This is a genomic window from Sphaerisporangium sp. B11E5 (assembly GCF_039871875.1).
Lineage (GTDB): Bacteria > Actinomycetota > Actinomycetes > Streptosporangiales > Streptosporangiaceae > Sphaerisporangium.
Genome location: NZ_JBDPMD010000028.1, coordinates 1 through 105,249, shown reverse-complemented (window position 1 = coordinate 105,249; position 105,249 = coordinate 1). Strand labels below are relative to the sequence as shown.

Genomic DNA, 105,249 nt, shown 5'->3' with positions numbered 1-105,249 from the left:
GCGGTGCACCGGAGCGTGTGGCCGCCGAGTACGCCGCGCCGGAACGTCTGGGCACAGAAGGCGCCGCGCCGGAACGTCTGGGCACGGAGCGCGGTGCACCGGAGCGTGTGGCCGCCGAGTACGCCGCGCCGGAACGTCTGGGCACAGAAGGCGCCGCGCCGGAACGTCTGGGCACGGAGCGCGGTGCACCGGAGCGTGTGGCCGCCGAGTACGCCGCTCCGGGAAGGGGTCTCGCCGCCGAGGCCCCCCAGCCTGGGCAGGAACGCCTCGTCTCGGCCCGGGAGGGCGAGGTGCTCGCCGCCGAGGCGGCCGAGCAGCACCGCAAGGGGCAGCCGCCACGCCCGGCGGCCGCGGCCAGGCTGCCCGAGGTACGCACCGCCCGCTCCGGCCGCCCGCTGCCCGGCGAGTCCGCCGCGTCCCGCGGGTCGGCGGCACCCATGAGGCCCGGCGAGCCGGCCGGCCGCGGATCGGCGCCACCCATGAGGCCCGGCGAATCCGCCGTGTCTCGTGAGTCCGCCCGGTCCCGCGAGTCCATCGAGTCCCACGAGTCTGCCGCGTCCCGCGGGTCCATTGAGTCCCGCGGGTCCATTGAGTCCCGCGGGTCCATTGAGTCCCGCGGGTCCATTGAGTCCCGCGGGTCCATTGAGTCCCGCGGGTCCATTGAGTCCCGCGGGTCCATTGAGTTCCGCGGGTCCATTGAGTTCCGCGGGTCCATTGAGTCCCGTGAGTCCGCCGGGTCCCGTGAGTCCGCCGGGTCCCGTGAGTCCGCCGGGTCCCGTGAGTCCGCCGCGTCCCGCGAGTCGATCGAGTCCCGTGAGTCCGCCGGGTCCCCTGAGTCCGCCGGGTCCCGTGGGGCCGCAGGGTCCCGTGAGTCCGCAGGGACCCGCGGGTCCGCCGCACCTCCGAGGTCAGGGGAGCCCGCCGCCGCGCGTGGGTCGGCCGCACCCCCGAGGCCGGGTGGTCGTGCCCCGGGGCGGCCGGGGTCTCGTGAGCAGGCGCCTCCGCTGTCCATCCGGGCCGTGCCCACCGGGTCCGGTGTCACCGCGGACCCGGCCGCACCCTCGGTGCCTGTGCCGGTGCCCCGGCCGGGGGACGAGCCGCGCATGCGACGTGTCGAGTCCGTCGTCGGGCGGGACCAGTCGGGCGGCTGGCGTCGTCTGGCGCAGGTCGTGGTCGGCAGCGGCGGGCCGGGGCGGGGCGACGGCGCCGACAGTGACGAGGCGAGGGCGCGCACGCCGCTGACCGGCAGCCGGCGCGTCGTGGTGCTCGGCTGCACGGGCGGCGCGGGTCAGACCACCACGGCCCTGATGCTCGGCCACACCCTGGCACGCCACCGCGAGGACCGTGTGCTCGCCGTGGACGCCAACGTGGGCGACCACACCCTCACCTCCCGCGTCCCGGTGGACTCCCCGGAGACCTTGACGTCCCTCCTGGCCGGCCTGGACGGCGTGAACGGCTACCTCGGCATGCGGGCCTACACCACCCGCTGCGAGTCGGGCCTTGAGGTCGTGGCCTCCGACTCCGACGCGGCGGCGTCCCGGCGCCTCGCCGACCGGGGCCTGTTCTCCGACCAGCGCCTCGCCCAGACGGTGCGCCTGCTCGACCGCCACTACCGCCTCGTCCTCATGGACCCCGCCGCCGCCGTGGCGGCCCGCATGCTGCCGTACGCCGACCAGCTCATCCTGGTGGCCCCGGCCAGCGAGGACGCCCCCGACGCGGTCGCGATGACCCTGGACTGGCTGGACGGCCACGGGTCCACCGAGCTGCGCCGCCGGGGCATCCTGGTGATCAACGGCGTGAGCCGCCGCAGCATGGGCGGCGTGGAGCAGGCGGAGGCGGTGGCCCGGGGCCGCTGCCGCGCCATCGTCCGGGTGCCCTGGGACGACGAGCTGACCCCGGGGCGTCCAGGCGCCGCCGACCCGGCGCACCTGCGGGCCGGCACCCGGCGGGCGTACCTCGCTCTGGCGGGGGTTGTGGCAAGCGGCCTGGCGGTGGCGAGCCGCCCGAGCGAGGAGGAAGTGGCCCAGTGACGACCAGACGACGTGGACCTGTGACGGCGCGGCGGTCCCGCTGATGGCGCGATCGTCACGGTCGAGGAGCAGGCTGGCCGTCCGGTACTTCGACGACCGCATCCTCCTCACCGACTCGGCGGCGTGGGCCTACTTCCGGCTTCCCACGGTGAGCTACGAGTTCGTCACCGCCGAGGAGCGGGAGGCGCTCGCCACCAACATCACCATCGCCCTCGCCGCGATCCGCATGCCCGACGCCGAGGTGCACCTGCGGGTGGCGCACCGCGCCTACCCGGCGGCCGACTGGGCGATGACGCTCAACGCCACCTCCGACGAGGGCGAGGGCTGGCGCGACTACCTGGAGGAGATGTACCGCCACGTCTGGGCCAAGGACTTCTGGACCAAGGAGGTCTACCTCGGCGTGCGGCTCGGCAACCGCGGCGCGCAGCTCGGCACCGGCGTGCTGGCCCAGCTCATCGGCTTCTACCAGCGCAGCGAGAAGACCCTCGGCCTGGAGGACGACCACGTCCCCGACAACGAGATCGACAAGTGGACCGAGCAGGCCGAGCGCCTCGGCCGTGCCCTCGCCGCCAGCGCTTTGTACGCCCGCCACGCGAGCTCCGGTGAGATCGCCTGGCTCTTCCGGCACGCCGCCGCGGGCTCGGTCGGCGACCCGCCCGGCTCGGCGTCCCCCACGAGGCGGTGGGGCAAGGGCGAGATCGAGTCGCTGGTCGAGGGCCAGATCCACAACGGCCGGTCGTACCTGCGCATCCAGCAGCCCGGCGGCGACTCCTACGTGGCGCACCTGTCGTTCGCCCGGTTCCCCGACCTGATGCCGTTCCCCGACGGCGAGCCCTGGCTGCACTTCGTCGACCAGTTACCTTTCCCGGTGGAGGTCAGCTCCCGCATGCGCCTGATCCCGCCGATCAAGGCGAGCAAGGACGTGGCGCGCAAGCTCGCGCACGCCAGGGACATGGACATCCACATCCGCGAGGCCGGGGCCGAGGCCCCCATCGCGCTGGCCGAGCAGATCGACGCGGCCCGCATGCTGGAGCACGGCATCACCAAGGAGCGGCTGCCGTTCGTGTACGGCTGGCACCGGCTCGTCGTGGCGGCGCCCACCGAGGAGATGTGCCTGCAGCGGGTCGAGGCGGTGGTGGAGCACTACCGCGACATGGGCATCGACATCGTGAACTCCACCGGCGACCAGTTCTCGCTGTTCTGCGAGGCCCTGCCGGGGGAGCGGGTGCGGGTCAACGCCTACGCGCAGCGCCAGCCGCTGCGCACCATCGCCGGCGGCATGGCCACCGCCACCGTCGATCTCGGCGACCGCATCGACGAGTCCGGCGCCGGGTGGGCCGGTCCGTACATCGGGGAGACCCTCGGCCGGGCCCGGTCGATCGTGCACTTCGACCCGCTGGTGGCCGCCACCCGCAACCGTCCGACGGCCATCGCCATCACCGGCGAGCCCGGCGGCGGCAAGACCACGCTGGCGCTGCTGCTGATCTACCAGATGGCGCTGCGCGGCGTCACCGTCGCGGTGATCGACCCCAAGGGCGACGCCGAGTCGCTGGTGCGGCTGCTGCAGGGCCGGGGCCGCAAGGCGCGCGTCATCCCGCTCGGGTCCGCGGAGCCGGGCCTGCTCGACCCGTTCTCCTTCGGCGACGACATCGCCACCAAGAAGACCATGGCCACCGAGACGCTGCGGCTGCTGCTGCCGCGCATGTCGGAGGAGCGCGAGTCCGCGATGATCCAGGCCGTGTCCACGGTCTCCAACCAGCCCGACCCCTCCCTGGGCAAGGTCGTGGACCACCTGGAGCAGGCCGAGGACGCCGCGTCCCGCAACCTCGGCGCGGTGCTGCGCTCGATGTCCGAGATGCACCTGGCCCGGCTGTGCTTCGACCCCTCCGGCGGCGGCCAGATCGACACCGAGGGCTGGACCACGGTGTTCACCCTCGGCGGCCTGACCCTGCCGGACGTCGCCGCCGCCCGGGACGACTACTCCTACGAGCAGCGGCTGTCGGTGGCCATCCTGTACCTGGTGTCGCAGTTCGCGCGGCGGCTGATGAACGGCCTGGACCGGCGCTCGCCCAAGGCGATCTTCCTGGACGAGGCGTGGGCCATCACGTCCACACCGGAGGGCGCCAAGCTGGTGCCCGAGGTGTCCCGCATGGGCCGTTCCCGTAACACCGCGCTGGTGCTCGTCTCGCAGAACGCCGGTGACCTGCTCAACGAACAGGTCACCAACTGCCTGTCGTCGGTGTTCGCGTTCCGCTCCACCGAGCGGGTCGAGGTGGAGCACGTGCTCGCGCTGCTCGGCGTCGAGGCGTCCGAGGAGCACAAGGCGGCGTTGCGTGCCCTCGGCAACGGCGAGTGCGTTTTCCGTGATCTGGACGGCCGCGCGGGGCGTATCGGGGTGGACCTCATCTCCGAGGACCTGCTGCGTTGGCTGGACACGAATCCGACGCATGACAAACCCGGCGACAGCAGTGATGATCGCATTGGGACCAGGTCCGGGATGGCACAGGAGGTGCGGTCATGAGGCGTGGCGGGCGGCGACTGCGACGGAAGATCCTGCTGGTCCTCGCGATCCTGGCGGCCGTGGTGGTGGTGCCGATCGCCTTCTCCCCGGGTATATCGAGCGCGGCCGGGCCGTGCGACCTGTCACCCGACCTCGCGCCCGAGATGGTCGGCGGCGGTGTGGACGGCCTCGTCAAGCCGCCGCTGCCCGACGGCGCCGTCCAGCCCACCACGGGGCCGGACGGCTCGGCGAGCACGACCACCGGGCAGATCGCCAACCCGGCGACCAACTACGACCGGTACGGCATGGCCGGGCAGTTCTGGCACACCTACGAGCTCGGCTGCACCGACGTCGCCGCGGTGCTCGGCAACGCCTGGGCCAACACGGTGTTCTCCTGGGCCAAGGCCATCGACCGCATGACGATCACGACGTACGAGGCCGCGGCGACCGAGGGCCCGCTGCAGTCCATCAAGGACGTCGTCGACGACATCGTCACCAACCTCGCCGACGCCATGTACTGGCCGTACCTGCGCATCATCGTGCTGCTCGGCGCGGTCTGGCTGGCCTGGTACGGCCTGATCCGCAAGCGTGCCAGCACCACGGCCGAGGGCGTCATCTGGATGATCCTCGCCGTCACCGTCGCCGTGTGGTTCTTCAGCCGCCCCGGCGACTTCACCGGCCTCGGCAAGGCCGTCACCGACAAGACCGGCGAGATCGTCAACTCGGCGTTCAGCGGGCTGCCCGGCGCGGGCGGCGCGTCGTGCCTGCCCTTGAAGGGCGAGACCGCCGCCAAGGCCGGCCCCGGCGGGTACGGCCAGAGCGGCACGCCCGGCGTCACCCAGAACGCCGACGCGTTGTGGTCCACGCTGGTGTGCAAGCCGTGGCTGATGGGTGAGTTCGGCACCGCCGACCCCAAGGCGCCGGTGGTGGCGGTGATGGGGCCGAAGGTCCTCGACATCCAGGCCACCGACCTGCAGGAGCAGGCGTCGGGGCAGAAACCCGGGTCTGGCGCGCACCAGAACCGGTTCGAGGAGGAGGTCGCCAAGCCGCTGCAGAACACCCCGATGTTCTTCCTGTTCCAGGGCAAGGACTGGACCAGCCGGCTCGGCATCGCCATCGGCGCGCTCATCGCGGCCATGGTCGCCGGGGTGCTCATCTTCCTGGTCGCGGTGTCGCTGATCGCGCTCAAGATCGGGTTCCTGCTGCTGCTGATCCTCGGGCCGGTGTTCCTGCTGATCGGCGTGCATCCGGGCACGGGACGCATCATCGCCATGCGCTGGGTCGAGATGCTGATCGGCACCCTGCTGAGACAGGCGGTGCTCGCACTCGTCCTCGGCGTGCTGGTGTACGGCTATGCCTTGATCATCTCCACGACGCTGCCGTGGGGCATGCAGATCATGTTCATCGCGCTGCTCACCATCGCCGTGTTCTTCTACCGGCGGCCGTTCCAGCACCTGTTCGCCTCGATGGACGGGCACACGCTCGCCACTCGCATGCTCGGCGAGGCGGCCTCCGCGCCCACCCTGTCGCGCGCGGCGAACGTGTTGCCGCCGGTCGCCGCGGCCCGCATGGGACGCTGGGGGTTGCGCAAGGCCGAGCCGCTCATCAACGCCGCCGCGGCGGCGAGCGCGGGCAGCGCGGCCGCCACGGCGGCGACCGTCGCCCAGGGGCGGGTCCGCGGCGAGGAGGTCGGCGGGGCCACCCAGCAGGGCGGCAGCCGTGTGCCCGTAGGAGCGCAACCGGTGCCGCTCGACGCGGACGGCCAGGCGGGCGTCCGCCGCAAGGCCACCGGGCGCGGCACGGCCGTGTCCCGGCCGGGGGCCGCGCCACCTCTCAACCTGTCCGGCCGTCCCGGCGGTCCTGGCGCGGCGGGCGCGGCCGGTGCCGCGCTGCGCGGCGCGGCCCGGGGCGGGGGCGGCACCACGACAGGACCTTCGCAGCGGCCCGCGGCGGTGCGCACCGGGTCCGCCGGGGCGCCGGCGTCCGCGTCGGGCGGCTCCTCCGGCGGCGCAGGCGGATCCGGCGGCTCGTCCGGTGGTTCCGGTGGTTCGTCGGGTGGCTGGTTCGGCGGGGGCGGAGGCGGCGGATGGGCCTCCCGCGGCTCGTCCGGGCGTCGCGGCGACGCGCCGAAGCGGTCCACCGCGGGCGGCCCGCGCGGCTCGTCCGGCGGGTCCGGCGGGTCGGGGTGGTTGTCGGGCGGCGGGTCCTCCGGGCGTTCCGGCTCCTCAGGCGGCTCCTCGGGCGGTTCACGCGCCTCGCGCGGCTCCTCCGGCGGGCGTTCCTCCGGCCCGGGGCTGTTCGGCGGCTCAGGGGGTTCCGGCGGCTCGGGCGGTTCCGGCGGCCCCGGCATCTTCGGCGGCTCCGGCTCACGGCAGGCCCCGAGGCAACCGGGAGGCGGGCGGTCCGGGGCGAGCGAACCGCCGCCGTTGTGGCTGCCGCCGCGTGCCGACTCCGGGCGCGGCGAGGACGAGGGCGCACCGTTCTGGCTCCGGCCGGCCGGCCCCGGCAAGGACTGACGCATGGCCCAGCTTCGCGACCGGCGCGGCCTCGCCTTCGCCGGGGTGGTCGTGGCGCTGGCGGCCGTCGGCATCTACCTGTCGCTGCGGCCCGCGTCCCCGGGCCCGGGCGACGCCGCCGCGCCCCCCGAGCGCTCCGCCGCCGTCGTGACCCCCGGCCCGGCGGCGCCCCCGGCGGGCTCCCCGGCGCCTCGCATCTCGCCGGGGACGTTCGACATCTACCGGTACCTTCCCCTCACCCGGGAGCAGATCGCCGCCGCGGCCGACGCGGCCCAGCGGTTCGCGGCCTCCTACGCCACCTACCGCTACGACGAGGACCCTGTGTCGTACGCCGAGCGGCTGAAGGCGTTCACCACGGTGGAGCTCGGCACCGTCCTGTCCCGCGACGTCACCACGCCCGCGCTGGTGGAGCAGAACCGCGCCGGTCAGATCGTGTCGGCGGGGTCGGCGCGGCTGAAGGGCATCCGTGACATCGCCGACGGATCGGTCGTGTTCGTGGTCACCGTCGTGCAGCGCATCACCGCCAAGGACGGTCCGCAGGAGCGCAGCGCCGACTACGCCGTCACGCTGACCCAGGTCGGCGCCGAGTGGAGGGTGTTCGACATGCAACCCGCCGAACTCGGCCAGGAGGGCGATCCCGGGGAGGGGACGATCCAGTGACGTCCCGGCTCCGCATCGCGCTGATCATCGGACTGGCCGGCGTCGTGCTGGTCACGCTCATCATGGCACCGATGCTGATGAGCACGTTCCCGTCGTTCCTCGGCGGAGGCACCGTCACCGACTGCGAGGACGACTCGCCCAAGTTCGCCAACGTGTCCGACACCGCGCAGTCCGACATCCCGCCCGAGTACCTCGCCCTGTACAAGAAGTGGGGCCAGAAGACCGGCGTGCAGTGGACGGTGCTCGCCGCCGTCGGCAAACGCGAGACCGACCACGGCCGCTCCAACCTGCCCGGCGTCAAGAGCGGCACCAACTACGCGGGCGCCGCCGGCCCCATGCAGTTCCTCATCAGCACGTGGGGCGGCAAGTCCAAGATCAAGACCTCGAGCAAGTTCAACGGCTACGCCTCCGACGGCGACGACGACGGCTACGGCGACGTCTACAACCCCGCGGACGCCATCCTCGGCGCCGCCAAGATGCTCAAGCGCAACGGCGCCCCCGGCGACCTGCGCCGCGCCCTGTTCGTCTACAACCGCGCCATCTGGTACGTGGAGCAGGTCCTGGAGATCGCCAGGAAGTACGCCTCCGACGGCACCCTGGACCTCCCTCCCGAGGCCGACCCCGCCTGCGACCCCCCTCTGGTCGAGGCGGCCCCCACCGACGTGGTCCGCAAGATCCTCCAGTACGCCCTGGCCCAGCGCGGCAAGCCGTACCGCTGGGGCGGCACCGGGCCCGAGGGCTACGACTGCTCCGGCATCATCTACATGGCCTACCGCAGCGCCGGCCTCTCCATCCCGCGCACCACGTTCGGCCAGTGGCCCTTCGGCAAGAAGATCTCCGAAGGCGACGAACAGGCCGGCGACCTGGTCTTCTTCAACGCCGGCCCCGGCACGTCGGCCAACAACCCCGGCCACGTCGGCATGGTCGTCTCCCCCGGCAAGATGATCGAGGCCCGCTGCACCCTGTGCGGCCCCATCAAGGTGACGACGTACCGCGACCGGCCCAACATCGTCGGCTACACCCGCCCCCTGCAGAACTCAAAGGTCAAGGAGCAGCTCCGCAGCCAGGGCCTGACCTGACCCCGCCGCTCACTCCTGGCCTGCCGGCCAGAACTGGAGTTTCAGCAGGGTGAAGCCGACGACCTCCGCCGTGAACTCCTCGTGGCTGAGGGCCTTGCGGTGCACTCTGACCTGCCAGACGCCGTCCCGGCGGCCGAGGTCGAACTCCGCGCCGTAGGACTCGTCCCCGGAGTGCTGGCTGACCGCGCGGATCTTCCCCGAGGACAGGCGCACCGCTCCCGACCAGCTCCTGTCCCAGGAATCGAGGGGAGGCGGCGCCCCGTCCCAGAGCTCGAACTTGACGAGGAACCGCTCGCCGTTCCTCTCGCTGATCGCGATGCCGTTGTCACCGGCCCCGACCCATCCGTCCGCGTCGGTCTCGATGTCGTCGAGCTCACCGTCGTCCTCCACGTCCGCGACACCGGACAGATAGCGCGACATCACGTTCGGGTCGAGAAGCTCGGTGACGACGTTCACCATCGGCGTTTCCCTGTGTTTCTTGTGGCGCGGACATTATCCGGGGAAAGTGCGGGGGCCCGGCCGGCCGCCGGCCAGGCCCCCGCGGGGACACTATCGGATGTCAATCCAGAATTCGTCGAAATTCAGGATCCGGTTGTTCCAGTACCACGCCCGGAGCACGATTCCGTGTGCCTCGTTCTCGTCCGCGTCTATCATCGCGACCGAGAAGTTGTGCGGAGGATTCGCGCGTGCCGATCCTTGCAGGGTCGACGCGAAGGGGTACTCGTCGCAGTCCTTTCCTGTTTCCTTCTTGAGTTCGTTCGCGCAGACCTTGCCGGCGGCGGTGCGGTTCCCCACACTGGTCGGCTCGTATCCGTGACGCGTCAGCGTGCTGTTCCAGCGGCCGCCCGGGATGGCCTTCGCCGTGGTGAGGTCCGGGTAGGACTTGCCGCCGGGCTCGGGGTAGGTCTTCGACCCGGGGGTCAGCGCCCGCTTGATGTGGTCGTACATGTTCGGGAAGCCCACGTTCTTGGCGTTGACGTCGTTCCTGGTCATCGTGAACGACGGGACGCCTGCGGTGTGGACACAGCCGCCTCCCTGCTTGTTGTGCCACTTGACCTGGGGGGACTTGTCACACCGGAACGTGCCTTCCCCGTAGACGGGGATGGAGCTCAGGCGGCCGTCGTGCGGATGACTCGAGGTCACCGAGAAATTGATCGTGCAGTCGCTCTTCAGGTGGTATCCGCTGCCCGGACCCGAGGTGAAGGTCTGGGTGATGTGCCACTCGCCGGTGGCCGTCCTCCACTGGTTCGGGGGAATACATTCCCGTCATGCCGGTGGCCGGGCCGGCGGCGCAGCCGCCACTGGTGCTGCCGATCGTGTTGGAGAAGCGGAGGCCGCTCGGGACCTGGTCCTCGATCTTGTCGATGTAGATGTGCTTGCTGACCTTGAACTCGCGTTTGTTGACCGTCCCCTGGATGTAGGTGAGCTGGTGTCCCGTGACGCTGCCGATCAATATGGGGATGAAGACGCGGACCCCCCAGACATTGATCTTGAAGCCGGAGTAGCGGCAGTGGGCGTACCGGCTCGGCGTGAAGGCGTACGGCGCGTTGCCTGTGGTCGTCGTGTTGTGACATTGCGTGAACGTCGCGCTGGGGGTGACGGTCGTCTGAGCGCCGATGACCCGCTTGATGTTGGCCGGAGGGATGGGATCGGCCGCCGCCTCGGCGGCGCTGAGGCGTCCTGTCCCCGACGTGCCGGCGGTGAGGTCCTGCCAGCCGGTCCAGGTGCCCTCGCCGCTCGCGCCGGTGACACGGGCACGCCATCGCACCTGTTCGCCGGCCCGCAACACGCCGCTCGGCACCCGCAGCGTCACCTGGGAGTCGCCGGCGTCGGCGGTGACCCGGCCCGACCAGATCGGCCCCTTGACCGAGGTCTTGCCGGACCTGGTGGACGGGGCGGGCTTGCGCGCGACCTCGACGGACACCTTCGCCTCGCCGCCCTGCCCGGCCGACACCCAGGCGGTCAGGCCGGGGGTGAGGGAGGAGGCGACGGCGACGCCCTTCACCGTGCGGCCGTCGTCCACCGTCAGCCGCTCGATGGCGCGGGCAGAGCCGGAGACGCCCTGTGCGAGTGACGACCGGGCGGCCCCGCCGCCCGCCGGCGCGGCGCCGACGGGGGTGTTCATGTCGGCCTGGATCTCGCCGGCGGTCTGCGCGCGGTTGTACACGCGCACCTCGTCGATCAGGCCCTCGAAGAACTCGCCCCAGGTGCTGTTGCCGCCGATGCGCAGCGCGCCGCCGTCGTCGGCCAGTGTGCCGGAGAACGGGGCCTGCGCGACCTGCGCGCCGTTGACGTACAGCCTGGCGGTGCCGCCGTCGTAGGTGACCGCCAGATGGCTCCACTGGTTCAGGGGCAGCGGCCCGCTGCCCTCGACCCCGCCAGGGCCGGCGGCGGTCTGCAGCCAGCCCGCCGGAGCCACACCGTCGGAGGCGTACAGGCCGTAGGAACCACCGGAGGTGAGGTCCTTCATGAGCACGGTGCGCCAGATGTCCTCCACGTCGGAGGGCCGCACCCACGCGGACAGCGTCAGCGCGGTGGTCAGGCGCAGCGACGTGGAGTGGGGGACGGTGACCCAGCTCGAGTACCCGTTGAACGACAGCGCCGAGCCGTACCTCCCGCTCGTCCAGGACGTGTCCCTGACCACCCCGGCGTTGCCGCGCCCGGAGGAGTCGCCGGCGCCCGTGCCGATGCCCTCGTTCATTCCGTAGGCCGCCACCAGCCCCGCGACCGGGGTCGGGGTGACCGTCGGCGTGGGCGTCGGGGTGGGCGTCGGTGTGGGGGTGGGGCCCGGTGTGGTGGAGCCCACCGGGGTGTTCATGTCGGCCTGGACCTGGGCCGCTGTCAGGGCGCGGTCGTAGACGCGCACCTCGTCGATCAAGCCGCTGAAGTACTCGCCCCAGGCCGCGTTCCCGCCGATCCGCAGCGGGCCGCCGTCGTCGTGGAGGCTCCCGGTCATGGCGGTCTGGCCCACCTGCTGACCGTTGACGAGCAGTCGCAGCGCGGCGCCGTCGTAGGTGAGCGCCAAGTGGCTCCAGGTGTTCACCGGCAGGGGAGAGGTGCCGTGGACCTGCGAGAAAGCCTCAGGGCCTGGTTGCGCCCAGCCGGAGGGAAGCCCGTCGTCGTCGGCGCCGTACAGGGTGTAGGAGACGCCCTCTCCGTTCAGTTCCTTGCCGAGCACGGGCCGCCAGCCGGCCACTGTGGCCGGCCTGACCCAGGCCGACAGCGTCATCCCCGTCGTGAGACGCAGCGACGCGTCGTCGGCGACGGTGACCCAGCTCGACGAGCCGTCGAACGACAGCGCCTTGCCGTACCTGCCGTCCACCCAGCCGGTGCCGCTGCCCGTACCGGAGTTGTTCCGGCCGGAGGAGTCGGCCACGCTCGTGCCCGTGCCCTCGTTCATGCCGTAGGCCGCGACCAGCCCCGGCACCGGGGGCGGTGTGGCGGCGCCCGTCGTGAACGACCACGTGTAGGGGGTCATGACGTTGCCCGCCGTGTCCGTGGCGCCGTCCACCTCGGCCCGGTACACCGTCTGGGCGGCCAGCGGGGACGTCGGCGTGAAGGTCCACTGGACACCCTCGGCGGCGCTCGTCAGCGTTCCCGGCACGGACGTGTCCGACGGGTCCTTGACCGTGAGCCGCACCTGCGACACCGCTTCGCTGAAGGTCGCCCGCACCGCGCCGCCGACCGGCACACCGGTGGCGTCCCTGAGCGGCTCGGTCCCGGTCACGGCCGGCGCCTCGGTGTCGGGCCCCGCGACGGTGAACGACCACGAGTGCGGGGCCGCCATCCGGTTTCCGGCGTAGTCCATGGCCCCGCTGACCTCGGCGGTGTACGTGGCTCCCGTGGCCAGGGGCGCGCTCGGAGTGAAGGTGAGGGTGGTGTCCGCCGCGTCCATCGCCGCGTTCCCCGCCACCTCGGCGTCCTGCGCGTCCTTCACCACGATGCGGGCTTCGGTCACGCCCTCGTCGAACACCGCCTTGACGGTGCCGCCGGCCGGGACGCCGGTCTGCCCGTCGGACGGAGTGGTGGCCGAGACCCCGGGGGGTGTGGTGTCGTCGTCGGGCACGGGATTGGGGTCGGGCGGCTCCTCACCTGGTGGCGTGACCTGGTCCTCGCCGTCCGCCAGTTCCTCGTCGGTGAGGTCGTCGGGGTAGTACGCGTCCAGGAGCCGGGTCGTGGCCGAGTTGCCGGCCGCCTTCGCCTCCGCCATCGCCTGCTCCGGCGTCGGGGCCTTCGCCGGAGGTAGCTGGTCGATGTGGACGTTTCCGGCCTCCACCCACGCCTTGTCCTGCTCGTACGTGGTCACGGGCTCGGCGCCGTCGAAGGGGCGCATGGAGACCAGGTACTCCATCGGGGCGGGGGTGTACTCGACGATGAGCACAGGGCCGCGGGGCGTGAAGGGCCAGGTGTCGTAGCCGCCGTACTCGTCGGAGCGGTACCAGCGCCAGTTGGTCGGCACGCTCTCGCTGGCCGAGGACAGTTGCACGCCGAAGTCGTCGGCGCCGTCCATCCATGCCTGGGTCATCTGCTCGACGGAGTACCAGAGCTCGCCCTCGCCCTCGGGGCAGTTCAGGCCGTAGGCCCCCTTGTTGCCGACCTGGCCGCTGGTGGTGGTCGACGGCTGGCCGCTGCCCCACGTCATGGTGTTGATGTTCCAGTCGGTGGTGACGCGGCGGGCGACGATGCCCGCGGTCGCGGTGTCGCTGCAGTCGTTGGTGTCGTAGTTGTACAGGCGCAGGTCGGCGTTGCCGACCGTGCCGCCCTCCAGCGGGGTGCCCTTGATGTGGAAGCGGATGTAGGAGCGCCAGGTGACCGTGCCGCTGTTGGACCGGCCCGCGATGAGCCTGTTGAGGCCCTTGTTGCTGCTGCTGTTGGGGTAGCTGTGGCTCACGAACGTGTCGCCCGCGATGCCGGTCCCGGTCCAGTCGTCCATCAGGGGAGCCGCGAGCGTGACCGGATAGGTGACCGCCGGGTCGGCCAGGAAGCCGGTGTCGGGGGTGATCACCAGCGCGCCTGCGCCGTCCACACTCGTGGTCGCCGTGCCCAGGCGGCCGGTGGCGGGTGCGCGCGTCTCGACCGCGTCCAGCATCTGGAGCCCGGCCAGGTCGACGAGCTCCTTGCCCTTGCCGTTCAGCACGCCGGGGGTCTTGTCGCCTCCCTTGCCGAGCTTGAGGTCCCCGGGCAGGTCGACAGGGACGCGCAGCTTCAGGCCCTGGGCAGGACGTTGCCTGAGTACGATCTCGTGCCGGAACCCGCCCGGAACGACGGTGACCACCAGGTCGACGCCGGCCCCGTAGGCGTCGGTGTACGTGGCGGTGTTGCCCTTGACCACCGGCTTCGGCAGCTTCGCGGGGGCGGAGACGGCGCCACGGCCCGTGTCGCCCGCGTACCTGATGGCGGTGGTGTCACCCCCGAGCGACAGGGTCAGGTCGCCCTTGGTGGCCTTGGGGCGCAGGACGCCGTCCTGAACGACCAAGGTGGGATCGACGGCCTGCCAGGCCCCGTTCTTCTTGACCCGTACCGGGGTGCTCGACACCTCGGCACGCATGGTCTTCCCGTCGGGATTGGCGTAGTAGGTGCCGGTCTCCGAGCGCAGTGCCTCGATCTCGACACGTCTGCTGGTCTTCTTGGCTTCCGCCAAGGCGGCGTCGAGGGTGCCGGCCTGTGGCGGCCGGGCGCTGGGTGTGGGGGACGGTTCGGCGCCCGCGGGACTCGCGGGTACGCCCAGAAGTGCGATGGGCAGGGTGAGGAGTGCGATCAGGGCAGCCGGGCGCCGCGTCCTGGCTGGTAACCCGGACGCGGAACGTGGTGCTTTCATACAGGCCTTTCCCATTTGGTGCGGAAATGGCTTTGATACTCGCATGCCCGAAGATGGAAATATAGAGCCAATGAAGTGACGAGAGAAGTGTGCTCCGTAATTGATTCGTGTGGGGCGAATCGCTCTCCGGAGTGAATTCTTTGGGTGGGATTGTTCCTGGGATGAATTAAGGTCGAGGTGGATTTCTGCCGAGGTGCAATGCTTTTCTGGGGGATTGTTGTGGCGTGGGGTATTCATCCGGCGTCGGGTGCCGTGCGGGGGTGGGCGGAGGTGGGCGGGGTCCCCTGGTCGTGAGGTGAGCTGGGGTGGGGTACGGAGGGGATGGCCACGGTCCGTGCACGGTGTCAGGTGTTGACGAGGGCGGATCGGCAGGGGGTCCTTAGGCTTTACGCACATGGAGAAGATTGTTGTCGCGGCGGCGATCATTGACGGTGGAAGGCTTCTGGCGGCGCAGCGGGCCGGGCCGCCGGAGATGGCAGGAGGGTGGGAGTTCCCCGGAGGCAAGGTCGACGCCGGTGAGAGTGACCAGGAGGCGCTGGTTCGGGAGTGCCAGGAGGAGCTCGGGGTCGGGATCATGGTGGGGGACCGGGTGGGAGGTGACTGGCCGCTGAGCCCGGGGTACGTGATGCGGGTCTGGCTGGCGAGTCTGATATCTGGGGTTCCGCACCCTCATGAGCACTTGGCGTTGCGCTGGCTGGGGCGTGATGAGCTTTTCGACATCGCGTGGCTGCCGGCCGACCTGCCCGTTGCCAAAGCCGTGCGTGATCTGATCAGCGAAGGTTGAAAGCCGGTTCCCTGTGAGATAACTGCTACGCACAGTGACTATACTGGAGCGTAGCGTATCGGGGAGCGGGGTAGGTGTAATGGCCGGTTGGTGGAGACATGCCCGAATAGCGCCCATCATCGGTGCCGGAGCACTGATCCTGAGCGGCAGCGGCGCCGCGCTGGCGGCCGACGACCCGGTGCGCCACGAATCCACGGCGGGGCACCGCCTGAGCGTGCGCCTCGTCGACACGGGCGGGCCGCTGCGCCCGGGCGACTCCATCAGGCCGGGCATGGTGGCGCGCTTCCACGTCCGCATCGAAGGCCCGGTGGACGAAGCCCTGCTCACCGTCACCTCCAACCCGCAGGACGCTCCTGTCGCGGTGCGCTGCGCCCGCGAACAACGCCTCCTGCCGGCCTCCACCTCCGGCCGGTCGCCGGGCGGCAACGTCTGCAGGTTCGACACGATCACCGGCGCACGCACCGTGGACGTCAGGGTGACCGTCCCCGAGGACGCCGAGGAGATCGGCGTCACCGCCGTCGCCCAGATGCGCGACCCCGGCGGCGTGCAGTGGGTCAAACGCATGGCCGGAGCCGAGTACCCCGTCGGCCGCCCCCTCCCGCTCTCCGCCCTGGACGGCACCGCCGCCCGAGGCGACTCCACACCACCCGAGCCCCCGCCCGCCGCGGCGGCCCCCGGCCCTCGCGGAGCGGCGGCGGACACCCCGCACGACCTCACCGGGCCCGCCGCCGTCCCCGGCGAGCCCGCTGCGCCGGACACCTTGACCCGCGTCCCCGGCACCGAGACGGCCGAACCCGCCGAGGTCCCCGGGATCGCCGAGGCCCCCAACGTCGACAAGGCCCCTGAGACCGACAAGGCCGCACTCCACGAGGCCATCGGGATCGACGGAGCAGACGGGATCGACAAGGCACGCGGGACCCTCGGTAGCGCGGTCATGGATGCCGAGGCTGACGCCGACAAGACGGCCCACGACTCACCGCCCACCGCCAGGCCCCAGGCCGCACGGGACACGGTCGCGACCCCGGCCGGCACGCCGGCCCGGGCGGGTGCCGTCCCGGGTGGCACGCCGGGCTGGGCGGGTGCCGTCCCAGGCGGCACGCCGGGCTGGGCGGGTGCCGTCCCGGGTGGCACGCCGAGCCAGGCGGATGCGGCCCCGGGTGGCACGCCGGCCCGGACGGGTGCGGCGCCGGGCCGCGTCGTGGCGGCGCCGTCTCCGCGGCCGAGCGTCACGTTGCCGCGCCCGTCGCCGGGTACCTCGGCCCGTCCGTACCCGGTGCCGACCCGTTCGCGGCAGGCACCCGCCCGTCCGAAGGCGGTCCCGCCGAAGTTCCCCGCGCCGCGCCCCCTGCCGCCGCCCACCCCGTTCGCCATGCCGCTGCCCATGCCGGCCCCGCCGGCCGGCCCCCCGAAGGCCCGCACCCTGGGGATGCCGCCCGACCGGCCGTCCCCGGGCCCGCTCCTCGCTCCCATGGCCCCCCACGTGCCGCCCGCGTTCCCGATGGCCCCCGTCGGCCCCGCGAGACCCGCCCAGCCCGTAGCCCCCGCCCAGCCAGGGCAACCAGGGCAGCCAGGGCACCAGGCGCAGCCGGCCCAGCCGCAGAACCCCGTCCCGCTGCCGCTCGCCCCGGCCCAGGCCGCGGCGCCGCCCCAGGGGCCCGCTCCCGCGGATCACGACCTCGTGGCCGGCACGGAGGACGAGCTGACCGGCGTGCACGGCTTCCCGGCCGTCGCCGCCGCGGTCGTCCTCCTGCTGGCCGCCCTCTGGCTCCAGTCCGCCCTCCGCCGCCGCCGCGCCGCCAGGAAGCCACCCGTCCTGTAGGGCGTGCGCGACCGGACCCTGCGCGACGCAGGCACACGTGCAACCGGTCGCACCCGGACACCGGTATCGGGCCCGCCCGGGCGGCGGGTTCGGAAAGGTGACCGTCGCGATGGGTTTGTGTGACTTGTGACGCGGATTAGGCTTTACTGTTCCGTTGGCCCAACTAAGATTTCCCTTGACTTGATCGGCTCGGGGAAGACTCGGAGGGCGAAGGTGAGCGGACGCGTTCGCGTGACGGCCGTGTCCGCGGTGGTTGCGTCACTGGGACTGACCGGAGTGGTCCTGCTGGCCACGGCCCCGATGACCGCCCCCAGGGCCAACGCGGCGAACGCCGCGGTGGCCGACCCCACGAGCGTGGAGCCTGACTGGGGGGACGTCACCGACAGCGGCACCCCGGATCCCGAGGAGCCGGACCCCACGGTCACGGTCACCATCACCCAGGAGCCGGACCCCACGGTCACCAAGACGCGCACGGTCGCCCCGGATCCCACCAAGACGGTCAGGACCACCAAGACCGCGAAGCCGCGCACCAGCAGCACCTCGCCGGTCGCGCCGCCGCCCGGGCCGACCCAGCAGCCCCCCACGTCCATGCCGGTCCTGCCGACGGCCCCGCCGATCGACACGCCGCCGCCCAGCGAGTCCCCGGTGCAGGACCCGCAGTTGTCCCTGGCCCCGGTGACGCCCCCGTCCGACACGCTCACCCCGAGCGCGTCGTTCGAGGAGCCGACCCCGGACTCGGTGCCCATCGAGATCCGCAACGCCTCCCCTGAGTACGACCAGCTCACCCTGAGCCGCAAGCTCGCCATCCCCGGTGTGCTGCTGGCCGTGCTGGTCATGCTGGGTGTGCTGGTCTTCGAGGGCCGCGTCCGCCGCATGGCGCACGCCGCGGCGGTCCGCAAGGCCGGCCCGCGCTCCCCGGGCCGTCACCGCGGCGACCCCGACATGCCGCACATGCCCGGCTACCCGATCTACCACGGCGGCGCGGCCTACGCCCCGATCATCAGCTTCGTCCCGGTGCAGAACTACCCGGGCGCCGGCGACCCGCAGCAGCCGTACGCCGACCCGGCCGCCTACGGCCCGTACGGCTACGACCCGGCCGCCGCCCACTACGAGCAGCCCGGCCACGGCGCCCCCTACACCGGCGCGGTGTTCCCCGCCGGCATGTCCGGCCCTTCCGACCCGTGGCCCCGCACCACCCCCGACGCCACGACGACCATGCCGGCCGACCCCACCTCGCAGGGCTCCACGCCCCCCCAGGGCCCGACCGGCACCGTCCAGGCCCCGCTCCCCGGCCGCCACCGGGGCGGCGGCCTCGGCAAGTTGTTCCGCCGCGGCTCCTGACCCGCGGCCCGCACAGACGAAAGGGCCCGCCCCACCAGGGGACGGGCCCTTCGCCGCTTTAGATCAGGACTTCTGCCCCGAAGAGCTGGGCCGCTTGAAGATCTTGCTGCCCAGCCACACCAGCGGGTCGTACTTGCGGTCCACGACCCGCTCCTTCATCGGGATCAGCGCGTTGTCGGTGATCTTGATGTGCTCGGGGCACACCTCCGTGCAGCACTTGGTGATGTTGCAGTACCCGAGCCCGTGCTCCTCCTGCGCGGCGTTCTTGCGGTCCGCCACGTCGTAGGGGTGCATGTCCAGCTCCGCGATGCGCATGAGGTACCGCGGCCCCGCGAACGCCGTCTTGTTCTCCTCGTGGTCACGGATCACGTGGCAGACGTTGTTGCACATGAAGCACTCGATGCACTTGCGGAACTCCTGGGACCGCTCGACGTCGATCTGCTGCATGCGGTACTCGCCGGGCTTGACGTTGTCCGGCGGCGTGAAGGACGGGATCTCCCGCGCCTTCTGGTAGTTGAACGACACGTCCGTGACGAGGTCCTTGATCACGGGGAAGGTGCGCATCGGCGTCACCGTGATGGTCTCTTCCTCGGTGAACGTCGACATGCGCGTCATGCACCCGAGGCGCGGCTTGCCGTTGATCTCCATCGAGCACGAGCCGCACTTGCCCGCCTTGCAGTTCCACCGCACCGCGAGGTCCGGCGCCTGCGTGGCCTGCAGCCGGTGGATGACGTCGAGCACGACCTCGCCCTCGTTCACCTCGACGACGAAGTCCTCGAGCGCGCCGTCGCCGCCCTCGCCGCGCCACACGCGGAACTTGGCCTTGTAACTCATCAGGACTCCTTCACGAGCGCGTCGTATTCCGCCATCTCGTCGGCGGTGAGGTACTTGCTGAGCTCCGCCCGGTCGAACAGCGTCAGCAGGTCGTCGCGCATGGAGGGCTGATCCTGCTCCTCCACCGTGACCTCACCGCCCGCGGTGAGCCCGCAGACCAGCAGCTTGCGCCGCCACTCGGGCGCCATGCCGGGGAAGTCGTCACGGGTGTGCCCGCCGCGGCTCTCCTCACGCAGCAGCGCCGCCCGGGCCACGCACTCGGACACGAGCAGCATGTTGCGCAGGTCGAGCGCGAGGTGCCAGCCGGGGTTGTAGATGCGGCCACCGGGCGCCCCCGTGTTGGCCGCGCGCTCCTTGAGCTTGGTCACGACCTCCAGCGCCTCGCTGATCTCGCCGGCCTTGCGGATGATGCCGACCAGGTCGTTCATGGTGCGCTGCAGCTCGTGGTGGACCTCGTAGGGGTTCTCCCCGCCGCTCCGCGACAGCGGCGCCAGGGCCTCCACCTCGGCGTCGGCGAGCGTCTCCGGCCCGGACACCGGCCGCGCCGCGAGCCCGTCGACGTACGCCGCGGCGCCCGCCCCGGCCCGCCGGCCGAACACCAGCAGGTCCGACAGCGAGTTGCCGCCGAGCCGGTTGGAGCCGTGCATGCCGCCGGACACCTCACCGGCCGCGAACAGCCCTGGCACCGACGACGCCGCCGTGTCGGCGTCCACCTCGACGCCGCCCATGACGTAGTGGCAGGTCGGCCCGACCTCCATGGGCTCGGCGGTGATGTCGACGTCCGCCAGCTCCTTGAACTGGTGGTGCATGGACGGCAGCCGCTTGATGATCTCGGCCGCGGGCAGCCGGCTCGACACGTCGAGGAACACCCCGCCGTGCGGCGACCCGCGGCCGGCCTTCACCTCGGAGTTGATCGCGCGGGCGACCTCGTCACGCGGCAGCAGCTCGGGGGGACGGCGGTTGTTGGCCTGGTCGGTGTACCAGCGGTCGCCCTCCTCCTCGCTCGTCGCGTACTTGTCCTTGAACACGTCGGGGATGTAGTTGAACATGAACCGCACGCCGTCGGAGTTGCGCAGCACCCCGCCGTCGCCGCGCACCGACTCGGTGACCAGGATGCCGCGCACCGACGGCGGCCACACCATGCCGGTCGGGTGGAACTGCACGAACTCCATGTTGATCAGCTTCGCCCCGGCCAGCAGCGCCAGCGCGTGCCCGTCCCCGGTGTACTCCCAGGAGTTGGACGTGACGGTGTAGGACTTGCCGATGCCGCCGGTCGCCAGCACCACCGCGGGCGCGTCGAAGCAGATCAGCCGCCCGGTCTCCCGCCAGTACCCGAACGCGCCGCTGATCGCGGCGTCCGGGCCGTCGCCGTCCTTGAGCAGCCGCGTGACCGTGCACTCGGCGAACACCTTGAGGTACGCCTCGGGGTCGCCGTGCAGCCGCTCGTCCTCCTGCTGGAGGGCGACGACCCGCTGCTGCAGCGTGCGGATCAGCTCAAGGCCGGTGCGGTCGCCCACGTGCGCGAGCCGCGGGTACTCGTGCCCGCCGAAGTTGCGCTGGCTGATCTTGCCGTCCTTGGTGCGGTCGAACAGCGCGCCCCAGGCCTCCAGCTCCCAGACGCGGTCCGGGGCCTCCTTGGCGTGCAGCTCGGCCATGCGCCAGTTGTTGAGGAACTTGCCGCCCCGCATGGTGTCACGGAAGTGCACCATCCAGTTGTCGTCGGAGTTCACGTTCCCCATGGCGGCGGCGGCGCCGCCCTCGGCCATGACGGTGTGGGCCTTGCCGAACAGGGACTTGCAGACGATGGCCGTGCGCTTGCCCTGCTGCCGGGCCTCGATCGCCGCCCGCAGCCCGGCGCCTCCCGCGCCGATGACGACGACGTCGTATTCGTGACGCTCGATATCCACAGTGATCCTTAGGCGAACGGGAAGTTGATGATGCCCTTGGCGACCAGGCGGACGTACAGGTCGGCCAGCATGACGGAGTACATCGACAGCCATGCCAGCAGCATGTGGCGGCTGTTGAGCCGCGACACGAACGTCCACATCTTGTAGCGCACCGGGTGCTTGGAGAAGTGGTTGAGCCGGCCGGCCGTGATGTGGCGGCACGAGTGGCAGCTCAGGGTGTACGCCCAGATGAGCACCACGTTGACCCACAGGATGATCGTGCCGAGCCCGACGTGGCCCCAGTTGCCCTCGTGGTCGCGCAGCGCCAGCACCGCGTCCCAGGTGAGCACCAGCGCGATCAGCACGGCGCCGTAGAAGAAGTAGCGGTGGATGTTCTGGATGATCAGCGGCAGCCGGGTCTCACCGGTGTACTTCTTGTGCGGCTCGGCCACCGAGCACGCCGGCGGCGAGAGCCAGAACGCGCGGTAGTAACCCTTGCGGTAGTAGTAACAGGTGAGACGGAAACCGGCGGGCAGGCCGAGGATCAGGATGCCGGGCGGCAGCGTCCACCAGTCGCCGAAGGGAGCGAGGCCAAGGAAGCGCGCCCCCTCGGGACAGGAGGTCGCGAGGCACGGCGAGGAGAAGGGAGCGATGTAGGGCTCGACGAAGTAGCTGGTGTCGAAGATCGCCCAAAAGCCGTATACGAGGAACGACGTGAGCGCCGCGAATGTGATGGCAGGGGCCAGCCACCATCGATCAGTACGCAGGGTGCGGGCCTTGATCTGGGCTCGCTGCTTGCGCTGCGCCGGCTCGTTGGCCGGCCGACCGGCCGTTGTCTGGGTCATCGGAGAACTCTCCACCTCCGGCGGATCTCACCGTCCGGTGTACGGGAGATCCGGCTTTTCACGTGGTCGCTGGGTGCGTATCGCGCGCGTCTGTATCGCGCCGATCACACAGCCGCGCGCGTGCCGGTGGGCGTCTACGTTACGAGGCCTGAGACCGTGACGTGAGCATGGTCGATCACTTTTTCCGTTGACCAGGTGTGATTCCTGTCACTACGGAATCAGGCCCAGGGACGCTGGCCCGTCCTAGGTAGTTTAACGACGCTCACGAAGAAGTCGTCGATCTGGCGTACCACCTTGATGAACTGGTCGAAGTCCACGGGCTTGGTGACGTACGCGTTGGCGTGGAGATGGTAGCTGCGCAGTATGTCCTCCTCCGCCTCCGACGTGGTCAGCACCACCACCGGGATGCTGCGCAGGTCGGCGTCGGCCTTGATGTCCTCCAGCACCTCACGGCCGTCCTTGCGGGGCAGGTTGAGGTCCAGGAGGATCAGGTCGGGCCGCGGAGTATCGGCGTACTCGCCCTCCTGCCGCAGGAACCTCATGGCCTGCTCACCGTCGCTGACCACGTGGAGCTTGTTCTGCACCTTGTTGTGCTCGAACGCCTCCCGGGTCAGGAGCACATCACCGGGATCGTCCTCCACCAGCAGGACGTCGATGAAGCGGTACTCATTCATGCGGCTCTTCTCCGGGTAGCGCGGGCAGGGTGAAGCGGAAGGTCGTGCCTGGGTTGACGGGGTCCGGGTCGTCCAGCCAGATCTTGCCGCCGTGGTACTCGACGATCTTCCTGCACAGCGCCAGTCCGATGCCCGTTCCGGGATACACGTCCCGGGGGTGCAGGCGCTGGAATATCAGGAATATTCGGTCAGCGTACTTGGTGTCGATCCCGATGCCGTTGTCGGCGCACGCGAACTCCCACATGTCGCCCCGCCGCTCCACCGTGATGTTCACCTTCGGCGGCTGGTCGCTGTGGAACTTCAACGCGTTGCCGATGAGGTTCTGGAAGAGCTGGGTGAGCAGCACCCGGTTGCCGAACACCTCCGGCAGCGGATCATGCGTCACCGTGGCCCCGGTGTCCTCGATCTGCGCCGACAGGTTGCCCACGGCCGTCTCGTACACCGCGCCGGAGTTGACCGCGGCCTTCTCGCCGCCCACCCGGCCGACCCGCGACAGGTCGAGCAGATCGTTGATCAGAAGCTGCATGCGCTTGGCGCCGTCCACCGCGAAGACGATGTACTGCTGCGCCCGCTCGTCGAGCTGGTCGCCGTACCGCTGCTCCAGCATGCGGGTGAAGCTCGCGACCTTGCGCAGCGGCTCCTGCAGGTCGTGGCTCGCGACGTACGCGAACTGCTCGAGCTCGGCGTTGGACCGCCGCAGCTCCACCGCCTGGTCCGACAACTGCTGCTTGGCGTCGGCGGCCCGCCGCCACTCCCGCACGATGCGCCCCCGCATCGCGTCCACCCGGCCCGACAACTCGGCCAGCTCGGCCGGCCGGTCCACGGTCATCGGCCGGTCGAAGTCGCCGCCCGCGATGGCCCGCACCTCGCTGGTGAGCTTGGAGATGGGGCGCAGCACCACGTACCGGACGATCAGCGTGAAGGCGATGGCCGTCGCGATGAGCACCACGCACAAGCCGATCAGCACGTAGTACAGCGTCTGCCAGCCCTGCTCGAGGAACGCGCTGCCCCGGGCGTGCAGATCGGACAGGTTGGCCTGCTGTGCCGCCAGCGAGGCCTGCACGGCGCGGAACCGCGCGCCGTTGACGTTGGCGAACTCCGCGGCCGTCTCCGTCTTCAGCCGCGGCACCGCGGCGATCACCGCGTCGGCGTAGTCACGGTGCCAGGCGGCGCTGGTCTCCTTCAGCCGCGCGAGGTTCGTGCGGGCGAGGGCCACGCGGGGCGAACTCCCGGGCAGCTTGGCGATCAGCCGGTCCAGCTCCGCCACGGCCGTGGCCTCCCGGGCCATCGCCCCCCGGTAGTCCTGCAGGTACTGCGGGTCGTTGGTGCGCCCGTACGTCCGCACGGCCGTCTCCTGCGCGGTGATCGCCGTGGAGACCTCCAGCGTGCGCAGCACCGCCGGGTCGATCACGTCGATCACCGCGTCCCGCGCCAGCCGCGTGACGTTCACCGCCAGCACGGTGAGCCCCGCCGCGGCGACGAAGAAGACCACGGCCACCGCGCCGACGATCAGGAACCACCGGCGCAGACGCCAGCGGCCGAGACCCCTGGGCGGTGCGGGGGGAGGCAGGGGGGCGAGCTCGGTCATGGGTCACTGCCGTCTCCGGCCGACCAACACGGCGGCCAAGTCGTCGTTCAAGGCGTTCTCGTGCATCTCCTGGACGGCGGTGATGATGCGGTCGAGATCGATCTCGCCCTGTTCGCGGATGAGGCGGATCAGCCCCTCGGTGCCGAGGAGGTCGGGGCCGCCGCCGACGGTGGCCTCGATCAGGCCGTCGGTGTACAGCAACATCGCCCAGTCGTCACCGAGGGGCAGGTCGATCGTGGTCCAGTCGACGTCACCGAAGATGCCGAGCGGCGGCCCGGACGGCGTGCCAGGCACGAGGTCCAGCACGCCACCGCGCACCCCGCCCCGCACGAACAGCGGCGGCGGGTGGCCCACGACGTGCAACTGCGCGTGCCGCAGCTCCGGATCGATGGTCACCGAGCACATCGTCGTGAAGATCTCCGGCGACTTGCGCTCGTGCCGCAGCACGGTCTCCAGCGTGGTGAGCAGCTCGTTGCCCGTGTGCCCCGCCAGCACCAGCGTGCGCCACGCGATGCGCAGCGCGGCCCCGAGCGCCGCCTCGTCCGGCCCGTGCCCGCACACGTCACCGATCACCACGTGCACCGCGCCGTCCTGGGTCTGCACGGTGTCCCAGAAGTCGCCCGCCAGCAGCGCCTGCCTGCGTCCGGGCAGGTAACGGGCCTGGTGGAAGAGCGTCTCGCGGGTGTGCTCGTCCCGCAGCATGGGCACCGGGAGCAGGCCGCGCTCCAGCCGGGCGTTCTCGCTGCTGCGGTGCTGCGCCTCGGCCAGCTTGCGCTGCGTCAGGTCCGCGCGCTTGCGCTCGATGGCGTAACTGATGGCCCGGCCGAGCAGCCGGTCGTCCACGTCCTGCTTGATCAGGTAGTCCTGCGCACCCGCGGCGACCGCCTCGACGCCCATGTGCGCGTCGTTCAGGCCGGTCAGCACGAGCACCGCGGTGTCCGGCGCCATGGTCAGCACCTGGCGCAACGCTTCGAGGCCGGAGGCGTCCGGGAGGGAGAGGTCGACCACGACGCAGTGCACGTCGTCGGTCAGCCGTTCACGGCTCTCGGCAAGGGTGCGGGCCCAGATGATCTTCGTCGGCTCCGGGGAGCCGGAGAGAAGCTCCTCCACCAGGAAGGCGTCACCCGCGTCGTCCTCGATCAGGAGGATGGTGAGCATCTCGGCCGGGGCCGCCGGCGGGCCAGGCGAGAGCGCGGTCACTGGTCCCTCTTGTGAAGTGTTGGCCTGTTGCCCTGCACCATATAAGGAAAGCAGTCCGGCCGCATGGTCACCCGTAACCATGCCGTAAAGGGGGTAAGCATCGCGAATACGGTCATGCCCGTGCTAATCAGAATCATTCCATTGCCAGTCCGGCCAGGCCGACACCCTGCGGCAACGACCCTTGCTCTGCGGCCTCCGACAGATAAGAAAGCAGGGTAGCGCGAAAGGCCTGGGCCGCCCGGGTGGGTTCCACGTCCTTGCGATGAGCGAGCGCTATCGTGCGCCGAAGACCCGGCGGCGCCAACGGCACCCCCGCCAGCCCCGGCCTGCCGTCCAGCACCATCGACGGCACCACCGCCACCCCGAGGCCCGCCTCCACGAACCGCAGCACGGCGTCCATCTCCCCGCCCTCGACGGCGAACCGCGGCTCGAACCCCGCCTGACGGCAGGCGGCGAGGGTGGCCTCGCGCAGGTCGTACCCCCGGCGGAACATCACCATGGGCTTGCCCCGCAGGTCCTCGATCCGCAGGTACCTGGCGCGCGGGTTCGGCTTGACGGCCGCCGGCCCGGCCGGGGAGGCGACCACCAGGCTCTCCTCCAGGATCTCCTCGGTGATCAGCGACGGATCACTGCTGTGCAGCGGCAGGATGATCAACGCCAGGTCCAGCCGCCCCCGCGCCAGATCGCCCACGAGATCCCGCGACCCGCCCTCCTCCACGATCAAATCGATCCCCGGATAATCCCGGTGATACCGCGCCAGCGCGTCCGCCAGCAACCCCGCGCACAACGACGGCGTCGCCCCCAGCCGCACCCGCCCCCGCCGCAACCCCGCCAGCTCCGCGACCTCCCGCCGCGCCGTGTCCGCATCCGCCAGCATCCGCCGCGCCAACGGCAACAACGCCTCCCCGGCCGGCGTGAGCGTCACATTCCCCCGCGCCCTGCTGAACAGCCGCGCCCCGAGCTCCGTCTCCAACGCCTTGATCTGCTTGCTCAACGACGGCTGCGCCACCCGCATCCGCTCCGCCGCATGCGTGAAATGAGCCGTCTCCGCCACGGCCACAAACGACGCAAGCTGCTGCAACTGCACGCCTCACAGCGTACGGCGGCGCCCCCCAAGATCCCCTCCGTCCTCACCCTCCGTCCTCACCCCCGGCTCTCGCCGGGTCCGGTCCCCCTGGGGCGACATGTCCCGGCGCGTGCCGTCCGCGATGTGAGATTCCTCGCACCGCGCGTTCCCTTGTGCACCCGCTCCGCCCCCGAGCCACGCTGCATAGCCGACGGCTATCGAAACCAGGCCCGTCATGACTTGGACGGCGCCGTTTCCCCTGCCTACCGTCCCGATACGTGACTTCCATCATCGAGAGGGGCAGGGCCACCGCGGCCGTGCCGGCCCCACCCCCAGCGCCCGCTCCCGGCCGGCCCAGTGGGCGCCGGGCCGCGCACCGCTCGTCCAACGGCCAGAAAGCCGTCATGGCGATCTCCGGCGCCGTCCTGGTCCTGTTCCTCGTCGGTCACATGCTGGGCAACCTCAAGATCTTCTTCGGCGCCGAGTCGTTCAACGCGTACGCCGAATGGCTCCGCACCGTGGGCGAGCCCGCCCTCCCCGGCCGCACCATCCTCACCCTCACCGAGATCGCCCTGGTGGCGGCCGTACTCCTCCACATGGCCTCAGCCGTGGCACTGGCCAGGCGAGCCGCCAAGGCCCGCCCCGTCAAGTACGCCGCCCGCCGCCGCCCCCAGGCCCGCGGCTACGTCGCCCGCACCATGCGCTACGGCGGCGTCATCATCGTGCTCTTCGTCATCTGGCACCTGCTGGACCTCACCTTCGGCGTCGTCAACCCCGAAGGCTTCACCGCCACCCCGTACGACCGCGTGGTGGAAGGCTTCGCCCCGTCCCGCTGGCCCGTGACCCTCTTCTACGTGGTCGCCCTGGTCATGGTCGGCCTGCACCTGCGCCACGGCCTGTGGAGCGCCTTCCAGACCCTCGGCCTGGCCCGCGGCCGCACCCGCCACCTGCTGAGCGTCTCCGCCGCCGCCCTCTCCGCCGTGCTGGTGCTCGGCTTCCTGTCCGTCCCCTTCGCCGTGCTGATCGGGGTGCTGAAGTGAACTACACGACCGGTGACCCCATCAGGGACACCAAAGCCCCCGAAGGCCCCATCGAGGACCGCTGGGACAGCCGCCGCTTCAACGCCCGCCTCGTCAACCCGGCCAACAAGCGCAAACTCCACGTCATCGTGGTCGGCACCGGCCTGGCCGGCGGCTCCGCCGCCGCCACCCTCGGCGAACTCGGCTACCAGGTCAGCTCCTTCTGCTACCAGGACTCCCCGCGCCGCGCCCACTCCATCGCCGCCCAGGGCGGCATCAACGCCGCCAAGAACTACCGCGGCGACGGCGACTCCATCCACCGCCTGTTCTACGACACCGTCAAGGGCGGCGACTTCCGCTCCCGCGAGTCCAACGTCTACCGCCTCGCCCAGGTCAGCGTGAACATCATCGACCAGGCCGTCGCCCAGGGCGTCCCCTTCGCCCGCGAGTACGGCGGCCTCCTCGACACCCGCTCCTTCGGCGGCGCCCAGGTCTCCCGCACCTTCTACGCCCGCGGCCAGACAGGCCAGCAACTCCTCCTCGGCGCCTACCAGGCCCTGGAACGCCAGGTCGCCGCGGGCACCGTGAAGACGTACACCCGCCACGAGATGCTCGACCTGGTCGTCAGCGACGGCCGCGCCCGCGGCGTCATCGTCCGCGACCTCGTCACCGGCGAGATCGAGACCCACCTGGCCGACGCCGTCGTCCTCGCCACCGGCGGCTACGGCAACGTCTTCTTCCTCTCCACCAACGCCAAGGGCTGCAACACCACCGCCATCTGGCGTGCCCACCTGCGCGGCGCCTACTTCGGCAACCCCTGCTACACGCAGATCCACCCCACTTGCATCCCGGTCAGCGGCGACTACCAGTCCAAGCTCACCCTGATGTCGGAATCCCTCCGCAACGACGGCCGCGTCTGGGTCCCCGTCCGCGCCGGCGACGACCGCCTCCCCGGCGACATCCCCGAGGCCGAGCGCGACTACTACCTGGAGCGCATCTACCCGTCCTTCGGCAACCTCGTCCCCCGCGACATCGCCTCCCGCGCCGCCAAGAACGTCTGCGACGAGGGCCGCGGCGTGGGCCCCGGCGGCCTCGGCGTGTACCTCGACTTCGCTGACGCCATCACCCGCCTCGGCCGCCCCGCCGTCGAGAAGAAGTACGGCAACCTCTTCGAGATGTACGAGCGCATCACCGGCGAGGACCCCTACACCCGCCCCATGCGCATCTACCCCGCCGTCCACTACACGATGGGCGGCCTGTGGGTCGACTACGACCTCCAGTCCACCATCCCCGGCCTGTTCGTCATCGGCGAGGCCAACTTCTCCGACCACGGCGCCAACCGCCTCGGCGCCTCCGCCCTGATGCAGGGCCTGGCCGACGGCTACTTCGTGTTGCCCACCACCATCGGCGACTACCTCGCCGACGGTCCCTTCGGCGACGTCCCGCAGGACGCCGTGGACGAGGCCCGCACCCAGGTGACCGACAAGATCACCCGCCTCATGTCGGTGAACGGCACCCGCACCGCCGACTCCTTCCACCGCGAACTCGGCCGCCTCATGTGGGACCTCTGCGGCATGGAACGCACCGACGAAGGCCTCCGCAAGGCATTGGAACGCATCCCCGAGCTCCGCGAAGAGTTCTGGCGCGACGTCAAGATCACCGGCACCGACGAAGGCCTCAACCAGTCCCTCGAGCGTGCCGGCCGCGTGGCCGACTTCTTCGACCTCGCGGAACTAATGTGCCTGGACGCCCTCCACCGCACCGAATCCTGCGGCGGCCACTTCCGCGCCGAGTCCCAAACCCCCGAGGGCGAGGCCCTCCGCGACGACGACAACTTCGCCTACGTAGCCGCCTGGGAACACGGCGCCGACGGCACCCCCGTCCTCCACAAAGAAGCCCTCACGTACGACTACGTCAAGCTCACCCAGCGCAGCTACAAGTGACCCATCCCAGGAGCCTTTCGTGAACCTCACCCTGAAGGTCTGGCGCCAGTCCGGCCCCGCCGACTCCGGCCGGATGGTGACGTACCACGTGGAGGACGTCTCCCCGGACATGTCCTTCCTGGAAATGCTCGACGTCCTCAACGAACGCCTGACTCTGACCGGCGACGACCCCATCGCCTTCGACCACGACTGCCGCGAGGGCATCTGCGGCATGTGCGGCATGGTCATCAACGGCGTCCCCCACGGCGAACAAAAAGCCACCACCACCTGCCAACTCCACATGCGCCACTTCAACGACGGCGACACCGTAACCATCGAACCCTGGCGCGCCGCCCCCTTCCCAGTAATCAAAGACCTGGTGGTGGACCGCAGCTCCTTCGACCGCATCATCCAAGCCGGCGGCTACATCAGCATCCCCACAGGAAGCGCCCCCGACGCCCACAGCATCCCGGTGAAGAAAGACGCCGCCGACGACGCCTTCGACGCCGCCACCTGCATAGGCTGCGGCGCCTGCGTAGCCGCCTGCCCCAACGGCTCCGCCGCCCTCTTCACCGCCGCCAAGGTCACCCACCTGGGCAACCTCCCCCAGGGAGCCCCCGAACGCGACACCCGCGTCGTCGCCATGGTCGACCAAATGGACCTGGAAGGCTTCGGCGGCTGCACCAACACCGGCGAATGCACCGCCGTCTGCCCCAAGGGCATCTCCCTGGACGTCATCAGCCAGATGAACCGCGACTACCTGAAATCAGCCCGCTGACACTCGGGGGCGGGGAGTATCTGTCCCGCCCCGGAAATGGGCCTCGCTCCGCTCGGACTGTGTTTTATTCAGGGCCCTACCGGGCCAACCCCGTGCCGTCCGAAGCGCTGCTGTACACAGCAGGGAGTCAAGCCATCGGGTGTCGAGCAAGGTAGGGAGTCGACCGTCATGATCGTGAAGACAGCCCGAACCAACCACTCTTGATGCCATGAACGAAAGCGGCCCACTCGGTAGAGGAGCACGCGAGAAAAGCCGAATCAAGCGTCTTGGAGTCACGGACAGCGACTGATACACCAAGATGTGCGATCTCAACGCAGGCACCGTTCTGCTGACTGCGTGTGCTCTTCCGCCATACGAAGCCGGATGCACCATAGCTAGGCATCAAGATCCGCCTTTCACCGAGCATTTGAGCTCCTGCAGCGCTGCGTTGAGCATATCTCTTGTATCCCTGACGTTGAGTGCTTCGGCTCTCAGATGATCAAACGCAGTGGCATAGTGCCCGACTTCGCCTGCCTCGTCGACGTACATGTTTCCGGCGATGGTCTCCATGTAGACGACGTCAAGATCACTCGGCTGAGGAAAGCCCAGCACGGTGAAGGGGCCGATCATGCCGGGATGCGCGCCGAGCCGGAAGGGCAGTACCTGAATGGTGATCTTTGCTTGCTCAGATGCTTCGAGGAGACGCCGAATCTGGGCGCAGAGAACCTCCCGCCCGCCGACAGGCCGATGAAGCACCGCCTCGTCAAGGATCACCCAGAGTTGAGGGCGATCGGGCGCGTCCAAGATCTTCTGTCGCGTCATCCTCACCTCGACGCGACGCTCGATCTCATCATGATCGAGCTCTAGGGGACCACTTGTCATCAAGGCGCGAGCGTAGTCTCTCGTCTGCAGCAACCCGGGGACGACGGCCAGCTCGAAGGAACGGATCGAAGCAGCCTCAGATTCCAGGCCGATGTACACCTGGTAGTGGCTGGGAAGAATGTCGCGGTACGCGTACCACCAGCCGTGCTTACGAGCGTTCCGCGCGAGCTGAATAAGGGCATTCTGGTCACTTTCCTCGATTACCCCGTACAGCCCTAGAAGTGTGCGTACGTCGTTTGGGTGTGGGCTGGTACGCCCTGTCTCGATGCGGAAGACCTTGGTGTGATGCCAGTCGAGTCGTTCCGCCACATCCGCTTGCGTCATCCCAGCCGCCTCACGTAGGCGTCTCAACTCGCTGATCAGTTGTCTTCCGCGAACGCTTGTACTGTGGCCGGCCGGCATCGAAACCACTCCTCGTGACCCAAGTGCAGGATTCCAACATGCAGCCCTGCATTCTCGTGATATCTAGAAGACGTTACTGCTTGAATCGTAGCGACCACAGAGCGTGCCGGTGCTCGATCGCTGCTGGGCGTCCTCGAACGGACGGAGGTCTCTCATGCAAGCCAGACGACGAGCTCTGCGTAGAGGACGTCACCGAAGAGGCGCACCCGTCAGTGAAAGGACCGACAGAACCTGGGACCTCGCAGAGCAGAGCACGGCCAAGCACCTAAGCCAGCTGCATCCCGGCTGGGTGATCTGGTACGGCGTCGGAACGCGCCGCTTCTACGCCGTCGCCGCCTCGCGACCCACCAATCCCTTCATCATGCAAGCCTGCACCGCCGACGAACTGCTCCACCGCATGCGCGCTGCGGTAGCACCCAACCTGCCTGCTGCTCGTCCGTCCGCTCCCCGAGACCAGCACTACGAGCGCGCTTCCAATCGGACCCCCACCCACCTGCGAGGAGCCCCCATGCCTGAAACGCCGGACGGTCTGCGTACCGTCTGCTGGGATCTGCCCAACAGTCTCGCCATGATCGCCGGCGCCAGACGACTGGTGAGAGATGCCCTCACCGCATGGCATCTACAGGCACTGCTAGATGACGTCGTCCTCGTGGCTGGCGAGCTTCTGGCCAACGCCGTCAGCCATGGCGAACCCCCAATCCGCCTCTCCCTATGGATAACCCCTGACCTCTTCTGCCTACGCGTGACCGACCACGGCCCGAACCTCCCCCGCCCCCTCCACCTCGACCCCGAGTCCCTCCACGGCCGAGGCCTCACCATCGTCGCCGCCCTCGCCCCCTCTCACGGCGTCACCCTTATCCCCACCGGCCCAGGCAAAACCATCTGGGCAAGCTGGCCAATCCCACCCACCTCCTTGCCCCCAACTGAAGCTCGCATCCCACATCAACACACCATCAGCCGAGACACGCAATCACTGCCACCCCATCCCACAGACCGACAAACGCAGATCGGATGAAACCACCACGACAGGTCTGTCTCCGTACTGGCGACACGCCGGTGCCAAAACTGAGCAGCCCTTCGTTAACTCAGTCGAATATGGCCAGCCAAGTAGCGGGGAATCGCCACACTAGACCTTGGCACCGCATACACGCCGCAGGGAGCTCTCCCAACGGCACTGCATCGAATGGGCGAAATGTCCGATCCTCTTAAACTCATGAAAATCCGCCCCTGTCCCGGATAGACACCCAGGTCAACGAGTGTGCTCCCCGCGCACGCGGGGATGGTCCCCTCACGGTGGGCACGGGAACGTTTCGAATCTAGTGCTCCCCGCGCACGCGGGGATGGTCCCCATTCGGCGCCAACCCGGCAGCTAGCCGTTACGTGCTCCCCGCGCACGCGGGGATGGTCCCTCGGGCAAGTCGGGGTCGTTAGGGCGTTCGGAGTGCTCCCCGCGCACGCGGGGATGGTCCCGGACGGTTGTACCGCGGGTCGTTCCGCATCGAGTGCTTCCCGCGCACGCGGGGATGGTCCCGCGGCCGTCCTGAACGACGCCGGGTGAGAGTTGTGCTCCCCAGTAGGCGGGGATGGTCCACGCCACCCAGGATGAAGCCGGCGCCCTTACTTGGTGCTCCCGGCGCACGTAGAGATAGTCCCGATGACCTGGCGGCCAGCAGCTTTGGAATGAGAATTACTCCGTGTGCGGAGGATGGTTGTTGGGAGACGTCTGTCAGGACTTGCTTGTTGTGCTTTCCAGGTCTATGAGAACGTTAGGTGGAACTGGTCCTTTTCTGTGTTGTGGAGCGGGTGGCTACTTTTGTTAGGTGGTTCTGGAAGAGGTGGCCTAGGGTTTGCATCATCGACAGGAGGTCGTGGGCCATGGCGCGTTTGGAGTGGGGGGTGTGGTCTGCGGTGGGGGCGGGGGCGCGGGAGCGGCCGTAGCCTCTGAGGTCGGGGCAGATCACGGTGAAGCCGGCGGCCTTCAGGCGGGGGGCTACGCGGTGCCAGGTCGCGGAGGTTCTTGGGTGGCCGTGCAGGAGGAGGAGTGGGGGGCCGGTGCCGCCGTGGCGGACGAAGACGGACGATTCCTTGAGGTGGATCGTTTCGGTGGTGAAGTCCTCGAACATCGGCGGTGCTTTCTGTAGGTGGTGTCTGGTGTTGGATGCCCTCGGGCGGCCACTGAAACGTCAAAGGAGGCGTGGGGGGACAGGTGTGGGCATACGCTGCGACATGGTTCACAACCTAGAGTTATCGGTTGATAACTTTTTGTGAATGCCGGGGGAGGTCAATGGGTAGAGATCGTTTCGACTGCAGCACTTTCACCGGGGGGAACATTCATGCGTCGACTCTTCGTCGCGGCTGCGACGGCCGCACTGTTCGGGCTCGGGATCTTCCCGGCGCATGCCGGGGCCGGGGCGGGGGCGTCGCAGGGGTATGCGGCGGACTTGCCGGGGGAGACGGTTCGTCTGGCCGAGACCGTCGATCTGCTGACCAAGCCGATGGTCGCGTGGGTGGACATTCCTTTGGAGGTCACTCTTCCGCAGCCCGGGAGTTACGCGCTCGACGCGAACATTCATGGGCGGATCTGGGGGAAGCCTCCGATCAACACGATCATTCTGGCGCGGCTCTTCAACGTCACGACGAACTCGCCTGTGCCGGGCAGTACCAGGATGATCGATCATCTCGCCGACCAGAACGCGGCGGCCGCGGAGATCGGGCGGCGGGCGACGGCCTCGATCAGTGAGGACATTCTTGTCAGTGCGCCGACGACCATCCGGGTGCAGGTTCTCTGGAACAACCTCGAGGGTTCGGCCAGTATCGCCCAGATCGTCAACGACGAAGGTGGTACGGCCTCGCTTCGTTACCTACGGATCTAGCGGGTCGTGGAGCGGCCCGTCCTCCTGTGGTCGATCGCGGGGGGGCGGGCCGCTTCGCCATGTCGAGCATCCGGCATCGCTTGTTGTTCCGATGTTGATCGGTGGCGGATTTGATGGGCTCGTCAGGGGAGTGCCGACAGTTCGGAGGACGTCGATGGCCACTTCGCAGCCCTTGCCGGAGGATGTCGTCTTCGCGGTGGCCCGGCAGGCGCGGCCGGTCAATCGGACAGTGGATCTCGGGGGGATTCAGGTCGCCGTCAAGCATGGGGACGTGGCGGGGTGGACCGACGCGCAGGTGACCGATTCGCTGGCGCGGGTGTTCAAGGCGGGTGGGCAGGATCCGGCGCTCGCGGGGGAGCTGCGGGATCGGCAGTTGCGATTATGGCTGTTGTACGCGACGAACATGCTGCTCGGGAATCGGGAGGGCGCGGGGGCGGGGTTCGACGTCAAGAGGGCGCTGGTGTGGTTGGTGGAGAACGTTCGGCGTGTGGTGCCGGTCATGCCGTCGGCGACCGGGCGGGAGTTCGAGCTTCTGGTGCTCGGGCGGACGGGGTGGTTGCGGGCGGCGTTGAAGGGGAAGGCGGCGCGGCTCACCGAGGGGGAGCGGGAGCAGGTCGGTGGCTGCTACGGGGTGGCGGGGGGAGGTGGGGCGCGGGGGCAGGCGCGGGCGCTGGACGCGGAGCTGCTCCGGGCGGAGTTGCTGCCGAAGTTGTACCGGCATCTGGGGGAGCACATTCTGCAGTGGCGGCGGCCACAGGATGTGCCGGCGAAGTATCAGCGGCTGGAGGACTTCAGGGCGATCGCGGAGCTGGCGCAGGCCACGGCGTGGGAGAGGCTTCAGCCGTTCGCGGCGGCCAATGAGAACAGTCCGTTCTTCACCGGGTTCACGTATTTCGAGAACGTCTACGACAAGACGCGGGCGATGCCGGCCGAGGGCGACGTCGTCAAGCACCTGATGAATCGTGCGCATCTGATCGGGGGGGACGCGTCCACGGGCCCGTCGATCTTCACACGGGCCGGGTACGACGGCGGCGGCGTGCCGGAGCACAGGAAGCTGCTGTGGGACATGCTCGGGGAGTGGGCCGGTCAGAACGAGAAGAACAGGACGCTCGCGCTCTTCTTCTGTCAGCACATCGGGTCGAACTCCCACGGGGACGCGGAGGGCGGCGGGATCGGGCTGGTCACCGAGTTCAAGGCCGACAGGCCGCAGTCGGCGCATCGGTGGGAGCTGGTGGAGACGATCGTGCATGAGATGGTGCACAGCCTGCTTCACCCGGACGTCAAGGCGAAGGCGGGCAGGGTGGGGAGGCCCCTGGTGGTTCTGGAGGGGTTCATCGAGGTGGTCACCAGGGAGGTGTTCAACGCGATGGTCGACAACGCGGGTCCGGACACCGTGCAGCGGCTCATGATCGGGGTGGAGGGCGAGCTGGTGGCGGCGACGAGGAAGACCACCCTGGGGTACGAGGAGAACGGCAGGCACGCCGACGAGGTCTTCAGGATCGTCGGGCGTGAGCGGTTCCTCACGGCCTTCATGACCGGGGACACCGCGTTGCTGGCGCTGCCCGTCTGAGCCTGGATCCACGGCGTGAATTCTCGTGATCATTCTCCGGTCCAATTCCTCCGCGAGGGCCGGTTCGGTAGGTGGGGGCCGTGTTTCGGGTATGGGAGGCCCGCCGCGCGTGGGTCGCGGCTTGTCCGGGTGGCACGGGCCGGGGGCGGGGGGTGTGCCGGTGCGCGTGGTGACCGTCACGGTCGTCGGGTTGGAGGCGGTGACCAAGAGGGGTGGGGTGGGTCAGGCCACGTGGGCGGGTGGCGGGTGATGGACGGCGTCGAAGGCGTTCAGCCATGCCTGCTGCCAGCGCCAATGCTGTGGCAGATGCAGGATTAGGTGGCCGCGGCCGTGTCGGGCCAGTCGGGCGGGCACGATGATGGGGTGGCGGCGCAGTGTGGCCCCACGCGCACGGGCGTGGAAGGCGCCGGCCAGGCAGCCGAAGGCGCGCGGCAGGTTGTGCGTGATCGCCGCGCAGGTGAGCCAGGCGGCATTGGCGGTGAACTTCCCCGAGGGGAGATGAGCGAGTGGCCCGTCGATCAAGTCCACGTTGACCTGCTCCATCATCGCGTGATCACGATGCTGCTCCTCCGCCTGCACCAGCGCATACGGACTGTCGGTGAAGATCGCGTGGTAGCGGTGGGCGGAAAACAATTCGTCCTGTCCGCGCCGAGCCTGCTCATTGAGCCGCCGGACCCTGCGCACGATCAGCCGGGCGGTAACGGCCTGGCCCTTCTTGCTGGTGAACGCGGTGTAGTCGACCTCGGCGGTCTCCGCATCGGAGATCCACCCGCCCGCTTGGTCGTCGAAGACCGCGTTCGGATACTTGATCGGCGTCCACCCGCTCTCGTCGATGCCCGCGATCGCTGCCTTGATCTTGGGGTCCATCTTCGCGGTGATGGAAAACCGCGCGTCACGCTCGCGGCAGGCGCCGATGACGTCGGCGCTGTAGAAGGCCGAGTCGCCGCGCAGCACGAGGGTGCCGCTCGCGCCCGTCTGCCGGGCCGGTGACCAGCACCAGGACCCGGTCGCGTGCGGCGTCGCCGAGCAGCGCGAGCCCGTCGTGGAGCAGATCTGGGTCCGCGACCTCACCTGAACCCCCGGGCGCGCCCGGGTGGACGCGAACAACCGGGCGCGCACGGATTACTCGCTCAGCCCGATCCGCGCGTGCAGTCGCAGCAGGGGGCCGGGCGCCCACCAGTTGGCCTGGCCCGCGAGCCGCATGAAGGCTGGCACCATGATCGCCCGGATGATCGTGGCATCCACCAGGATCGCCACCGCCATCCCGACGCCGAGCATCTGCACGAAGGAGACGCCCGCGGTGACATAGGCCGCGAAGGAGATCGCCAGGATCGCACCGGCGGCGGTGATCAGCGGAGCGCTGCGCTGGAGCCCTGCCGTGACGGCGGCGGCGGTGTCGCCCGTGCGGTCGTACTCCTCCTTAATCCGCGACAGCAGGAACACCTCGTAGTCCATCGAGAGCCCGTACCCGATGCAGAACATCAGGATGGGAATGCTCGGATCGAGGGTGCCCGTCGCGGTGAAGCCGAACAGGCCCGACAGGTTCCCATCCTGGTAGATCCACACGAGCGCGCCCAGCATCACCGACAGGCTCAGCAGGTTGAGCACCGTGGCCTTCAACGGGATCAGCAGGCTTCCCGTCATCAGGAACAGGATGACGAACGTCACCACGAGGATCAGCCCGAGCAGCAGCGGGAGCCGGTCCACCACCGCCTGCCGGTAGTCGCCGAGCTCTGCTGGGTAGCCGCCGACTAGCACCTCGAACGGTGCCGCCTGCGCCCGCACGTCCCGCACCAGGCCCACCGGATCACTCTCCATCAGCTCCGCGGTCGGCACCACGGACAGCCAGGTCCCCTCGTCGCCCTGGAACCGCCCGGGATCGCCGTCGCCGACCCGCTGCCCCCCGGCGTAGGATCCCGCCGCCGAGTCCACCTGGGCGACCCCGGGCAGCCGCGACAGCGCGGCCGCGTAGCCGGGCACCCCAGCCGCGTCGGCGGCCCCGGCGGAGACGACCTGCAGCGCGTCGCTCTCCTCCGCGGGGAACTCCGCCCGGATCACCTCGGAGGTCTGCCGCGCCGGCGCCGAGGTGGGCAGGATACGATCGTCTGCGACGCCGAAGTTCAGCCCGAGGAAGGGCGAGCCGAGCAGCAGGAGCACCACCGTCGCCACTCCGCCGAAGATCAGCGGCTTGCGCATGACGCGCGTGGCCAGGCCGCGCCAGAACGTGCCGTTCTCCTCCTTCGTACGGCGGGGCAGCACCCGGTCACCGATCGCGGCGAGCACCGCGGGCAGGACGATCATGGCACCGACCACTCCCCCGATGACCACCGCGATCCCCGCGTAGCCGAAGGACCGGAAGAAGTCGAAAGGCATCAGCAGCAGCACCGCGAGCGAGGCCGCCACGGTCACCCCACTGAAGATCACCGTACGGCCTGCCTTCTCGACGCTTCTGGCGACCGCCTCGTGCCGGTCATGGCCCAGCCGTACCTCCTCGCGGAACCGCGAGACTATGAACAGCGCGTAGTCGATGCCGAGGCCGAGGCCGAGCGCCAGCGTCAGGTTGAGCGCGAAGGTGGAGACATCGGAGTAGAGCAGCGGCAGGCGGATCAGGGCCAGCGAGACCACCATCACGAAGACGCCCAGCACGATGGGCACCACGGCCGCCACCAGGCGGCGCAGGAAGATCCAGAGCAGTATGAACACCAGCGGAAAGATCACCATCTCGGCCCGCACGAAGTCCTGCCTGGCCAGCGGGACGGTCTGGCGGTAGACCTCCTCCCCGCCGCCCGCCTGAACGGTGATCGTGTCGTCGCCTCGGGTCACCTCGGGGATGATTCGCGGCAGGATCTGTCCCCTGACCAGGTTGGCGTCCCCCGGGATGCGCGCGAGCACGAGCGCGTGCGCGCGGTTCTCGCTGCGCAGCGTCGCGGGGGTGCCCCGCGACCAGTAGGAGGCGGCCTCGGCCACGCCGTCGAAGGCGGCCAGCCGGCTCGTCAGCTCCCGGCCGGCGGCGGCCACGGCGGGGTCATCCACGTTCCCGCCCCTGGCGGTGACGAGCAGGACGAGGTCGGCACTACCCGTGCCGAACCGCTCGGCCAGCTCGTTCTGCGCCTGGTCGGACTCCGAGCCCGGCGCGTCGTACCGGGCGAGGGACAGCCCGCTCACGGTGCCGGCCGCCAGCGCGCCCATGACGACCGTGCCGAGCAGGGCCAGGATCATCACCAGGCGGCGGCGCCGTACCAGCAGGTAGCCGAGGCGGCGCAGCGGGGGCACCGGCGGCGCGGCCACCGGAGGGGCATGGGTGCGGACGGTCATCTTGATCAACCCCGAAGTCGGTAAACTACTCGCATTTAGCGTCGGAACCAGAAATACAAGTAAAAGCTCGCATTTGTCAACGTGGACGGTGATCCGTGGTCGAGACACGAAAGCCTGTACGCCGCCAGGCGCGCGGCCTCAAACGCATGGAGGAGATCCTCGACGCGGCGGAGGAGGTGATCGCCGACATCGGCTACGCCGAGGCGACCACCAACGCGATCGCCGCGCGAGCCGGGATGTCGCCGGGCTCGCTGTATCAGTTCTTCCATAACAAGGAAGAGATCCTGGAGGCCCTGCTCGCCCGGTTCACCGACGGCAGGTGGCAGCACTGGAACGAGCGGCTGACGGGCGACGTGACGCGGATACCGCTGCCCGAGCTGATCGACCAACTCATCGATGAGATCGCCGACTTCAAGGGCAGCCGCCCCGCCTACTGGGCACTGCTGCACGGCTCGGCGACCGGCGACCGCCTGGCCTGGGCCTCCGAGCAGCTCCACGCGGACATCGCCACGCGCGTCGCGCAGGTCCTCTCGATACGCGCCCCGCACCTGGACCAGGAGCGCTGTCTCACGCTGGCCACCATGTCGCTGGCGACGGTGAAGGCGGTCATGCCGCTGGTCGCCTCGGCGCCGCCGCAGCGCTCCGCCGAGCTCATCGCCGAGCTGAAGACGATGCTGGTGGGCTACCTGACCCCCGCACTCGGCGAGTAAAGGGCGGGTTGGCGCTCGCCACGTTCTCGCCCACCCGCCGTCCAGACCGCAGCGCTCGGCCAGCCGCATCACCGACACCAGCCCCGCATAGGCGACCAGGTGCTCCTCGTCGAAGATCGCATGGGTCTTGGCCGGAGCATGAAAGACTTTCGTGTCAGATTCGGCTCGGTGGATCCAGGCTGAGGGACGGGGGTGTCACCTGCGGGATGCCAGGGGGAGGTTCGGTTCCCTCTACCATGATCCGCGAATTATGGTCCGACGTTAAAGGGAGCGGTCGTGTCGGGGCGTGAGCGGGTGCGTGCCGTTCTGGAGATGCCGGTCGTGCAGCGGGCGGTCATCGCGGTGATCGTGCTCAACGCGGTGACGATCGGGATGGAGACCAGTCACTATCTGATGGACCGGGTGGGAGGGGTGCTGCACCTGGTCGACCGGGTGGCACTGGCGGTGTTCGTCGTCGAGCTGGTGGCGCGGCTGTACGGGTACGGGCGGGAGTTCTTCCGGGATCCGTGGAACTGGTTCGACACCGTCATCGTGCTGGTGGCGCTGGTGCCGGCGTCGGGGCCGACGTCGGTGTTGCGGGCACTCCGGATTTTGCGGGCGCTGCGGCTGGTTTCGGCGGTGCCGAGCATGCGGCGGGTCGTGGGCGCGTTGCTGGCGGCGGTGCCGGGGATGGCGTCGATCATCGGGCTGCTGGTGCTGATGATCTACATCGCGGCCGTCATCGCGACCAAGTTGTTCGGGGACATCGTGCCGGAGCGGTTCGACGAACTGCCGCAGTCGTTGTTCACGTTGTTCCAGATCATGACGGGGGATGACTGGGGGAACGTCGCGCAGGACGTGATGGGGCACCGGCCGTGGGCGTGGGTGTTCTTCATCGTGTACATCCTGATGTCGACCTTCGTGGCGCTCAATCTGTTCATCGCGGTCGTGGTGAACGCGATGAACGACGCGGAGCCGTCGCCGGCGGAGAACCGTGCGCAGTCCGATCTGGACGTGATGCGGCAGGAGCTGGCGGCGGTGAACGCCAAGCTGGACCAGATCCTCATGCGGCAGCACGCCCCGGACCAGCGGTGACGTGCGCGGACAGCGTCCCTGTCCTGTGTTGATGGTGAACGTCACCGCTGTCCGTGTGTATGCCATCTTCATGGCTTTTGGGCCCCGGGGCCCAAAAGCGATTGTGAATTATCGTCTCACGATTTGGATTTGCGGGGATATTACTTTGCCAGTAACGCTGGCTTAACTCCATGATTGACGAGTAATGGGGTGATAGTTACCTACGGGAGGAGCCCCTTTGTCATTACGTATCAGGCGTCTGACGTCCGTCATGGTCGCCGCGGGCCTGGCCGTCGGCATGCTGGCGAGCCCGGCGCACGCCGTCTTCGACCCCATCGGCACCGAGGCACAGGCGCCGTACGCGCAGCCGGTGGACGCGAACGTGCCCAAGCGGGGGTGCACCACGACGCTGTCGGACCCGACGAACGCCTCGTCCAGCATCCCGGCCGTCCAGGTGATCTACGCCTGGCATGACGGCAACGGGAACAACTACGCGTCCTACGCCGAGCGGATCGCCAAGATGGTCGACCGCATGGACTGGATGCTCGACGAGTCGACGAACTACGACCAGCACATCAACCTGAGCTGCCGCACCGGCTACGACACCAGCACCTACTCCGGGTACGCCCAGGCGCTCGTCATACCGGTGAAGATCCCGAACGGCGTGATCAGCGGCGAGACCCCGCCGGACGTCATCGCGAACGACCTGGCGGCCGCCGGTTACGACAACGCCAACCGCAAGTACGTGGTGTTCGAGGACTTCAACGGGACCGCGACGGCGCACTGCGGCCCGGTCTGCGTGGCGACCACCGACGACTGGGACGCCGCCACGATGATGCACGAGCTGATCCACCTGTACGACGTGGACCACGCCAAGGTGAGCGAGGTGCCGAACACCTTCTCGCTCAACGACATCATGATCAGCCAGTACAACGACTGGCAGCTCGACCAGGAGTTCAACACCTATTACGACCCGAGCGAGACCACGGCCTCGTTCTACACGTCCAGCTATCCGGACACCCGTTACCTCAACCTGGCGAACTATTCGATGTTCACCACGCCCACCTGCTGTGACGTGGGGTACAGCAACGATCTGCTGACCGCGCAGGAACGCACGATCGAGGGGCAGACGCCGTACAGCAGCCCGTCCGGCTTCAGCGTCACCGGTGGCGGCTGGATGCAGGTCACGCCTCCGGGGCCGGACTCCGGCACCTCGGCCCGGTACTACGACGGCCGCCGTTCGCTCACCATGAACGTCCAGTCGTGGGCCGACGGCCTCGTCTCGGTCACCCGAAAGCCCGCGGTGACCGCAGGCCAGCGCTACAAGTTCTTCGCCCGCCTGACGACCGGAACCTCCGGCAACGTCAAGCTGCGCATGTCCTGGTACAACTCCTCCAACACCCTGATCTCCAACAGCGACAGCTCCCTGTACGCCCTCACCACGGGCTGGCAGGAGTACTCCGTCTCCGCCCTGGCCCCCACCGGCGCGACGTCCGTCCAGCTCTCGGTGGTCAGCCCGTCGGGCCAGACCTTCGCCTACATCCTGGACAGCCTCCAGCTCAACCACTGCAACAACGGCAAGACGACCGACGGCTGCCGCCTGAACGGCTGACCGCGCGCTTCCCGGCACCCGTCCACCGGCCAGGTGGGCGGGTGCCGTCACGTGCCGGCGGGCAGGAGGCGCTGCACCATCGTGTCGATGAGCGCGCCGAGGTCGTGGGGACGGAGCAGGCCGGGGACGGTGAGGTCGTCCAGGATGAGGCCGAGCATTCCGAGGTAGAGCAGGATCATGCCCTGGGCGTCGCCGGGGAGGCCGGCGCCGAGGTGGAAGTCGAGGTTGCCGTTCAGGTCGGCGGTGAGGAAGGCGGTCAGTTCGGACCGGAGTTCGGGGCGGCGGGTGGCCTCCAGGCGGAGTTCGAGCAGGGCGAGGTGGCTGCTGCGGTCGGCGCGCATGCGGTCCATGAGCTGGTGCATGAGGGTTCTGACCAGGTCGTGGGTGGGTTCCGCGTTCATGGTGGCGGCGAGGGCCTCGGGGTCGGGGGTGAGGCGTTCGCGGGTGCGGGTCATGGTCTGGGAGAGCAGGTCGGCGCGGTTGGTGAAGTAGTTGGAGGTCGTGCCGGTGGGGACGCCGGCCTCCTTGTCCACGGCGCGGAGGGTGAGGCCACGGGAGCCCTCCCGGGCGAGGACCTCGATGGCGGCGTCGAGCAGGGCGGTGCGGCGGGCGGGGTTCTGGCGCATGGACGGTCTCCGGAAAGCACGTTGACACCACTGCAGGTGCAGTACTAAGTTCAAACCACTTCAACCACAGTACCTCAATCGCAGTGCTCAAGGAGAAGGTGTATGCGAAAGCTCGTCTACTACGTGTCCGTCACCCTCGACGGCTACATCGCCGGCCCCGGCGGCAGCTTCGACTTCTTCCCGTTCGCCGACGACCTCGCCGCCGTCATCGTCGCCGAGAACCCCGAGACCATCCCCGTCCACGGCCGCGGGCCCCTGGGGATCGCCAACGCCTCCAACAAGCGCTTCGACACCGTCCTCATGGGCCGCCACACGTACGAGGTCGGCCTCCCCGCGGGCATCACCAGCCCCTACCCGCACCTCACCCAGTACGTCGTCTCCCGCACCCTCACCGCGACCGACCCGGCCGTGGAGGTCGTCACCGACGCGTCCGCCACCTTCGTCCGCGACCTGAAATCCCAGGAAGGCCTGGACATCTGGCTCTGCGGTGGCGGCAAACTGGCGGCCACCCTCCGCGACCAGATCGACGAGATCATCATCAAACGCCACCCCATCGTCACCGGCTCCGGCATCCCTCTGTTCGACGGCCCTTTCGCCCCCGCCTGCTACGCGCCGGCCTCGGCCCGCGACCTCCCCTCCGGCGTCACCATCACCACCTACACCAGGAAGCCGACTCGATGAGACCCGAGGCGGGCGCGATCCGCCGCGGCGAGCCCTGAGCGGTGCAGGATGGCAGGCATGGCCTATCTGGACCCCGGCGATCCTCTCGCCGTAGCAGTGACGGGTGCGATCCGCGGTGGCGACGTCGAAGGGCTGCGGCGTCTGCTGCACGAGCATCCCGGGCTGGTAGCCGTGCGTCTTGGTGCTGAGGGCGGGGTGTCCCGCACGTTGCTGCACGTGGCCACCGACTGGCCCGGACATTATCCGAACGGCCCCGAGGTCGTGAGGACGCTGGTGGGGGCGGGTGCCGACGTGGAGTCCCGCTTCGAGGGGTCGCACAGGGAGACCCCGCTGATGTGGGCCGCGAGTGCCGACGACGTCTCCGTCCTGGACGCCCTGCTCGACGCGGGCGCCGACATCGAGGCCCGCGGCGCCGTCATCGCCGGCGGCACCGCCATGTCCGACGCCTGCGCTTTCGCCCAGTGGAACGCCGCCCACCGCCTCCTCCAGAGAGGCGCCACCACCACCCTGTGGGAATCCGCCGCCCTCGGCCTCATGGACCGCGTGACCGCCCACTACACCGAGGGCACCCCGCCCTCTGAGGACACCACCCGTGCCCTGTGGGCCGCCTGCCACGGCGGCCGGCGCGCCCCCGCCGAATACCTCCTCACCAAGGGCGCCGACCTCAACTGGGTCGGCTACGACGACCTCACCCCCCTGGACGCCGCCCATCGAGCCGGCGCCACCGCCCTGACCACCTGGCTCACCACCCAGGGGGCCCGCTCGGCCGGCGACCTCGCCTGACCGCCACTGCGTCAGTTCAGCTCGGCCTTGATCTCCTGGCGGAGGGTCGGGAAGTCCAGGTGGGCGTCGGTGAGGACCTTGGCGGCGAGGCCTTCGCCCTCCCGGAGGATGCCGAGGAGGATGTGGCTGTTGCAGATGTAGTTGTGCTTGAGGGCTATGGCCTCGCGGAGGGAGAGTTCCAGGACCTTCTTGGCGCGGGGGGTGAAGGGGATGTGGCCGAGGAAGCGGCGGCGGCGGGTGGGGTCGGGTTTGCGGTCGAGGGCGCCGGGGCCGAAGGTGGCTTCCACCTTTTCGCGGATGGCGTCGAGGTCTATGCCGATGGAGTTGAGGGCTTCGGCGTCGAGGTCGTCGGGGGCGGCGAGGAGGCGGGCCACGGCGTCGCCGGCGCGGTCGTGGTCGATGCCGTGGCGGAGGAGGACGCGGGCGGGGGGTGTGTCGGACTGGCGGAGGAGGGCCAGGAGGAGGTGTTCGGTGCCGATGTAGTCGTGGCCGAAGGGTTTGGTCTCCTCTTGGGCGAGTTGGACGGTCTGGCGGGCGTCCTGGCGGAATCGCTCGAACATTGAAGGGCCTCCGGTTTTGGGGAGATGGGGGTTACTTGTCGCCGCGGCGGAGCAGGCTGCGGCCGCCGGCGTACTTCTTGTGGACGGCCTGCCTGCTGACGCCGAGGAGGACGGCGATCTCCTGCCAGGACCAGCCCTGGTCGCGCGCGTTGTCGACCTGGAGGGCTTCCAGGCGTTCGACCAGGACGCGCAGGGCCCGTACGGCGCGGAGACCGATGGCGGGGTCGCGGCTACCGGCGTCGGAGGCCAGTTGGGCGGTGTCGCTCATGGGTGTCAATATAGGTTGACGCAGGCCGCCGTGTCAACCTTGGTTGACGCCCGTCGGCGGAACGTGAAAGATCATCGCGACAGGCCGGATCCGGCGGGAGTTTCCCCAGGTACGACCGGGGATCGGCCGGAAAATGGTTTGCTGCCTCAGGTCCCGGTAGTCCAGCCTGAATGGGCCATGCGCTCCCTGCCTCTCGCCGATCCCGGCGTTCCCGATGCCCGCGGACCCTTCCACTTCCTGTGGTGGATCGCCCGCGGCCAAGCCGTGCCCCTCCTCGGCGGCACCGGCTTCGCCGTGTTGTGGTGGCTCGCCCAGGCCCTGGTCCCCGCCGGCATCGGCCGGGCCATCGACAGTCTCACCGTCCACGACACCGGCGGCCTCGTCCGCTGGTCGCTCGTCGTGCTCGGCCTCGGCGCGGTGGCCGCGTTCGGCGGCGTCATGCGCCACCGTTCGGCGGTCTACAACTGGCTGTGCGCGGCCTACCGCACCGTCCAGGTGACCGCCCGCCAGGCCACCCGGCTCGGCGCCACCCTGCCGAAGCGGCTGTCCACCGGCGAGGTGATCAGCGTCGGAAACTCCGACATCGCGCACATCGGCAACGCCATGGACATCCTGCTGCGCGGCGTCGGCGCCCTGGTGGCGATCGGCGCGGTCACGGTGATCCTGCTGACCACCTCCACACAGCTCGGCCTGATGGTGCTGATCGGCGTGCCCCTGATGGCCGCGGCGGTCGCGCCGCTGCTGCGCCCCCTCCACCGCAGGCAGCACGTCCAGCGTGAGCTGCAGGGCGACCTCGCCACCCGGGCCGGCGACATCGTGGCGGGCCTGCGCGTGCTGCGCGGCATCGGCGGCGAGCAGGTCTTCACCGACCGCTACCGCGAGGAGTCGCAGCGGGTGCGCGAGGCCGGCGTGCGGGTCGCCTCGGTGGACGCCGCGCTGGAGGGTGCCCAGCTCCTGCTGCCCGGCATCCTCATCGCGTTCGTCACCTGGCAGGGCGCTCACCTCGCTCTGGACGGCACCATCACCGTGGGCCAGCTCGTCTCCTTCTACGGCTACGCGTTGTTCCTGGTGGGTCCGCTGCGCACGCTGACCGAGGCCGCCGACAAGATCACCAAAGGGCACGTGTCCGCCCGCAGGGTGGTGCGCATCCTGTCCCTGAATCCCGAGATCGACGGCGGCACGGCCTCCGCGCCGTCCGAGGTGGGCGACCTCGCCGACGCCGCGTCGGGCGTGGTCGTCCGGCCGGGACGGCTCACCGCGCTGGCGTGCGCGGCGCCCGAGGACGCCATCGCGGTGACCGACCGGCTCGGCCGCTACGCCGAGGGCGACGTCACCTACGGCGGCGTCCCGCTGGGGCACATATCGCCCGCCGAGGTGCGTGAACGCATCCTGGTGGCCGACAACGCCGCCCGGCTGTTCAGCGGGCGCCTGCGCGACGAGCTCGACCCCACCGGGACGGCCACCGACGAGGAGGTGGCGGCCGCCCTGCACACCGCGGGTGCCGAGGACATCGTGGAGGCGCTGCCGGACGGCCTGGAGTCGCACGTCGCCGAGGGCGGCCGGGAGTTCTCCGGCGGCCAGCAGCAGCGGCTGCGGCTGGTGCGGGCGCTGCTCGCCGACCCCGAGGTGCTGATCCTCGTGGAGCCGACCAGCGCGGTGGACGCCCACACCGAGGCGCGCATCGCCGACCGGCTCGCCAAGGCCCGCGCCGGGCGCACCACCCTGGTGTGCAGCACCAGCCCGCTGATGCTGGACCGCGCCGACCACGTGGTCTTCGTCAAGGACGGCACGGTGGCGGCCGAGGGCGGGCACCGCGCCCTGATGGCCACCGAACCCGCTTACACCGCCACCGTCACCCGAGGGGAGGACTGAGCATGAGCCAGGCGACGATCCTGCCGGTCGCCGACGAGGCGCAGGTCCGGGCGTACGCGCGCCGGCTGACCCTGAAGTACCCCCGCCGCCTGGCGGCCGCGCTCGGGCTGCACGCCCTGGCGGCGGTCGCGGGCCTCGCGGCGCCGCGCCTGCTCGGCGAGCTGGTGGAGGGCGTGCGCGACGGTACGGGCGTCAGCGTGGACACCGTGGCGCTCAGCATCGCCGCGTTCATCGTGGCGCAGGCCGTGCTGATCCGCTTCGCGGTGTACAACTCCGCCAAGCTCGGCGAGGCCGTCCTGGCCGAGCTGCGCGAGGAGTTCGTGGACCGGGTGCTGGCCCTGCCGCTGTCCACCGTGGAGCGCGCCGGCACCGGCGACCTGGTCACCCGCACCTCCCGCGACGTCGACTCCCTGTCGCGCACGGTGCGGCACGCGGTGCCGGAGACGCTGATCGCGGTGGTGGCCGGCTCGTTCGTGCTCGGCGCGCTGGCCCTGGTGGGCCCGCTGCTCCTGCTGCCGTCGCTGCTGGCCGTGCCGCTGCTGTGGGTGTCCACCCGCTGGTACCTCAAGTGGGCCAGGGACGGCTACCTGCGGGAGAACGCCGCGTACGCCGAGATGACCGAGGGCCTGAGCGAGACCGTGGAAGGCGCCCGCACCGTCGAGGCGTTCCGCCTGCGTGAGCGCAGGCACCGCCGCACCGACACCGACATCGCCCGCTCGTGGGCCGCCGAGCGCTACACCATGAGGCTGCGCACGGTGTGGTTCCCCGCGGTCGAGTTCGGCTACGTGCTGCCGGTGGCGGCCACGCTGCTGTTCGGTGGCCTGTTCCACATCAACGGCTGGGTGTCGCTGGCCCAGGTCACCGCCGCCACGCTGTACGTGCAGCAGCTCATCGACCCGCTGGACCGCCTGCTGTCCTGGGTGGACGAGCTGCAGGTGGGCGGCGCGTCGATGGCGCGGCTGCTCGGCGTGGCCAACGTGCCGGACGACCGCGAGGCGGGCACCGGCCGCCCCGCCAGCGAGGAGATCATCGCCACCGACGTCCGGTACGCCTACCGCGAGGGCCGCGACGTGCTGCACGGCGTCTCACTGGACGTCGCGCCGGGGGAGCGGCTCGCCATCGTCGGCCCGTCCGGCGCGGGCAAGTCCACGCTCGGCCGGCTGCTGGCCGGCATCCACGGGCCGCGCACCGGCACGATCACCGTGGGCGGCGTGTCGCTGGTGGACCTGCCGCTGGACGACCTGCGCGGCCACGTCGCGCTCGTCACCCAGGAGCACCACGTGTTCCGCGGCACCCTGCGCGACAACGTGCTGATCGGCCGCCCCGGCGCGCAGGACGCCGAGGTCAGGGCCGCGCTGGCCGCCGTGGACGCCTGGGAGTGGGTGGACGCCCTGCCGGACGGCCTCGGCACGGTGGTCGGCTCCGGCGGCACCGCGGTGTCCCCCGCGCAGGCCCAGCAGATCGCGCTGGCCCGCCTGGTGCTCGCCGACCCGCACACCCTGGTGCTGGACGAGGCCACCTCACTGATCGACCCGCGCGCCGCCCGCCACCTGGAGCGCTCGCTGGCGGCCGTGCTGGAGGGCCGTACGGTGATCGCGATCGCCCACCGCCTCTACACCGCCCACGACGCCGACCGCGTGGCCGTCGTCGAGGACGGCCGCGTCAGCGAACTGGGCTCCCACGACGAACTGGTCGCCGCCGGCGGCGCCTACGCCGCCCTGTGGTCGAGCTGGCACGGTACCCCACGATGAGATGAGGCCCGTCCCCGTTCCGCGCTGCATCGGAACGAGGACGGGCCGGCTCGTCAACGGCCACCGGATTTTCCGGGCACGGCGATTTCACCCGTCCCTGTGGATTATCCGTGGCCGGTGCCGTCTCTTTGTCGCACGCCGTCGGCTTTCCCCTCCGTACTGCTCTGGCGCTGATTCCGAGAATGTCTATTACAAGGCAGAAGTTTATCCCGAGTCAACGATTCCGGGCTGATTGGATCGGGATTCAACCGGCGGGCCCTGGAGCGATCCTCCCGGGGAGTCGGTTCACACGGCAGATGTCGCGGCCTGAGATATTTCAAGGAATGAAACACTTCACCCCGTGCTCACCGGCGGGTGGTGCGGAACAGACGGCACCGGACGCCGGGACGCGGCCCCTGGCCCGGCCCTGCTTCAGGTGCCCAGCGGAAGCCGGCGCTCCCCCCGGCGCGCGCAACGTGATGCCGAAAGGGATGTGAAGCGCGAGCACCCGCGTTGCCGCCGCGGCAGGTGACGGCGATCCCGGAACCGGACACACCGCGCTCACCCGGACGTGAAATCCGCGGCACCGGTCCGGCGTCATTCATGTTCTCCGGGAATGAGAGCCTTACGGGCTTCCATCGGGCTCGAATTGTTGACTCCGGTGGATTTGCAGTCATGTGGTTCGGTCAGCCCGGTGGCCGCGCGCGACCACGCGTCGATGCCGTGTACTTCTCCTCCTCGCGGTGAACACGGACGGGACCCCGCCGTGGCGGGGTCCCGTCCGTGTCGCGGGGTCAGGTGGACAGGGCCTTCTTCAGGAAGTCGACCTGGAGCAGCAGGAGGTTCTCCGCGACGACCTCCTGCGGTGTCATGTGGGTGACGCCGGACAGGGGGAGCACGGTGTGGGGGCGGCCGGCGGCGAGGAGGGCTGAGGAGAGGCGCAGGGTGTGGGCGGCGACGACGTTGTCGTCGGCCAGGCCGTGGATGAGCAGGAGGGGGCGTTCCAGTTTCTCGGCGTCGGCCAGCAGGGAGGAACGTTCGTAGACGCCGGGCTGCTCGGCGGGGTGGCCCAGGTAGCGCTCGGTGTAGCCGGTGTCGTAGAGGCGCCAGTCGGTGACGGGCGCGCCGGCGACGGCGGCGTGGAAGACGTCGGGGCGGCGCAGGACGGCCAGGGCGGCGAGGTAGCCGCCGAACGACCAGCCCTTGATGGCGACACGGGACAGGTCGAGGTCGTCGGGGTGGAGGCGGGCGGCGCCGTGCAGGGCGTCCACCTGGTCCTCCAGCACGGGGGTGGCGAGGTCGCCTCGCACCTCGCGCTCGAACGCGGGGCCGCGCCCGGGGGTGCCGCGGCCGTCGGCGATCACGACGGCGAAGCCCTGGTCGGCGAACCACTGCGCCTCCAGGTAGGACCGCCCGGCGGCGATGGCGCGCTGGGCGTGCGGGCCGCCGTAGGGGTCCATGAGGACGGGCAGCCGGGCCGAACCCGGCACGTGGCCGCTCGGCAGCAGCACCGCGGTGGTCAGCTCACGGGTGCCGGTGCGCACCAGCGACACCCGGGGCTCCAGCCGCGGCCGCTCAGCGAGGGAACGCACGGTGCGGCGGTGCTCGCCGCTCACCACGCGGACGACCGTGGCGGGGGACTCGAGGGTCTGGCTCACCTGGACCAGCACGCCGTTGCTCAGACGGCCGTGGTGCACACCCGGGGTGTCGCCGGTGAGGGGCGTGAGCGTGCCGGACGCCCAGGTCCACAGGTGGATCTCGGCGGGGTCGGTGCTCGCCCGGAACAGCACGGTGCCGCCGTCCACGCCGATCACGTCGCGCACCTGCAGCTCCGGCGGCGTGACGGGCACGCCGTCGACGAGCAGGCGCCGCGCGCCGCCGTCCACGGCCGTCCACACCAGCTCGCCGCCGGGCAGCCGTGCGGGCACGCCGGGCACCACGTCCACCCAGGCGGGGTCGGTGTCGGCGCGCACCTCGGTGGTGGCGCCGGTGGCGGCGTCCACGGTGAGCAGGCGCATGGTGCGCTGGTCGCGGGACATCGTGACGATCATCGGGCCGAGCCGGTCCCACACCGCCGTCACGAGGTACTCGTCGTCGAACGGCACCGGGGTGCGCGAGCCGTCCACCCCCAGCACCAGCAGCTCCACCGCGGCGTTGGCCGTGCCCGCGGCCGGGTAGGCCACCGTGGCCGGGGTGCGGCCGGGGTTGGCCGGGTCGGCGATGTGCCAGCGGTCCACCGGCGACTCGTCGGCCCGCTCGGCAAGCAGCGCCGTGCCGTCCGGCGACCACCAGTGGCCGCGCAGCCGCTCCAGCTCCTCGGCGGCGATGAACTCGGCCAGGCCGTACGTCACACCGTCGGTCTCGGGCTCGGCCAGCGCGCGGTCCTCACCGGTGGCGATGTCCTGCACGCGCAGCGCGCCGCCGCTGACGTACGCCACCCGGGCGCCGTCGGGCGAGACACGCGGGTCGATCACCGGGCCGGGGGTGGTGAGCGCACGCGCCCGGGCGGCGGCGACGTCCAGCACGTACAGCGCGCCGGACAGCGCGAAGACGACCGTGGTGAGCGCGGTGTCGGCGTCGTACGCCACCACGCCGCCCGCCGACTCCCTGGCCCGCTCGCGGCGCGCACGCTCCTCGGCGGGGAGGTCCTCGTCGGCCGGCCCGAGGCCGGCCGGGTCCACCAGCAGCCGCTCCTCGCCCGACCCGAGGTCGAGCTCCCACAGGCAGGTCACCGCGTCGGTGCCCGACCGGCTGCGCAGAAAGGTGGCGCGCTCGCCGCCCGGGGCGACGGTGAAGCCCCTCGGCACTCCGAGGGTGAAACGGCGGGTGCGTGCGTACATGCGCGGGAAGCTCTCACTCATGCCCACATCCTGCCAGCCCGCCGTCCAGGGGCCACGCGGGCTGTGGAAAAGCGGACGTAGTCTCGGGGCATGACTGATCGCCGTTTGTTGCTCGTGCACGCACACCCCGACGACGAGTCGTCCGGCACCGGCGCCACGATGGCCAAATACGCCGCGGAGGGTGCCCACGTCACCCTCGTGACCTGCACCTTGGGGGAGGAGGGCGAGATCGTGGTGCCCGACCTGGCCCACCTGGCGTCCGATCAGGAGGACCGGCTCGGCGAGCACCGCATCGGGGAGCTGGAGGCCGCGTGCAAGGCCCTCGGTGTGGACGACCACCGTTTCCTCGGCGGCCCGGGGCGCTGGCGCGACTCCGGCATGATGGGGGAGCCGACCAACGACGACCCCCGGTGCTTCTGGCGTGCCGACCTGGACGAGGCCGCCGGGGAGCTGGTCTCGATCATCCGTGAGGTGCGGCCGCAGGTCATCGTGACCTACGACGAGAACGGTTTCTACGGGCACCCCGACCACATCCAGGCGTACCGGGTGGCGTGGCGGGCGTACGAGCTGTCGGGTGACCCGTCGTTCGGCACGGGGGAACCCTGGCAGGTCGCCAAGTTCTACTTCCTCACCATGGCCAAGTCCGGCATGCGGCGGGTCGCCGAGCAGATGCGGGGCAGCGACTTCGATTTCTTCACCGAGGAGAACATCGACGAGCTGCCGTTCGGGTCGGAGGACGCCGAGATCACCACGGTGATCGAGGCCCAGCCGTACGCCACGGCCAAACTGGACGCCCTGCGCGCGCACCGTTCCCAGATCGCCGCCGACATGCCGTGGTTCGTGATGGCGGAGCGGTTCGGCACCGAGGGTCTCGGCATCGAGTACTTCCGGCTGGTGGCGGGGAAGCGCGGCCCCGCGGGGCGGCAGATCCCGCCGGAGGAGTGGGGGCTCGGCGAGCCCTTCGACCGGGAAGACGATCTCTTCGCGGGCATCGGCTAGCCTTTTGACCCATGGAGGAAGAGCAGGTCGGCCCGGTGCACCCGGTGGTGTCCGCCGTGGTCGCCGGCCTGGCGTACGCCGTGCTCTTCGTCCTCGGTGTGGTCTTCGGCGTCGTGGCCGGGCTGGCGCACTCCTGGGACCCCGGCGGTGGCATTCCCCTCGTCCCCTTGGTGCCGATCGGCCTGTGCCTCGCGTTGTTCGGCCTCCTGTACGGCGCGGGGCGGCTGATGGCGTCCAAGCTCGGCGCGTTCGTGCCGGGCATGGGGTGGATGCTGGTGGCGCTGCTGTTCGCGGTGCAGCGGCCGGAGGGCGACCTCGTGATCGCGGCCAACGCGGCGGGTTACTGGTATCTGCTGGCCGGAGTGGTGGCGCTCGTGGCGGCGGTGCTGCTCATCCCCTCGACGGGGTCATGGCTGCTCCATCAAGGGAGCTACCCGAGCAAGCACCCGGTCAACTTCTCGGATGGCATGTCCGCTTAAGCTGGCGGCCGTGCGATCTGTGGACAATCAGGTGACCCAGGAACTGTTCCGCGCGGTGGCCGGCCGGTTCGCGACGGGCATCGCGATCGTCACCACCCACGGCGACGGTGTGGACCACGCGATGACGGTCAACGCCTTCTCCTCGGTCTCGCTGGACCCGCTGCTGGTGCTGGTCTGCGTGGAGAAGGTGGCGCGGTTCCACGACGCGGTCGTCGCGGCGGGGGAGTGGGGCGTGTCGATCCTCGGTGAGGACGGCGAGGAGGCGTCCCGCGCGTTCGCCACCCGCGGCCGCACCCTGGAGGGGCAACTGGACCGTTGGGCGCACCGGCGTGGCTCCCTCGGGCTGCCGCTGTTCGACTCCGCGATCGCCGCCATGGAGTGCCGGACCACCGCCGTGCACGACGGCGGCGACCACTCGATCATCGTCGGCGAGGTCGTCACCGTGGCGCTCCCCCGCGACGCGCCTCCGTTGATCTACCACGAGGGCCACTACCGTCACCTCGCCCCCGGCGCGCCTCCCGGGACGCCGCCGGATCCCGGCCCCTGAGGACGTGACGGAACGCCTCCGGTGAGTGACAATCGAGACATGCTCCGGCGGCATCGGGCACGGCAAGTGATCAACTACGTCAACCTCTCCACCCCGCTCGGGGTGATGATCGCGCTGATCGGCGGGGCCACCGTCCGCCGCGGCGAGGACGGCCTGCTGTACGCGCACGGCTACCGCCTGCGTTTCCCGGTCGCCGGCGCCTTCACCGTGGGGAACGTCGTGCTGACCGCCCACCCCGACGGCCACCTGACCGGCGCCCTGCTGCGGCACGAGTCCCGGCACGCCACGCAGTACGCCTTCTGCGTGGGCCTGCCCATGCTGCCGCTGTACGCCCTGGCCGTGGCGTTGTCCTGGGCGCTGTGCGGGCATCCCGCCGCGTGGAACGTGTTCGAACGCCTGGCCGATCTGGACGATGGAGGCTACCCGCGGCAGCCCTCACGGTGGCGGCGGGGCACCCTGGAGTAAGAGGGCTGGCACGTCCTCGGTACGCCTACTCCGATCGGGGGATTTCTCCACTTCAGGAAGGACAGGACGGATACCCCGTACGGCCGACGCATGTTTTTCGCGTACGGGGGATTATCAAGATCGAGCGTCTTGATCGTCATATCCGTCGCATGACTCTCGCCTGGCCTGGAAGACCAACAGGAGGGGTTGCATGTCGCAAACCGTCAGCCCTGAGATCTCCCCCTCGACCCCGTCCCGCAAGCGCACCTGGCCCGCCGACTTCAAGGACCGGCTGACGTGCCCGCTCCCCGACTTCCGCGAGGTGCTGAGCGTGGCCTGGCACGGCGGCATCCGGCCGGACATCGGCGACGCCGACCAGATTCCCGTGCTGCGCGCGGGCCTGCCGCCGGTCCTGCCCGTCGAGACGGCCGTGACCTGGGTGGGGCACGCCACGTACGTGCTGCGGATCGGCGGGCTGACCGTGCTCACCGACCCCGTCTGGTCGAGGAAGATCCCCGGCGTGCGGCAGCGGCTCACCCCACCCGGGCTGGCCTGGAGCGACCTGCCCCACGTGGACGCCGTCGTGATCAGTCACAACCACTACGACCACCTGGACGCCCCGACGATCCGGCGCCTGCCCCGCGGCACCCCGATGTTCGTGCCCGCCAACCTCGGGAGCTGGTTCACCCGCAAGGGCTTCAAGGACGTCACCGAGCTGGACTGGTGGGAGAGCGCCCGTGTCGGCGAGGTGTCGTTCGACTTCGTGCCCGCCCACCACTGGAGCCGCCGCGGCCTGCGGGACACCTGCCGCAGCCTGTGGGGCGGCTGGGTGCTCACCTCACCGCACCAGCGGGTCTACTTCGCGGGCGACACCGCGTACGGCGACCGCTTCGAGCAGATCGGCGACCGCTACCCCGGCATCGACCTGGCCCTGATGCCCGTCGGGGCGTACGAGCCGCGGTGGTTCATGCGCGTCACCCATGTGAACCCGGCCGAGGCCGTCCGGGCCTGCGGCGACGTGGGTGCGCGGCGGATGGCCACCATGCACTGGGGCACGTTCGTGTTGTCGGGGGAGCCGTTGATGGCCCCGGTCCGCGAGGCCCGGGAGGCATGGGAGGCCGCGGGCCGCGAACCGTCCGATTTGTGGGATATGGCCATTGGTGAGACTCGTGTGCTCAGTGGGGACCGCTCGCCGTTCCATACCGTTTGACCAGGGGGGTGGGTGTTCCCTGGCCCGCGGCGGACGGGCCCCCAGGTGGCGTGCGCGGCATCCCTGGGACGACCCCTGAGGCTCCCTGGCCCGGTGGGAATCGCTCCCTGGCACAGGCGCCTGACGAACGCCGGGGTGTGCTGACCCCCGCTTTAGGACTGTCCTGATGCGGACATTATCCGGAAAGTGACCGTTTTACGTGGTTTGGGGTGCCATGAATGCTTATACCCAGCTAAAAGGGGAGTTCGCCGTCCTGTGACGTGGTAATCGCCGGGCCGGAACAAGGCATGCGGTCGTCAACAATGAGCATTTAACATTTCTGACCTGCAGCGTCAAGGTATTGATCAGCCTTTCCCATGCATGAAATACCGGGGTGTCACCGTAATTCACCCTAGGAGGATCACCCCGGTGAATAACCCCCTGAGCACCCCCAGAGCACCGCGATTCCGCCAGTTGGCTGTGGCCATGGGCATCGTGATCGCCGCCGCCGGCATGGGCACCGCCCAGGCCGCCAGCGCGCCGGACCCGGTCAAGCCGCAGACCACGGGGGCCATCGAGCTCACCGGCGCGGTCCCGGGTGGCTTCGCGACCTGGAAGGACCTCCTGCTGTTCCAGGAGAAGATGGTCAAGGCCGCTGACCGCCTCACCGCCGCCACGGGCAACGGTGGCGGTTACGCCGGCATCGTCGCGGCGCCGGAGAACCGCGAACTGCGCGTGTACTGGAAGGGCAAGCCGTCCAAGGCGGTTAACGACCTTGTGGGCCAGTTGCGGCGCGACGTGGCGATCAGCGTCCTGCCCGCGCAGTACTCGGCTCGTGAGCTGGAGCGGGAGGCGAACCGTCTCATCCGCGACAACTCCGGTGTGATCACCTCCATCGCCCCGCTGCAGGACGGCTCCGGTCTGAAGGCCTCCACCAGTGTGATCGGCGCGGCCCGGACCGCGATCGCCGGCACGTCCGTCCCGGTCACCCTTGAGTACGGCGTGAAGCCCGAGCTGACCACCCGCTGGGACGACTCCCCGCCGTGGTGGGGCGGCGGCGCGTGGCGCAACGCCAGCAGCGGCGGTGGTTGCTCCACCGGCTTCGCCGTGACCTACGGCGGCGCCCAGAAGATGCTCTCCGCCGGCCACTGCGGTGCGAACGGCAACGTCGCCACCGACCCGACCGGTCAGACCATCGGCAGCATCACCCAGGACAACAACAGCCGTGACGTGCTGCTCATCGGCACCAGCGCCGGTGGCCGGGTCTTCAACAACCCGATCAACGCCAACGGGAACGCGATCATCAGCACGGAGTACAGCAACCCCGTGATCGGCACCAGCAGCTCCTACGCCGGCCTGTACATCTGCACCTCCGGCGCCTACTCCGGCACCAACTGCAACATCCGCGTCATCACCGTCAACGTCACCATCAACGTCGGCTACCTGATCTACGGCACCGTCCAGGCCGAGCAGCAGGCCCGCACCAACGCCGTCGGCCAGGGCGACAGCGGCGGCGCCGTCGAGGTCGTGAACCCGAACAACACCACCCAGGTGTACGCGGCCGGCGTCAACACCGCCATCGACACCAGCACCTCGGTGGCGTGCACCGGTTACGTCACCTCGGGCCGTATCTGCGCCTGGCGCACGTACTACTCCCCGTGGAGCAACGCCACCACCGCGTTCCCCGGCATCGCCATCATCACCGGGTGATCCACACCCTCTGATTGACACGATCAGGGGCCGGTGCGCAGGCGCCGGCCCCTTTTCGCTTACCGGCGGCCGTCCGGACCCTTCCGCTGCGCACGAGGTCCGGATCGGCCGCTGCCCGCATGAGAACACTTTGCGATTTGCTGAGGAGGATCGGTGAACAACCCCCAGGAGCCATCAGGTCACCGCGGTTCCGTCGTCTGGCTGTGGTGATGGGCATCGTGATCGCCGCCGGCATGGGCACCGCTGAGGCGGCGAGCGCGCCGGACCCGGTCAAGCCCCGGGCCACCGGGGCCGTCGAGCACACCGGGCCGGTGCCGGGTGGCTACGCCTCGTGGAAGGACCTGCTGCTGGCGCAGCAGAAGATGGTGAAGGCCGCCGACCGCATCACCGCCGCGGCAGGCGACGGCGGCGGGTACGCCGGCATCGTGCTGGCTCCGGAGAGCCGCGAACTGCGCCTGTACTGGAAGGGCAAGGCGCCCCGGCAGATTGACGGCCTCGTGGGTCAGTTGCGGCGTGACGTGGCGATCAGTGTCCTACCCGCGCGGTACTCGGTTCGTGAGCTCGAACGTGAGGCGAACCGCCTCATCGGTGCGAACAGTGATTTGATCACCTCCATCGAGCCGCTCCAGGACGGCTCGGGCCTGAGGGCCACCACCGCCGCGACCGGTCTGGCCCGCACGGCGATCGCCGGCGCGGCGGTGCCGGTCACCCTTGAGCACGGCGTGCAGCCCAAGGTCGCCAGCCGCTGGGACGACAGCCCGCCGTGGTGGGGCGGCGCCGTGTGGGGCACTCCCTCGGCCGCCTGCACGACCGGTTTCGCGGTGACCTACCAGGGCGTCAGCAAGATATGGACCTCGGCGCACTGCGCGAACGTCGGCCAGACCGCCGCGGACCCGACCGGCCAGGTCATCGGCACCGTCACGCACGACAACGCCTCCCGTGACTCGCTGCTCATCGGCGCGAGCGCCGCCGGCCGCGTCTTCAACAACCCCATCGGGAACGTGGCCACCGAGTTCAGCAACCCTGTGGTCGGCACCAACAGCTCCTACGTCGGCCTGTACGTCTGCACCTCCGGTGGCTTCTCCGGCACCAACTGCAACATCCAGGTCAAAGCGGTCAACGTCACGATCAACCCGGGCTGGCTGATCTACGGCACCGCCCGCGCCGAGCAGCTCTCCTTCACCAACGCGGCCGGCGGCGGCGACAGCGGCGGCCCGGTCGAGATCCCCGACGCCAGCAACACCAACCAGGTGTACGCCGCCGGCATCGTCACCGCCACCGACTACAGCACCCAGGTCCCCTGCACCGGCTACCGCCCCACCGGCCGGGTCTGCACCTGGCGCATCTACTACTCCCCGTGGACCAACGCGGTCACGGCGTACCCCGGCATCACCATGGTCACCTCGTGATCGACGCGATCTGACACGTTCTGATGCGAGTGATCAGGGACCGGGGCCATGGCTCCGGTCCCTTTTCGTCATCCTCCGTCCCTCCGAGAGGAGCCATCCGTGAGCACCCTCCGATCAAGCCCCCGAGCGGCACGATTACGTCACCTGGCCGTGGCGATGGGAATCCTGACGGCCGTCACCGGGATGGGCACCGCCCAGGCCGCCGGCGCGCCGGACCCGGTCAAGCCCCCGACCACCGGCGCCGTCGAGCACACCGGCCCGGTGCCGGGCGGCTACGCCTCTTGGGACGAACTGCTGCTCGATCAGCAGAGAATGGTCAGGGCCGCCGACCGGATCACCGCCGTGCCGGACAAGAACGGCTACGCCGGTGTCGTCGCGGCGCCGGAGCACCGCGAGCTGCGCGTGTACTGGAAGGGCGAGCTCCCCGCCCGCGTCGGCGACCTCGTGGAGCGGTTACGGCGGGACGTGGCCGTCAGCGTGCTGCCCGCGCGGTACTCGGCGCGTGAGCTGGAGCGTGCGGCGGACCGTCTGATGCGCGAGAACGGCGACGTGCTGACCTCCGTCGCGCCGCTGCAGGACGGGTCGGGGCTGACGGCCTCCGTCGCCACCGTCGGTGCGGCCCGTACGGCGGTCGCCGGTGCGGCGGTGCCGGTCACGCTGGAACACGGCGTGCGGCCCGAGCTCGCCAGCCGCTGGGACGACAGCCCGCCGTGGTGGGGTGGTGGCGTGTGGGGGACCGGCGGCTCGGCCTTCTGCACGACGGGGTTCGCGGTGACCTACCAAGGCGCCACCAGGCTGCTGTCCGGCAGGCACTGCGCGAACGTCGGCCAGACCGCCACGGACCCGACCGGCCAGGTCATCGGCCCCGTCACCCACACCAACAACCCGCGTGACCTGCTGCTCATCACCACCGGCTCCGCCGGGCGGGTCTACAACAACCCGGTCGGGAGCGTGGCCACGGAGTACAGCAACCCGGTGATCGGCACCACGAGTTCCCTCATCGGCATGTTCGTCTGCGTCTCCGGCGGTTTCTCCGGCACCACGTGCAACGTCCGGGTCACGGCGGTCAACGTCACCCTCAACGCGGGAAGCGGCTACCTGCTCCAGGGCATGGTCCGCGCCGACCAGGCCGCCTTCACCAACGCCGCCGGCCAGGGCGACAGCGGCGCCCCGGTGGAGGTCCTCGCCCCCAGCAGCACCTCTCAGGTGTCCGCGGCCGGCTCGATCAGCGCCATCGACGGCGGCGCCCGGGTCCCCTGCACCGGCTACGTCACCAACCGCCTCTGCTCCGCCCGCGTCTACTACTCCCCGTGGAGCAACGCGACCGCGGCCTTCCCCGGGATCACTGTTGTCACCGGGTGACCGGCACGTCCAGGAATAACTCTTACGAACGGATCAACGGCCGGCGCCCCGGGCGCCGGCCTCCTTTCGTGCCCATCGCCGTCATTCGGGTGCCACTATGATCGTTTATCGGAGGACCGCATGGTGCCTTTCCATGACCGCGTGAACGCATCGCGTCCACTTTTCGTTTTACAGGGAGTCGAGCCAGCGATCGGGAGGCGTTCACCATGAATCAGAACCGTCACCACCGTTCCACGGCCACCGTTCTCGGAGCGGCGTTCATCGGCTGCCTGATCACCGCCCTGACGGCCTGCGCCGCCCCCGGCTCCGGCGACACCGGCGCCTCCGCCGAGGGAGCCCCGGCCCCCCAGCCGAGCGCCACAGGACCCGTGCCCGGCCAGGCGGATCAAGTGCGGCTGACCGTCCTGGCCGGTCAGGTCGAGGAACACCTTCGCCAGAACCACCCCGACCAGTACGCCGGCGTGGTGCTCAACGGCGACAAGCTGCTCGTCTACCGCGTCCCGTCCAAGGCGCTGGACGCCTCGCTGAGTGCCGAGTTCCCGGACGCCCCCCTGCGACTGCGCGACGCGGCTCACTCCGCCCGCCGGCTGGAGGCCCTGGCCCAGCGCGTCACCGGCGACATCGACTACTGGACCCGTAAAGGCGTCCCCATCACGACCGTCGCACCGCTGGCCGACGGCTCCGCCGTGGAAGTGGGCACCACCGACACGGAAAAGGCGTCCGCCGAACTCCCCGAGCGCTACGGCCCCGTGCCGCTGAAATTCACCGAGGCCGACCCCGCCCTCCCGCTCCCCGGTGCGACTCCCAGTTAGTGCGTACTCGGCATTCAACAGTTGAGCCGTTCCGCTATCTTTGTACAGTGGGAACAGGTACGTCGTCGAACGTGGCAGCGACCCGATATCGGTCGGCCTGGAGGATTAACGCACTTCGCCGGTATCGGCACCGAGCACGTCAGATGGGCGACGTACCTGACGACAAGAAGAGCGGCTATATCCGGATTCGTCGTCGATTTCCTGACCCCCTAGCCGGAGAACCTCCCCGCGTGCTCCCGTGCCCACCGGGCGGCCTTCACCGCGTCCTCCCCACTGAAAGGCGCACCAGGCAGCCGCCCCAGCCGCTCCACCTGCTCGGCATACCGCAGATACTCCCGCCGAGCGTGTTCCCGGCACCCGAGACAGGTAACACTTTCCGGCCGCGTCGAGGTCATCACATAAGGCACCTGAACCCCACAACCGGTGACCACGACACCAGGCGAGTCCGGCGCCTTCCCGAAAATCGACACGACCAAGTTGCGATACCCCGCCCCCGCCCGCATCACGTCCCGCTCGACATGGATATGCGGATCGCTCTCACTCATCCACATCCGCCCTTCCTCCAAGCCACCCACAATCAGCCTAATGCGTCCCCCATTTGACCGGGAGGTGCTCAAGCGGCCCACACCCGGTTGCCGGTGCGTTCTCTGCCATGACTACGGGGACCGCGACCAGTGGGACGTCCTGGACCGGCACACCGTGGAGCACGTCCAGAGCCGGGGCCGGAGCGTGAAGATGATCCCTGAGGACGACGAGGGACGGCAGGGGGGAGGTCAGGCCCAGGTCTGGCCTTCTGGGGTGTCTGTCACCTTGACCCCCAGGGCGGCCAGGTCGTCGCGGAGGCGGTCGGAGGTGGGCCAGTCCTTGGCTTCTCTGGCTTTGGCGCGGGCCTCCAGGAGCTCGGCGGCGCCTTCGGGGAGGACGGGGACCTTGGGGGGCTTGCCTATGTCGGCGGAGAGGTCCAGGCCGAGGACGTGGTCGAGGTGGAGGAAGGTCTCGAAGCGGGAACCGGGGGGGACTGATTCGTCGCGTTCCAGTTCGCGCAGGACGCGGAGGGCCTGGGGGGTGTCCAGGTCGTCTTCGAAGGCGTCTCGGGCGCGGTCGGCGTAGGGCTTGTTCAGGGCGGCGCTGGGGGATTCGGCCCAGGTGGCCACCTGCTGGCGCCAGCGGCGGAGGGTGCGGTCGGCGGCGGTGAGGGTGTCCCAGGTGAGGTTCATCTGCTGGCGGTAGCGGTGTTCAAGCAAGGCCAGGCGGACGGACAGGGGGTCAAGGCCGGCGGCCTCGACGTCGGAGAGCAGGACGACGTTGCCGGTGCTCTTGGCCATCTTGCGGCCGTCGAACAGGACGTGCTCGCCGTGGACCCAGTGGCTGACCACGTCGTGGCCCACCGTCGAGTTGGACTGGGCTCGCTCGTCCTCGTGGTGGGGGAAGCGGAGGTCCTTGCCGCCGGTGTGGACGTCGATGTGGTCGCCGAGGAAGCGCAGGGACATGGCGGAGCACTCGATGTGCCAGCCGGGGAAGCCGCGGCCCCAGGGGCTGTCCCAGGTCATCTCGCTCACGGTCTCCGAGCCTTTCCACAGGGCCCAGTCGGCGTGGAAGTGTTTGCGCTCGTCGGGTTCTATGCGGTGGCCGGGCTTCAGCGCGTCCAGGCGGTTGCCGGAGATCTCGCCGTACGTGGGGAAGCTTGTCGCGTCGAAGAAGACCGAGCCGTCGCCGGACGCGTACGCGTGGCCGCGCTCGATGAGCTTGGCGATCATCTCGATCATCAGATCGATGCTCTCGGTGGCGCGGGGGGTGTGCTCGGGAGGCCGGATGTTGAGCTTCTCGGTGTCGCGGCGGAAGGCGTCCTCGTAGAAGCGGGCGATCTCCAGGGCGGAGCGGCCCTCGCGGCGGGCCTGGGCGAGGACCTTGTCCTCGCCGGTGGCGTCGATCTGGTCGTCGTCGGCCAGGTGGCCGACGTCGGTGATGTTCTGGCACACGACGACATGCACGCCGCGCCGCTCGAGGACCCGGCGCATGAGGTCGGGCAGCAGGTAGGAGCGGAGGTTGCCGACGTGGGCGTAGCGGTAGACCGTCGGCCCGCAGGTGTAGTCGCGCACCACGCGCGCACCCTCTGGAACGATCGATTCCGGCCGCCTGGTCCTGGTGTCGTACAGCCTCAACATGACCAAGAGCTTAGGACATGATCGGGCGCCTGTCCGGGGCGCCTGTGGACGGCCCGGGGGCGGACGCCCCCGGGGCGGCGGGTGTCAGACGGCCTCGGGGTCCAGGAAGGCGAGGATGTCGCGGTCGCCGCGCTCGCGCAGCCGGGTGAGGATCTCGTCGCGGGACGCGCCGTCCGGCAGGCCGATGCGGGCGCCGATCAGCCGCAGCGCCTCCGCCTCCGAGGCCACCGGCGCGGTGTACCCGATGAGGTGCAGGGCCATGTTGATCGGCGGCAGGCCGGACGCGGCCTGCGGCAGGTAGCGCGTGAGCAGTTCCCCGCCGTCCGACACGGTCAGGAAGATCGAGTCGCCCTCGCCTGCGCTGTAGTCGGCGAGGATGGCCCGGATCGACCCCATGGTCGGCTGGTTGTGCCAACTGATCACGACGTCGCCCGACGGCGTGGACGTGGTGAGCTGCCCGCCCGGCGCCATGCCGAGGTGGGCGGCGAACCCGGTGGGCAGCGGCGAGCCCGACCCGCGCAGGTGCTCTCCGTTGACGTCCACCCGGTGCCACCAGCGCCCGTCGCGGCTACGGAACGAGCGCCGCGTCATGGACACGTCCCGGCGGGGGCTGTACGGCTCGGCCTGCTCGGGGGCCGCCACCCGGATCCACCCGCGCTGGGTGCGCTCGAACCCCGGCCCGCCCGCGTACGCGCGCACCGAGCTCTCGCTGACCTCGTACTTGGAGGTGAGGGCGGTGACGACGCTGTTCACCGACGCCTCGCCGCCGGCCCGCTCGATCTCGCGCACGATCATCTCGCGGATGCCGATGTACTCCTCGCCGCCCCAGCGCGCCAGCCCGTACCGGTTGCGGTCCACCCGCAGGAAGCGGCTGTCGGCGGTGAGCTGGTTGCGGATGCCGACCAGGCTGTAGTCCTCGCCGATCCGCGTCTGGATCTCCTCAGGGCTGAGCGGCCCCTCGGCCACGGCCAGCACCGCCTCGGCCTTCTCGTTGACGCTGCGCGGCCACGGCACGACGTGCCCCTCAAGGATGCGCAGGTTCGGCACGGCGGCCAGCCACCGCTCCGCGACGTCCTCGCGCACGCCGAGCTGGGCGACCATGCCGACCGCCTCGGGCAGCTTCACCGGCCCGTCGGTGAAGAGCTGACGCGTCTTCTCCTTCAGCTCGTCGGCGCCGCCGGTGACCAGCCAGCCGTCCACCTGCTCGTACCCGGCGAGCAGCGTGCGCACGAACCGCCAGGCCGGCACACCGAGGGTCGTCAGCTCGGTGCGGTGCCAGGGGACGGCGGCGGCGAGGTCGTCGGCGGGCACGGCCGAGCCGAGCCGCCCGCGCAGCCACGTCAGGTGGGCGGCCAGCGGCGCGGCCTCCGGGCCCGCGAGCCGGGCCTGCACGTGGTCGCGCAGGTCCCGCTCGATCTGCCTGATGCGCTCGCGGGTCACGGAGAACCGCTGCGCCAGCTCGTCCAGCGTGACGCGCCGCTCGGCGTACACCCGGTCCCGGGCGATGGCCCGCTGCCGGTCGTCGAGCGCCGCGAAGATGTCGTCGATCAGTTCGGGGATCGGGCGGTCCTGCCGCACCGGCGGCGCGGGCGCGGCGGCCGGCTCACGCCCGGCGGGGGCCGTGGACGCGATCAGCCGGTCAAGCACGTCGGCGAAGATCGTGCGCACCGTCTCCCGGGAGTCGGGGGTGCGCGCGGCGCGCTCGGGGTCGATCATCCTGAGCAGCGGCAGGATGTCGCCGAGCGGTAAGTGCCCCCAGCAGGCCACGGCGAGGTCGGTCAGCCGCGAGGCCACCTGAGCGGTGCCCGCGATCAGGCAGGCCCGGTCGATGGGAAGCGCCTGCCACCACGCGTCCGGGAGACGGGGGTCGCTCGCGATCGGCTCGACCTCGCCGGGTGCGGTCCAGCGCAGGGGAGGCACGATGTCGCTAAGGCTCAGATTCATGGAGGTCCAAACCGGCATGGGGCGTGTGGTGGGATCAGACGGGGTCCATTCCGCGGGTTCAGGTTATTGGGTCAGGGTGGGAGAAAGGGACTTGCCCGCCCTGAATAGGACACATAAAGGCGCTCGCTGGCCCGGGTGCACGCCATGTACAGCAGGCCACGTTCCCGTTGCAGATCGTGCGCGCGGGCGGTCGGGTCCTCCTCGGCGGGCGTGAGCGAGCCGGGGGCGGGGACGACGCCCTCGGCCACGCCGATCAGGGCGACCCGGCGGTACTCCAGGCCCTTGAGCCCGTGCAGCGGGGTGACCCGCACGCGCAGGCCCGCCGCGCCGAGCGCCGCCTTGGCGTTCTTCACGAGGTCCGCCGATCGGGCCGCGACGGCCATCGCGCCCGCGGGCACCCCCTCGGCGAGCCAGTCCCTGATCTGGGCGACCAGCCCGGCGAGCTCGGCGTCCGGCGAGGTGTACTCCCGGACGGCCGGGCGCGGCCCCGAGTGGCCGGCGCGGAACCCGGCGAGCTCGGTGACGCCGTCCACCAGGCCGTCCACAGGGCCGCCGCCGCGCAGCCGCACCGCCCAGGTGAGCGTCTCCTGCGACAGGCGGCGCGACACGGTGAGCCGGTAGGTCTCGGCCTTCATCCCGAGGGTGCTGAGCGCGATGCGGGTGTCGAACACCCGCTGGTGGGGGTCGCCCACGATGAACAGGTCGTCCGGCCCCGGGGGCACGGCGGCGCGCAGCAGCCGCCACTGCGCCGGGTGCAGGTCCTGCGCCTCGTCCACCACGATGTGCCGGTACGGCTCGTGGCCGGGCGCGTCGTCGCCGAGCAGGTCCCCGGTGGTCCGGCCGAGCAGTGTGCTGGCCCGCGCGGCCAGCTGAAGCAGGGTGCGCCTGCCGGTCTCGCGCAGCCGCCCGGTGACGTGCTCGATGGCCCGCCACACCTCGGCCCGCTCGCCGCGGTCCAGCTCCACGCTGCGGCCCGGGCGGGACGCGGCGAGGTACTCCTGCATGGTGCACAGGTTCTGCGCGAGGATCACCTGCTCCCACTCGCGCATCAGGAACGCGGGGCTGTGCGGCGCGCCGTACAGCTCGGCGGCCTCCTGCCACAGCGTGGCGACGTCGGGGGCGCCGACCAGCAGCGGCGGCCGTCCCTCGGCCTCGGCGACGATGCGGTGGGCGAGGCGCTCGACGTTGCCGACCTCGATGCGGGCCCGCACCCGCGCGTCGTCCACCAGCACGTCCAGCTTGGCGGCGACGTCCGCGACCGTGGCCTGGGAGAACGTCACCACCAGCACCCGGCCGCCGCCGGTGCGCGCCAGATGCGCGGCGCGGTGGAGCGCGAGCACGGTCTTGCCGGTGCCGGCCCCGCCGGTCACCAGCACCGGGCCGTCGTGGCCGTCGTGGTAGGCGATGCGGTACTGGACCGCGTACGGGAAGCCGCACCACCGCGGGCGGTCCAGCAGGTGGTCGAGCTCCTCGGCGTCCACGACGAACACCGCGCTCCCCGGCGTGCGTTCGAGCGCGGCGGCCAGGTCGCTCACGTCCACCGACGTCGCGGGGACGGCCGCGCACGCGTCGAGCGCCCGCCACGCCTCGGCGACCGACCCGCCGTCGGCGAGCACCGACAGCGGCGCGTACTGGCTCTCGGGGATCAGCGGCTCCAGCGCCTCCAGGGTCGCCTCACTGGCCATCAGCCGCACCAGGGGCAGCAGCCAGGTGTCGATGCCGAGCCCGAGCAGGTCGGTGTCGCAGACGTGCGCGAACAGCCGCCGCCCCCCCGACTCCGCGGCCCGGCGCAACGCGGGCTCCACGGCTTCGAGCGCGGCGGCGTCCCACACCTCCGCCATCCCGCCGGCGGCGTTGACCGCGAAACGGTGCCGCTGGGCGTACGACCAGGCCTCGGCGTCCGGCAGCACCGCCAGCATCCAGTAGACGTCGCGCTGCCGCACCACCACGCCCCGGTGGTGGACGGTCAGCCGCATCGTCGCCACCCGGGGGTCGCGGGTGTTGCGCACCCGCTCGGGATGCGGGGCCGAGGTGGCGCCGCGCAGGAACCGGCGCAGCGACACCACCGCCTCCTGGCGTGCCGCGGGCGCCAGCGCACCGAGATCCCGATGGACCTCTGGGGCGATGGCGAGCCGGGGCACCGGGGCTCCTGTCAGACCATCAGGGACAGCAGGTCGCGGTCCCCGCGTTCACGTAGCCGGTTCATCAGCTCGGGCAGCCCGACCGGGCCGGTCATGCCGATGCGGGTGGCGAGCACGCGGATCGTCTCCTCGAGCGACTCGGTGCCGCCCGACGTGTGCCCCGCCAGCCGCAGCGCCATCGCCCCCTTGTCGGCGTCGCCGGACGCCGCGGGCACCAGGCGGGTGCGCAGCACCTCGTCCTCCTCGGCGACGGTGAGGAACAGGTGGGCGCCCGGTGTGGCCTCCATGTCGGTGAGCAGCCCGCCGAGCGACTCGATGACGGGGCGGGTCTGCCAGCTCAGCGTGATGTCGCCCGTCGCGCTGTTCACCGTGCGGCTCTCGCCGGGGGACATGCCGAGGTACGCGGCGAACCCGCTCGGCAGCGGGCACTCGCCGCCGTTGATCTGCTCGGGCGCCACGTCCACCCGCAGCCACCACAGGCCGTCCGGGTGCCGGAAACACCTGCGGGTCATCGACACGTCCTTCAGCCGGCCGTCCGGCACGGAGTGCGCGACCTCCTGCTGCCTCGGCCGCTCCGCCTCCTGGCCGGCCGCGGGCTTGGAGCTCTGGATGCGCAGTTGCGGCACGCTCTCCAGCCACTCCTTGGCGACCTCCGGGTGGATGCCGAGCGTGGAGACCAGCTCGAGGGCCCGGGCCACGGTGGGCGGGCGTTCGGCGTCCAGGATCAGCGCGCAGGTGCGTTCACGCAGCTCGTTGACGTCCTCGGAGACCAGCCAGCCCTCCTGCACCGTGTAGCCGGGCAGGGTGGCGAGCACGAACTGCCACGCGGGGACGTCCAGCGAGCGCAGCTCACGGGTGTGCCAGGGGGCCGCGGCGACGAGCCGTGACCTCGGGGCGGCGACGCCGAGGGTGCCGGGCAGCTTCTCCAGGTACTGCGCGTAGGGGGCCGCGTCGGGGCTCTCCAGCCACTCGGCGAGCCGTTGCCGCAGCTCCTGCTCCAGCGCGACGATCTCCTCGGCGGGGACGGCGAACAGTTTGGCGAGCTCCTCGGGAGCGGCGGGGGCGTCGGTGAAGACGTGGTTCTGCGCCACCGTCCAGGTCTTGTCGTCCAGGCCGGCGAAGGCGGCGTCGATGATCGCGACCATGTCGCGCTCCTCGCCCGCCGTGCTGAGCTCGTCGGTGCTGGTGCCCACCGGGCCGGCCGACTCGCCGGGTTCGGTGCCGGCGCGCTCGGGCTCCCCGGCGTCGCCGTCCTGCCGGTCGAGCGGCCCGTCCTCGGCGGCGGGTTCGGCGGCGGTCTCGCCGGTCTCGCCGGGGCCGAGCGGGTCGGGGCCGAGGGGATCGGGGGACGGCTCACCGCGGCCGAGGGGGTCCGGGGACGGCTCGTGACGGGTCCGGTCGGTGCCGAGCGGATCGGGGTCCGGCTCGCCGGCGGCGGGCGCCGGAGGCGTCGGGGACGGGGGCATCGAGGACGGGGCCGGAGGCGTCGGGGACGGGGCCGGGGGCATCGAGGAGGGGGCCGGAGGCGTCGGGGACGGAGCCGGGGGTGTCGGGGACGGTATCGACGCCGGCGTCGAGGGCGGGGGCACCGGGGTCTGCGACGGGTCGTACCGGGGGGCGGGGGACGGGCGCTCGGGGCGGGGTGGCGGGGTGAACATCGACGGGCGGGACGTCGTCGGGCTGCCCGCGACGGCGTCGCCGAACACCCGCTGCTCCAGCGCGGCGGTGGCCAGGCGGGCCGCGGCCAGGCCGAGCGGGTCGCCGGGGTCGATGGCCTGCCGCGTCTGCCGTTTGGGCAGCGCCGGGCGGCGCACCGGCAGCGGCTCACGCTCAGGGACGGCGGGCATGGGGGCCCGCGGCGCGGCGGGCACCCGCTCGTCCGGCGCCTTCTCCGCGGGGGCCTTGGCGCCGGCGGTCAGGCGGGTGAACACCGTGCTGAACAACGCGGCGAGCACCGGGCGGGGACGGATGAACGGCTGGTCCGACAGCTCCCTGCCGGTCAGCGCCAGGAGCCCGTGCCAGGAGCCCACACGGTCGAGCGCGATGGAGACCTGGGGCTCGTCGGCCTCCTCGGGATCCATCACATGCAACGCCGGCAGCACGTCGCCCACCGCGGCCGCCGGCCAGTGCTCAAGCGCCAGCTCCGTCAGCAGCTCACCGAGCGCCTCGGGCCCGAGTACGGCGAACACCTGGGTGACGGGCAGCGAACGCCACCACGCGTCCGGCAGCCCGGGCAGGTCGCGAAGCTGCGAGAACCCCGCCGCGTCACTCCAGCGAAGCGGAGGCACGAGATCACTCAGGCAGAAGTTCATCCCGTTTCCTCTCCGGTGATGTCAGGACCAGAACATAGTCTGGCAAATCGCACGATCGTAGACGCCGTTACGCCCGTACGGCCGCGAAGCGCAACCGCACGTAATCGGCCACCCACCCCGATTCCCGGCGCAGCGCCGGGGCCGCCAGCTCGTTGACCCGCCGCAGCAACGGCTCCACCGTCGCGGGCGGCACGCCGTCCAGCAGGTAGCCCGCGAACATCCGCACCCAGTCGGCGGCGCCGTTCGGGCACTCGTCCAGCGGGGTCGGCCGGTCGAAGTACTCCAGCAGCCGCACGGTGAAGCCGCACCTCTCCAGGCGCACGGCGTACTCGGCGGGCGTCGGGAAGTACCACGGCAGGTCGGGCTCGCTCAGACCGTGCTCGCGCCACGCGGTCAGCATCGCGGACGTCAGCGCGGCGCAGTTGCCCGCGCCCCCCATCTCGGCCACGAACCGCCCGCCCGGCGCCAGCGCCGCCCGCACGCAGCGGATCACCGCGTCGGGGTCGCGGCCCATCCAGTGCAGCGCCGCGTTGGAGAACACCGCGTCGTAGGAGTCGAGGACCCGGAAGTTGGCTCCGTCGCCCACGATGAAGTCCAGCCCCGGGTGCTGCGCGAGCGCCACCTCGATCATCGCGGCCGAGCCGTCCATGCCGAGGACCGTGGTACCCCGGGCCGCGATGTCCGCGGTGAGCACCCCGGTGCCGCAGCCGAGATCGAGGATGCGCTCGCCGGGCTGGGGGTCCAGCAGTTCGATCAGCGGCGCGCCGTGCGCCGAGACGTAGCCGAAGGAGCTGTCATAGGCGCGAGCGTTCCACCGCATCAAACTCGGCGTGTCGTATCGCAAGGCCATCAGCTCGCATTCTCCGACATCGCTTGTCCGTGTCCTTATGGGTACGGACACTTTAAGGCTTTGATGTCCGTGCCACACATCGGTCGGAGAGCTTGCTCTGGCCGGCTCGCGAGCGCGCGGGGTCAGCCCACCGCGGTGGTCCAGTTCGCCTTGAGATAGGTCTTGGCGGCGTCGGCCTGCGGGATCGTCAGCATCACGGGCCTGCCGGTGACGGCGGGCAGCCGGGCCGCGGCCTGGCGGTCCAGCACCCCCTTCATCTCCAGCGCCTCCATGCGCGCGGGGCGTGCGAAGCCCTTCAGCAGGAGGTTCTGCGCCTCGTCGCTGAAGAGGAACTCCTCCCACAGGCGGGCGGCCGCCGGGTGCGGCGCCTTCTTGTTGATCGCCTGCACGTAGTAGGACGCCAGCACCGCGCCCTTCGGGATCACGACCTTCCAGGCCGGGGTGTCGTCGCCCGCGGTCTGCGCGGCCTTGGCGGCGTTCACGTAGTCCCAGTCGACCAGGGTGTTGGCCTTGGACGGCTTGCTGAACCCGCCGGACTTCTTCAGCTTCGCGAACAGCTCGACGCCCCGCTTGGCCTCCGGCGTGCCGTTCTGGAGGGAAGCCGCCATCACGCCGTTGAACGCCGCGGCGGTGCGCAGCGGGTCGCCGGCGAGCGCGACGGCGTACCCGGGGGCCAGCAGGTCGGCGAACGCCCGCGGCGCCTTCACCTTGCGCGGGTCGTAGCCGATGGACATGTAGCCGCCGTACGCGCCGTACCACCGGCCGCCGGAGTCCTTGAGCGCGTCCGGCACGTCCTGCCACGCGGTGACGCGGTACGGCGCGAAGCGCTCGGCGTTGGCGACGGCGACGTCCATGCCGAGGTCGAACACGTCCGGCGCGTCCTGCGGCGGCGCCGCCTTGGCGATCTCGATCTCCCTGCGGCTGCTCGCCTTGGGCTCGGCCACGTTGATCCTGATGCCGTAGTGCCCGGTGAAGCGGTCCATCACGGCGCCGAAGTTCACCCAGTCGCGCGGCACGCCGACGAGGTTCAGCGCGCCCTCGCGCCGCGCCGCCTCCACCAGGCGGTCCATCGTCCCGAAGCCCTCGGCCAGCCCGGCGGCGCGCGGGTCGATCGGCTGCTCCTTCTTCGGCTCGCGCGGCGAGGACGAGCACCCGGCCGCGGCGGCGGCGAGGAGCGCGAGGGTTGCTGCGACGGCTGCGGCACGTATGGTCACACCATGAATACTCGGCGTCACGGGTGCGCGGGTCGAGGAGGCACGCGGGGCTTTGACCGGTGTTGGGGCGGCGCCTGCCGGGCCGTGGCGGGCGGCCGGGGATCGTCAGCGGGAGGCGGGGCGGTTCACGGCCGGCGGGTCGGGGACGACCTTGGCGGCCACGACGGACGACTCGGCGATCTCGACGAGGGTGCCGTCACGTTTGCGCACCCCGATCACGCCGCGGTCCCAGGAGGTCAGAACCCCTACCGTGTCGCGGAATCCGTCGGGATCGGCACGCCTGATCGTGACGCGGCGGCCGATGTCGGACGGGGTCACCGCGATGACCAGCCTGCCCGCGAAGCGCGCCGTCAACAGCTTTGCCCCCCTCCGTTTCGGACACGTGGCCCTCGCGGCAATACTAGGTCTAGCAACCCGCGGTCGTCGTCGTGCGGAAAGAAGGAGTCCGAGGTGACCTACGTCATCGCGCAGCCTTGCGTGGATGTGCTGGACAAGGCGTGCATCGAAGAGTGCCCGGTCGATTGCATCTACGAGGGCAACCGCATGCTGTACATCCACCCAGACGAGTGTGTGGACTGCGGCGCGTGCGAGCCCGTGTGCCCGGTCGAGGCGATCTTCTACGAGGATGACACGCCCGACCAGTGGAAGGACTTCTACAAGGCCAACGTGGAGTTCTTCGAGGAGCTGGGCTCGCCCGGTGGGGCGTCCAAGGTCGGTAAGATCGACCGGGACCACCCGATCGTGGCGGCGCTTCCCCCGCAGGCGGAGGAGCACTGATCGCCCGCCCGTCTGCACGTGGTGCCACGGGTACCGTGACCTCGGTCGCGGTACCACCCGTCCATGCCGTGTCATGGCCCCGGGCCGGCGCCGTTGGAACGTTCGCACCTCAGGAGTGATGCGGTGATCGGCCTGCCAGATTTCCCGTGGGACCGGCTGGCGCCGTACAAGGAGCGGGCGCTCACGCATCCCGGCGGCATCGTGGACCTGTCCATCGGCACCCCGGTGGACCCGGTGCCCGCGGTGGCCCAGGAGGCCCTGGCCGGCGCCGCCGACAGCCCCGGCTACCCCCTCACGTACGGCACCGCGCGCCTGCGGCAGGCCGCCGCCGGCTGGCTGGCCCGCCGCCACGGCGTGACCGTCGCCCCCGAGGCCGTCCTGCCCACGATCGGCTCCAAGGAGCTCGTCGCGTGGCTGCCCACGCTGCTCGGCGCGGGCCCCGGCGACCACGTGGTGCACCCCGCGCTGGCCTACCCCACCTACGACGTCGGCGCCCGGCTGGCCGGCGCCACGCCGTACGCTTCCGACGGGCTGCTCGCCCTCGGCCCCGAGCGGGTGCCGCTGGTGTGGGTGAACTCCCCGTCCAACCCCACGGGGCGTGTGCTGCCGCCCGAGCATCTGCGCAAGGTCGTCGACTGGGCACGCGAGCGCGGCGCGGTGGTGGCGTCCGACGAGTGCTACATCGAGCTCGGCTGGGAGGAGCACCCGGTCTCGATCCTCCACCCGGACGTCAGCGGCGGCTCCCACGAGGGGCTGCTCGCGGTGCACTCGCTGTCCAAGCGCTCCAACCTCGCCGGGTACCGCGCCGGGTTCGTCGCGGGCGACCCCGCCCTGGTCGCGCGGCTGCTGGAGGTGCGCAAGCACGCGGGCATGATCGTGCCGCAGCCGGTGCAGGCCGCCATGGCCGCCGTGCTGGACGACGACGCCCACGCCGCCGCGCAGCGCGAGCGGTACGCCGCCCGGCGGGCCGCGTTGCGCCCCGCGCTGGAGAAGGCGGGCTGGCGGGTCGACCACTCCACGGCCGGGCTTTACCTGTGGGCGTCCGACGGCCGTCCGTGCTGGGAGCAGGCGGGGGCACTGGCCGAACTCGGCGTCCTGGTGGCCCCCGGCGACTTCTACGGGCCGGGCGGCGGCTCGCACATCCGGGTCGCGATGACGGCCAGTGACGAGAGGATCAATGCGGCCGTGCTCCGGCTCCAGTAATATCCCGCGGCATGACCGTTGCGGTCGTGCTCGCCGTGAGCGCAGCCATCCTGGTCGTCGTGCTGGGCACCTACCTCGGCACCCGGCGCAGCGAACGCGGGGCCCGTTCGGCTCCTCGCGCGGCTCCGCCGTTCGCTGAACCGGTTCAGCCGGACCCGGCCCCCCGGGTGGAGCCGGAGTACCTCGACCCGCGGACCATCAAGGTGGGGGACACCGTCGACCGGCGGGGGGTGCGGGCCCGGGTCATCGGCGCGCTCCACCTGTCCTGGCAGGGTGACCAGTGGATCGAGTACCTCCTCGAGGAGGGCATGCGCCACTACCAGTGGCTCTCGGTCCGCGAGCGGGGCGACGCGCACGGGGACCTGTCGCACCTCGAGGTCCACCTGTGGACGCCGGTGCCGACCGAGGGCATGGTGCCCGCCAAGAGCATGCTGATCATGCAGGGCGTGGAGTTCTTCCCCATCGAGCGGGGCACGGCCGCCTTCCGGTCCGAGGGCCTGACCGGCTACCCCGAGCGCGGCCTCATCGATTTCGCCGACTACCGCGCGGGCGACGGCCGCCTGCTCACCTTCAACCGCGTGCAGGGCCAGGCGTGGACCGCCGCGTACGCCCAGCCGCTGTCCCCGGGCTCCATCCAGGTGGACCGCCTGATCTGACCACGACGGGGGCCGTCCGGGTCAGGCGATCACGACCTGGCCCGTGCCGGCCTTGGCGTCGGTGAGCCAGCCGTCGTGGCCGGCGGCGGCGGTCCAGGAGAGACCGGCGTAGCGCACCTGGTGGAGGCCGAACTTCTGCGCGTGGGCCACCGACCAGGCGGCGATCAGCCAGCCCCGCCGCTCGGACGCCGCGTCGATCTGGTTGCTCTGCGGTGCGTCGCCGAGGGCCCGGCCGAGCTCCTTGCGTGCCTTGGTGGCCTGGAAGGTGACCGGCTTCTCCGGCGGCGGGTACCAGCAGTGCACGGCCTTCGGCACCCGGCCGGTGAACGCGGCGGCGAGGATGCGGGCGTCGGTCTCGTGCTGGGCGTACGCCGAGCCGTCCGCCGAGCGCTGCACGGCCTGCGCGGCGTCGTGCAGCGGCAGCTTCTGGTAGCGCTTCACCTTGACCAGCGCGGAGAAGAACTTGCCGGTCGCGTACACCGGGTCCTGGAGCTGGTCGACGGTGCCCCAGCCCTGCGAGGGCCGCTGCTGGAAGACCCCCACCGAGTCGCGGTCCCCGAACGGAAGGTTGAGCAGCTTGGACTCCTGGATCGCGGTGACGTACGCGATCTGCACGGCCCGCTCGGGCAGTTTGCGCCGCGCGGCCACGGCGGCGATGGTCGCGGAGATCTGGGCCTGCTCGATCTCGAGGTCGAGGGTGCCGAGGGAGGTGGTGACCTGGCAGTGCTCACCAAGGGCGAAAGGCTTCGCTCTGTTCAAAAGGTGATAAATGCCGAAAAATATCGCCACGCTGAGCACGACAACGATGGCGATGATCGTCAGAACCGCTCGTGAGAAACGCCGTGCCACGCTGAAGAACCTACCGGCCCGATCGCGGTCCGCGTGCGGCACTAAGCTCCCGTTCCATGAGCGAGACCTTCGAGAGCCCCTTGCCCGCAGCCGTCGAGGACCTGTGGAAGCGCCGCGACGAGCTGTCGCCCGGCGACGCCGAGGCGCGCGGTGTGATCGTCGGCGCGGTGGACATGCTGGACACCGGCCAGGCCCGGGTCGCCTTCGTGGACGACGCCTCCGGCGAGGTGGTCGTGGACGAGCGCGCCAAGCGCGCCATCCTGCTCGGCTTCCGCGTGCTCGGCATGGCGGAGAGCCAGGTCGGTGACTTCCGGCACCACGACCGTGTGCCGCTGAAGTCCACGCTGGACGGCGTGCGCGTGGTACCCGGGGCGATCGCCCGGTGGGGCGCCTACCTCGCGCCAGGCGTGGTGCTCATGCCGTCCTTCACCAACATCGGGGCGTACGTCGACAGCGGCACCATGGTGGACACCTGGGCCACGGTGGGCTCCTGCGCCCAGATCGGCAAGAACGTCCACCTGTCCGGCGGCGTCGGCATCGGTGGCGTGCTCGAGCCGCCGAACGCCGTGCCGGTGGTCATCGAGGACGAGGCGATGATCGGCAGCCGCTCGATGATCGTCGAGGGCGCCCGGGTCGGCAAGGGCGCCATGGTGGGCGCGGGCACGATCCTGTCGGCGTCGGTGCCGGTGATCGACGTCGAGACCGGCGAGGAGATCAGCCGCGGCCACATCCCCGACTGGTGCGTGGCGGTCGGCGGCACCCGGCAGCGGGAGTTCCCCGGCGGCACCTTCGGGCTGCCCTGCGTGCTGGTGCTCAAGCGCCTGGAGCCCGGGCGGCGCCACAGCAAGTCCGAGCTGAACGACGTGCTGCGCCAGCACGGTGTCAATGCCTGACACGCCGCCGCTTGACCTGTCCTCGGACGTCCGGGACCTGACGGCGGCCCTGGTGGACGTCGAGTCGGTCAGCGGCGGCGAGAAGCCCCTCGCGGACATGATCGAGGCGGCGCTCGCCCCGCTGCCCCACCTGTCGGTCGTGCGGGACGGCGACGCGGTCGTCGCCCGCACCGGCGGCGGCCGCGCCGAGCGGGTCGTGATCGCCGGGCACATCGACACCGTGCCGGTGGCGGGCAACCTGCCCTCACGCGTCGAGGACGGCCTGCTGTACGGCTGCGGCACCTCGGACATGAAGAGCGGTGTCGCGGTCGCGCTCAAGCTCGCCGCCGCGCTGGAACGGCCGTCCCGCGACGTCTCGTACGTGTTCTACGAGTGCGAGGAGGTCGACGCGTCCCGCAACGGCCTCGGCCGCCTGAGCCGCACCCGGCCCGAGTTGCTGGCCGGCGACTTCGCCGTGCTGATGGAGCCCACCGGCGGCGAGATCGAGGGCGGCTGCCAGGGCACGCTGCGCGCCGAGATCGCCACCACCGGCCGCCGCGCGCACAGCGCCCGCTCGTGGCTCGGCGTGAACGCCATCCACGCCGTGGCGCCCGTGCTCGACCGGCTGAACTCCTACCGGCCGAGGGAGCCGGTGGTGGACGGCCTCGCCTACCGCGAGGGCCTGAACGCCGTCGGCATCACCGGCGGGGTGGCGGGCAACGTCGTCCCCGACGCGTGCGTGGTGACGGTGAACTACCGCTTCGCGCCCGACCGGTCCCTTGACGAGGCCCAGGACCACATCAGGGAGCTGTTCGACGGGTACGCCGTGCGGTTCACCGACGGCGCCCCCGGGGCCCGTCCCGGCCTCACGCACCCGGTGGCGGCGGCCTTCGCCGAGATGATCGGCGGCGAGCCCCGGGCCAAGCTGGGCTGGACCGACGTGTCGCTGTTCTCCCGCCTCGGCGTGCCCGCGGTCAACTACGGCCCCGGCGACCCGCACGTGGCGCACCAGCAGGGCGAGTACGTCGAGCTCGAAAAGATCGTGGCATGTGAACGGCGTATGCTGCGCTGGCTGGGCACCGGGGCCTAAAACCCCCTCAAAACCCATTTAGGGCCCGTACCGCTCATGTCGCTCATGCAGCTCCAAGCAGGGACGGCACAAAAGAAAGTGGCTTTCCTCGCCGGCCATTTGGCGGGGAAAGCCACTTTCAGTCCCGAGCAGCACCCTCGACTCTTAGACGTGGCGTGCCGGACAACCGGTTCCCCGGTCCTTCGCAGATTTTTCAAGATTCTTTCATGACCCGGGCAACCTGGGGACGTCCCGCGCGTCCCCCAGGCCGGTTAGCGTGAACCGCATGAGCGAACGCACACGTGAGGAGCGCCGTCAGGGCCCCGCCTTGGTCCGGGGCAAGTTCCTCCCCGAGTCCACATACGACGAACGGCTCCTCGACCAACGAGGCTCCACCGAGTGGCTGCACATGGACCCCTGGCGGGTCCTGCGCATCCAGGCCGAGTTCGTCGAGGGCTTCGGCCAGCTTGCCGATCTCCCCCCCGCCGTCACGGTCTTCGGCTCCGCCCGCACCCCCGCCGGCACCCCCGACTACGACCTGGGCGTCCGCCTGGGCGGCGCCCTGGCCAAGGCCGGCTACGCCGTGATCACCGGCGGCGGCCCCGGCTGCATGGAAGCCGCCAACAAGGGCGCCCGCGAAGCCGGCGGCATCTCCGTGGGCCTGGGCATCGAGCTCCCCTTCGAGCAGAAGCTCAACGACTACGTGGACCTCGGCATAGAGTTCCGCTACTTCTTCGTCCGCAAGACCATGTTCGTCAAGTACGCCGACGCCTTCGTCGTCCTCCCCGGCGGCTTCGGCACCCTCGACGAACTCTTCGAAGCCGTGACCCTCGTCCAGACCGGCAAGATCACCCAGTTCCCCATCGTGCTGCTCGGCACCACCTTCTGGCGTCCCCTCCTCGACTGGATCAACGAGACCCTGCTGGGCAACGGAATGATCTCCCCCGACGACCCCAAGCTGCTCCACCTCACCGACGACCCCGACGAAGCGGTGCGCTACATCGTGGACGGCCGCCGCCGGGCAGAGCAGGCCGTCGTCGAGGCCCGCGTCCAGGCCGCTGCCGAGCAAGGGGCGGAGTTCTGATTCCATGCTCGGCGCAGGCGTCGGCGACGCCGCGTCAGGTGATGGTCCACTGGTTGTTGGTGCTGGCGTTCGGGGTCCACAGCTTCACGGTGGAGCCGACCGTGGTGGTGCCGGCGCCGTCCAGGGCGGTGCCGGTGCCGCGGTTGACGATCTGGTAGCGGCCGTTGCCCATGCTGTTGAGCCGCCATTGCTGGTTGTTGCCGCCGTTCCAGGTCGTCTGCAGGCAGTTGGCGCCGTTGGCGGTGTTGCCCCAGCTGTCGGCGACCATGGTGTTGGTGCGGTTGACGATGCGGAAGTAACCGTTGCCCAGGTCCACCAGCTGCCACTGCAGGTTGGTGCTGCCGTCCCAGCTCCACTGCTTGAGCGCCGATCCCGAGGCGACGTTGCCGCCGCTGTCGAGGACCAGGCCGGTGGTCACGTTGCCGATCCGCACCCAGCCCGTGGGTGTGCTCCCGCCCCCGATGTTCCAGTAGACGTTGTAGTTGACGCCATGGGCGTCGTGGAACGGGATCAGGTTGACCGCCGATCCGCCGGCGGTGGCCGTGAAGGTGAGTGCGGTGCCGCTGGTGCGGGTGACGGTGGCGGGGTTCAGCACCGGTGGGGCGTTGAGCGTGGTGTTGCCGTAGTTGCCGGCGAGGACCACCGGGCCGTACGTGATCGCCGCGATGCCCGCGTTGTCGTTGGCCGGGCGGGTGACGGGCTGCATGGGCAGACGGACGGTGACGGTGTCGCCGGAGACCCAGGTGCGGGTCAGCGTGGCGTAGGTGCCGGGAGCGGTGGCCACGTCCTGCTGGACACCGTTGACGCCGATCGTGGCTCCGGCGGCCCAGGAGGGGATGCGGACGCGCATGGACCACGACCCGCCGGCGTTCCCGGTGACCTGCAACGTGGTGGTGTCACTCACCGGGTAGGCGGTGGTCTGGGTGACGGTGATGCCGCGCTGGGTCCAGTTCAGCACCGACGGCGCGAACAGGTTCACGGTCAGCGTGGAGTCGCGGGAGAAGTAGATGGAGTCCGCCAGCTTGGTGTGGGTCTCCAGGCCGGTGCCCTGACAGCACCAGAACGAGTTGTAGTCGGTGCTGTAGCCGCTGTTGACGCCACCGACACCCCGGCGGCCGCCGGGGTTGAGCGGGGTGAAGTAGACGACGTGGCCATGGCCGTCGTTGGGGTTCTGCTGGCCGATCATCTGGTTGATCAGGCCGCGCTCGTAGTAGTCGAACAGGTCGGCCCGGTCGGGGTACAGCGTGAACAGCTCCCGGGTGAGCTTGAGCATGTTGTAGGTGTTGCAGCTCTCGCAGGTGTCGTTCGACAGGTACGCGGCGATGGCGTTGGGCGCACGGAAGTATTCGGCCTGGCTGTTGCCGCCGATGACGTAGGTGTGCGCGCCTACGGTGATGTTCCAGGCGTTGGTGGCGATGTCGCGGTAGCGGGTCGTGCCGGTGGCCTTGTATTCCCGCGCCGCGCCGATCCACTTGGGTACCTGGGTGTTGGCGTGCAGGCCGTTGAGCTGGTCGTTGCCGGACGCCAGCGGGTTGAACACCGCGGCGTGGTCGAACCGCTGCGCGGCCGTGAGCCACCGGCCGTCGCCGGTCTGCTGGTAGAGGTCGGTCAGAGCGGCGTTCATGCCGCCGAACTCGTTGTTCAGAGCGGACTGCATCTGTGTGTAACTGAGCCTGCCGGTGCGCCAGTCCACCCAGCCGGCCATGTTGGTGGCCACGGTGAGGGCCTGGCTGTTGCCGGCCAGCACGTACTGGTCGATCAGCCCTGCCAGGATCTTGTGAAGGGTGTACCACGGTGCCCAGACCTGCTGGCCGCTCTCCACCCGGTCGAAGAAGTTCTCCGGGAACGCCGAGAGGTAGCCGGTGTGGTACCCCCGGCCCGGTGAGGCCGCCTGGCAGGCCGCCAGCGCGTTGACCAGGTAGTCGCCCTTGGACTTGCAGGCCGAGTCGCCGGTGTTGGCGTACGCCTGCGCCAGTGCCGACAGCACGTGGCCGATCGTGTGCCCGCGCAACTCCATGTTCGGCGCCTCCCACCCCCCGCACGGCTGGGCCGAAGTGGGAAGGCCGGCGTTGAGACGGAAGGTGTGCAGCAATCGGTCCGCGTCGACGAACCGCAGATATGACAGCGTACGGTTCTGGTTCTCCAGCCAGCGACCGGTCGTCAGCCGCACCTGCCCGAGCTCGAACGGGTACGCCGACACCCCGATGTCGGGCCGGGCCGCCGCGCCCGCGGTCGTGGCCACCGAGGAGTCGAGCACCGGCCCTGCCGCGGAAGCGGCCACGGCCACGCCGGCGGCTCGGAGAAGTTGACGGCGGCTGAGCGGGGGGAGCGACATGTGGCCTCCGTAAGACGATCTGTTAGCGCTAACAATCCGAGGATGCCTGGAGGGAGCGATCCGTCCGCTCCCCAGCCGGTGATGGGCTCCCGGTGAGGAGGCCGAGGCGGGGAGTGCCGAGCGGCGCCCGTCTGAAGTCGTCAGACGGGCCGGCGATGTGCGTTTCTGTTTCCGAAGTTGCGGTGTTTCTGTTTCTAGGGACTGCGCACGTTGATGTGCAACACATATGACGTATGATGTCTTGTCGGAGATGTCGTGTGAGGCTCACCACCTCCCCGGACTGCGGGAGGGCCTCTTCCCGAGAAGGGTGCGGTCGTGAAAGTTCCATCGCATACCCGGAAAATAGGCCCTACTGATCTGCCGTCCCTTCTCCGGCCGGAAGGCCGAAGCCACCGGCGCCGTCGCTCGCGCATGCTCGGCGCGAGCGGCACGCACGACAGCCGGCCCGGAAAGTTTCCGCCTTGACAGCGGAAAACCGATCCTTACCGTGTGGGCCAGAGGCGATCGAATCGATACGACCGCACCATCGACGGGAGTCAGCGTGCGCCCCATCAAGCTGTCGCGGCTACGCAAACAGACCGCTCTGGCCGGTACCGCTCTGCTCGCCGGGGCTCTCCTCACCGTTCCCGCCGCGGCGGGAACGGCGGAGGCCGCTCCCGCCGTCTACGAGCCCACATGGGCGTCGGTCGACCAGCATCCGGCCGCTCCGGACTGGTTCCAGGACGCGAAGTTCGGCGTCTACTGGCACTGGGGCGCCTTCGCCACGCCTGAGTACGGCACCGAGTGGTATCCGCGCACCATGTACATCAACGGTTCGAACGAGAACAACCACCACAAGAGCGTCTATGGTGACCCCTCGGCGTGGCCGTATCACAACTTCATCGACGGCGCGCGCAACAAGGCCGGCAACTGGGTGCAGTTCACGCCGAAGCTCAAGTCGCAGGGCGGCAACTTCGACCCCGCCGAGTGGGCGCAGCTGGTGGCCGACTCCGGGGCCAAGTTCGCCGGGCCGGTCGCCGAGCACCACGACGGCTTCTCCATGTGGAACAGCCAGGTCAACGAGTGGAACTCGGTCGCCCGCGGGCCGAAGCTCGATCTGGTGCGGCTTTTCGCCGACGCGATCCGCGCCAAGGACCTGAAGTTCCTGGTCACCCTGCACCACCTGTACAACTTCACCGGCTACTACGACCACGTGCCTTCCCAGCCGACCACGACCCTGAAGAAGCTGTACGGCCAGCTCGGCTCAGCCGCGGAGCAGCAGCTGTGGTACGACAAGCTGAAGGAGGTCATCGACAAGTACCAGCCGGACATGATCTGGCAGGACGGCGGCCTGTACCTCGTCGAGGAGTCCAAGCGGCTCAATTTCCTGGCGTACTACTACAACCAGGCCAACGCGTGGGGCAAAGAAGTCGTCGTCGCGTACAAGGACGGCTTCAACACCAACGGCGAGGTGTTCGACTACGAGCGCGGCGGCCCCGCCGACATCCGTTATCCCTACTGGCTGACCGACGACGCCGTCAGCAACCCGTCCTGGTCCTACACCAACGGGATCTCGTACTACAGTCCGGCCGCGCTGCTCCACGCGCTGATCGACCGGGTGAGCAAGAACGGCAACATGCTGCTGAACATCTCCCCCAGAGCCGACGGTTCGATCCCGCAGGCACAAAGGGACCTGCTGAACGCCATCGGTACCTACCTGCGGCGCAACGGCGAATCGGTCTATTCCACGCGGGCCTGGGCCACTTACGGCGAAGGGCCGACCAAGATGGGCGGCGGCAGCTTCGTGGAGCCTCGGGCCGGCACGGCGCAGGACGTCCGCTACACCCGGAGCAAGGACAACACCGTGCTCTACGCGACCGTGCTCGGATGGCCAGGCTCCACCCTCAACCTCGCCTCGCTGGCCGGCGGACGGATGGATCTGTCCAATCTGAGCAAGGCCGAGCTCATCGGCAACACCGCCGGCACCTACATCAACCTGCCCAGCCGCACCCAGGACACCGCCGGTCTGCACATCGGCATGCCGAGCCAGCCCTACTCGGCACTGGCATACGTGGTGAAACTGACCTTCAACGGGCCGATGAAGCCGCCGACCGGCGCAGGCGCGCTGAAGGGTACCGGGTCGGGGCGATGCCTCGACGTGAACGGCGCTTCGCAGTCCAACGGTGCCCTCGCGCAGATCTGGGACTGCAACGGCCAGGCCAATCAGCGGTGGGCCGCCACCGACTCCAATGAGCTGCGGGTGTACGGCAACAAGTGCCTTGACGTCAACGGTGCGGGCACCGCCGACGGCACCGCGGTCCTCATCTGGGACTGCAACGGCCAGAACAACCAGAAATGGCGCCTCAACACCGACGGCACCATCACCGCCGTCGGGTCCGGCAAGTGTCTGGACGTGTCCGGCGCGGGCACCGCCAACGGTACGAAGGTGCACATCTGGACCTGCCACGGCGGCACCAACCAGAAATGGACCCGGGTCTGACACCGTCCGGCGACCCTCCCCGTCCCCCCGAGAGGACGAGGAGGCTCCAGCTGATCGAACCGATTCGTACCGACGTCTGTCGCAAGGCCGCGCGGGCCGACCCCTTCCGGGCCTGGCTCGCGCGGCGCACGCTCGACCCGAGAGGTACCGCACATGCAGACTCCAGATCCAACCGCGTCAGGCTGCGCGTCACCAGCTCCCGCGCCGCCCCCGCCATCGCCGAGTTCAGCCTGCACCTTCGCCCCTCCGGCAGCACTTCGCCGGCGTCCACGGTCAGAGGCGTAGGGTCGGGCCGATGCCTGGACGTCAACGGCGGGGGATCAGCGGACGGCACCGCCGTGATCATCTGGTCATGCACCGGCCAGAACAACCAGAAATGGACGCGCCCCTGATCCAGTGACTGGCGGGCCCTACCCGGATCATTCCGGAGGCCGGTCACCGGCGTGCGCTCCAGCCCCTGCCTGGAGCGCACGCGGGCGTCGAAGCCGGCGTAGGCGAGGCAGGGCAGTTCCCCCCGTTCGGGGGCCTGCGCAGCGTTCGGTCCCCCGTCGTCCGCTCTCACGGTCGCAGCTCCGGGGACTCCGATCCCGGGCCCTGGTCATCGCCGGGCTGGGGGTGGTGGCTCGTCCGCCGGCCGCGCGGTGCTTTCCCGGACCGTGAGAGTGGTGGCGAGTTCGAGGCCGACCCGCGACGGCTCCTCGCCGCGTCCCAGAGCGAGGGCCAGTTCGGTGGCGGCGGCGGCCATCTCGGCGAGCGGCTGGTGGACGGTGGTGAGCGGGGGATCGACGAGAGCGGCGATGGGCAGGTCGTCGAATCCGACCACGCTCAGGTCCGCGGGGATGCGAAGCCCGAGTTCCCGGGCCGCCTGATACACCCCGAGCGCCTGCGGGTCGTTGCACGCGAAGATCGCTGTGGGCCGTTCGAGCCGGTTCAGCAGGCCGAGCGCGGCGACTCGCCCGGCCTCCCTGGTGAGGTTCGTGCGCACGACGAGTTCGGGCAGCATCGACAGGCCCGCGGCCTCAAGTGCGGAACGGTGACCGTCCAGCCTGGCCCTGCAGCACAGCACGTCGTCCGGGCCGGCGACCATCGCGATCCGGCGGTGCCCCAACTCGACCAGGTGGCGAGTGGCCGACCGGCCGCCCGCCCAGTTCGTGGCACCCACGAACGGGACGCCGTCCGGCAGTTGGCTGGTCGGGTCGAACACCACGAAGGGGATTTCCTTGGCCTGTAACTGGTCGCGCTGTTCCTGGGACAGCTGGGCCACCGTGACCACGCAGGCCGGACGGCGGGCCAGCGTGTCGTTCATAGGATGGTCCAGCGGATCGTGACTCGGGCCGAACTCGGTCAGCACCACCCCGACGCGTTGCTGCCGGGCCACCCGCTCGACACCGCGGATGATCTCCATGCCCCACATGTCCTCGAGCTGGCTGAAGACGAGTTCCATGACGTTCTTGCGGTTGGTCCTGCGGTAGCCGTACTCGCTGATGAGCGCCTCGACACGAGCGCGAGTGTCGGCGGCCACACCGGAACGGCCGTTGACGACCTTGGAAACGGTCGGGATGGACACCCCGGCGGTCTCCGCGATGTAAGAGATCGTCACAGGTCGGGACGGGTCGCCTTTCTGCGGCTCCGGGCCGACGACCGGTCCGCCCGAATCGGCGTACGACAACTCAGCCCCTTTCGTCGCTGCCCCTCCCGGTCGACCACGCGGGGGCCGTGTACGGCGTCAGGATAACCCGTTGTGTCGCGCCGCAGGTCGGACGCAGGCATCGAGGGGACTCGTGATGGATCCCGTCGAACCGGACGGGCCCCGCGGCGGTGCACATGCCGATCAACCGGCCGGTGCGGCCGACGGTGACTTCGCCGGCCGAGACCGCGGATCCTGGCCACGGCCCACCCGGCCCTGACGCTGAAACATTCAGCTCGCAGGGAGAGAAAGTTTCCCGGTCTGTTTCGAGATGATCATTAGATCGCCTGTTCATCGTCACTCCCGGCCCGCGTGCGCGCTCGCGTCCAAGCGAAGCGCCTGTGCCGGAGCTGGCCCAAGCCCCTACCTATGCCCACATCATGTTTCCGGTAACAACGCGGAAAACTTTCTACGTGCTGATCGGCGTGGTCGAGTGCTGACGCGCCCAAGGGAGTGTGAGATGCACAAGTTACGGAGGGTCCGCCGGTGGATCGGCGTGGTCGCCGGTGCCGTCGCCGCGCTGTCGACGATGGCGACCGTCAACGCGGCCGCGGCTACCGGCTGCCGGGTGGCTTACAACGTCTCGGCGCAGTGGGCGGGCGGGTTCACCGCCGACGTGAGTGTCACCAACCTCGGCGACCCCGTCAACGGCTGGAGGCTCGCCTGGACCTTCCCATCGGGCCAGCAGGTCACCCAGGCGTGGAACGCGACGGTCACCTCCTCCGGAGCACAGGTCACCGCGGCGAACGTGAGCTGGAACGCGAGCATCGCGACCAACGCGTCGGTCTCGTTCGGCTTCAACGGGTCGTGGTCCAGTGCCAACACCACGCCGGCTTCCTTCACGCTGAACGGCGTCCAGTGCACCGGTGGCGTGGCGAGCCCCACACCCACGCCGTCGCCCACTCCCACCCCCAGCCCGTCCCCCTCGCCCAGCCCATCGCCGTCGCCGTCGCCGCAGCCGGGGGACGCGATGGCCACCGTGGCCGCCATGCAACCCGGCTGGAACCTGGGCAACACGTTCGACGCCATCCCCGACGAGACGGCGTGGGGCAACCCGCTCACCACGCAGGCCCTGCTGCACCACGTGCGGTCCCAGGGCTACAAGAGCATCCGGATTCCCATCACCTGGAGCAACCACCACGGCCCGGCACCCGACTACACCATCGACTCCGCGTGGCTGAACCGCGTGCGCCAGGTCGTCGACTGGTCGTTGGCCGAGGGCTTCTACGTGCTGATCAACCTGCACCACGACTCCTGGCAGTGGATCAACACCTACCCCACCGACCAGACGACGGTGCGGAACCGCTACACCGCGCTGTGGCGCCAGATCGCCGGGACCTTCCGCGACCATTCACCGAAGCTGCTGTTCGAGAGCATCAACGAGCCGCAGTTCGCCGGTACGTCCGGTGACGACCAGGGCGATCAGGTGGTGAACACGCTCAACACCGAGTTCGTCCGCCTGGTGCGCCAGACGGGCGGAGGCAACGCCACCCGAGTCCTGGTACTGCCCACGCTGCACACCAGCAGCGAGCAGGCCCGCCTGGACGCGCTGAGCGCCACCTTCACCGCCCTGCGCGATCCCAACCTCGCCGCGACGGTCCACTTCTACGGCTGGTGGCCGTTCAGCGTGAACATCGCCGGCGGCACCAGATACGACAGCAACGTCGAGCAGGACCTGATCAGCGCATTCGACCGGGTGCGCAACACGTTCGTCTCCCGCGGCATCCCGGTGATCATCGGGGAATGGGCGCTGCTCAGCTGGGACCACACCCGACCGGGCATCATCGAGCGCGGCGAGTTCCTCAAGTTCCTCGAAGCCGTCGGGTATCACGCCCGCACACGCAACCTCACCACCATGGTCTGGGACGCGGGCCAGTTCCTCAACCGCAACGAGCTGCGATGGCGCGACCAGGGCGTGTTCGACATGATGAAGGCGAGCTGGACCACCCGCTCCGGCACCGCCTCCTCCGATCAGGTGTACCTGCCCCGCACCGGCACGATCCCCAGCCGGACGCTCACGCTCAACCTCAACGGCACCACGTTCCAGGGACTGCGACAGGGCACCACCACCCTGCGCCAGGGCACCGACTACACCGTGTCGGGCACGACACTGACGCTCACGTCGTCCGCCCTGACCCGGCTGGCCGGCAACCGGGCGTACGGGGTGAACGCCACCATCGAGGCCCGGTTCTCCCAGGGCGTGCCATGGCAGATCAGCATCATCTCCTCCGACACCCCCACACAAGCCGCCGCCACCGGGACGACGGCATCGTTCGCGATCCCCACCCAGTTCCGCGGTGACCAACTCGCCACCATGGAGGCCAAGTACGCCGACGGCAGCGCCGCCGGACCGGCCAACTGGACCACGTACAAGGAGTTCTGGAGCTCCTTCCAGCCCGACTACAGCGCCGGCACCATCATCTTGAAGCCCGACTTCTTCGCCGAGGTCAACGACGCCCGCGTCACCCTGACCTTCCACTTCTGGAGCGGAAAACAAATCACGTACTACATCACCAAGTCCGGCACCACGGTGACCGGCACCACCACCTGACGACCACCGGAGCGGGTGCCACGCCGGAATGGCGTGGCACCCGCCCCGAAGTGGCGCGCCTTAGCTGGAAGCGGTTCTTGCTGTTGCGGCGGTGGAAGTGCGGGTATGCGCACTCTCTTCCTGCCGGGTCGTGAGCTGGTTCTCGCGCCTCATACGCTTTCCGCGGTCATCCCTGAACCGCCGGCAGGGGTTCCGCCCCGTCCGGTGGCCGGGTCTCGGGGGCGGGACGCGGGCCGACCTTCGCGCGGAAGCGCACCGTGCGGCCGTTCACGGTGAACCTCGCGCGGCCGGCCAGGGGGCCCTCCTCGGTCTCACCGGTGAGGGTGAACGTCGCGGTGAGGGACTCGCCGGGCTCGATGACCTCGGCGCGTCCGCCGGTGCGGGTGCTGCGGCGGCCGGAGGAGTCGAGGGTCAGGCGTACGTCGCGCCACGGCTTCGTCGAGCCGTTCATCAGGGTCACCACCACCTGGCCGCCCTCTTCGTAGGCTTCGAGGCCGTACGGCAGGCGCGGGTCGGGGCCGATGGAGGCGTCGAGGAGGTCGTTCAGCTCGATGACGAGGCCTGAGCGGATGGTGGAGACGTCGTGGCGTTCGCCGCGGTCGCCCCGCAGGTTGTAGAGCTCGATGCGGCCCTCGGGGCCGGCGCCGGCGATGTGCGGGGCGAAGCGGATCATCTTCCAGTTGTCGCGCCTGATCGCCTGCATCTTGCGCGGGCGGTTCCACACCAGGTGGTCGTGCCCGGTGTAGGTGCCGCCGGTCAGCAGGCCGTGGAACGACTTCCCGTCGATGTTGGCGGGGACGGGGACCCGCACGATGTCGGCGACCGTGGGCAGGACGTCCCACAACGCCACCGGGTCGTCGACGACCTTGGGGGCGATGAACGGGGCCCAGGCGATCATGGGCACCCGGATGCCGCCTTCGTAGAGCTGCCGCTTGACGCCACGGAACGGCCCGTTGGAGTTGAAGATCTCCGGGGTGACGCCCTTCTCGTGGTGCGGCCCGTTGTCGGCGGTGAACAGCACGATCGTGGAGTCCGCCACACCGGCGTACTCGAGCGCGCGGATGATGTCGGCGACGTGGGAGTCCATCCGCGTCACCTGGGCGGCGTGGCGGCGGTTCGGGCGGGTCCACGGCTCGTCCGCGTAGCGGCCGGCGTCGCCGGGGATCTGGCTCGGGGAGTGCGGGAGGTTGGTCGCGAAGTGCAACAGGAAGGGCCGGCCCGCGGACTCCTTGATGAACGCGACGGCCCGGTCACGCAGCACGTCCGGCGCGTACTCGCTGCCGTCGAACGGGACCGTCTCCTCGTTGTGCCACAGGTAGGTGGGCCAGTACTGGTGGGCGTGCGCGTGGGTGATGTAGCCGAAGAACTCGTCGAACCCCCGGGCGTTGGGGTGGGAGGCCTGCCCCGGCAGCTCGGGCCCGAACCCCCACTTGCCGATGCAGGCCGTCCGGTACCCGGCGAGCCGCGCCAGCTCCGCGAACGTGAGGTCGTCGGCGCCGAACGAGAGCTGCGGCCCGCCCTCGGGGTTCTCCCGCACGGTGCCGTGCCCGGTGTGCAGGCCGGTCATCAGGGCGCACCGGGACGGGGCGCAGAGCGACGACCCGGCGTAGGCGTTGGTGAACCGCACGCCGTCCGCGGCCATGCGGTCGATGTTCGGGGTGACGATCTTCCGCTGCCCGTAGCAGCCGATCTCCCCCCAGCCGAGGTCGTCCGCGAGGATGATCACGAAGTTGAGCGGTCCGCGGCTCTTCGCCGCCGCGGGTTCCGCCGCGCTCGCGGAGGCGAGCCCGGCCGCGAGCAGGCCTCCGGTGCCCGCGAGGAATCCACGTCTGGTGGTGGGCGGCATCGATCCTCGGCTTCTGGTGGGAGAGGGGGCGTTCACAGCGTCACACGCGATTCCGGGCAGGGCACGTATCGTGCAAGATCTCGTCTACCTTGTCGGCGGCCGGGAACGCGGCCTGTCGTGCTGGACCGTACCGAATCTGATCTTCTCTCGCCAAGTCATCTCGTGACGATGTTCGGCGATCTCACTGTGACATGGCGCACTTGATCGGAGGGAAGCCCAGAATCCAGGTCGATAGGGTGGCCACGTGGCATTGGCTATCTGTGTGTTCTGCTCGTCCAGTCAGAGGATCGACCGCCGCTACCTGAAACTGGCCGCCGACGTCGGCACCGAGATCGCCCGGCGGGGCCACACCCTCGTCAGCGGCGGCGCCGTGGTGTCGAGCATGGGGGCCGTCGCCCGCGCCGCCCGGGAGGCGGGCGGCCGTACCGTCGGGGTGATGCCCCAGGTCCTGGTGGACATGGAGATCGCGGACACCGATTCCGACGAGCTGATCATCACCGGGGACATGCGGGAGCGCAAAGGCCTGATGGACGCCCGCTCCGACGCCTTCCTCGTGCTGCCCGGCGGCATCGGCACGCTGGAGGAGCTGTTCGAGATCTGGACGTCCCGGGTCATCGGCATGCACGCGAAGCCGCTGGTCGTGCTCGACCCCTGGGGCCTGTTCACCGCGCTGCGGCACCTGGTCACCGACCTCTACGACGCCGGCTTCACCCGAGCGGACGTCTTCGACGCCATCACCTGGACCACCACCATCGACGAGGCCATGGACCACCTGGAGGCCCCCGCCCGCGCCATCTCCCCGGCCCCCGAGGAGATCGGCGAGTCCGCGGCGGGCTGACCCGGGGGCAGGGGAGGGCCGGCCGTACCCCTCGCCGGGACGGCCGGGACGCGCTAGCGGGCCATGGGCGCCCGCCACATGGGGTACATCACCGGGCCGGCGGGCAACTGGAGCCGTTCCGGCATGTCCACGTAGCCGTGCCGCAGGTACAGCCGGCGGCTCGCCTCGCTGCTGGCCTCCAGGTAGGCCGGGATGCCGTGGTCGTCCAGCCGCCGGTGGTGCTCCTCCAGCAGCAGGCTGCCGAGGCCGCGCCCGGTGCGTCCCCGCACCAGGGCGATGAACGCCAGGTAGTGGTGCGGCTCGTGCGGGTGGAGCTTCTCCATCTCCCGGCCGAGAGTCGCGTACCGCTCGGCGTGCTCGCCGGCGAACGTGGCGATCGCCTCGTCCTCACCGGGGATCGCGGGGAACGGCGCGGCGAACCAGACCGCGACCCCGGAGAGCTCACCCGCCTCCGTGATGCCGTACACGTCGCCGTGGTCGAGCGCGTGCGTGGCGTACATGGTGAAGAAGCGCCGCTGGATGGGCAGCCGGTCCGCCTCCGGCGGGATGAGCCAGCGGCTGATCTCGTCGACGCTGAAGGTGTCCGCGATGATCTCGCCGGCGACGGCGGGGTCCTCCATCCGGATGATCTCGATCACTTGGCGCCACCGCCAACCGCCTGCGCGCCGAGGCCGATGTTGGCGTACACCTCGGGCCGGGTCGCCTTCAGCACCCGGGCCCACACGACGCCGAAGACGATCGCGACGGGGAAGATGCCGGGCAGGATCCACCGGATCGCCGAGTCGGACGGCACCCCGAGCACCGTGTCGAAGTTGATCAGCGTCATCCCGATGATCACGCTCAGCGCCACGATCGAGAGGACCGGGGCGATCCGCGTACGCCACGCCGTCTCCCCGGCGGGGTTGCGGGAGAAGAAAGCGATCACCGCGATCGAGGTGACGGTGAGCAGGGTCAGCAGGCCGAGGCCGCCGAACGCGCCGAAGGTGAAGAACAGCTTCGTGACCGGGTCGGCGCCGCTGATCGCGTAGACGGTGATCACGATGAGGCCGAGCGCGGTCTGCAGCAGCGAGCCCGTCACCGGGGCGGCGGTGCGGGCCGAGGTGCGGCCGAACACCGAGGGCAGCACGTTCTCGCGGCCGAGGGCGAAGATGTAGCGGGCCGTGGTGTTGTGGAAGGCGATCATGCAGGCGAGGCTGCTGGTCACGAACAGCACCGAGCCGAGCGTGGAGACGAACGCGCCCATGTGGGTGGCCGCCTGGTTGAAGACGAGCAGCGGCCCCTGGTCCGTCGCCGCTCTGACGATCCCGTCCGGCCCGGTCGGCACGGTCTGCGCCCAGGCGGAGAAGGAGTACAGGATCGCGATGATCCCGATGCCGAGGTACGTGGCGACGGGCACGGTGCGCCGGCGGTCCTTGGACTCCTCGGCGAAGACGACCGACGACTCGATGCCGGCGAAGCCCGCGACCACGGTGGCGAGCGCGGCGCCGACGCCGGTCACGAACAGCGCCCCGGGGTTGAAGCCCTCGAAGCTGATGCCGCTCGGGGCGGCGTTCAGCAGGTCGCCGAGGTCGAAGAGCAGCACGACGGCGATCTCGCTGACCAGCAGCACCGACAGGACCTTGCCGTTGATGTCCACCCGCAGCAGCCCGAGCAGGCCGGTCAGCCCCCACGCGAACAGCCCGATCACCCACCACGGGGGTGAGGCGCCGAACCAGTCGCGCAGCAGCGGCTCGGCCCCCGACCCGATGATGCCGTAGAGGCCGAGCTGCAACGCGTTGTACGCCAGCAGCGCCACCCACGCCGTCGCCACGCCCGCCGTCTTGCCGAGCCCTTGGGCGGCGTAGGCGTAGAAGGCCCCCGCGTTCACGACGTGCCGCGCCATCGTCACGTACCCGACGGCGAACAGCGCGAAGATCGCGCCGAGCAGGAGGAAACCGAACGGCACGCCGATGACGCCCGTCACCGCGTACGCCGTCGGGACCGAGCCCGCGACGACCATCAGCGGCGCCGCCGCGGAGACGACGAAGAACACGACCGATGGGACACCGAGCCGGTCCTTGGCCAGCGCGGCGGACACGGCGCTCGGCCGTTGGTCTGTGAGTGGCATCCGTTACTCCGGGAGGGGAAGTGGGCGTGGCGTCACCGGCGGCTGATGACCGCTTTGCCGACGGCGACCTCGGTCTGGACGATGAGCCTGCGCAGCGGCACGGGGAGCGTGGCGATCGTGGTGGCCACGAACGCCGGGTCGTGCTCCCACAGGGCCCGCTGGGCTCCGCCGGTGGCGGCGAAGAGCCCGTACAGGACGCTGTCCGGGAAGACCGGAGGCTGGCGCTGCTGGACGGCGAGGTTGAGACGGGCGAGCGGCCAGGCGGCCGTGTTCGTACTCACGGGGACGGGGGGATGCTGCTTGAACATGTGCTTCGACGGCGGGTTGAGCAGGTTCGCGGCGATCATCCGGTCGGTGACGTCGTTGAGTATCGTGCGGGCGAAGAAGACGAGCCAGGTGAGCACCGGATGTTGCGGCTCGGCGATGACCTGGCTGAGCACGCCCTGGGTGAGCGGATCGCCGGTGGGGGCCCGGGAGGTCACGTAGAGGCGGTCCTGAGCGGACGCCAGTTCGATGGTGACGCGTTCGGTGAGCATCAGTTCGCCGATGACGGCGCCGGCCAGGCCGAGGCTCGCGAGGCGGGGGTGTAGTCGCGGTCGGCCCGTCACGTCGTCATGCATGACAAAGTACAGATCGTCGGCCAGCGACGGGCGCGAAAGATCACCTTTAGCCACGAGCCGTGATGATATAGGCGAATTGTGTTTCCGTCATCGACGAAAGTGCTGATCGTTATGGGAAATACCCCTGACCAGATATGGAGTGGAACATAACTCTTCCGCTTTACCGTTTTCTGGCCGGTTTCCCGGAAACATGCGGACTGTGATATCGCCCATCAGGCATGGAAACGGGCGCCCGTGGCCGGGCGCGGGCGGGTCAGGCGAGACCGCGACGGGTGAGGGCGGGCGGGCGGCGGCCGGCCAGGGATTCGACCATGTCGAGGGCGGTGCGGACCTGCGCGGGGCGGGAGGTGCGGAACACGCGGGCACCCACCCAGGCGTAGACGGACGCCGTGGCGAGCTGGGTGGCCTCGTCGCCGTCCAGCACGACCAGCACGGTGCGGCCCTCGCCGGCGTGACGCACGGCCTCGTCCGGGGAACGCGCCTCGACCCACGACGGGTCGGCGGGCTCGTCCGGGCCGATCACCTTCACCGGGGTCATGGCCCCGATGGTGTCACATCACCCCGCTACCCGCGTCAGCCGCGGCACCCGCACGAGGGTTCCCCGTGGCCAGGGTGAGCGGAGATCTGTCCTTGGGGCAACGGCGCGCGGCCAAAGGCCGCGATGTGGCACGATTCGTATGTGCTGGTCCTTCTAGCGATCGCCGCGCTGGCGGTTCTGTACTGCGTGGTGATGGTCTCCCAGGGACGCGGCGGGCAACTCGCGGAGTTCGCCCCCGACGTGCCCCCCTTGGACCTGCCCGAATCCGGGCAGCTCACCGCCGTGGACGTCATGGCGCTGCAGCTACCGGTGAGCCTCGTGGGGTACCACACCCCGAGCGTGGACGAGACCCTGCATCGCGCCGCGACGGCACTCGGCGAGCGCGACACCCACATCGCGGTCCTGGAGCAGCGGCTGGCCGAGCTCATGGCCGACCGCGTCCAGGCGCGCAAGGAGTCGCTGCCCCGCCCCGAGTGGGCTCCCGTGCCGCCGCGGGGGGACGAGGAGGCCGAGGCGTCGGGTACGGTGCCGGAGAAGGCGTCCGACGACCTGCCCGCGAGCGGCGACGCCGCCACCGCGAAGCCGGAGGAGGACGCGGAGGCGTCACGTGCCGGGGTCAACGGGGCGGATGTGCCCGCCGGTGAGCGTCCCGCGTCGAAGGAAGCCTGAGACCGCACGGCTCTTTCGAAGGTGTTGCCCGACATGGGAGAAATCGAGGTCGTCCGCTGCGGCTGGGCGACCGGTTCGCCGGACTACATCCGCTACCACGACGAGGAGTGGGGGCGGCCGGTGCGCGGGGACGACCAGGTGTTCGAGCGGCTGACCCTGGAGGGTTTCCAGTCGGGGCTCTCCTGGCTCACCATCCTGCGCAAACGGGAGAACTTCCGCGCCGCGTTCGCCCGGTTCTCCATCCCGGCCGTGGCCGCGTTCGGCGACGCCGACGTGACGCGCCTGCTCGCCGACCCCGGCATCGTGCGCAACCGTGCCAAGATCGAGGCCGCCGTCGCCAACGCCCGCGCCGCCGCCGCCCTGCCCGGCGGCCTGTCCGACCTGGTCTGGCGCTACGCCGACCCCGGCGCCCCGGTCCCCGCCACCCTGGCCGATGTGCCCGCCACGACCCCCGCCTCCACCGCCCTCAGCAAGGAACTCAAGCGCATCGGCTTCCGCTTCGTCGGCCCCACCACCGCCTACGCGATGATGCAGGCCATCGGCCTGGTCAACGACCACCTGGCCACCTGCTGCACCCGTGACGGTCAGTGGCCCTCGAAGACCGGGGTCTGACGGGACAGGAAGGCCTCGGTGGCGCGGGTGTGGTCGGTGGTCTTGACGCAGGCGTCCTGCAGGTCGGCCTCCATCTCCAGGGAGTCCTCCAGGGGATGCGCGGCGGAGTGGTCCAGCGCCCGCTTGATGGCGCCGTACGCGAACGTCGGGCCCTTCGCCAGCCGTACGGCCAGCTCACGTGCGCTCGCGGCCAGGGTCTCGCCGGGGACGACGGAGGTGACCAGGCCGAGCTCCAGGGCGCGGGCGGCGTCCACCTGGTCGCCGAGCATCAGCAGCTCGCGGGCCTTGGCGGGGCCGACGAGGCGGGGGAGCGTCCACGAGGCGCCGGAGTCGGGGCCGAGGCCGATGGCGGCGAACGCGGTGACGAAGCGGGCCTCCTCGGCGGCCACCCGGAAGTCGCAGGCGAACGCCAGCGAGGCGCCGGCCCCGGCGGCGACGCCGTTCACCGCGGCCACCACCGGCTTCTCCATCCTCATGATGGTCATGATGATCGGGTTGTAGTGCGCCCGCACGGTGTCGTCCAGCCCGACCCCGGCCCGCAGGTTGGCGGCGTGCTCGCGCAGGTCCTGTCCTCCGCAGAACGCCCGCCCGGCGCCGGTCAGCAGCACCGCGCGCACCCCGTGATCGTCCCTGACGCGCTCCAGCGCCTCCAGCAGCCCGGCCTTCATCACCAGGGTCAGCGCGTTCATGGCATCGGGCCGGTTCAGCGTGATCGTGGCCACCTGGTCCGCCACGGTGGTGACCACGTGGTCGTGGCCGTGCTCGTCGGCTGTGCTCGACCGGGGGTTCGACGCGGTGCCCGGCGACGTGGCGGGTGGCTGATCCATCAGTGGACTCCCTTGTCCAGGTTTCGGTCGACGAAGTGGGCCGCCGCGGGGAGCAACCGGGCGGCCTCCTGCTCGAAGTACGCGCGGGCCCTGTCGCCCGGCCACCCCATCGGTAGCAGCTCCTGCGGCAGGCCCGGGTCACGGAACAGGAAATTCCGCCACCCGTGGACAAGTCTGCTACGCACGGCGAACACGTGGTCGTCCGGGGCGTCGGCCGGCAGCTTGCCGATCAGGTCGGCCGCGGACGTCATCCACTCCTCGTACGCGTGGGCGAGAGCGCACAGGTCCCACGCGCGGGCCACCAGCGACCGCGGGTCCCCGTCCAGCGTGCTGTCGAACCGGTCGGCGGTCAGCGACTGGCCCTCCAGCAGCGCGTCCAGCTCGGGGGAGGGCCGCGGCCCGATCCAGGTGTTCTCCGACAGGGAGGCGTACCCGAGGAACGACAGGTCGGCACGCAGCCGCTCGCGCCGGCCGCGCTCGCGCACCGGCTGGAACACCAGCACATGCCAACGCCCCGACCAGGGCGCCGATCCGCTCCGGTAGATCCGCAGCGCCGTCTCGTCCAGCCGCCGCGCGCACTTCGGCGTCAGCGCGTACCCGGGGCCCTGCGGCAGCCGCACCGGCGTCAGCCAGTCCTGGCGCACCATGCGGGAGATCGCGGTGCGGACGGCCGGCGGGGCGATGTCGAGCGGCGCGAGCAGCCGGACCAGGGCCGCCACGGACGCGCGCCCGGCACGCATCCGCAGGTGGTCCCCGTAGAGATCGAATAGTGCGGCGCGGGCGTTCACACAGTCCAGTCTCGTCGGAGTGAGGGGTGCGGACAACGCATTCTGGGAGGAGATCGTTACCCATGTGCGCTCGCGAGGCGGGATAATAGGACGTCACAGAAGACGTGAAAGCGGCGAGCGGTCGGATGCGAGGAGCGCGTTCGGCGTCGCACAGGCCGAGGCAGGAAGGGAACAGACGCATGGCGGCGATGAAGCCGCGGACTGGCGATGGTCCGCTGGAGGTCACCAAGGAAGGACGGGGCATTGTCATGCGGGTCCCTCTGGAGGGTGGCGGCCGGCTCGTCGTCGAACTTTCACCGGATGAGGCCAGAGCCCTTGGCGACGCTCTGAAGAACGTCGTCGGCTGACATACCCCTGACACAACCATTTCGATACAGGCGAGTTGACGGCCCCGGCGGCCGGGCCGCGCGCCCCCCAGCCGGGGCCGTCGCATATCCAGGCAGGGGGAGGACCATGCCCATCGAGACCGCGCTCCACTTAACGGAAGCACCGGCTGACGAGAAGGACGACGCCGAGCTGACCGCCGTCCCTTTCGGGGGCGACCTGACCGTCGACGTGCGGCTGCCCGTCCCCGTGCCGGCCCTCCTGGCGCACCACGAGGCCAAAGGTGAGGCGGGGGAGATCGTCGAGGTCCCCGTGACACACGGTGACGCCGTACGGCGCGTGCTGCTCTACGGCGTGGGGGACCGCTCGCCCGCCGCGCTGCGCAAGGCCGGCGCCGCCGTCGCGCGCCGCGCCAAGGGCCGGCGCGCCCTGGACGTCACGCTGCCGCGCGGCGCCGGCCACGAGGGGTGGACGGCGCTGCTTGAGGGGGCCCTGCTCGCCTGCTACACCTTCCGCATCGGCGCCGACCGCACCAAGGCGGTGGCCGAGATCCGGGTCCGGGGGCCCGAGCAGGCCGCGCAGGCGCTGCGCCGGGCCGAGGTGACGGCCCACGCCACCGCCCTCACCCGCGACCTCGCCAACATGCCGTCCTCGGAGAAGAACCCCGCCTGGCTGGCCGCGCGCGCCGTCGAGGTGGCCGAGCGCTCCGGCCTGACCGCCCGCGTGTGGGAGCCGGACGAGCTCGCGGCGGGCGGTTTCGGCGGCATCCTCGCCGTCGGCCAGGGCTCGGCGAGCCCGCCGCGGCTGATCGAGCTGTCCTACGTGCCTGACGACCCGGACGGCGCGCACGTCGTGCTGGTGGGCAAGGGCATCACGTTCGACAGCGGCGGCCTGTCGCTCAAGCCGACCGACGGCATGAAGTTCATGAAGACCGACATGGCGGGCGGCGCGGTGGTCATCTCCGTGCTCGGCGCGCTGCGCGACCTCGGCGCACGCACCCGGGTGACGGGCCTGGTCGCGGCAGCCGAGAACATGCCGTCCGGCTCGGCGCAGCGGCCAGGGGACGTGATCCGCCACTACGGCGGCAAGACGGTCGAGGTGCTCAACACCGACGCCGAGGGCCGGCTGGTGCTGGCCGACGCGCTGGCGTACGCCGACGACGTGCTCAAGCCCGACACGGTGATCGACCTCGCCACGCTGACCGGCGCGATCAGCGTCGCGCTCGGCCGCGACCTCGGGGCGGTGTTCTCCCAGCACGAGGACCTGGTCAAAGAGCTGATCGCCGCGGGGACGGCCAGTGGCGACCCGCTGTGGCACATGCCGTTGATCGACGAGTACCGCGCGGCGCTGGACTCCGCGGTGGCCGACATCGCCAACATCGAATCCGAGGGCAAGTACGGCGGCGGCGCGATCACCGCGGCGCTGTTCCTGCGGGAGTTCACCGGCGGCCGCCGCTGGGCCCACCTGGACATCGCCGGCGTCGCCCGCAGCACCGCCGACGACGGCGTGTACACCAAGGGCGCCACCGGCTTCGGCACCCGCCTGCTCCTGGAGTGGCTGGCCGGCGCCTGAGCGTCAGTCGGAGATCTTCACGGCGGTCAGCAGGCCGTCGCCGAGGGGGATCATCAGCGCGCGGAGCCGCTCGTCGGCACGGATGAGCTTGCCGAGCTCGCGGATCGCCACCGTGTCGGGGTCGCGCTGCGCCGGGTCGGCGACGCGGTTGTGCCACAACGCGTTGTCGAACGCCACGATGCCGCCCGGCCGCAGCATGCGGACCGCCTCGGCCAGGTAGTCGCCGTACTCCTGCTTGGCGGCGTCGCAGAAGACCAGGTCGTAGCCGCCGTCGGCGAGACGGGGCAGCACGTCGAGGGCCCGCCCGCTGATGAGCCGCACGCGGCTGCCGGAGAACCCCGCCGCCGTGAACGCCTGGCGGGCCAGCCGCTGGTGTTCGTGCTCGACGTCGACGCTGGTCAGCGTGCCGTCCGGCCGCATGCCGCGCAGCAGCCACAAACCGGACACCCCGCAGCCGGTGCCGACCTCGACGACCGATCGCGCGCTGATCGCCGTCGCCAGGAAACACAGAGCGGCCCCGCCGCCCGGCAGGATGGGGACCGCCCCCACCTCGGCGCCGTGCCGCCTGGCGGCGAGCAGGATCTCGTCCTCGGTATGGAACTCCTCGGCGTAGGCCAGCGTGGCCTGCACCGGACTGGTCGGTGTCGGGGCCATCGGCCTCTCCTTCCCGCTCTCACCTTGCGACACGTTTTGGTCGCAGCCTAGGGGAGTCAGGGCCGAACGGGAACTCACGCCACAACGGGTACGTTGCACGCTTTGAACGACCTTTGTTCGAGACAGTCCACGGACATGGTCCGGCGTCATTGGACTTCGGGTACGCGGGAAGGGACGAAAGCAGGCACTATGGCTGTAGCGGTGGTCCCGGAGAGAGGAGTCCTGGTGGACGATCACCACCAGACCGGTACTCCTGACAGTGCCTACCCAGGGGGTGACCCCCGGCTGCCAGGCGCGGACTGGACGCCTCCCACATGGGAGGAGGTCGTCCGCGAGCATTCGGCGCGCGTCTACCGCCTCGCGTACCGCCTGACCGGCAACGTGCATGACGCCGAGGACCTCACGCAGGAGGTCTTCGTCAGGGTCTTCCGATCGTTGTCCAGCTACACCCCCGGCACGTTCGAGGGGTGGCTGCATCGCATCACGACGAACCTCTTCCTGGACATGGCGCGCCGCAGGCAGCGCATCCGGTTCGAGGGCCTCGCCGACGACGCCGCGGAGCGGCTGCGCGGGCGGGAGCCGTCCCCGGCCCAGGTGTTCGACGACGCGCAGATGGAGCCGGACATCCAGGCGGCGCTCGACGCGCTCGCCCCGGAGTTCCGCGCCGCTGTGGTGTTGTGCGACATCGAGGGCCTGTCCTACGAGGAGATCGCCGCGACGCTGGGCGTGAAGCTGGGCACAGTACGCAGCCGAATCCATCGCGGTCGCAGTCAGTTGCGCGAGGCGCTCGAACACCGGGCGCCCCGCCGCGACGAACTCCCCCCGACCGTAACCAGGGAGGGAGCATGAGTCATCTAGGAGAGCGCGCCTCAGCGCTCGTCGACGGTGAACTCCGGCACGCCGAGCGTGAGCGGGCGCTGGCGCACCTGACCTTCTGCGCCGAATGCCGCGCGGAGCTGGACGCGATCCGGGCGCTCAAGAGCCGCCTGCGGTCCCTGCCGCCGCCCGGCATGCCGGGCGACCTCACGGCGTCCCTGCTACGCATGGCCGAGCCGGGGGGCCCGCTCCCGCCGAGGGTGCGCCCCTTTCCGGCACCTGCCTCTTATTCGCTGAACGGATCCCCGGCCGACAACCGGCCCCGGCGCGGCGCGACCTTCCGAGGCCCTGGCCGCACCGGTCCAGGCCGCCGCGCCGGGTACGTCGCGGTGGGCGTGGCCTCGGCGGCCGTCGCCCTCGGCACGTTGTTCATGGTGGGCGGCCCGGAGAACCGCCCGTCGGCGCCGGTCGAGATGTTCGCCAACCAGCACAGGGTCACCACGACCCCGTCCGGTGGCGTCTGGCAGAGCCGTGCGGGAGTACCCACTCCGCGGCACTGACATCCACGCACGAAACCACGAGCCCTCGTCTGTCCACAGGCGGGGGCTCGCTCGTTCCCACGCGGGCATACGATCGGAGAGGGCCGCGCCGGCCCTGGCGTTTACGCCGCGCGTATGAGGTCACACGGAAAATCTGGCGTAGCCGAGTCGACTGTGTTCCGGGAGTGAGCGATCGATGAGCGACGACACACGTGCCTTCGAGGACGAGGACGTGGCCGGTCCATCGCACCGCTCGGGGGGTGGCGAGACGCAGCCCGCCGGGGACGGCGATCGAACCGGGCGGCCGGGTTTCCTGCCCGCCGACCAGGTGGTGCCCGAGCGGGCCTCCACCGGCGCCCGCTCCGGGTCCGGTTCCTACGCCGGCGACGACCCCTTCACCACGGGGTCGTACGCCCCCGCGCCTGAGATCCTCGCCAGCTCGGACGACCGGGGGTCCTGGGGCAACCCCGCGGGCGGGCCGCTGCCCGCGTACCCGAGCGGCGGCCAGGAGTCCTACGGCCGCTCCGCCGACCCGTACGCCGGCTACACCACCGGCGCCTACCAGGTGCCGGAGACGTTCCCGCAATCGCGCGGCGACTCCTACGGCGGCTCCTACGGGGGCCGCACCGAGTCGTACGGCACGCGCACCGAGTCGTACGGCTCCACCGACGTCTTCGCCTCACCCTCCGACACCGGCGCCTTCGCGCCGCCGCCGCCGCGCGCGGCGTCCGGCATGGGGCGCGGCTGGGCGCCGCCGCCCCCGCCCGGCCGTCCCTTCGCCGAGCCCGGCGGCATGGGCCCCGGGCTCCCGGGCGGCGCCTCCGGCGGGCCGGGCGGCCCGGCCCCGCGCGGGCCGCGCACCGGCACGCTGACCGTGCTCGCCCTGGTGATCGCGCTGGTGGCCTCCGCCGCGGGAAGCCTCGGCACCTACCTGCTGACCCGGGGCGACGGCCCAGGGCGCGACCCGTCGTACTCCCTCGGCACGCCGACCGGCGCCATCGTCAACCGGGCGCCCGACTCGGTGGCGGGGGTCGCGTCCAAGGTGCTGCCGAGCGTGGTGTCGCTGGACGTGCGGGGCAACAGCGAGGCGGGCACCGGCTCCGGCTTCCTGATCAAGGGTGGCTACATCGTCACCAACAACCACGTGGTGGCCTCCGCGTCGTCGACCGGCACCATCAAGGTCACCTTCAGCAGCAAGAAGTCCACCCAGGCCCGCATCGTCGGCCGCGACCCGAGCTCCGACATCGCGGTGGTCAAGCCCGACACCACCTTCGGCGCCCCCGAGATCGCGCTCGGCAACTCCGACAAGGTCGTCGTCGGCGACCCCGTCATCGCCATCGGCTCGCCGCTCGGCCTGACCGGCACGGTGACCACCGGCATCATCAGCTCGCTGAACCGTCCCGTCACCGCCGGCGGCGAGGGCGGCTCGGAGTCGTCGTTCATCAACGCCATCCAGACCGACGCCGCGATCAACCCCGGCAACTCCGGCGGCCCCCTGGTGAACGGCGCCGGCGAGGTCATCGGCGTCAACTCCGCGATCGCGACCCTCGGCGGCTCCCTCGGCGGCCAGAGCGGCAGCATCGGCCTCGGGTTCTCCATCCCGATCAACCACGTGCGCCGCATCGCCGAGGAGCTCATCACCACCGGCACCGCCAAGAAGTCGCGCATCGGCATCCAGCTCGACGAGAACTTCCAGGGCGAAGGCGTCCGCATCGCCACCGAGGCCGTCCAGGGCCAGGAGCCCGTCGTCCCCGACGGCCCCGCGGACAAGGCGGGCCTCAAGGCCGGCGACATCATCCTGGAGATCGACGGCGTCCCCATGACCCAGCCGAGCGAACTGATCGTCACCGTCCGCAGCAAGGCCCCCGGCACCAAGGTCGCCGTCAAGTACCAGCGCGACGGCCAGGTCCGCACCACCACCGTCACCATCGACGCCGTGTCGGTCCCCAACCCCCAGCCGTCCTGATCCATCCGCACCACGTGGCGTTCCCGCCGGCCAAGGACATTAGTCTGGTTGTTGCCGGCGGGCCGCCGGTGCTGAAGATCTTGAGGAGTGTGCGGTGTTCGGACTCGGCTGGGCTGAAGTCTTGGCCCTGGTAGTCATCGCGCTACTGGTACTAGGCCCCGAAAAACTCCCCCAAGCCGCCGCCCAGGCAGGCCGTGCCCTACGCCAGCTACGCCAGATGGCCACCAACGCCCGCAACGACCTCCAAGACAACCTGGGCCCCGAGTTCTCCAACTTCGACCCCACCGACCTCCACCCCAAGAACTTCGTCCGCAAACACCTGCTCTCCGACCTGGAAGACGACTGGAACCGCCCCACCACCCCCGACCCAACCCCCAGCACCTACCCCGAGCCCTACGCCACCACAACCGTCCAAGAACTCGGCTACGGCGAAATCCCCCCCTACGACCCCGAAGCCACCTGACCCCGGCCACCCCAGCAACCCCCTCCCGCAGGTCCGCGTTCCCCCGGCCCACGACCGCCTCCGGGTCCACGACCGCCTCCGGGTCCGCGACCGCCTCCGGGTCCGCGACCGCCCGGTCCGCGACCGCCCGGTCCGCGACGCCTCCACTCGTCCGTAACCGCCCTTCATCGGCGCCGACGCGGCGGGACGTGGTACGGCGAACCCGGCGCCTCCGTACGGTCCTCAACCCGCGATCGGTGCCGACCGCTCACGGCATGGTCCTCCCCTCCAGGCGCTGGCGCGCCTTCCGGCTCGGGCTGTATTTCCCAGGGGGCTCTGCCCCCTCGCCCCCCGCCCCCCCACGACTGCTCACCGCAACGTACGTGAGCACGGACGCCAGGCCGGCCCAGCAACCCCACAGCGGCTCACCGTCCAGTTGAGGGGGCATCAGATCGGCCAGGGGAATTGACCTCAAGTTAGGTTCAGCTCCTACCGTGCTCGTACTGATGGCCGAGGACAAGGAGCACGGCGACGTGAGCATCAAGGAGTACCCCGAGGAGCAACTCAACGCACAGCCCCTCGGGTACTGGAGCGGTGAGGGGTATCGCAGGGTGGTCGGACGGATCCGGGCGGACCTGGCGGTGGAAGGGCTCACACAGCCGCATTGGTGGACGCTGAACCACGTCGCCGGTGCTCCTGGTCTCTGGAGCCGATCGACGCTCACGGCGAAGCTGCGGCCGTTCGATGATCTGGGGATCGATCTCGACGACGTGTTCCTCGACCTGATCGATCGTGGCTGGCTCAAGGAGGACGGCGGGACCCTGACACTGACCGAGACGGGAGAGGCCGGCCGGCGCCGTGCCTGGGACCGGAGCGCACAGGCACAGGAAGTGATGCGCGACGGCATCACGACGGCGGACTACGTGACCACCATCAACGTCCTGCGCCGTGTGATCGGCAATCTGGGCGGCGAGAGCGACCTCCCCGGCTAGAGGTGATCGGGCCGGGGCCCGCGCTCCCCGCACGACGAACCGGAAGAGCGCGGAGTGAGGCGCCTCGACGCCACCACGCCCGCCGTCACGTCAGCGGGGAGAACTCAGGGGCGCCGCACCCCGCCTTCACGGCTCCCGTACGCCGGTGGCCGACCTGGAACCACACGGTACGGCCCCCATCGTGGTCGTGAATCCCCCATGCCTGCGCGATCGCCTCCACCAGCCACAACCCCCGGCCGCCCTCCGACAGCGCGCCCGCACGTACCTGAGGCACGCCCACCCCTCCGGCGTCCACCACGGCCACGTGAACATGGTCCGGACAGTCCACGAGTGCGACGGTCACGGACCCGCCCCGTCCGGAGTCCGAGTGCAGCACGGCATTGGTCACCAGCTCGGAGACCAGCAGCGTCACATCGTGCAGCACCGGATGAAGGTCCCCCAATCTCCTCTTGGCGAACTCCCGGGCCAGACCCACCGACTCAGGCACCGCACTCAGAACCGCGACTCCGGGCAGCGCTCCCCGCCTCGCGTTCTCAACAGCTGTGGACAGGGTCTTGGGATCTGCCATCGATCACACCTCCAGCGTGCGGTTCCAGTGGCTGTACGGCACGACGAGACGCCCGTGGTCGCGTCTGTAGCTTCTCGCGAGCAGTTATGGCTGGTCGTGTCATTTCTATGGGTTCGGCCGTTCGGTCATCGGACGGATGGACAATTCCCCTATCGAGTCCGTGCGCCGGTATTAGGCGTCCACCGGAAATCCGTTCCAGGGGGCATAACTCAGAGCAGGAACAGTGCCCGAGTGATACGTGTAAGGCGTCGTCGCTTAAGGGCATGACGGATGAAGCGCCGGTACGGTGATATTCGTCATGCGACGGCTCCGCCCTGGCCTGAGAGTGCGACTCAGTCAGGGAGGCGTAGACCTGTGGACCGCGCCATCGATGAAACGTCCGGGCCGGAATTCACACTTGGGCGGCGTATCCGACACCTACGGAGGCGGCGGGGTATGACCCAGGAAGTTCATAGTCCGTCAGTTGGGTTAACCAGGTAGAATCCGGGCGGCTTCAGGCCGGTCCGCGGCTGCCGATATTGCTCCAACTGGCCGAGGTACTCCGGGTCCGGGACCTGGCCGAATTGACCGGTGATCAATCCGTGCCCGTCCGGATGTTCACCGGGCCCGGACACCCGGCGGCTGGATGCCGTGCGAGAGGCCGTGAACACGCTGCCTGTGCAGATGACCGGTGTTGTGTATCCTCAGCGTGGCCACGAGGCCGTCTGCGGCTCGCGCATCAGACCGCCCCTGAGACGATCCGCTACAACGGTTACGCCCGGCGGATGACTCGGGAACTGGCGGGGAAGGGGCCGGAGCGCCGGCGTGCGCAAGTTCGTGAGCTGGCCGACGAGATCGGACTGCTGCTCTGATCCCACCAAGGGGCAGATTCCCTGCCTCTTGGTAACGTATCGGTGACTTAACGTCACGGTCCTGCTTTCCCGTTCAGGTGGCTTGCCCCACCTCCAGGCCGGCCGCATCGCTTCCGGAAGTACCGCGTGGTGACGGTGGCAACGTGGTGTGGTTCGTCAGGTGCTGGTGATCTACAGAGACGGTAGTTTGTCGGTTCATGTCTGGTAGATCGCGGTTGTGGTGGGCCTTCGCGATGGTCCTGGCTGTTGTGGGTTTTTCGGGGATTCTGGGGCGGCGGGGAGGGGAGGTCGCGCTCCTTTGGCGGTTGGGGTTTTGTTCGGGGGATGGGCTGGGGGTGGTGTTTCGGTGGTGGGAGCCGTTGGTGGTTGTGGGGGTTGGGGGGTTGACGGTGGGGTTTGGGATGCACTGGGTGGGGGTGCGGGGTG

General features: G+C 70.3%; 86 protein-coding genes, 1 pseudogene and 1 CRISPR repeat array. Of the genes and pseudogenes, 48 read left to right on the top strand and 39 right to left on the bottom strand.

Features of this window, described 5'->3' with window-relative positions; all coding sequences use genetic code 11:
* On the bottom strand, nucleotides 1-320 hold a 320-nt coding region (locus ABGB17_RS23865), incomplete at its 3' end, for a hypothetical protein (protein WP_347633170.1).
* A gap of 783 nt (nucleotides 321-1,103) precedes the next feature.
* On the opposite strand from ABGB17_RS23865, the gene ABGB17_RS23860 reads away from it, so the two are divergent.
* Genes ABGB17_RS23860 through ABGB17_RS23840 form a run of 5 tightly spaced genes read left to right on the top strand, consistent with a single transcriptional unit; the run spans nucleotide 1,104 to nucleotide 8,785 of the window.
* Nucleotides 1,104-2,030, top strand: a complete 927-nt coding sequence (locus ABGB17_RS23860) for a cellulose synthase operon protein YhjQ/BcsQ (RefSeq protein ID WP_347633168.1) — start codon at nucleotides 1,104-1,106, stop codon at nucleotides 2,028-2,030.
* A 43-nt stretch (nucleotides 2,031-2,073) separates the two neighbouring features.
* Nucleotides 2,074-4,551 (top strand): ATP-binding protein, encoded by a 2,478-nt coding sequence (locus ABGB17_RS23855; protein WP_347633166.1) that lies wholly within the window; start codon nucleotides 2,074-2,076, stop codon nucleotides 4,549-4,551.
* Complete coding sequence (locus ABGB17_RS23850; protein ID WP_347633164.1) at nucleotides 4,548-7,046, top strand: type IV secretion system protein; 2,499 nt, start codon at nucleotides 4,548-4,550, stop codon at nucleotides 7,044-7,046. The genes ABGB17_RS23855 and ABGB17_RS23850 overlap by 4 nt, the downstream gene beginning before the upstream one ends.
* A gap of 3 nt (nucleotides 7,047-7,049) precedes the next feature.
* Nucleotides 7,050-7,706: a hypothetical protein gene (locus ABGB17_RS23845; protein ID WP_347633162.1), complete on the top strand. Its 657-nt coding sequence runs from the start codon at nucleotides 7,050-7,052 to the stop codon at nucleotides 7,704-7,706.
* Entirely contained in the window at nucleotides 7,703-8,785 is a 1,083-nt protein-coding gene (locus ABGB17_RS23840) for a bifunctional lytic transglycosylase/C40 family peptidase (RefSeq protein ID WP_347633160.1), read from the top strand. Before ABGB17_RS23845 ends, ABGB17_RS23840 begins: the two co-directional genes overlap by 4 nt.
* A 9-nt stretch (nucleotides 8,786-8,794) precedes the next feature.
* Here the strand turns inward: ABGB17_RS23840 and ABGB17_RS23835 are convergent, their stop codons facing one another.
* The 3 genes from ABGB17_RS23835 to ABGB17_RS23825 all read right to left on the bottom strand — a co-directional run bounded on the left by ABGB17_RS23835 (nucleotide 8,795) and on the right by ABGB17_RS23825 (nucleotide 14,603).
* Entirely contained in the window at nucleotides 8,795-9,244 is a 450-nt protein-coding gene (locus ABGB17_RS23835) for a hypothetical protein (RefSeq protein ID WP_347633158.1), read from the bottom strand.
* A 90-nt stretch (nucleotides 9,245-9,334) separates the two neighbouring features.
* Nucleotides 9,335-9,778, bottom strand: coding sequence for a NucA/NucB deoxyribonuclease domain-containing protein (locus ABGB17_RS23830; RefSeq protein WP_347633156.1), 444 nt, complete (start codon nucleotides 9,776-9,778; stop codon nucleotides 9,335-9,337).
* Between the two features lie 76 nt (nucleotides 9,779-9,854).
* Complete coding sequence (locus ABGB17_RS23825) at nucleotides 9,855-14,603, bottom strand: LamG-like jellyroll fold domain-containing protein (protein ID WP_347633154.1); 4,749 nt, start codon at nucleotides 14,601-14,603, stop codon at nucleotides 9,855-9,857.
* A gap of 394 nt (nucleotides 14,604-14,997) precedes the next feature.
* On the opposite strand from ABGB17_RS23825, the gene ABGB17_RS23820 reads away from it, so the two are divergent.
* The 3 genes from ABGB17_RS23820 (at nucleotide 14,998) to ABGB17_RS23810 (ending at nucleotide 18,547) form a co-directional block, all read left to right on the top strand.
* On the top strand, nucleotides 14,998-15,387 hold the full coding sequence (locus ABGB17_RS23820; RefSeq protein WP_347633152.1) for a (deoxy)nucleoside triphosphate pyrophosphohydrolase: 390 nt from the start codon (nucleotides 14,998-15,000) through the stop codon (nucleotides 15,385-15,387).
* Between the two features lie 79 nt (nucleotides 15,388-15,466).
* The gene (locus ABGB17_RS23815) at nucleotides 15,467-17,206 is read left to right on the top strand and encodes a hypothetical protein (RefSeq protein WP_347633150.1); all 1,740 of its coding nucleotides are present in this window, start codon (nucleotides 15,467-15,469) and stop codon (nucleotides 17,204-17,206) included.
* Between the two features lie 240 nt (nucleotides 17,207-17,446).
* On the top strand, nucleotides 17,447-18,547 hold the full coding sequence (locus tag ABGB17_RS23810; protein ID WP_347633148.1) for a hypothetical protein: 1,101 nt from the start codon (nucleotides 17,447-17,449) through the stop codon (nucleotides 18,545-18,547).
* A 63-nt stretch (nucleotides 18,548-18,610) separates the two neighbouring features.
* Here the strand turns inward: ABGB17_RS23810 and ABGB17_RS23805 are convergent, their stop codons facing one another.
* The 7 genes from ABGB17_RS23805 to ABGB17_RS23775 form a co-directional block, all read right to left on the bottom strand.
* Complete coding sequence (locus ABGB17_RS23805; protein ID WP_347633146.1) at nucleotides 18,611-19,381, bottom strand: succinate dehydrogenase/fumarate reductase iron-sulfur subunit; 771 nt, start codon at nucleotides 19,379-19,381, stop codon at nucleotides 18,611-18,613.
* The gene (locus tag ABGB17_RS23800; RefSeq protein ID WP_347633144.1) at nucleotides 19,381-21,288 is read right to left on the bottom strand and encodes a fumarate reductase/succinate dehydrogenase flavoprotein subunit; all 1,908 of its coding nucleotides are present in this window, start codon (nucleotides 21,286-21,288) and stop codon (nucleotides 19,381-19,383) included. Before ABGB17_RS23800 ends, ABGB17_RS23805 begins: the two co-directional genes overlap by 1 nt.
* Before the next feature lie 8 nt (nucleotides 21,289-21,296).
* A complete protein-coding gene (locus ABGB17_RS23795; RefSeq protein ID WP_347633142.1) occupies nucleotides 21,297-22,112 on the bottom strand; it encodes a hypothetical protein in 816 nt (271 codons plus the stop codon).
* 218 nt (nucleotides 22,113-22,330) lie between these two features.
* Entirely contained in the window at nucleotides 22,331-22,786 is a 456-nt protein-coding gene (locus tag ABGB17_RS23790) for a response regulator (protein ID WP_347633140.1), read from the bottom strand.
* Nucleotides 22,779-24,374: an ATP-binding protein gene (locus tag ABGB17_RS23785; protein ID WP_347633138.1), complete on the bottom strand. Its 1,596-nt coding sequence runs from the start codon at nucleotides 24,372-24,374 to the stop codon at nucleotides 22,779-22,781. The genes ABGB17_RS23790 and ABGB17_RS23785 overlap by 8 nt, the downstream gene beginning before the upstream one ends.
* Nucleotides 24,375-24,377: 3 nt before the next feature.
* Nucleotides 24,378-25,574, bottom strand: a complete 1,197-nt coding sequence (locus tag ABGB17_RS23780) for a SpoIIE family protein phosphatase (RefSeq protein WP_347633136.1) — start codon at nucleotides 25,572-25,574, stop codon at nucleotides 24,378-24,380.
* 133 nt (nucleotides 25,575-25,707) lie between these two features.
* Nucleotides 25,708-26,661 carry a LysR substrate-binding domain-containing protein gene (locus ABGB17_RS23775; RefSeq protein ID WP_347633134.1) on the bottom strand — a complete coding sequence of 318 codons (954 nt, stop codon included), beginning with the start codon at nucleotides 26,659-26,661 and terminating at the stop codon, nucleotides 25,708-25,710.
* A gap of 257 nt (nucleotides 26,662-26,918) precedes the next feature.
* On the opposite strand from ABGB17_RS23775, the gene ABGB17_RS23770 reads away from it, so the two are divergent.
* The 3 genes from ABGB17_RS23770 to ABGB17_RS23760 are packed head-to-tail and all read left to right on the top strand — an operon-like array spanning nucleotide 26,919 to nucleotide 30,359.
* The gene (locus tag ABGB17_RS23770; protein ID WP_347633132.1) at nucleotides 26,919-27,680 is read left to right on the top strand and encodes a succinate dehydrogenase cytochrome b subunit; all 762 of its coding nucleotides are present in this window, start codon (nucleotides 26,919-26,921) and stop codon (nucleotides 27,678-27,680) included.
* Nucleotides 27,677-29,602 (top strand): fumarate reductase/succinate dehydrogenase flavoprotein subunit, encoded by a 1,926-nt coding sequence (locus ABGB17_RS23765; protein ID WP_347633130.1) that lies wholly within the window; start codon nucleotides 27,677-27,679, stop codon nucleotides 29,600-29,602. Before ABGB17_RS23770 ends, ABGB17_RS23765 begins: the two co-directional genes overlap by 4 nt.
* Nucleotides 29,603-29,621: 19 nt before the next feature.
* Entirely contained in the window at nucleotides 29,622-30,359 is a 738-nt protein-coding gene (locus tag ABGB17_RS23760; RefSeq protein ID WP_347633128.1) for a succinate dehydrogenase/fumarate reductase iron-sulfur subunit, read from the top strand.
* Nucleotides 30,360-30,525: 166 nt separating this feature from the next.
* Here the strand turns inward: ABGB17_RS23760 and ABGB17_RS23755 are convergent, their stop codons facing one another.
* From ABGB17_RS23755 to ABGB17_RS23745, 3 genes and pseudogenes are all read right to left on the bottom strand, one after another.
* Nucleotides 30,526-30,741, bottom strand: a complete 216-nt coding sequence (locus ABGB17_RS23755; RefSeq protein ID WP_347633174.1) for a DUF397 domain-containing protein — start codon at nucleotides 30,739-30,741, stop codon at nucleotides 30,526-30,528.
* Nucleotides 30,741-31,622 carry a helix-turn-helix transcriptional regulator gene (locus ABGB17_RS23750; RefSeq protein ID WP_347633126.1) on the bottom strand — a complete coding sequence of 294 codons (882 nt, stop codon included), beginning with the start codon at nucleotides 31,620-31,622 and terminating at the stop codon, nucleotides 30,741-30,743. The genes ABGB17_RS23755 and ABGB17_RS23750 overlap by 1 nt, the downstream gene beginning before the upstream one ends.
* A gap of 1,258 nt (nucleotides 31,623-32,880) precedes the next feature.
* Nucleotides 32,881-33,213: direct repeats of the CRISPR family, unit length 23 nt; unit sequence CCCGCGCACGCGGGGATGGTCCC.
* Nucleotides 33,214-33,457: 244 nt separating this feature from the next.
* Nucleotides 33,458-33,745 (bottom strand): annotated as a pseudogene (locus ABGB17_RS23745) (alpha/beta fold hydrolase); the annotation flags it as partial.
* Between the two features lie 210 nt (nucleotides 33,746-33,955).
* Between ABGB17_RS23745 and ABGB17_RS23740 the strand changes: the two are divergent.
* Both ABGB17_RS23740 and ABGB17_RS23735 read left to right on the top strand, forming a co-directional pair.
* Complete coding sequence (locus ABGB17_RS23740) at nucleotides 33,956-34,495, top strand: hypothetical protein (protein ID WP_347633124.1); 540 nt, start codon at nucleotides 33,956-33,958, stop codon at nucleotides 34,493-34,495.
* A 154-nt stretch (nucleotides 34,496-34,649) separates the two neighbouring features.
* Entirely contained in the window at nucleotides 34,650-36,065 is a 1,416-nt protein-coding gene (locus ABGB17_RS23735) for a hypothetical protein (RefSeq protein ID WP_347633122.1), read from the top strand.
* Between the two features lie 222 nt (nucleotides 36,066-36,287).
* Here the strand turns inward: ABGB17_RS23735 and ABGB17_RS23730 are convergent, their stop codons facing one another.
* Together ABGB17_RS23730 and ABGB17_RS23725 are read right to left on the bottom strand one after the other, a co-directional pair.
* The gene (locus ABGB17_RS23730; RefSeq protein ID WP_347633120.1) at nucleotides 36,288-37,019 is read right to left on the bottom strand and encodes a transposase; all 732 of its coding nucleotides are present in this window, start codon (nucleotides 37,017-37,019) and stop codon (nucleotides 36,288-36,290) included.
* Between the two features lie 168 nt (nucleotides 37,020-37,187).
* The gene (locus ABGB17_RS23725) at nucleotides 37,188-39,380 is read right to left on the bottom strand and encodes an MMPL family transporter (protein ID WP_347633172.1); all 2,193 of its coding nucleotides are present in this window, start codon (nucleotides 39,378-39,380) and stop codon (nucleotides 37,188-37,190) included.
* Between the two features lie 95 nt (nucleotides 39,381-39,475).
* On the opposite strand from ABGB17_RS23725, the gene ABGB17_RS23720 reads away from it, so the two are divergent.
* From ABGB17_RS23720 to ABGB17_RS23710, 3 genes are all read left to right on the top strand, one after another.
* The gene (locus ABGB17_RS23720; protein WP_347633118.1) at nucleotides 39,476-40,090 is read left to right on the top strand and encodes a TetR/AcrR family transcriptional regulator; all 615 of its coding nucleotides are present in this window, start codon (nucleotides 39,476-39,478) and stop codon (nucleotides 40,088-40,090) included.
* Nucleotides 40,091-40,366: 276 nt separating this feature from the next.
* Nucleotides 40,367-41,164, top strand: coding sequence for an ion transporter (locus tag ABGB17_RS23715; RefSeq protein ID WP_347633116.1), 798 nt, complete (start codon nucleotides 40,367-40,369; stop codon nucleotides 41,162-41,164).
* A 217-nt stretch (nucleotides 41,165-41,381) separates the two neighbouring features.
* Nucleotides 41,382-42,755, top strand: a complete 1,374-nt coding sequence (locus ABGB17_RS23710) for a hypothetical protein (protein WP_347633114.1) — start codon at nucleotides 41,382-41,384, stop codon at nucleotides 42,753-42,755.
* Between the two features lie 47 nt (nucleotides 42,756-42,802).
* On the opposite strand, the gene ABGB17_RS23705 is transcribed toward ABGB17_RS23710, so the two are convergent.
* On the bottom strand, nucleotides 42,803-43,381 hold the full coding sequence (locus ABGB17_RS23705) for a TetR family transcriptional regulator (protein ID WP_347633112.1): 579 nt from the start codon (nucleotides 43,379-43,381) through the stop codon (nucleotides 42,803-42,805).
* Nucleotides 43,382-43,483: 102 nt separating this feature from the next.
* Between ABGB17_RS23705 and ABGB17_RS23700 the strand changes: the two genes are divergently transcribed.
* The gene (locus ABGB17_RS23700) at nucleotides 43,484-44,062 is read left to right on the top strand and encodes a dihydrofolate reductase family protein (RefSeq protein ID WP_347633110.1); all 579 of its coding nucleotides are present in this window, start codon (nucleotides 43,484-43,486) and stop codon (nucleotides 44,060-44,062) included.
* A 57-nt stretch (nucleotides 44,063-44,119) separates the two neighbouring features.
* Nucleotides 44,120-44,845 (top strand): ankyrin repeat domain-containing protein, encoded by a 726-nt coding sequence (locus ABGB17_RS23695; protein ID WP_347633108.1) that lies wholly within the window; start codon nucleotides 44,120-44,122, stop codon nucleotides 44,843-44,845.
* Between the two features lie 11 nt (nucleotides 44,846-44,856).
* On the opposite strand, the gene ABGB17_RS23690 is transcribed toward ABGB17_RS23695, so the two are convergent.
* Nucleotides 44,857-45,405 (bottom strand): Clp protease N-terminal domain-containing protein, encoded by a 549-nt coding sequence (locus tag ABGB17_RS23690; protein ID WP_347633106.1) that lies wholly within the window; start codon nucleotides 45,403-45,405, stop codon nucleotides 44,857-44,859.
* Between the two features lie 31 nt (nucleotides 45,406-45,436).
* A complete protein-coding gene (locus ABGB17_RS23685) occupies nucleotides 45,437-45,673 on the bottom strand; it encodes a helix-turn-helix domain-containing protein (protein ID WP_347633104.1) in 237 nt (78 codons plus the stop codon).
* 177 nt (nucleotides 45,674-45,850) lie between these two features.
* On the opposite strand from ABGB17_RS23685, the gene ABGB17_RS23680 reads away from it, so the two are divergent.
* Nucleotides 45,851-47,545, top strand: coding sequence for an ABC transporter ATP-binding protein (locus tag ABGB17_RS23680; protein WP_347633102.1), 1,695 nt, complete (start codon nucleotides 45,851-45,853; stop codon nucleotides 47,543-47,545).
* A 2-nt stretch (nucleotides 47,546-47,547) separates the two neighbouring features.
* Complete coding sequence (locus ABGB17_RS23675; protein WP_347633100.1) at nucleotides 47,548-49,296, top strand: ABC transporter ATP-binding protein; 1,749 nt, start codon at nucleotides 47,548-47,550, stop codon at nucleotides 49,294-49,296.
* Nucleotides 49,297-50,069: 773 nt separating this feature from the next.
* On the opposite strand, the gene ABGB17_RS23670 is transcribed toward ABGB17_RS23675, so the two are convergent.
* Entirely contained in the window at nucleotides 50,070-52,136 is a 2,067-nt protein-coding gene (locus ABGB17_RS23670) for an LpqB family beta-propeller domain-containing protein (protein WP_347633098.1), read from the bottom strand.
* A 69-nt stretch (nucleotides 52,137-52,205) separates the two neighbouring features.
* Here ABGB17_RS23670 and mshB point away from each other — a divergent pair, with 69 nt between their 5' ends.
* The 9 genes from mshB (at nucleotide 52,206) to ABGB17_RS23625 (ending at nucleotide 61,066) form a co-directional block, all read left to right on the top strand.
* Complete coding sequence (mshB, locus tag ABGB17_RS23665; protein ID WP_347633095.1) at nucleotides 52,206-53,114, top strand: N-acetyl-1-D-myo-inositol-2-amino-2-deoxy-alpha-D-glucopyranoside deacetylase; 909 nt, start codon at nucleotides 52,206-52,208, stop codon at nucleotides 53,112-53,114.
* 11 nt (nucleotides 53,115-53,125) lie between these two features.
* Nucleotides 53,126-53,593, top strand: coding sequence for a DUF6113 family protein (locus tag ABGB17_RS23660; RefSeq protein ID WP_347633093.1), 468 nt, complete (start codon nucleotides 53,126-53,128; stop codon nucleotides 53,591-53,593).
* A 10-nt stretch (nucleotides 53,594-53,603) separates the two neighbouring features.
* A complete protein-coding gene (locus ABGB17_RS23655) occupies nucleotides 53,604-54,140 on the top strand; it encodes a flavin reductase family protein (RefSeq protein ID WP_347633091.1) in 537 nt (178 codons plus the stop codon).
* Nucleotides 54,141-54,179: 39 nt separating this feature from the next.
* Nucleotides 54,180-54,605: a hypothetical protein gene (locus tag ABGB17_RS23650; protein WP_347633089.1), complete on the top strand. Its 426-nt coding sequence runs from the start codon at nucleotides 54,180-54,182 to the stop codon at nucleotides 54,603-54,605.
* Between the two features lie 190 nt (nucleotides 54,606-54,795).
* Entirely contained in the window at nucleotides 54,796-55,794 is a 999-nt protein-coding gene (locus tag ABGB17_RS23645) for an MBL fold metallo-hydrolase (protein WP_347633087.1), read from the top strand.
* Between the two features lie 465 nt (nucleotides 55,795-56,259).
* Nucleotides 56,260-57,483, top strand: coding sequence for a hypothetical protein (locus tag ABGB17_RS23640; RefSeq protein ID WP_347633085.1), 1,224 nt, complete (start codon nucleotides 56,260-56,262; stop codon nucleotides 57,481-57,483).
* Between the two features lie 206 nt (nucleotides 57,484-57,689).
* Nucleotides 57,690-58,892, top strand: a complete 1,203-nt coding sequence (locus ABGB17_RS23635; protein ID WP_347633083.1) for a hypothetical protein — start codon at nucleotides 57,690-57,692, stop codon at nucleotides 58,890-58,892.
* 99 nt (nucleotides 58,893-58,991) lie between these two features.
* Nucleotides 58,992-60,254 carry a hypothetical protein gene (locus ABGB17_RS23630; protein WP_347633081.1) on the top strand — a complete coding sequence of 421 codons (1,263 nt, stop codon included), beginning with the start codon at nucleotides 58,992-58,994 and terminating at the stop codon, nucleotides 60,252-60,254.
* A gap of 206 nt (nucleotides 60,255-60,460) precedes the next feature.
* Nucleotides 60,461-61,066 (top strand): hypothetical protein, encoded by a 606-nt coding sequence (locus ABGB17_RS23625; RefSeq protein ID WP_347633079.1) that lies wholly within the window; start codon nucleotides 60,461-60,463, stop codon nucleotides 61,064-61,066.
* Nucleotides 61,067-61,839: 773 nt separating this feature from the next.
* Here ABGB17_RS23625 and cysS read toward each other — a convergent pair.
* The 7 genes from cysS to ABGB17_RS23590 form a co-directional block, all read right to left on the bottom strand.
* On the bottom strand, nucleotides 61,840-63,231 hold the full coding sequence (cysS, locus tag ABGB17_RS23620) for a cysteine--tRNA ligase (protein WP_347633077.1): 1,392 nt from the start codon (nucleotides 63,229-63,231) through the stop codon (nucleotides 61,840-61,842).
* A gap of 84 nt (nucleotides 63,232-63,315) precedes the next feature.
* Entirely contained in the window at nucleotides 63,316-65,175 is a 1,860-nt protein-coding gene (locus ABGB17_RS23615) for a sigma factor-like helix-turn-helix DNA-binding protein (RefSeq protein WP_347633075.1), read from the bottom strand.
* Between the two features lie 71 nt (nucleotides 65,176-65,246).
* The gene (locus tag ABGB17_RS23610) at nucleotides 65,247-67,316 is read right to left on the bottom strand and encodes a UvrD-helicase domain-containing protein (protein WP_347633073.1); all 2,070 of its coding nucleotides are present in this window, start codon (nucleotides 67,314-67,316) and stop codon (nucleotides 65,247-65,249) included.
* Between the two features lie 11 nt (nucleotides 67,317-67,327).
* A complete protein-coding gene (locus tag ABGB17_RS23605; protein WP_347633071.1) occupies nucleotides 67,328-69,628 on the bottom strand; it encodes a hypothetical protein in 2,301 nt (766 codons plus the stop codon).
* Nucleotides 69,629-69,695: 67 nt separating this feature from the next.
* On the bottom strand, nucleotides 69,696-70,478 hold the full coding sequence (locus ABGB17_RS23600; protein WP_347633069.1) for a class I SAM-dependent methyltransferase: 783 nt from the start codon (nucleotides 70,476-70,478) through the stop codon (nucleotides 69,696-69,698).
* A 122-nt stretch (nucleotides 70,479-70,600) separates the two neighbouring features.
* A complete protein-coding gene (locus ABGB17_RS23595) occupies nucleotides 70,601-71,692 on the bottom strand; it encodes an extracellular solute-binding protein (protein ID WP_347633067.1) in 1,092 nt (363 codons plus the stop codon).
* A gap of 105 nt (nucleotides 71,693-71,797) precedes the next feature.
* A complete protein-coding gene (locus ABGB17_RS23590; protein ID WP_347633065.1) occupies nucleotides 71,798-72,046 on the bottom strand; it encodes a hypothetical protein in 249 nt (82 codons plus the stop codon).
* A gap of 96 nt (nucleotides 72,047-72,142) precedes the next feature.
* On the opposite strand from ABGB17_RS23590, the gene fdxA reads away from it, so the two are divergent.
* The 3 genes from fdxA to ABGB17_RS23575 all read left to right on the top strand — a co-directional run bounded on the left by fdxA (nucleotide 72,143) and on the right by ABGB17_RS23575 (nucleotide 74,328).
* The gene (gene fdxA, locus ABGB17_RS23585; protein ID WP_347633063.1) at nucleotides 72,143-72,469 is read left to right on the top strand and encodes a ferredoxin; all 327 of its coding nucleotides are present in this window, start codon (nucleotides 72,143-72,145) and stop codon (nucleotides 72,467-72,469) included.
* A 123-nt stretch (nucleotides 72,470-72,592) separates the two neighbouring features.
* Nucleotides 72,593-73,672, top strand: a complete 1,080-nt coding sequence (gene dapC / locus ABGB17_RS23580) for a succinyldiaminopimelate transaminase (RefSeq protein ID WP_347633060.1) — start codon at nucleotides 72,593-72,595, stop codon at nucleotides 73,670-73,672.
* An 11-nt stretch (nucleotides 73,673-73,683) separates the two neighbouring features.
* On the top strand, nucleotides 73,684-74,328 hold the full coding sequence (locus ABGB17_RS23575) for a DUF4178 domain-containing protein (protein ID WP_347633058.1): 645 nt from the start codon (nucleotides 73,684-73,686) through the stop codon (nucleotides 74,326-74,328).
* A 21-nt stretch (nucleotides 74,329-74,349) separates the two neighbouring features.
* Here the strand turns inward: ABGB17_RS23575 and ABGB17_RS23570 are convergent, their stop codons facing one another.
* Nucleotides 74,350-75,087 carry a hypothetical protein gene (locus ABGB17_RS23570; RefSeq protein ID WP_347633056.1) on the bottom strand — a complete coding sequence of 246 codons (738 nt, stop codon included), beginning with the start codon at nucleotides 75,085-75,087 and terminating at the stop codon, nucleotides 74,350-74,352.
* Between the two features lie 146 nt (nucleotides 75,088-75,233).
* Here ABGB17_RS23570 and ABGB17_RS23565 point away from each other — a divergent pair, with 146 nt between their 5' ends.
* From ABGB17_RS23565 to ABGB17_RS23555, 3 genes are all read left to right on the top strand, one after another.
* Entirely contained in the window at nucleotides 75,234-76,070 is an 837-nt protein-coding gene (locus tag ABGB17_RS23565) for a 2,3,4,5-tetrahydropyridine-2,6-dicarboxylate N-succinyltransferase (RefSeq protein WP_347633054.1), read from the top strand.
* Nucleotides 76,063-77,139, top strand: coding sequence for a succinyl-diaminopimelate desuccinylase (dapE, locus tag ABGB17_RS23560; protein WP_347633052.1), 1,077 nt, complete (start codon nucleotides 76,063-76,065; stop codon nucleotides 77,137-77,139). The genes ABGB17_RS23565 and dapE overlap by 8 nt, the downstream gene beginning before the upstream one ends.
* Nucleotides 77,140-77,404: 265 nt before the next feature.
* Nucleotides 77,405-78,202, top strand: coding sequence for a TIGR00730 family Rossman fold protein (locus ABGB17_RS23555; protein WP_347633050.1), 798 nt, complete (start codon nucleotides 77,405-77,407; stop codon nucleotides 78,200-78,202).
* Nucleotides 78,203-78,236: 34 nt separating this feature from the next.
* On the opposite strand, the gene ABGB17_RS23550 is transcribed toward ABGB17_RS23555, so the two are convergent.
* Entirely contained in the window at nucleotides 78,237-80,537 is a 2,301-nt protein-coding gene (locus tag ABGB17_RS23550) for a beta-L-arabinofuranosidase domain-containing protein (RefSeq protein WP_347633048.1), read from the bottom strand.
* A gap of 541 nt (nucleotides 80,538-81,078) precedes the next feature.
* On the opposite strand from ABGB17_RS23550, the gene ABGB17_RS23545 reads away from it, so the two are divergent.
* Nucleotides 81,079-83,016, top strand: coding sequence for an alpha-L-fucosidase (locus ABGB17_RS23545; protein ID WP_347633046.1), 1,938 nt, complete (start codon nucleotides 81,079-81,081; stop codon nucleotides 83,014-83,016).
* Nucleotides 83,001-83,408 carry an RICIN domain-containing protein gene (locus ABGB17_RS23540; protein ID WP_347633044.1) on the top strand — a complete coding sequence of 136 codons (408 nt, stop codon included), beginning with the start codon at nucleotides 83,001-83,003 and terminating at the stop codon, nucleotides 83,406-83,408. Before ABGB17_RS23545 ends, ABGB17_RS23540 begins: the two co-directional genes overlap by 16 nt.
* Nucleotides 83,409-83,614: 206 nt before the next feature.
* Here the strand turns inward: ABGB17_RS23540 and ABGB17_RS23535 are convergent, their stop codons facing one another.
* Nucleotides 83,615-84,616, bottom strand: a complete 1,002-nt coding sequence (locus ABGB17_RS23535) for a LacI family DNA-binding transcriptional regulator (RefSeq protein ID WP_347633042.1) — start codon at nucleotides 84,614-84,616, stop codon at nucleotides 83,615-83,617.
* A gap of 547 nt (nucleotides 84,617-85,163) precedes the next feature.
* Between ABGB17_RS23535 and ABGB17_RS23530 the strand changes: the two genes are divergently transcribed.
* Nucleotides 85,164-87,254 (top strand): cellulase family glycosylhydrolase, encoded by a 2,091-nt coding sequence (locus ABGB17_RS23530; RefSeq protein ID WP_347633040.1) that lies wholly within the window; start codon nucleotides 85,164-85,166, stop codon nucleotides 87,252-87,254.
* A 166-nt stretch (nucleotides 87,255-87,420) separates the two neighbouring features.
* Here ABGB17_RS23530 and ABGB17_RS23525 read toward each other — a convergent pair whose 3' ends face one another.
* Nucleotides 87,421-89,100, bottom strand: coding sequence for a sulfatase-like hydrolase/transferase (locus ABGB17_RS23525; protein WP_347633038.1), 1,680 nt, complete (start codon nucleotides 89,098-89,100; stop codon nucleotides 87,421-87,423).
* A 244-nt stretch (nucleotides 89,101-89,344) separates the two neighbouring features.
* Here ABGB17_RS23525 and ABGB17_RS23520 point away from each other — a divergent pair, with 244 nt between their 5' ends.
* Nucleotides 89,345-89,938 carry a TIGR00730 family Rossman fold protein gene (locus tag ABGB17_RS23520; RefSeq protein ID WP_347633036.1) on the top strand — a complete coding sequence of 198 codons (594 nt, stop codon included), beginning with the start codon at nucleotides 89,345-89,347 and terminating at the stop codon, nucleotides 89,936-89,938.
* A gap of 53 nt (nucleotides 89,939-89,991) precedes the next feature.
* On the opposite strand, the gene ABGB17_RS23515 is transcribed toward ABGB17_RS23520, so the two are convergent.
* From ABGB17_RS23515 to ABGB17_RS23500, 4 genes are all read right to left on the bottom strand, one after another.
* Nucleotides 89,992-90,576 (bottom strand): GNAT family N-acetyltransferase, encoded by a 585-nt coding sequence (locus ABGB17_RS23515; RefSeq protein ID WP_347633034.1) that lies wholly within the window; start codon nucleotides 90,574-90,576, stop codon nucleotides 89,992-89,994.
* On the bottom strand, nucleotides 90,573-92,045 hold the full coding sequence (locus ABGB17_RS23510; RefSeq protein WP_347633031.1) for an APC family permease: 1,473 nt from the start codon (nucleotides 92,043-92,045) through the stop codon (nucleotides 90,573-90,575). Before ABGB17_RS23510 ends, ABGB17_RS23515 begins: the two co-directional genes overlap by 4 nt.
* 32 nt (nucleotides 92,046-92,077) lie before the next feature.
* Entirely contained in the window at nucleotides 92,078-92,719 is a 642-nt protein-coding gene (locus ABGB17_RS23505; RefSeq protein WP_347633029.1) for a GPP34 family phosphoprotein, read from the bottom strand.
* Between the two features lie 199 nt (nucleotides 92,720-92,918).
* Nucleotides 92,919-93,203, bottom strand: coding sequence for a hypothetical protein (locus tag ABGB17_RS23500; RefSeq protein WP_347633027.1), 285 nt, complete (start codon nucleotides 93,201-93,203; stop codon nucleotides 92,919-92,921).
* A gap of 141 nt (nucleotides 93,204-93,344) precedes the next feature.
* On the opposite strand from ABGB17_RS23500, the gene ABGB17_RS23495 reads away from it, so the two are divergent.
* Together ABGB17_RS23495 and ABGB17_RS23490 are read left to right on the top strand one after the other, a co-directional pair.
* Nucleotides 93,345-93,872: a hypothetical protein gene (locus ABGB17_RS23495; RefSeq protein WP_347633025.1), complete on the top strand. Its 528-nt coding sequence runs from the start codon at nucleotides 93,345-93,347 to the stop codon at nucleotides 93,870-93,872.
* A 33-nt stretch (nucleotides 93,873-93,905) separates the two neighbouring features.
* Nucleotides 93,906-94,484 carry a DNA-3-methyladenine glycosylase I gene (locus ABGB17_RS23490; RefSeq protein ID WP_347633023.1) on the top strand — a complete coding sequence of 193 codons (579 nt, stop codon included), beginning with the start codon at nucleotides 93,906-93,908 and terminating at the stop codon, nucleotides 94,482-94,484.
* Here ABGB17_RS23490 and ABGB17_RS23485 read toward each other — a convergent pair.
* Both ABGB17_RS23485 and ABGB17_RS23480 read right to left on the bottom strand, forming a co-directional pair.
* On the bottom strand, nucleotides 94,457-95,311 hold the full coding sequence (locus ABGB17_RS23485; protein WP_347633021.1) for an enoyl-CoA hydratase-related protein: 855 nt from the start codon (nucleotides 95,309-95,311) through the stop codon (nucleotides 94,457-94,459). The genes ABGB17_RS23490 and ABGB17_RS23485 overlap by 28 nt on opposite strands.
* Complete coding sequence (locus tag ABGB17_RS23480) at nucleotides 95,311-96,099, bottom strand: PaaX family transcriptional regulator C-terminal domain-containing protein (protein WP_347633019.1); 789 nt, start codon at nucleotides 96,097-96,099, stop codon at nucleotides 95,311-95,313. The genes ABGB17_RS23485 and ABGB17_RS23480 overlap by 1 nt, the downstream gene beginning before the upstream one ends.
* Nucleotides 96,100-96,278: 179 nt before the next feature.
* Here ABGB17_RS23480 and ABGB17_RS23475 point away from each other — a divergent pair, with 179 nt between their 5' ends.
* Nucleotides 96,279-96,446 carry a DUF3117 domain-containing protein gene (locus ABGB17_RS23475; RefSeq protein ID WP_114033903.1) on the top strand — a complete coding sequence of 56 codons (168 nt, stop codon included), beginning with the start codon at nucleotides 96,279-96,281 and terminating at the stop codon, nucleotides 96,444-96,446.
* 106 nt (nucleotides 96,447-96,552) lie between these two features.
* Nucleotides 96,553-97,995, top strand: a complete 1,443-nt coding sequence (locus tag ABGB17_RS23470) for a leucyl aminopeptidase (RefSeq protein ID WP_347633016.1) — start codon at nucleotides 96,553-96,555, stop codon at nucleotides 97,993-97,995.
* A gap of 3 nt (nucleotides 97,996-97,998) precedes the next feature.
* On the opposite strand, the gene ABGB17_RS23465 is transcribed toward ABGB17_RS23470, so the two are convergent.
* On the bottom strand, nucleotides 97,999-98,649 hold the full coding sequence (locus ABGB17_RS23465; RefSeq protein WP_347633014.1) for an O-methyltransferase: 651 nt from the start codon (nucleotides 98,647-98,649) through the stop codon (nucleotides 97,999-98,001).
* 189 nt (nucleotides 98,650-98,838) lie between these two features.
* Between ABGB17_RS23465 and sigE the strand changes: the two genes are divergently transcribed.
* The 5 genes from sigE to ABGB17_RS23440 all read left to right on the top strand — a co-directional run bounded on the left by sigE (nucleotide 98,839) and on the right by ABGB17_RS23440 (nucleotide 103,404).
* Nucleotides 98,839-99,498, top strand: a complete 660-nt coding sequence (gene sigE, locus ABGB17_RS23460; RefSeq protein WP_347633011.1) for an RNA polymerase sigma factor SigE — start codon at nucleotides 98,839-98,841, stop codon at nucleotides 99,496-99,498.
* Nucleotides 99,495-100,025, top strand: a complete 531-nt coding sequence (locus ABGB17_RS23455; protein WP_347633009.1) for an anti-sigma factor — start codon at nucleotides 99,495-99,497, stop codon at nucleotides 100,023-100,025. The genes sigE and ABGB17_RS23455 overlap by 4 nt, the downstream gene beginning before the upstream one ends.
* 175 nt (nucleotides 100,026-100,200) lie before the next feature.
* Nucleotides 100,201-101,970, top strand: a complete 1,770-nt coding sequence (locus ABGB17_RS23450) for a trypsin-like peptidase domain-containing protein (RefSeq protein WP_347633007.1) — start codon at nucleotides 100,201-100,203, stop codon at nucleotides 101,968-101,970.
* A gap of 94 nt (nucleotides 101,971-102,064) precedes the next feature.
* Nucleotides 102,065-102,433 (top strand): sec-independent translocase, encoded by a 369-nt coding sequence (locus tag ABGB17_RS23445; RefSeq protein ID WP_347633005.1) that lies wholly within the window; start codon nucleotides 102,065-102,067, stop codon nucleotides 102,431-102,433.
* A 485-nt stretch (nucleotides 102,434-102,918) separates the two neighbouring features.
* Entirely contained in the window at nucleotides 102,919-103,404 is a 486-nt protein-coding gene (locus tag ABGB17_RS23440) for a MarR family transcriptional regulator (protein WP_347633003.1), read from the top strand.
* An 85-nt stretch (nucleotides 103,405-103,489) separates the two neighbouring features.
* Here the strand turns inward: ABGB17_RS23440 and ABGB17_RS23435 are convergent, their stop codons facing one another.
* The gene (locus ABGB17_RS23435) at nucleotides 103,490-103,972 is read right to left on the bottom strand and encodes an ATP-binding protein (protein WP_347633001.1); all 483 of its coding nucleotides are present in this window, start codon (nucleotides 103,970-103,972) and stop codon (nucleotides 103,490-103,492) included.
* Nucleotides 103,973-105,249 lie beyond the last annotated feature (1,277 nt).

Coding starts and splice junctions, on each gene's coding strand:
- ABGB17_RS23830 (WP_347633156.1), bottom strand. CDS start 9,778: ATGACCAGGAACGACGTCAACGCCAAGAACGTGGGCTTCCCGAACATG.
- ABGB17_RS23485 (WP_347633021.1), bottom strand. CDS start 95,311: ATGGATCAGCCACCCGCCACGTCGCCGGGCACCGCGTCGAACCCCCGG.
- ABGB17_RS23825 (WP_347633154.1), bottom strand. CDS start 14,603: ATGAAAGCACCACGTTCCGCGTCCGGGTTACCAGCCAGGACGCGGCGC.
- ABGB17_RS23550 (WP_347633048.1), bottom strand. CDS start 80,537: ATGTCGCTCCCCCCGCTCAGCCGCCGTCAACTTCTCCGAGCCGCCGGC.
- ABGB17_RS23530 (WP_347633040.1), top strand. CDS start 85,164: ATGCACAAGTTACGGAGGGTCCGCCGGTGGATCGGCGTGGTCGCCGGT.
- ABGB17_RS23450 (WP_347633007.1), top strand. CDS start 100,201: ATGAGCGACGACACACGTGCCTTCGAGGACGAGGACGTGGCCGGTCCA.
- ABGB17_RS23625 (WP_347633079.1), top strand. CDS start 60,461: ATGAATCAGAACCGTCACCACCGTTCCACGGCCACCGTTCTCGGAGCG.
- ABGB17_RS23650 (WP_347633089.1), top strand. CDS start 54,180: ATGCTCCGGCGGCATCGGGCACGGCAAGTGATCAACTACGTCAACCTC.
- ABGB17_RS23600 (WP_347633069.1), bottom strand. CDS start 70,478: ATGGCCTTGCGATACGACACGCCGAGTTTGATGCGGTGGAACGCTCGC.
- ABGB17_RS23755 (WP_347633174.1), bottom strand. CDS start 30,741: ATGCCTAGCTATGGTGCATCCGGCTTCGTATGGCGGAAGAGCACACGC.
- ABGB17_RS23815 (WP_347633150.1), top strand. CDS start 15,467: ATGGCCGGTTGGTGGAGACATGCCCGAATAGCGCCCATCATCGGTGCC.
- ABGB17_RS23675 (WP_347633100.1), top strand. CDS start 47,548: ATGAGCCAGGCGACGATCCTGCCGGTCGCCGACGAGGCGCAGGTCCGG.
- ABGB17_RS23835 (WP_347633158.1), bottom strand. CDS start 9,244: ATGGTGAACGTCGTCACCGAGCTTCTCGACCCGAACGTGATGTCGCGC.
- ABGB17_RS23540 (WP_347633044.1), top strand. CDS start 83,001: ATGGACCCGGGTCTGACACCGTCCGGCGACCCTCCCCGTCCCCCCGAG.
- ABGB17_RS23645 (WP_347633087.1), top strand. CDS start 54,796: ATGTCGCAAACCGTCAGCCCTGAGATCTCCCCCTCGACCCCGTCCCGC.
- ABGB17_RS23850 (WP_347633164.1), top strand. CDS start 4,548: ATGAGGCGTGGCGGGCGGCGACTGCGACGGAAGATCCTGCTGGTCCTC.
- ABGB17_RS23705 (WP_347633112.1), bottom strand. CDS start 43,381: ATGCGCCAGAACCCCGCCCGCCGCACCGCCCTGCTCGACGCCGCCATC.
- dapE (WP_347633052.1), top strand. CDS start 76,063: ATGCCTGACACGCCGCCGCTTGACCTGTCCTCGGACGTCCGGGACCTG.
- cysS (WP_347633077.1), bottom strand. CDS start 63,231: ATGTTGAGGCTGTACGACACCAGGACCAGGCGGCCGGAATCGATCGTT.
- ABGB17_RS23605 (WP_347633071.1), bottom strand. CDS start 69,628: ATGAACTTCTGCCTGAGTGATCTCGTGCCTCCGCTTCGCTGGAGTGAC.
- ABGB17_RS23785 (WP_347633138.1), bottom strand. CDS start 24,374: ATGACCGAGCTCGCCCCCCTGCCTCCCCCCGCACCGCCCAGGGGTCTC.
- mshB (WP_347633095.1), top strand. CDS start 52,206: ATGACTGATCGCCGTTTGTTGCTCGTGCACGCACACCCCGACGACGAG.
- ABGB17_RS23475 (WP_114033903.1), top strand. CDS start 96,279: ATGGCGGCGATGAAGCCGCGGACTGGCGATGGTCCGCTGGAGGTCACC.
- ABGB17_RS23680 (WP_347633102.1), top strand. CDS start 45,851: ATGCGCTCCCTGCCTCTCGCCGATCCCGGCGTTCCCGATGCCCGCGGA.
- ABGB17_RS23805 (WP_347633146.1), bottom strand. CDS start 19,381: ATGAGTTACAAGGCCAAGTTCCGCGTGTGGCGCGGCGAGGGCGGCGAC.
- ABGB17_RS23435 (WP_347633001.1), bottom strand. CDS start 103,972: ATGGCAGATCCCAAGACCCTGTCCACAGCTGTTGAGAACGCGAGGCGG.
- ABGB17_RS23510 (WP_347633031.1), bottom strand. CDS start 92,045: ATGCCACTCACAGACCAACGGCCGAGCGCCGTGTCCGCCGCGCTGGCC.
- sigE (WP_347633011.1), top strand. CDS start 98,839: ATGGCTGTAGCGGTGGTCCCGGAGAGAGGAGTCCTGGTGGACGATCAC.
- ABGB17_RS23470 (WP_347633016.1), top strand. CDS start 96,553: ATGCCCATCGAGACCGCGCTCCACTTAACGGAAGCACCGGCTGACGAG.
- ABGB17_RS23660 (WP_347633093.1), top strand. CDS start 53,126: ATGGAGGAAGAGCAGGTCGGCCCGGTGCACCCGGTGGTGTCCGCCGTG.
- ABGB17_RS23465 (WP_347633014.1), bottom strand. CDS start 98,649: ATGGCCCCGACACCGACCAGTCCGGTGCAGGCCACGCTGGCCTACGCC.
- ABGB17_RS23685 (WP_347633104.1), bottom strand. CDS start 45,673: ATGAGCGACACCGCCCAACTGGCCTCCGACGCCGGTAGCCGCGACCCC.
- ABGB17_RS23855 (WP_347633166.1), top strand. CDS start 2,074: ATGGCGCGATCGTCACGGTCGAGGAGCAGGCTGGCCGTCCGGTACTTC.
- ABGB17_RS23640 (WP_347633085.1), top strand. CDS start 56,260: ATGGGCATCGTGATCGCCGCCGCCGGCATGGGCACCGCCCAGGCCGCC.
- ABGB17_RS23860 (WP_347633168.1), top strand. CDS start 1,104: ATGCGACGTGTCGAGTCCGTCGTCGGGCGGGACCAGTCGGGCGGCTGG.
- ABGB17_RS23500 (WP_347633027.1), bottom strand. CDS start 93,203: ATGACCCCGGTGAAGGTGATCGGCCCGGACGAGCCCGCCGACCCGTCG.
- ABGB17_RS23750 (WP_347633126.1), bottom strand. CDS start 31,622: ATGCCGGCCGGCCACAGTACAAGCGTTCGCGGAAGACAACTGATCAGC.
- ABGB17_RS23820 (WP_347633152.1), top strand. CDS start 14,998: ATGGAGAAGATTGTTGTCGCGGCGGCGATCATTGACGGTGGAAGGCTT.
- ABGB17_RS23690 (WP_347633106.1), bottom strand. CDS start 45,405: ATGTTCGAGCGATTCCGCCAGGACGCCCGCCAGACCGTCCAACTCGCC.
- ABGB17_RS23845 (WP_347633162.1), top strand. CDS start 7,050: ATGGCCCAGCTTCGCGACCGGCGCGGCCTCGCCTTCGCCGGGGTGGTC.
- ABGB17_RS23565 (WP_347633054.1), top strand. CDS start 75,234: ATGAGCGAGACCTTCGAGAGCCCCTTGCCCGCAGCCGTCGAGGACCTG.
- ABGB17_RS23575 (WP_347633058.1), top strand. CDS start 73,684: ATGACCGTTGCGGTCGTGCTCGCCGTGAGCGCAGCCATCCTGGTCGTC.
- ABGB17_RS23615 (WP_347633075.1), bottom strand. CDS start 65,175: ATGAATCTGAGCCTTAGCGACATCGTGCCTCCCCTGCGCTGGACCGCA.
- ABGB17_RS23440 (WP_347633003.1), top strand. CDS start 102,919: ATGGCCGAGGACAAGGAGCACGGCGACGTGAGCATCAAGGAGTACCCC.
- ABGB17_RS23700 (WP_347633110.1), top strand. CDS start 43,484: ATGCGAAAGCTCGTCTACTACGTGTCCGTCACCCTCGACGGCTACATC.
- ABGB17_RS23725 (WP_347633172.1), bottom strand. CDS start 39,380: ATGACCGTCCGCACCCATGCCCCTCCGGTGGCCGCGCCGCCGGTGCCC.
- ABGB17_RS23555 (WP_347633050.1), top strand. CDS start 77,405: ATGAGCGAACGCACACGTGAGGAGCGCCGTCAGGGCCCCGCCTTGGTC.
- ABGB17_RS23670 (WP_347633098.1), bottom strand. CDS start 52,136: ATGAGTGAGAGCTTCCCGCGCATGTACGCACGCACCCGCCGTTTCACC.
- ABGB17_RS23490 (WP_347633023.1), top strand. CDS start 93,906: ATGGGAGAAATCGAGGTCGTCCGCTGCGGCTGGGCGACCGGTTCGCCG.
- ABGB17_RS23740 (WP_347633124.1), top strand. CDS start 33,956: ATGCGTCGACTCTTCGTCGCGGCTGCGACGGCCGCACTGTTCGGGCTC.
- ABGB17_RS23525 (WP_347633038.1), bottom strand. CDS start 89,100: ATGCCGCCCACCACCAGACGTGGATTCCTCGCGGGCACCGGAGGCCTG.
- ABGB17_RS23735 (WP_347633122.1), top strand. CDS start 34,650: ATGGCCACTTCGCAGCCCTTGCCGGAGGATGTCGTCTTCGCGGTGGCC.
- ABGB17_RS23790 (WP_347633140.1), bottom strand. CDS start 22,786: ATGAATGAGTACCGCTTCATCGACGTCCTGCTGGTGGAGGACGATCCC.
- ABGB17_RS23455 (WP_347633009.1), top strand. CDS start 99,495: ATGAGTCATCTAGGAGAGCGCGCCTCAGCGCTCGTCGACGGTGAACTC.
- ABGB17_RS23795 (WP_347633142.1), bottom strand. CDS start 22,112: ATGACCCAGACAACGGCCGGTCGGCCGGCCAACGAGCCGGCGCAGCGC.
- ABGB17_RS23695 (WP_347633108.1), top strand. CDS start 44,120: ATGGCCTATCTGGACCCCGGCGATCCTCTCGCCGTAGCAGTGACGGGT.